This is a genomic window from Bifidobacterium gallicum DSM 20093 = LMG 11596 (assembly GCF_000741205.1).
Lineage (GTDB): Bacteria > Actinomycetota > Actinomycetes > Actinomycetales > Bifidobacteriaceae > Bifidobacterium > Bifidobacterium gallicum.
The window spans coordinates 288,357-392,572 of sequence record NZ_JGYW01000004.1 but is presented as its reverse complement, the minus strand read 5'-3'; the positions used below and the strand labels follow the sequence as shown (position 1 = coordinate 392,572).

Annotated in this window: 81 protein-coding genes, 1 tRNA gene, 1 other RNA gene, 3 pseudogenes and 1 riboswitch (1 of these 87 only partly in view); of the genes and pseudogenes, 57 read left to right on the top strand and 29 right to left on the bottom strand. The window is 58.4% G+C overall.

Annotated features, from left to right (window positions below):
* Positions 1–365: 365 nt before the first annotated feature.
* Positions 366–1,004 (bottom strand): vitamin K epoxide reductase family protein, encoded by a 639-nt coding sequence (locus BGLCM_RS04430; RefSeq protein WP_006294202.1) that lies wholly within the window; start codon positions 1,002–1,004, stop codon positions 366–368.
* A gap of 235 nt (positions 1,005–1,239) precedes the next feature.
* On the opposite strand from BGLCM_RS04430, the gene BGLCM_RS04425 reads away from it, so the two are divergent.
* Positions 1,240–2,121 (top strand): PHP domain-containing protein, encoded by an 882-nt coding sequence (locus BGLCM_RS04425; protein WP_044084827.1) that lies wholly within the window; start codon positions 1,240–1,242, stop codon positions 2,119–2,121.
* Between the two features lie 142 nt (positions 2,122–2,263).
* On the opposite strand, the gene BGLCM_RS04420 is transcribed toward BGLCM_RS04425, so the two are convergent.
* Entirely contained in the window at positions 2,264–2,488 is a 225-nt protein-coding gene (locus tag BGLCM_RS04420) for a DUF3107 domain-containing protein (RefSeq protein WP_006294205.1), read from the bottom strand.
* A gap of 167 nt (positions 2,489–2,655) precedes the next feature.
* On the bottom strand, positions 2,656–4,347 hold the full coding sequence (locus BGLCM_RS04415) for a phosphotransferase (RefSeq protein WP_044084957.1): 1,692 nt from the start codon (positions 4,345–4,347) through the stop codon (positions 2,656–2,658).
* Between the two features lie 231 nt (positions 4,348–4,578).
* On the opposite strand from BGLCM_RS04415, the gene BGLCM_RS04410 reads away from it, so the two are divergent.
* Positions 4,579–6,111, top strand: a complete 1,533-nt coding sequence (locus tag BGLCM_RS04410; RefSeq protein WP_006294207.1) for an ATP-dependent helicase — start codon at positions 4,579–4,581, stop codon at positions 6,109–6,111.
* On the opposite strand, the gene BGLCM_RS04405 is transcribed toward BGLCM_RS04410, so the two are convergent.
* Positions 6,097–7,659 (bottom strand): zinc-dependent metalloprotease, encoded by a 1,563-nt coding sequence (locus tag BGLCM_RS04405; RefSeq protein ID WP_006294208.1) that lies wholly within the window; start codon positions 7,657–7,659, stop codon positions 6,097–6,099. The genes BGLCM_RS04410 and BGLCM_RS04405 overlap by 15 nt on opposite strands.
* Positions 7,660–7,969: 310 nt before the next feature.
* On the opposite strand from BGLCM_RS04405, the gene BGLCM_RS04400 reads away from it, so the two are divergent.
* A complete protein-coding gene (locus tag BGLCM_RS04400) occupies positions 7,970–8,773 on the top strand; it encodes a YlbL family protein (RefSeq protein WP_044084955.1) in 804 nt (267 codons plus the stop codon).
* A gap of 219 nt (positions 8,774–8,992) precedes the next feature.
* A complete protein-coding gene (locus BGLCM_RS04395) occupies positions 8,993–9,409 on the top strand; it encodes a DUF3052 domain-containing protein (protein WP_006294212.1) in 417 nt (138 codons plus the stop codon).
* A 564-nt stretch (positions 9,410–9,973) separates the two neighbouring features.
* Here the strand turns inward: BGLCM_RS04395 and BGLCM_RS04390 are convergent.
* A tRNA-Val gene (locus tag BGLCM_RS04390) sits at positions 9,974–10,047 on the bottom strand.
* A 306-nt stretch (positions 10,048–10,353) separates the two neighbouring features.
* Here BGLCM_RS04390 and BGLCM_RS08045 point away from each other — a divergent pair.
* The 8 genes from BGLCM_RS08045 to BGLCM_RS08440 all read left to right on the top strand — a co-directional run bounded on the left by BGLCM_RS08045 (position 10,354) and on the right by BGLCM_RS08440 (position 20,349).
* Positions 10,354–12,087, top strand: coding sequence for a putative DivIVA domain repeat protein (locus BGLCM_RS08045; protein ID WP_006294214.1), 1,734 nt, complete (start codon positions 10,354–10,356; stop codon positions 12,085–12,087).
* Positions 12,087–13,271, top strand: a complete 1,185-nt coding sequence (gene dxr / locus BGLCM_RS04380) for a 1-deoxy-D-xylulose-5-phosphate reductoisomerase (RefSeq protein WP_006294215.1) — start codon at positions 12,087–12,089, stop codon at positions 13,269–13,271. Before BGLCM_RS08045 ends, dxr begins: the two co-directional genes overlap by 1 nt.
* Before the next feature lie 38 nt (positions 13,272–13,309).
* Positions 13,310–14,470: a flavodoxin-dependent (E)-4-hydroxy-3-methylbut-2-enyl-diphosphate synthase gene (gene ispG / locus BGLCM_RS04375; protein ID WP_044084953.1), complete on the top strand. Its 1,161-nt coding sequence runs from the start codon at positions 13,310–13,312 to the stop codon at positions 14,468–14,470.
* Between the two features lie 415 nt (positions 14,471–14,885).
* Positions 14,886–16,592 (top strand): alpha/beta hydrolase family protein, encoded by a 1,707-nt coding sequence (locus BGLCM_RS04370; RefSeq protein WP_044084950.1) that lies wholly within the window; start codon positions 14,886–14,888, stop codon positions 16,590–16,592.
* Positions 16,593–16,681: 89 nt separating this feature from the next.
* Positions 16,682–17,404 carry a DNA repair protein RecO gene (gene recO / locus BGLCM_RS04365; protein ID WP_044084825.1) on the top strand — a complete coding sequence of 241 codons (723 nt, stop codon included), beginning with the start codon at positions 16,682–16,684 and terminating at the stop codon, positions 17,402–17,404.
* A gap of 51 nt (positions 17,405–17,455) precedes the next feature.
* Complete coding sequence (locus BGLCM_RS04360; protein ID WP_006294219.1) at positions 17,456–18,244, top strand: isoprenyl transferase; 789 nt, start codon at positions 17,456–17,458, stop codon at positions 18,242–18,244.
* A 328-nt stretch (positions 18,245–18,572) separates the two neighbouring features.
* The gene (locus BGLCM_RS04355) at positions 18,573–19,397 is read left to right on the top strand and encodes a hypothetical protein (RefSeq protein ID WP_044091214.1); all 825 of its coding nucleotides are present in this window, start codon (positions 18,573–18,575) and stop codon (positions 19,395–19,397) included.
* Between the two features lie 79 nt (positions 19,398–19,476).
* Positions 19,477–20,349: a DUF4234 domain-containing protein gene (locus BGLCM_RS08440; RefSeq protein ID WP_160268337.1), complete on the top strand. Its 873-nt coding sequence runs from the start codon at positions 19,477–19,479 to the stop codon at positions 20,347–20,349.
* 6 nt (positions 20,350–20,355) lie between these two features.
* On the opposite strand, the gene BGLCM_RS04345 is transcribed toward BGLCM_RS08440, so the two are convergent.
* The 3 genes from BGLCM_RS04345 to BGLCM_RS04335 all read right to left on the bottom strand — a co-directional run bounded on the left by BGLCM_RS04345 (position 20,356) and on the right by BGLCM_RS04335 (position 23,545).
* Entirely contained in the window at positions 20,356–21,555 is a 1,200-nt protein-coding gene (locus BGLCM_RS04345; protein ID WP_006294222.1) for a nucleoside hydrolase, read from the bottom strand.
* On the bottom strand, positions 21,552–22,625 hold the full coding sequence (locus BGLCM_RS04340; RefSeq protein ID WP_044084824.1) for an ABC transporter substrate-binding protein: 1,074 nt from the start codon (positions 22,623–22,625) through the stop codon (positions 21,552–21,554). The genes BGLCM_RS04345 and BGLCM_RS04340 overlap by 4 nt, the downstream gene beginning before the upstream one ends.
* A 119-nt stretch (positions 22,626–22,744) precedes the next feature.
* Positions 22,745–23,545 carry an ABC transporter permease gene (locus BGLCM_RS04335; RefSeq protein WP_044084823.1) on the bottom strand — a complete coding sequence of 267 codons (801 nt, stop codon included), beginning with the start codon at positions 23,543–23,545 and terminating at the stop codon, positions 22,745–22,747.
* 272 nt (positions 23,546–23,817) lie between these two features.
* Between BGLCM_RS04335 and BGLCM_RS04330 the strand changes: the two genes are divergently transcribed.
* Complete coding sequence (locus tag BGLCM_RS04330) at positions 23,818–24,453, top strand: IS607 family transposase (protein ID WP_006294225.1); 636 nt, start codon at positions 23,818–23,820, stop codon at positions 24,451–24,453.
* Positions 24,440–25,876: an RNA-guided endonuclease InsQ/TnpB family protein gene (locus BGLCM_RS04325; protein ID WP_006294226.1), complete on the top strand. Its 1,437-nt coding sequence runs from the start codon at positions 24,440–24,442 to the stop codon at positions 25,874–25,876. The genes BGLCM_RS04330 and BGLCM_RS04325 overlap by 14 nt, the downstream gene beginning before the upstream one ends.
* A 283-nt stretch (positions 25,877–26,159) precedes the next feature.
* Here BGLCM_RS04325 and BGLCM_RS04320 read toward each other — a convergent pair whose 3' ends face one another.
* Positions 26,160–26,549 (bottom strand): thiamine-binding protein, encoded by a 390-nt coding sequence (locus tag BGLCM_RS04320; protein WP_006294227.1) that lies wholly within the window; start codon positions 26,547–26,549, stop codon positions 26,160–26,162.
* 611 nt (positions 26,550–27,160) lie between these two features.
* Here BGLCM_RS04320 and BGLCM_RS04310 point away from each other — a divergent pair.
* Positions 27,161–28,033 (top strand): MetQ/NlpA family ABC transporter substrate-binding protein, encoded by an 873-nt coding sequence (locus BGLCM_RS04310; protein ID WP_006294229.1) that lies wholly within the window; start codon positions 27,161–27,163, stop codon positions 28,031–28,033.
* A gap of 123 nt (positions 28,034–28,156) precedes the next feature.
* A riboswitch (TPP riboswitch) is annotated at positions 28,157–28,300 on the bottom strand.
* 59 nt (positions 28,301–28,359) lie between these two features.
* Here BGLCM_RS04310 and BGLCM_RS04305 read toward each other — a convergent pair.
* The 3 genes from BGLCM_RS04305 to BGLCM_RS04295 form a co-directional block, all read right to left on the bottom strand.
* Entirely contained in the window at positions 28,360–29,943 is a 1,584-nt protein-coding gene (locus BGLCM_RS04305) for a glycoside hydrolase family 32 protein (protein WP_006294230.1), read from the bottom strand.
* A 53-nt stretch (positions 29,944–29,996) separates the two neighbouring features.
* Positions 29,997–31,394 (bottom strand): MFS transporter, encoded by a 1,398-nt coding sequence (locus BGLCM_RS04300; protein WP_006294231.1) that lies wholly within the window; start codon positions 31,392–31,394, stop codon positions 29,997–29,999.
* Between the two features lie 212 nt (positions 31,395–31,606).
* Positions 31,607–32,659: a LacI family DNA-binding transcriptional regulator gene (locus tag BGLCM_RS04295; protein WP_006294233.1), complete on the bottom strand. Its 1,053-nt coding sequence runs from the start codon at positions 32,657–32,659 to the stop codon at positions 31,607–31,609.
* A gap of 613 nt (positions 32,660–33,272) precedes the next feature.
* On the opposite strand from BGLCM_RS04295, the gene BGLCM_RS04290 reads away from it, so the two are divergent.
* From BGLCM_RS04290 to BGLCM_RS04275, 4 genes and pseudogenes are all read left to right on the top strand, one after another.
* Positions 33,273–34,145, top strand: coding sequence for a MetQ/NlpA family ABC transporter substrate-binding protein (locus BGLCM_RS04290; RefSeq protein WP_022859559.1), 873 nt, complete (start codon positions 33,273–33,275; stop codon positions 34,143–34,145).
* A gap of 53 nt (positions 34,146–34,198) precedes the next feature.
* Positions 34,199–34,951, top strand: a pseudogene (locus BGLCM_RS04285) (methionine ABC transporter ATP-binding protein); the annotation flags it as partial.
* A gap of 53 nt (positions 34,952–35,004) precedes the next feature.
* Entirely contained in the window at positions 35,005–35,670 is a 666-nt protein-coding gene (locus BGLCM_RS04280; RefSeq protein ID WP_006294241.1) for a methionine ABC transporter permease, read from the top strand.
* Between the two features lie 99 nt (positions 35,671–35,769).
* Positions 35,770–36,984 (top strand): pyridoxal phosphate-dependent aminotransferase, encoded by a 1,215-nt coding sequence (locus BGLCM_RS04275; protein ID WP_006294242.1) that lies wholly within the window; start codon positions 35,770–35,772, stop codon positions 36,982–36,984.
* Positions 36,985–37,053: 69 nt separating this feature from the next.
* On the opposite strand, the gene thiD is transcribed toward BGLCM_RS04275, so the two are convergent.
* The 3 genes and pseudogenes from thiD to thiM form a co-directional block, all read right to left on the bottom strand.
* The gene (thiD, locus tag BGLCM_RS08720; RefSeq protein WP_338010459.1) at positions 37,054–37,893 is read right to left on the bottom strand and encodes a bifunctional hydroxymethylpyrimidine kinase/phosphomethylpyrimidine kinase; all 840 of its coding nucleotides are present in this window, start codon (positions 37,891–37,893) and stop codon (positions 37,054–37,056) included.
* Between the two features lie 84 nt (positions 37,894–37,977).
* A pseudogene (locus BGLCM_RS08715) lies at positions 37,978–38,595 on the bottom strand (thiamine phosphate synthase); the annotation flags it as partial.
* A gap of 116 nt (positions 38,596–38,711) precedes the next feature.
* Positions 38,712–39,608, bottom strand: a complete 897-nt coding sequence (gene thiM, locus BGLCM_RS04265) for a hydroxyethylthiazole kinase (RefSeq protein WP_006294244.1) — start codon at positions 39,606–39,608, stop codon at positions 38,712–38,714.
* Between the two features lie 429 nt (positions 39,609–40,037).
* On the opposite strand from thiM, the gene BGLCM_RS04260 reads away from it, so the two are divergent.
* The 8 genes from BGLCM_RS04260 to BGLCM_RS04225 all read left to right on the top strand — a co-directional run bounded on the left by BGLCM_RS04260 (position 40,038) and on the right by BGLCM_RS04225 (position 48,412).
* The gene (locus tag BGLCM_RS04260; protein WP_044084820.1) at positions 40,038–41,513 is read left to right on the top strand and encodes a glycine--tRNA ligase; all 1,476 of its coding nucleotides are present in this window, start codon (positions 40,038–40,040) and stop codon (positions 41,511–41,513) included.
* Between the two features lie 185 nt (positions 41,514–41,698).
* Entirely contained in the window at positions 41,699–42,946 is a 1,248-nt protein-coding gene (gene dusB, locus BGLCM_RS04255) for a tRNA dihydrouridine synthase DusB (RefSeq protein ID WP_238548630.1), read from the top strand.
* Between the two features lie 217 nt (positions 42,947–43,163).
* Complete coding sequence (gene ftsZ, locus BGLCM_RS04250; RefSeq protein WP_006294247.1) at positions 43,164–44,432, top strand: cell division protein FtsZ; 1,269 nt, start codon at positions 43,164–43,166, stop codon at positions 44,430–44,432.
* Between the two features lie 63 nt (positions 44,433–44,495).
* Positions 44,496–44,969, top strand: coding sequence for a cell division protein SepF (locus BGLCM_RS04245; RefSeq protein ID WP_006294248.1), 474 nt, complete (start codon positions 44,496–44,498; stop codon positions 44,967–44,969).
* A gap of 3 nt (positions 44,970–44,972) precedes the next feature.
* The gene (locus BGLCM_RS04240; RefSeq protein ID WP_006294249.1) at positions 44,973–45,260 is read left to right on the top strand and encodes a YggT family protein; all 288 of its coding nucleotides are present in this window, start codon (positions 44,973–44,975) and stop codon (positions 45,258–45,260) included.
* 131 nt (positions 45,261–45,391) lie between these two features.
* The gene (locus BGLCM_RS04235) at positions 45,392–46,915 is read left to right on the top strand and encodes a DivIVA domain-containing protein (RefSeq protein WP_006294250.1); all 1,524 of its coding nucleotides are present in this window, start codon (positions 45,392–45,394) and stop codon (positions 46,913–46,915) included.
* A gap of 10 nt (positions 46,916–46,925) precedes the next feature.
* Positions 46,926–47,474: a signal peptidase II gene (locus tag BGLCM_RS04230; RefSeq protein ID WP_006294251.1), complete on the top strand. Its 549-nt coding sequence runs from the start codon at positions 46,926–46,928 to the stop codon at positions 47,472–47,474.
* The gene (locus tag BGLCM_RS04225) at positions 47,471–48,412 is read left to right on the top strand and encodes an RluA family pseudouridine synthase (RefSeq protein WP_006294252.1); all 942 of its coding nucleotides are present in this window, start codon (positions 47,471–47,473) and stop codon (positions 48,410–48,412) included. The genes BGLCM_RS04230 and BGLCM_RS04225 overlap by 4 nt, the downstream gene beginning before the upstream one ends.
* On the opposite strand, the gene BGLCM_RS04220 is transcribed toward BGLCM_RS04225, so the two are convergent.
* Entirely contained in the window at positions 48,369–48,983 is a 615-nt protein-coding gene (locus BGLCM_RS04220; protein ID WP_006294253.1) for a hypothetical protein, read from the bottom strand. The genes BGLCM_RS04225 and BGLCM_RS04220 overlap by 44 nt on opposite strands.
* Positions 48,984–49,170: 187 nt before the next feature.
* On the opposite strand from BGLCM_RS04220, the gene dnaE reads away from it, so the two are divergent.
* The 8 genes from dnaE (at position 49,171) to glnA (ending at position 60,012) form a co-directional block, all read left to right on the top strand.
* Positions 49,171–52,728: a DNA polymerase III subunit alpha gene (dnaE, locus tag BGLCM_RS04215; protein ID WP_006294254.1), complete on the top strand. Its 3,558-nt coding sequence runs from the start codon at positions 49,171–49,173 to the stop codon at positions 52,726–52,728.
* A 157-nt stretch (positions 52,729–52,885) separates the two neighbouring features.
* Positions 52,886–54,286, top strand: a complete 1,401-nt coding sequence (hisD, locus tag BGLCM_RS04210; RefSeq protein WP_006294256.1) for a histidinol dehydrogenase — start codon at positions 52,886–52,888, stop codon at positions 54,284–54,286.
* 20 nt (positions 54,287–54,306) lie between these two features.
* Positions 54,307–55,515 carry a histidinol-phosphate transaminase gene (locus BGLCM_RS04205; protein WP_044084940.1) on the top strand — a complete coding sequence of 403 codons (1,209 nt, stop codon included), beginning with the start codon at positions 54,307–54,309 and terminating at the stop codon, positions 55,513–55,515.
* A gap of 78 nt (positions 55,516–55,593) precedes the next feature.
* On the top strand, positions 55,594–56,193 hold the full coding sequence (gene hisB / locus BGLCM_RS04200; RefSeq protein ID WP_006294258.1) for an imidazoleglycerol-phosphate dehydratase HisB: 600 nt from the start codon (positions 55,594–55,596) through the stop codon (positions 56,191–56,193).
* Positions 56,193–56,867 carry a hypothetical protein gene (locus BGLCM_RS04195; RefSeq protein ID WP_006294259.1) on the top strand — a complete coding sequence of 225 codons (675 nt, stop codon included), beginning with the start codon at positions 56,193–56,195 and terminating at the stop codon, positions 56,865–56,867. The genes hisB and BGLCM_RS04195 overlap by 1 nt, the downstream gene beginning before the upstream one ends.
* Before the next feature lie 69 nt (positions 56,868–56,936).
* Positions 56,937–57,698, top strand: a complete 762-nt coding sequence (locus tag BGLCM_RS04190; RefSeq protein ID WP_006294260.1) for an imidazole glycerol phosphate synthase subunit HisH — start codon at positions 56,937–56,939, stop codon at positions 57,696–57,698.
* Positions 57,699–57,791: 93 nt separating this feature from the next.
* Positions 57,792–58,520, top strand: a complete 729-nt coding sequence (gene priA, locus BGLCM_RS04185; protein WP_044084819.1) for a bifunctional 1-(5-phosphoribosyl)-5-((5-phosphoribosylamino)methylideneamino)imidazole-4-carboxamide isomerase/phosphoribosylanthranilate isomerase PriA — start codon at positions 57,792–57,794, stop codon at positions 58,518–58,520.
* Positions 58,521–58,674: 154 nt separating this feature from the next.
* A complete protein-coding gene (gene glnA, locus BGLCM_RS04180) occupies positions 58,675–60,012 on the top strand; it encodes a type I glutamate--ammonia ligase (RefSeq protein ID WP_044084818.1) in 1,338 nt (445 codons plus the stop codon).
* Positions 60,013–60,929: 917 nt separating this feature from the next.
* Here glnA and BGLCM_RS04175 read toward each other — a convergent pair.
* The 3 genes from BGLCM_RS04175 to BGLCM_RS04165 all read right to left on the bottom strand — a co-directional run bounded on the left by BGLCM_RS04175 (position 60,930) and on the right by BGLCM_RS04165 (position 66,702).
* A complete protein-coding gene (locus tag BGLCM_RS04175; RefSeq protein WP_006294264.1) occupies positions 60,930–61,856 on the bottom strand; it encodes a hypothetical protein in 927 nt (308 codons plus the stop codon).
* Between the two features lie 12 nt (positions 61,857–61,868).
* Positions 61,869–65,918, bottom strand: coding sequence for an ATP-dependent RNA helicase HrpA (hrpA, locus tag BGLCM_RS04170; protein WP_006294265.1), 4,050 nt, complete (start codon positions 65,916–65,918; stop codon positions 61,869–61,871).
* Positions 65,919–66,045: 127 nt separating this feature from the next.
* The gene (locus BGLCM_RS04165; protein WP_006294266.1) at positions 66,046–66,702 is read right to left on the bottom strand and encodes a class I SAM-dependent methyltransferase; all 657 of its coding nucleotides are present in this window, start codon (positions 66,700–66,702) and stop codon (positions 66,046–66,048) included.
* Between the two features lie 125 nt (positions 66,703–66,827).
* On the opposite strand from BGLCM_RS04165, the gene hflX reads away from it, so the two are divergent.
* The 3 genes from hflX (at position 66,828) to BGLCM_RS04150 (ending at position 70,885) form a co-directional block, all read left to right on the top strand.
* Complete coding sequence (gene hflX / locus BGLCM_RS04160) at positions 66,828–68,399, top strand: GTPase HflX (RefSeq protein WP_006294267.1); 1,572 nt, start codon at positions 66,828–66,830, stop codon at positions 68,397–68,399.
* Positions 68,400–68,789: 390 nt separating this feature from the next.
* Complete coding sequence (locus tag BGLCM_RS04155; RefSeq protein WP_006294268.1) at positions 68,790–69,752, top strand: L-lactate dehydrogenase; 963 nt, start codon at positions 68,790–68,792, stop codon at positions 69,750–69,752.
* A 206-nt stretch (positions 69,753–69,958) separates the two neighbouring features.
* Entirely contained in the window at positions 69,959–70,885 is a 927-nt protein-coding gene (locus BGLCM_RS04150; RefSeq protein ID WP_044084930.1) for a cation diffusion facilitator family transporter, read from the top strand.
* A 275-nt stretch (positions 70,886–71,160) separates the two neighbouring features.
* Here the strand turns inward: BGLCM_RS04150 and lexA are convergent.
* Positions 71,161–71,799 (bottom strand): annotated as a pseudogene (gene lexA, locus BGLCM_RS04145) (transcriptional repressor LexA); the annotation flags it as partial.
* Between the two features lie 191 nt (positions 71,800–71,990).
* Between lexA and BGLCM_RS04140 the strand changes: the two are divergent.
* Both BGLCM_RS04140 and nrdR read left to right on the top strand, forming a co-directional pair.
* Positions 71,991–72,425, top strand: a complete 435-nt coding sequence (locus BGLCM_RS04140) for a LysM peptidoglycan-binding domain-containing protein (protein WP_160268327.1) — start codon at positions 71,991–71,993, stop codon at positions 72,423–72,425.
* A gap of 85 nt (positions 72,426–72,510) precedes the next feature.
* Positions 72,511–72,969 carry a transcriptional regulator NrdR gene (gene nrdR / locus BGLCM_RS04135; protein ID WP_044084924.1) on the top strand — a complete coding sequence of 153 codons (459 nt, stop codon included), beginning with the start codon at positions 72,511–72,513 and terminating at the stop codon, positions 72,967–72,969.
* A 277-nt stretch (positions 72,970–73,246) separates the two neighbouring features.
* Here nrdR and serA read toward each other — a convergent pair whose 3' ends face one another.
* Positions 73,247–74,452 (bottom strand): phosphoglycerate dehydrogenase, encoded by a 1,206-nt coding sequence (gene serA, locus BGLCM_RS04130; protein ID WP_006294276.1) that lies wholly within the window; start codon positions 74,450–74,452, stop codon positions 73,247–73,249.
* A gap of 10 nt (positions 74,453–74,462) precedes the next feature.
* Positions 74,463–76,757: a HelD family protein gene (locus tag BGLCM_RS04125; RefSeq protein WP_006294277.1), complete on the bottom strand. Its 2,295-nt coding sequence runs from the start codon at positions 76,755–76,757 to the stop codon at positions 74,463–74,465.
* A 495-nt stretch (positions 76,758–77,252) separates the two neighbouring features.
* Between BGLCM_RS04125 and mraZ the strand changes: the two genes are divergently transcribed.
* The 13 genes from mraZ (at position 77,253) to ssrA (ending at position 92,770) form a co-directional block, all read left to right on the top strand.
* Positions 77,253–77,696, top strand: coding sequence for a division/cell wall cluster transcriptional repressor MraZ (gene mraZ / locus BGLCM_RS04120; RefSeq protein ID WP_238548633.1), 444 nt, complete (start codon positions 77,253–77,255; stop codon positions 77,694–77,696).
* Positions 77,696–78,766: a 16S rRNA (cytosine(1402)-N(4))-methyltransferase RsmH gene (gene rsmH / locus BGLCM_RS04115; RefSeq protein WP_006294280.1), complete on the top strand. Its 1,071-nt coding sequence runs from the start codon at positions 77,696–77,698 to the stop codon at positions 78,764–78,766. The genes mraZ and rsmH overlap by 1 nt, the downstream gene beginning before the upstream one ends.
* On the top strand, positions 78,763–79,242 hold the full coding sequence (gene ftsL, locus BGLCM_RS04110) for a cell division protein FtsL (protein ID WP_006294281.1): 480 nt from the start codon (positions 78,763–78,765) through the stop codon (positions 79,240–79,242). Before rsmH ends, ftsL begins: the two co-directional genes overlap by 4 nt.
* The gene (locus BGLCM_RS04105) at positions 79,239–81,065 is read left to right on the top strand and encodes a peptidoglycan D,D-transpeptidase FtsI family protein (RefSeq protein WP_006294282.1); all 1,827 of its coding nucleotides are present in this window, start codon (positions 79,239–79,241) and stop codon (positions 81,063–81,065) included. Before ftsL ends, BGLCM_RS04105 begins: the two co-directional genes overlap by 4 nt.
* A 273-nt stretch (positions 81,066–81,338) precedes the next feature.
* Positions 81,339–82,241, top strand: coding sequence for a hypothetical protein (locus BGLCM_RS04100; RefSeq protein ID WP_006294283.1), 903 nt, complete (start codon positions 81,339–81,341; stop codon positions 82,239–82,241).
* 101 nt (positions 82,242–82,342) lie between these two features.
* Positions 82,343–83,950, top strand: a complete 1,608-nt coding sequence (locus BGLCM_RS04095; RefSeq protein ID WP_006294284.1) for a UDP-N-acetylmuramoyl-tripeptide--D-alanyl-D-alanine ligase — start codon at positions 82,343–82,345, stop codon at positions 83,948–83,950.
* 188 nt (positions 83,951–84,138) lie between these two features.
* Positions 84,139–85,239 (top strand): phospho-N-acetylmuramoyl-pentapeptide-transferase, encoded by a 1,101-nt coding sequence (mraY, locus tag BGLCM_RS04090; protein ID WP_006294286.1) that lies wholly within the window; start codon positions 84,139–84,141, stop codon positions 85,237–85,239.
* Between the two features lie 88 nt (positions 85,240–85,327).
* Positions 85,328–86,752 (top strand): UDP-N-acetylmuramoyl-L-alanine--D-glutamate ligase, encoded by a 1,425-nt coding sequence (murD, locus tag BGLCM_RS04085; protein WP_006294287.1) that lies wholly within the window; start codon positions 85,328–85,330, stop codon positions 86,750–86,752.
* Positions 86,739–88,034 carry a peptidoglycan glycosyltransferase FtsW gene (locus BGLCM_RS04080; RefSeq protein ID WP_044084812.1) on the top strand — a complete coding sequence of 432 codons (1,296 nt, stop codon included), beginning with the start codon at positions 86,739–86,741 and terminating at the stop codon, positions 88,032–88,034. The genes murD and BGLCM_RS04080 overlap by 14 nt, the downstream gene beginning before the upstream one ends.
* 85 nt (positions 88,035–88,119) lie before the next feature.
* Positions 88,120–89,304, top strand: coding sequence for a UDP-N-acetylglucosamine--N-acetylmuramyl-(pentapeptide) pyrophosphoryl-undecaprenol N-acetylglucosamine transferase (locus BGLCM_RS04075; RefSeq protein ID WP_044084810.1), 1,185 nt, complete (start codon positions 88,120–88,122; stop codon positions 89,302–89,304).
* A gap of 91 nt (positions 89,305–89,395) precedes the next feature.
* Positions 89,396–90,961: a UDP-N-acetylmuramate--L-alanine ligase gene (gene murC / locus BGLCM_RS04070; protein WP_006294290.1), complete on the top strand. Its 1,566-nt coding sequence runs from the start codon at positions 89,396–89,398 to the stop codon at positions 90,959–90,961.
* Entirely contained in the window at positions 90,961–92,214 is a 1,254-nt protein-coding gene (locus tag BGLCM_RS04065) for a cell division protein FtsQ/DivIB (RefSeq protein WP_238548629.1), read from the top strand. The genes murC and BGLCM_RS04065 overlap by 1 nt, the downstream gene beginning before the upstream one ends.
* Positions 92,215–92,371: 157 nt before the next feature.
* Positions 92,372–92,770: a transfer-messenger RNA gene (ssrA, locus tag BGLCM_RS08285) on the top strand.
* Between the two features lie 61 nt (positions 92,771–92,831).
* On the opposite strand, the gene BGLCM_RS08770 is transcribed toward ssrA, so the two are convergent.
* From BGLCM_RS08770 to BGLCM_RS04050, 4 genes are all read right to left on the bottom strand, one after another.
* Positions 92,832–93,188: a PolC-type DNA polymerase III domain-containing protein gene (locus BGLCM_RS08770; protein WP_420796151.1), complete on the bottom strand. Its 357-nt coding sequence runs from the start codon at positions 93,186–93,188 to the stop codon at positions 92,832–92,834.
* A gap of 420 nt (positions 93,189–93,608) precedes the next feature.
* Entirely contained in the window at positions 93,609–94,088 is a 480-nt protein-coding gene (dtd, locus tag BGLCM_RS04060) for a D-aminoacyl-tRNA deacylase (protein WP_044084916.1), read from the bottom strand.
* Between the two features lie 117 nt (positions 94,089–94,205).
* A complete protein-coding gene (locus BGLCM_RS04055) occupies positions 94,206–94,871 on the bottom strand; it encodes an NAD(P)H-binding protein (protein ID WP_006294295.1) in 666 nt (221 codons plus the stop codon).
* A 200-nt stretch (positions 94,872–95,071) separates the two neighbouring features.
* Complete coding sequence (locus tag BGLCM_RS04050) at positions 95,072–96,658, bottom strand: aminopeptidase P family protein (protein WP_044084807.1); 1,587 nt, start codon at positions 96,656–96,658, stop codon at positions 95,072–95,074.
* A gap of 297 nt (positions 96,659–96,955) precedes the next feature.
* Between BGLCM_RS04050 and BGLCM_RS04045 the strand changes: the two genes are divergently transcribed.
* Positions 96,956–98,533 carry a bifunctional folylpolyglutamate synthase/dihydrofolate synthase gene (locus BGLCM_RS04045; RefSeq protein ID WP_044084915.1) on the top strand — a complete coding sequence of 526 codons (1,578 nt, stop codon included), beginning with the start codon at positions 96,956–96,958 and terminating at the stop codon, positions 98,531–98,533.
* Positions 98,534–98,699: 166 nt separating this feature from the next.
* Here the strand turns inward: BGLCM_RS04045 and BGLCM_RS04040 are convergent, their stop codons facing one another.
* Together BGLCM_RS04040 and BGLCM_RS04035 are read right to left on the bottom strand one after the other, a co-directional pair.
* On the bottom strand, positions 98,700–99,797 hold the full coding sequence (locus BGLCM_RS04040; RefSeq protein ID WP_006294301.1) for a lipid II:glycine glycyltransferase FemX: 1,098 nt from the start codon (positions 99,795–99,797) through the stop codon (positions 98,700–98,702).
* A 103-nt stretch (positions 99,798–99,900) separates the two neighbouring features.
* A complete protein-coding gene (locus tag BGLCM_RS04035; RefSeq protein ID WP_006294302.1) occupies positions 99,901–101,475 on the bottom strand; it encodes a UDP-N-acetylmuramoyl-L-alanyl-D-glutamate--2,6-diaminopimelate ligase in 1,575 nt (524 codons plus the stop codon).
* A 195-nt stretch (positions 101,476–101,670) separates the two neighbouring features.
* On the opposite strand from BGLCM_RS04035, the gene BGLCM_RS04030 reads away from it, so the two are divergent.
* The 3 genes from BGLCM_RS04030 to BGLCM_RS08765 all read left to right on the top strand — a co-directional run bounded on the left by BGLCM_RS04030 (position 101,671) and on the right by BGLCM_RS08765 (position 103,125).
* Entirely contained in the window at positions 101,671–102,465 is a 795-nt protein-coding gene (locus BGLCM_RS04030) for a sigma-70 family RNA polymerase sigma factor (RefSeq protein ID WP_006294304.1), read from the top strand.
* A gap of 122 nt (positions 102,466–102,587) precedes the next feature.
* Positions 102,588–102,935: a hypothetical protein gene (locus BGLCM_RS08040; protein ID WP_148401494.1), complete on the top strand. Its 348-nt coding sequence runs from the start codon at positions 102,588–102,590 to the stop codon at positions 102,933–102,935.
* Between the two features lie 115 nt (positions 102,936–103,050).
* A complete protein-coding gene (locus tag BGLCM_RS08765) occupies positions 103,051–103,125 on the top strand; it encodes a 50S ribosomal protein bL37 (RefSeq protein WP_420796150.1) in 75 nt (24 codons plus the stop codon).
* Positions 103,126–103,301: 176 nt separating this feature from the next.
* Here the strand turns inward: BGLCM_RS08765 and BGLCM_RS04020 are convergent, their stop codons facing one another.
* Positions 103,302–104,216, bottom strand: partial view of an aldose 1-epimerase family protein gene (locus BGLCM_RS04020; protein WP_044084805.1) — the 3' portion only. It continues 63 nt past the right edge of the window; 915 of the gene's 978 nt are visible here — the last part of the coding sequence; its start codon lies off the right edge, out of view; the stop codon is at positions 103,302–103,304.

Genomic DNA, 104,216 nt, shown 5'->3' with positions numbered 1-104,216 from the left:
ACCTGCCCCTCGTGCGGGTGCGTGGACAAACGCAACCGCACCAAACAAAGCGTCTTCCACTGCGTGTGCTGTGGAAGAACCGGGCAAGCCGACATTATCGCCAGCCGCAACATACTCGCGCGACGTTCACGCAAGGATGGATGGCGACGTATCAGCAAAACCCAAGTCCGGGAACAGCTCGCTCAGGAGCATTCCCAGCGACGACACCGGCACGGCAACAAATGCCAAGCCGGAACGCCGACAACGAGTACGGCTACCGCACACACCCACCCCGCTCCTGCGGGGCGCATTGGCGGTCAAGAAAACCGATAGTCATAAAAATACTATCGATTTTCATACTCTTTGTTGCCAATTTGCTGCATGTGTTATGCAAACAATGCGGGACCTTCCACCACAATGATCAACACACACAACGCCACAATCCACAGCACGTCAATCATCAGATCGAAATTCAACCGGTAATACTTGCGCAATCCGCGTGCTTTGGCTGGCAACCGTTGCACGGTCACTGTGGCATGGCTCAACGCCATGAACTGGATGGTGGTCGAGAACATCAACGCCAAGCACCACGGGCACATCGCATGGATCACAAACATCGACTGCGACGTCAACCAATACGAGTAGGCCAAGGCCGCCAAACCGCCCCACCAAGTGCATGCCGCAAACCAGCGCGGCACGTTGACGCGCGCGAGCCCGATCACGGCGATTGTGACAAACACTGATTCAGCTGCGATGCCGAAGAACGCGTTCGGGTAGCTTAAGCCCCCAAATTTTACAATTTCGGCCTGCCATGATTGCGCGACGGCCGAGCATGACAGCACGGCGTTGACGTCACAACCGAGGATTTCGTTGGGGTGGCGCGCCATTTCGAGTGTTTCGGCAGACAGCACGAACGAGACCACGAGCGCCACGGCCGAGGCCAGCAGCATGATCAGATACGTCCACGTCGGCCCGTTGCGCCAGCCGCGCAGTTCGGGTTCGCCACCTTCCAGCCGTTCGTCCATTATCGTCGCTCCTTATATGCTGATTTCCGTTTCATGCCACTGTGGCCGTTCCACACGCTGATGCGTCCGATGCTCTGCGCTCCATCTTCCATACGCTTCGTAGCGGCAGTGGGGGATGGAACGGGTACGCGCAACCACAGTGATCATCATGATTACACTGCAGTTCAGTGTAGCCCAGCGCAAAGCGGGAAACGAACGGTAACCGGCACGCGCCAAACATGCGTACCATGACAGTATGAGTGAATATCGAATGCCGACTGAACCCCCGAAGACGGGATGGGATTTGCACTGCCATACGGTCTTTTCGGACGGCACGGAAACGCCCACCGCATTGGTGCGGTTGTCGCGTGAAATCGGGCTGCACGGCGTGGCGATCACCGATCACGACACCACAGCCGGTTGGCAGGAAGCCGAGCAGGCGGCCGTAACAATCGGCCAACCGTTGATGCGCGGCACGGAAATCACCGCGCATGTGCATGGCGTGTCGGTGCATATGCTCGCCTACCTGTACAACCCGCATAGCCAGCATATCCGCGAACTGTTTGAAACTACGCGTCAAGGGCGGCTCGAACGCACGAAACGCATGGTTGCGCTGATGAGCAAGGACCTGCCGATCAGCTGGGACGACGTGCTCGCGCAAGTCAAACAAGGCTCGCGCACAACAATCGGACGCCCGCATATTGCCGACGCGCTTGTGGCGGCCGGCGTATATCGGGACCGCAACGAAGCGTTCCAAGGGGCTGTGGCCTCGTCGAGCCCGTATTATTTGCCGACGCCGTCACCCACGGCCCAACAAGTGGTGGAAGCGATCCGTGACGCGGGTGGCGTGACGGTGATCGCGCACGCGGCCGATCCGAGCCGCAACAAGCATGTGCTCAGCGACGAGCAGATTCGTGAACTGGCTGACCAAGGATTGGACGGGCTGGAAGTCTGGCATCGCGGCAACCCGGAAGACCAGCGGCGGCGGTTGCTGGAACTGGCGCGCCAATGCCATTTGCTCGTCACAGGCGGCTCAGACTGGCATGGGGCTGGCAAACCCAATGCGCTCGGCGAGTATCTCACTGATGACGAAACAGTGGCGCGCATTGCTGAACGTGGCGCGATTGCAATCGTCTGAACGGCGTTGAAGCGGCTGTTGCACGGCACAGAACAAGCTTGAGGCTCCCGTCCACATGGTTATGGGCGGGAGCCTCAAGCTGTTGAAGTAGCTATGGGATGAGCGCGCCCATGCGGTTGGTGATGGTGGCGCTCGTTGAGGATCAGAGGTTGCCGAAGCCGACGACGTGCTTGGTTTGCGAGCCGATGATAACGTAGGCGAGCGAGTCGGTCGGCACGATGAACGTGCGGCCGTTGTTGTCGCGCAGCACAATCGGTTCATGTGCGGCGAGCGCGGCGTTGATCGTTTCGCTGACTTCCTGTTCGGTGGCGTCGGTCGTGAACGTGACGGCTCGTGCCACATTCTGGATGCCGATTTCGATTTCCATGGTGCTCCTTTAACGGTTGGTCTGTTGTAGTGTTCTCTACTGTTGCGAACATTCTAGTGCGTCCAGCAGTGCGGTGGGTGTGCTTTGCGCTGATTGGGCGCGCTGGTCGGTTGGGTGGCTCGTGTGGCTGCCTGCCAGTTGCGACGGCAGCCGTTGGCATGCGTCGGTTAGCGGTCCAATCCGGCTTGGGCGTCGCGCAATGCGCGTTCTTCACGTTCCAAGAGTGGAATCAGCAGTGTTTGCGCGTCGGGGCCTGCGGTTGGTGCGGGCGGCGTGGCTTGCGCTTGCGTGCTGGTGGATGTGCTCGTGCCGGCGCTTTGGCGCGACACGTCGGATTCGCCGGTGTCGTCACTGTCGGCCTTGGTGTCGGGTTCGACGATGAATGCGCGTTGTTCGCCTGAGGGTTGGATGGCCATGACTTCGCCCGTGATGTCACTGATTTGCACGTATTCGCCGTCGCTCGTGCTGAAGTGGAATGACGCGCTGGCTGTGTCGTCGGACACATGTGCGGTGGTGGCCGCCAACACTTCAGTGGCTCCGGTCACATCCGTGGCCGCGTCGGTGTACGAATCTGATGCCGTATGGTCTTGCGGTTGGGCTTTGGCTGCTCTGAGCACACCAGAATAGGTCAGGTCTTTCAACGAATCCCCGAATGCAATCGGCGCGTCAATCAGCGAACCCGTGGACGATGATGTGGCGTGCGGCACGCGGGTACGTTGGGCTGTGTCGTCGGAGATATCACGCATGACGCCTGTTGCGTCGTAGGCGACGGTTGACTCATGCAACGCGGTGGCGGCGATCGGGCGGCTGGCCGTGTCGTCGGATGCTGACGAGAGCGTGGTGTGCTGCTGGGTGCGCAGGACTTTGGCACGTTGGGCCGCTTCGGCCTCAAGCAACGTGTTGACGGTCAACGTGTTGGTGGCCGGGTCGGCGACCTTGCCTGTGCGGGCTTGGACTTGGTGGCGTGACACGGCGATCTGGTGGGCCAGACGGTCCACTTGCGATTTGAATTGCATGATGCGCGTGTTGTCGCCTGTTTTCAGGGCGTCGATGAAGTCGCCAACTTGGCTCATCTGCACCCACAGGTTGGCGCGCAGCATGATTAGGTCGTCGAGACGGTTGCCGAGCACACGGCCGTACGAGGTTAATACGGCATTGCGGTGGGTTTCGTCGAGTTTGGAGAAAATCCAAGCCAGGTCACGTGCAGGATCGTTGATTTGCAGTTCCTGCCAGTTGGTGATCGTCGTGATCATCGAACCGTCGAACAGCACGTCGCCATCGCTGAATCCGCCGTGCACGGGTGTTGTGGCGAAGTTCCACATGCCTTCGGTGGCCATGATACGCGCCCAGCTGTCGGTGATTTCTGTAGGCACGTGTCCTGTGGCTTTCAGGTTGCGGATCCACGCGGTGAGCTGACCGTAGATACGGCGCGTGGAATAGGCCGGGTATTGCGCATCCACCACAAACTGCGGACGCAAACGATGGATGGCGCCCAATGCTGTGCCGATGCTGGCGCAATCATCCAACGTGAGCAGTGTCAACGGCCGTGACATGCCGTTGGGATGCACGGTCATCAATACGGACGGTTTGGCCAGGTTGTCGTCGTTGGTGGACGCACGGAACGCCACAGCATGGTCCACGTCGAACCCGAATCCGAACATTTCACGTGAACGTTCGATCACGCGGGCGGCTTTGGCGCGGCCGCGCAAACGGCGTTTGCCTTCACGGGTTTGCGTGGCGTACACGTTGTAGGTGCGTCCCGCGGAATCCTGAATCAATGCCTGTTCAATGCCTGCGGCTTCGTCGGTGTCGTTGTCTTGACCCGTTTTGCCGATGCCCGTGACGGAAAGATGCGGCATGGCATACGAGGCCATGGCCGCCAACCGGTAGTCGTTCGATGTGCTCACACCACCAATGTAATACAAGTGCGGCGAAAAACGACGAACGGCAAGCCATAGGGGGTGCTCGGCTACAGGGCAGAGACGGGCTGATTGCGCCTCATGATGGACATTGACCATAATTTTGCCGAATGTGATACATGGCAAGTCACGCCACACGTGCATTCGAGATGCGGTCCATAACGTGGCACAATGGCGGGCATGGGTGAAGCAGGTGAAGCACAGGAACGCGATCCGCAACGGTTGCTCGAAGGGTTGGACGAGCAGCAGCGGCTGGCGGCGCAAAGCGTGGATGGTGCCGTGCGCATCATCGCCGTGGCCGGCGCTGGCAAAACCCGAACAATCACACGACGTATCGCCTACGGGTGCGCCAGCGGCGCCTGGGATTCGCAACGCGTGCTGGCTGTGACGTTCTCGGTCAAAGCCGCACAGGAAATGCGCAATCGTCTCTCCGCGCTCAACGTGCCGAACAGTGTTACCGCCGCAACATTCCATTCGGCGGCATTGCACCAATTGCGTGACGTGTGGCCCGAGATTTCCGACACGCCACTGCCGTGGGTGGCCGACAATACGGCCGATATTGTGGCGTCGGCACTCAAACGTTTGACCAATGACAGCGAACCCGATCCGATGGTTGTGCGCGAACTCGAAGCCGAAATCAACTGGTGCAAAGTGGGCTTGATTGCACCCGATGATTATGCGCGCGTCGCCTCCGCATTGCATCGCCAGCTGCGTGGGCCGTTCGACGCGAAACGGTTCGCCGAATTGTATGAGCTGTATGAAGTGGAGAAAACGAATCGTGGGCAGATTGATTTCAACGACATTCTGCTGATTGCCTGCCATGTGATGGAAGACTATCCGCAGGCCGCGCGCATGATCCGCCATGACGTGGGTTGGCTGACCGTGGACGAATACCAGGATGTCTCCCCGTTGCAACATCGGCTGATGACACTATGGCTCGGCGACAACAACCGCAACGTATGCGTGGTGGGGGACCCGGCACAGACGATTTATTCGTTCGCCGGCGCTAGCAGCTACTATTTGCAACAGTTCGCCAATGAATTCGGCCCATTGGACGCCGACATTGAACTGGCGACCGATTACCGCTCCAACCCGCCAATCATCCGATGCGCCAACGGCGTGCTCAAACGTGCACCCGATCCCAAACAATACTTGCGGTTGCATGCCGTGCGTGAAGGCAGTGCGCGCGTGTCCAAAACCGCGTATGAAACCGATGATGATGAAGCGCAGCGGATTGCGAGCCTGATCCGCCGTCAAGTTGACCGTGGTTCGTCACCCAATGATTTTGCGATATTGACACGCATCAACGCGCAACAGCCCAAACTGATGAAAGCGTTGCATCAGCAAGGACTCGGCACCGTGGTGCACAGTGACGGCGGCTGGCAATACACGTCATTGTCACAACGTGACCTTGAACACATGCACGAGGAGCAGCGTGCCAAACTCCAGCAAGTCACCCAAGGCGCCGTGACGATTTCCACGATTCACGCAGCCAAAGGTTTGGAATACCCGCATGTGTTCCTGATCGGTTGCTCCGAAGGGTTGCTGCCTTACGGGCAAAACAACACGTCGGAAGCAATCGAAGAGGAACGGCGGTTGCTCTACGTGGGAGTGACGCGAGCTGAAGACTCGTTGCATTTGTCGTATGCGCGTCGCAAAGACGACTCGTCACATCAGACGCGCATGCCGTCACGCTTCTTGTGAGCCGTCCTCCTGCGGGTCAGCGGCATCCTGATCGCCCGAATCAGTATTGCCGGAACCATCACCGGAATCCTCTGCGGCATCGTTGGTCGATTCATTGCCGGACGGTTCAGCCGTGCCATCAGTCGCATCGTGCGATGCGGCTTCATCTTGCTCAAGCAACTGGCTCAACTCGGCATCCCAGTCAATCGCCTCAGACTTCTTCGCCGTGGTTTCGGCATTGGCGTCATTACTCGGCTCAGCCGGCAACTGCGGCAACAGGTCAGGATGGGCCCACATGCCGTCACGCGCCTCAATGCCTTGCTGCAACGTGATCGTCTCCCACAATTGCGCGGCTTCACGCACACGCTTGGGACGCAGCTGCAAACCGATCAACGACTCGAACGTGCGCTCAGCCGGACCACCCATCGCGCGTTCACGACGCATCATCTCACGCAACTGCTCAATATGCGGCAAATGCGCCATACCCGCACGCCACACGACCGTGTCCACCCAGCCTTCAACGAGCGCCAACAACGCGCCAATCGACGTCATGGCTTCACGCTGCTCAGGAGAATCAGTCAAGCCCACATTCGTCAAATCTACAGCGCCACTCAACGATTGAGGATCCATCGCCGTGACATCACGCAGCTGTTCCTCCATCGCATCCAAATCAATGACGACGCCACGCGCATACTTGCCGATCAACGCCTCAAAACGCGGCATCAACCACGGCACATTCGCATACAAGCGCGCATAAGCCGCTTCGCGCAGCGCGAGGAACGCCGTCACCTCAGTCACATCAATCTCAAGCTCTTTGGCATAGGCATACACGTTCTGCATAATCAGGCCGCCAGCCGCATTGTTCAGCAACGCGATACCCTGGTCGTAGCTGCCACGCACTTCCAACGCCAACGAACCGGCCGCCTGGCCCAGTTGCATCGCAAACGACGTGTTGGCAAACAGTTTGAGCAACTGCTTGGGATCCTTCATGCCATCGGGAATCGGAATCGGCACAGGACCGGCGAACATGCCCGTGATTTCACCGTTCAAGTCGCCCAAGCGCTCGCCAATGACCGACGTCAACGCCGAATTCATCGATTCGGCGACGGGAGCGGCAAAATTTGCCCACGAATCCAACGTGCCTTCCACCCAGTCGGCGCGCGTCAACGCTTCAGCGGCGCCCTGGACCGGATCCAACGAGCTCGCCGTATCCAACCACAGGTTGGCCTCGCTCATCGCGGAACGCATTGCCTGGCCTTCAACCATGCTGACCTGCGTTTCGCTACCAGCCGCATTGACTTGCTGCAACGCGAGCGACTTGGCGAGTTTGACATTCACGGCCCCGTCTTGCACAGTCTGCTCCATGTTGGGGAACGTGCTCATACCGCCCGTGCTGAACGCTTTCATCAGCGACTGCACCTGGGCCGGATCGGGCAGCGTGGACGGATCTTGGCTCAACAGTTGTTCCTTGACATAATCGGGAAGGCCTTCTAACTGGCGCCACGCCACTTCACCTTGGATAGGGCCAAAACATTGAATCAACCACTGCCGCAATGCGTTTTCATCCATTTGCGTGCCACCTTCCCCTGCGCGTGAGCACAGCTTATTCTGTTCACATCATAATATTGGACCGGCAAGGCGATGCGCATTGCACCGCGTCTGACGCTCCGAGTGTTCCGTACCATCCAACACGATTTGCCCCGCAATGATTCCCGATGTGTGTGAGGTGCGGAAATAGAACAAGAGAAGCAGCCAACAGGCGCAACGCAACAACGTGAAGGAACGAGGAACACGAGTGAACAGCCAAGAGCAGCGTCACGACGAAGCGGAACCCGCGCGCCAGCAGGAAACCCAAGCCCCACAGCGCGCGCCGGGCCGTCTGCGCCGCTACGTGCAGGGCAAACCGTTGAAATATTTCACGGGACTGTTCGCCGTGCTGCTGGCCGTCATCATGCTGCTGTTGCCGAGCCCCTACGTGGTCGAGATGCCGGGCCCGACTGAAAACGTGCTCGGACGGCAGGATGGCAAACCGATCATCTCGATTACGGGCGTTCCCACGCATGCCACGCAAGGCAAACTGCTGATGGTCACGGTCAACGCGTCGGGCGTACCCGGATATCCGGTCAGCGCTCCGGAAGTGTTCTGGGCGTGGATTGACAGCAAGATGGAAGTCATTCCGCAAGAAGCCGTGTTCCCGATTGGCCAGACGGCTGAACAATACCAGCAGGAATCCGACGACCAGATGGACGACTCGCAAGACCAGGCCGTGCAAGCCGGATTGCGTCTGGCCTCCGAACTTGGCGTGGATACGAAGGACGCGCACGTCACGTTGCAGATTGACGGCATCGGCGGCCCTTCGGCAGGCATGATGTATGCGCTCGGCATTGTGGACAAACTCACGCCGGCCGACGAGACGGGCGACACCACAATCGCAGGAACGGGCACAATCAATACAGAAGGCGAGGTCGGAGCCATTGGCGGCATCGATCTGAAAATGCTTGGAGCGTTGCGTGACGGGGCCAGCTGGTTCCTGGCGCCCGAGTCGAACTGCGATGAGGTCGTGGGCCACGTGCCTGAGGGCTTACGGGACGTGCGCGTGTCCACATTGCATGAGGCTTACGACGCGATTGTGGCCATCGGAAAAGGCGAAGGGGAGTCGTTGCCGCACTGCACCGTGCAATAACAGGATGCTGGGCAGGAAAGCCGGGCGGTAAAGCGGGGCGGCAGGGCCGGACTGCAGTGTGATGATGCGTCGAACGATGCTGTAGCGGACGATACCGCACCGAACAATACTGCAATATTGTGGCGGATATTTCAGGTTGCAATTATTCAGCACGCAATTATGTCAACATGCAATGCAGTCGAAACAAGCTGTTCCAGTCGTTTGCTATGATTTGGCCTCGTGAATCAAACAGCATCTGACAACGCTCTAGAATTCGGATTCCACGAAGGGGATCTCATCCAGGAATGGCTGTGGGACGACGACGTGGATGAAACCGTCCGTGAGAAGATCGAGAACTTGACGGGTGAAGAGCTCGTTGACGAGGATTACGACGGTGCCATCGATGGTGTGATTCTGTGGTGGCGCGACGGTGACGACGAAGACGAGCTCGCCAATACGATCGTGGACGCCACAACCGTGCTCGGGGAAGACGGCCCGTTCTGGGTCCTGAGCCCCAAGCCTGGCCGTCCGGGTGCCGCAAGTTCAGGCGTGGTGCAGTCCGCGGCGAAAACCGCCGGCATGAACGCGTCCACGCCGTTCACCGTGAGTGCTGACTGGAACGGCGTGCATCTGCGTCCGTTCGGCAAGGGCCGCTGATTACAGCTCGGGTGCGGCGCGGCTGCGGTGCGGCCGTGGCGTGACTGTGCGCTGAAAACCGCGCGTAAAACCGCACCAAAAGACGTCGAACAGCAACCAATGCTGAACAGCAGCTGGCAACTCGTGCGTGACGGTAACCGATATCCGGTGCTGAACACTCACTAGTAACTGAAGCACAGCACATGCTGTCATGCCTGCCTGCTTACTTACTTGCTTACTTGGGTTACGGTTGCGCTGGGTTGGACTATTGCATTGAACTGCCGGGCTGGATTTGTTGAGTTGCACTGAATTTTGAGTCGCGTTGAACTTTCGCGCTGGTCTGCACTGTGCTGAACTGCTGTGCTTGAACGTTGCGAGCGCAGCATGTGACGGTCCAAGCTTGCGTCTTGCTGCATGTCGGTTGGCTGGCTGACGGCAATCCCTGTACGGGCAGCACGCGCCGCGCTGGCTGCGGCACAGGGGCAGTTCAGTGGCGCACTGATAGAACGGATAAATCCAGACAAGACAACAAAAACCGCCATCCGCGGCACGGGTTGCAACCCGAGCGCGGATGGCGGTGTGATGTGGGCGATGAGGGATTCGAACCCCCGACATCCACCGTGTAAAGGTGGCGCTCTAACCAACTGAGCTAATCGCCCGCTCGCACTACTGTACAACAGGTCTTGACCAGACGGCACGTCGGCGTGGCAGTAGCGCTGTCCGACTGGACAACGCCCCGGAAATAGTGTTTTGGACACATTTTGGACACATTTTGGACGCGTTGTGACCGCGGCATGGACCAAGCGTGGACCCAGCATGAACTCGGGTGCGCATGGGAGAGCGGCCGGCAGCCGGCACGATGCGTTGCAGTGCCGGACCGATGCGGGTACCGTCGCAACGGCAACGTAGTGTGGAACAAAGAAGATGAATCCATTGATCGCACCTGATGGGAGGACGGATTGCATATGGCCATGGATTCCCAGGACCAACCTGTGTTGAACGCTGATAATGGCCACGCAGCCGAGGCGATGCCGTCGCTGCCGCGCGTGAGCAAGCGCAAGTGGGGTTACGACCCCGTGCAGGTAGACGAATTCCTTGAGCAGGCGCATGCGTGTTATGAACAGCCCGGCATTCAACTGACGCTGGGTGATATCCAGAATGTGTCGTTCGATTTGGTCAAAGGCGGCTATCGCATTGACAAAGTTGATCAAACGTTGTCTCGTCTGGAAAAAGCCGTGACCGACAAGCAGACCGATGTGGAAGTGACAACCAACGGTCGCGTGGCGTGGAAAGCGCAGACTGAGAACCTCTACCGCCGTTTGTTGGCGCATGCCGAGCGTGCCGATGGCCAGCGTTTCGCCCCGGGTGAGCAGCGCATGCCGTCGTATGACCGTAAGCAGGTTGACTCACTGATCGACTCGATTATGGACACGGCTGAGCTTGAGTTGCAGGAAGAGGGCGGCCACGGTTCGATTACTGCCGATCCAGCCGCGGACGGCCAACGTATTTCCGCCGCGACAGTGGCCAACACGGTCTTTACTCAGCGTAAAGGAAAGAAAGGCTACAACGAGCGTCAGGTTGACTATTACTTGAGCTTCTGTGAGGAATTGTTGGGCCGTCTTGAATCGTATGCACGCCTCTACGGTTCGGCGTCGGGCATGAACGCTGCTGAAACCGGGGCGCCGGTTGTGTCCGACGATCCCAACTCGCTGTTCGCCAATGCCGTGGTGCCGCCCGTCTCAGCCGAGCCTGACACACCCACCATTGTGGAGCCGATGGCGCCTGTGGCCCCCGCGTTGTCGGACCAGTCGTCGTTTGATGCGCTGCAGAAGGCGGAACAGGCTATTTTCACGCCGTCAACTGTTGCCGATACGGCGATTGCGGGTGCGGCCGGTGCGGCTGTTGCTGGTGGCGCGTCCGCCACGTCCGTGTTGCCTGGCGTTTCCGCTGCAACAAACGTTTCCGCGTCGCCGAGCGAGGGTGAGGTCACGCAGGTCATCAATCTCAACGACGCTGCCGGCAACGATACGGACGATGTTCCGCCGTCATTCTCGCCGGCTCCCGCCACCACGGCATCGGCTCCGCGCCGGCCCGTGGCTCCGTTCGGCACTGATTACGCATCGGATTCCCCGGCTCCAGTGCTGACGGGAGTCAGTGAATCCATGACTGTCTCGCCGATCCAGCCGATCACACCGGCTCCGCACACGGATTTGTCGGCCACCTCCTCGTCCTCCTCGTCGAATGCTCGTCACGGTGCGCACGCCGCCCACAGCTCGTTCAACGATGCACTTGACTCGTCCACGAACGACCAGCAGGGCACGTTCGCCGTGGATGCGTTCGATTTGGGTGCGTCGAACGCTGCGGCCACAGCCGCGCTCGCCAACAACAACTCCGCTGAGTTGCCGGCCGTCACGTCCGCGGACAGTGAGACGGCCGCGTTCCAGCTGCCGACGATTCCGTCACTCAAACGTGCGCAAGGTGACGATGTTCAGCTGACGACGACCACGGATGATATTGATTCCTCAGTGAGCGCGCATGCCGGCTCGTCCACCCAGTCCACGCCTCACTCGAGCACGATGTTCCCTGATGTGGACGAGTTCCGTGTGCCGAGCCTGGATTTGGGCATTCCGGATTTGTCATTCCCGACTTTCGATGACGCGGGCAATGACACGAGTGCAAACGGAAAGCAGGGGCAGTGATGCAACAGCGTAGTGTGGTCGTACTCGGTTCCACGGGTTCGATCGGCACGCAAGGTCTTGATGTCATTGACCGCCACCGTGACTTGTTTACGGTCACAGGATTGGCTGCCGGTGGTTCGCATGCTGCAGTGTTGGCCGAACAAGCCGTACGATTCCATGTACCCCATGTGGTGGTAGCCGATACGCAGGCCGTGCCGGCTGTACGTGAAGCGTTGGATGCGCTCGGTGCCAGCGACATCACGGTGGATGCGGGACAGGACGCCGTAGCCGCTTTGGCGGGTTCGGGTGCGGACGTGGTGCTCAACGGCATTACAGGATCGATCGGGTTGCAACCATCAATCGCCGCATTGCAAGCGGGTTCCCAGTTGGCGTTGGCCAATAAGGAATCCGTTGTGGCCGGAGGCCATCTGCTGTTTGACGCGCAGGTGCGCGACGCACAGATCAACCCGGTTGATTCGGAGCATTCGGCCATCTGGCAAAGCTTGCGTTCGGGCACACATGCCGAAGTGGCCCGTCTAGTGGTCACGGCGTCGGGCGGTCCGTTCCGTGGGCTTACGCGTGCTGAGATGACGCATATCACACCCGAGCAGGCGCTGAACCATCCGACCTGGAACATGGGTCCCGTCGTCACAATCAATTCGTCGACGCTGATGAACAAAGGCCTCGAAGTCATTGAGGCAAGCCGACTGTTTGACATTGAGCCGTCGCGTATTGCCGTGACCGTGCATCCGCAGTCGGTGGTGCATTCGATGGTCGAGTTCGTGGATGGCGCCACCATCGCGCAAGCGTCACCGCCCGATATGCGCTTGCCGATCGCGTTGGGACTGTCGGCTCCGGCGCGACTCGACAACGTGGCGGCGGCATGCGATTGGACGCAAGCGGCCTCATGGACGTTTGAACCATTGGATGATGAAGCGTTCCCGGCTGTGAATCTGGCCAGGCACTGCCTGCAAGCATCGGAAAAACACACGGCCGTACTCAACGCCGCCAATGAGCAGGCTGTGCATGCGTTCCTGGACCATCGTCTGCCATATCTGGGTATTGTGGATACGGTGCGTGACGTTTTGGACGAGATGGATGGCGAGTTGCGTAGCGCACCGCTGTTTGAATCCGTGGAGCAGATGGTCGAATTGGAACATGAGGCGCGTATGTGCGCCGACGCTATCATCGCTGCCCAAGCCTGACGGCAGTAACTATTGAGGAAGGTTCTGTGGACACAGCATTGAATGAAGGATTCCGTAAAACCGGTACGCCGAACATCAGCGAAAGCCCGCTGCATGCTCGCCGTCAATCGCGCCGCATCATGGTCGGTCCCGTGCCCGTAGGTGGGGGAGCGCCGATTTCGGTGCAGTCGATGACGAACACGCGTACGGCTGATGTGGGAGCCACATTGCAACAGATTGCTGAACTCACCGCCGCCGGTTGCGACATTGTGCGCGTGGCCGTGCCCAAGCAGGAAGATGCCGACGCGCTGGCCGCCATTGTGCGCCAGTCGCCGATTCCGGTAATCGCCGACATTCATTTCCAAAGCAAATATGTGTTCGAAGCTATTGATGCCGGATGTGCGGCTGTGCGCGTGAACCCTGGCAATATTCGCAAATTCGACGAAGTGGGTCCGCAAATTTGCCAAGCGGCCACGGACGCTGGCATTTCGTTGCGCATTGGCGTCAACGCGGGATCTCTTGACAAGGATTTGTATGCCAAGTACGGTGGTCCGACGCCTGAAGCACTGGTGGCTTCCGCCATGAAAGAAGCCCGCATGTTTGAAGACGTGGGCTTCCATGATTTCAAGATTTCGGTCAAGCACCACGATCCCGTCACGATGGTTGAAACCTACCGGCTGCTGGCATCCAAAGGGGATTGGCCGTTGCATTTGGGTGTGACGGAAGCCGGTCCGTCCTGGCAAGGCACCATCAAATCGTGCATCGCGTTCGGCGCATTGCTGGCCGAAGGCATTGGCGACACAATTCGTGTGTCACTTTCAGCCCCGCCCGTCGAAGAGGTCAAAGTCGGCTGCAAAATCTTGGAATATCTGGGATTACGCGAACGTCATTTCGACATCATCTCGTGCCCGAGCTGCGGCCGTGCGCAAGTGGATGTGATCGCATTGGCCAACGCCGTAACCGACGGACTCAAAGAAGTTACAGCGCCAATTCGAGTGGCCGTCATGGGCTGCATCGTCAACGGGCCCGGCGAGGCGCGCGAAGCGGACCTTGGCGTGGCATCGGGCAACGGCAAGGGCCAGATTTTTATCAAAGGCAAAGTGGTCGAAACCGTACCCGAAGACCAGATTGTGGAAACGTTGCTGCGATACGCCAACGACATCGCCGCGCACATGGACCAGCAAGGCAGCCCTGTGGTCGTGCCAATCACCCAAGCCTGATCCAGCGCTCGCAGTGCGAGCCGTTATTGCACCCCATAGGCGTCGCATGGCATTGCATGTCATGCGATGCCTACTCATATGAGCGAAACAAGGTTCGTTTGAGCCGGTACAATGGCTACCCGTGAGCACAGAGCAAGAGGACACACGCGCAAGCCAAGGTGATAGCGAAGCGCCAGAGCGCGCTGCGCAGCCGGAAAAGTCTGCGCAGCCGCAACGGCCTGCACCGCCGGAGCACACTGAGCCGCCGGAGCATACTGCACAGCCTAAGCAGCAAGCGGCTTCGCAACCGCATGAACAGCGGCAACAGGCATCACAGCAGTCACAGGCGCCCACTGCTGATACCGCAGAGTCGGCTGATGCGTCTCGTGAAGCGGCGCCCGCAGTGCACAGCACGTGGACGCCGGTCAAACGTTTGATGATGAATGGCGCCATTTTCATCATGCTCATGGCGTTGCTGATTCTCGTGTCCACACAAACACGCATCCCATGGAACTATGAGCCTACGGGGCAACGGTTGCAAACATTGACACCCGATACGGCAATCACGTTCACGAATGATTCCGGCGCGGCCTTGCCTGCCGATGGCACCTATCAGGTCATGACCAAGCATGAAGTCATGGACGTGCAACAACCATCCACTGGCGAAACGCAACGTATCAATGTACTGGTGCGCTCTCCCAAACAGGCCGGCAACCAACTGCCAGCCATCGTGTTCATGCATGGCGCCGGGTATGGCACTTGCGACAACTCGTTCGGCGATATTGCCGGGTCCCTGGCCTCGGCCGGATTTGTGACTGCCGTGATCGACAAGCCCGTATGGTCAACATCCGACCTGACGCGAGACTATCCCGGATCAGCCGTAGCCTACGACGCGGCAATCAACCTGTTACGCGCTCGCAGTGACGTTGATGCGCATAACGTCGGCATTTATGCCACATCGGAAAGCACATGGATCTCAAGCTACTTGTTGCAGCAAGACCACGACATCGCCTTCCAGATTCTGCTCAGCCCCATGGTGTTCGCACCGCGTGCAGCCATGGCGTTCCTCGCGGCCCAAGATTTCGCGCTGGTCGGTGCCAATGACGGCTACCAGTCGATTGTGCGCCGTGTGTTCTCTGCGGACTTGGGGCTCTATGGCGTGGAAAACATGAACATCAACCCGCTCGATCCGCAAGCCTATGCTGTGCCGACGCTCGTGGCTTACGGGTCCAAAGACGTGATGACAGCCCAGGTGCAAGGGGTCAAGGAAATCCTCGACAATGCGCATCAGGCCGGCAACTGGAATGTGACGATCCGCAGTTATCCGGTGGCCAACCATGTGCTGCGACTGGGTGATGAGGCGATGGCGAACACGCCATTCGCCGACGATTACGTTGATGACGTGATTAGTTGGGCTGTGGGCACTTCGCGTGGACTCAAGCAAACGAGTGCGCCGATTGCCGGTGAAGCGCTGTACCAGTCGATTGCCGTGCCGTTGGATTTGCATGCGCGCACGGGCATGACGATCTATGGCACATTCGTCATTGGATTCATGCTGGTCATGCTGCTAGCCGCGATTGTCTGTTGGCTTATCGCACTTGTCATGTGGATTGTTTCACGCTGCCGTCCACGGGCCAAGCGCCATGCGGTATTGGGCTTGTGCCATGGATTCGGGCGTACACTCATGTGGATCACCGTGGGCACAATCGCCACGTTGCTGCTGTTTTTCGCAGGGTTCGGCGAGGTCGTATGGGCAGTGGTCAAACTGGCGTGGGGAGATGCCCCAAGTGATGATCCAGGCATGATGTTCTGGAGTTGGCCATGCATTCAAATCATGTGCATCGTTGTGGTATGGATTTGGTCGCGCGTGTTCATGCGCATGATTGAAGCAGCTGACCTGCATCGGCAGGCCCAGTTGCAGGAACAGTCGCAGCTACAGCCGCGTCGGCGTCGATTGGCCGTTTCAACTGGGGCACGCATCGTGCCCGTCAACGATGAAGCACAGCCCGCGTCTCAGCATGACGCTGATACTGGCGCTGTCATTGCTGAACGTGGATTTGGTCGCGTGCTGTTTTGGATTACCGTCATCGCGATGCTCTCGATCCTGCAATTCTTCGCGTTCTGGGGATTGTTCCTGTACTGAACCGCATGGTTTGAGCGGTATCACACGAGGTCTGGATGCGTTGGCTTACGCATCCAGTCGCGCACCAGTCAAGAAAAGAGGCGATAGTCATGGCGTTGTATCGCGATGAAGGCATTGTGCTGCGCACCATGAAACTCGGCGAAGCTGACCGTGTCATCACATTGCTGACACGCGACCATGGCAAAGTGCGTGCCGTGGCCAAAGGTGTGCGCCGGACCAAATCGCGTTTTGGCGCCAGGCTCGAACCGTTCATGCGTGTGGACCTGTTACTCAATGAAGGCCGCACGTTTGACGCGATCCGGCAAGCCGAATCCGTGTCGGTGTATGCGGGGGCGATCACAGCCGATTACGACCGGTACCGCGCGGCCACGATCATTGTGGAAGTCATCAATGATCTGGCCTCCACTGAACATGAGCCGGTAGGCGCCCAATATCCGCTGCTAGCCGGAGCGCTGAACGCGTTGGCCACCGCACGCCATGAGCCTGAGCTGATCAGCAATTCATACGTATTGCGGGCGATCGCAATGGCCGGTTGGACACCCCGACTCGATTCATGTGTGGTGTGTGGACGCGTGGACCAACTCACGCATTTCTCAGCGCGCTCAGGTGGCGTCATGTGCGCCACCGACCGCACTCCCGATGCGATTCGCATCCAACCTGCGGAACGCTTGCAGCTCATCGCGCTGCTAGCAGGGGATTGGGCCGCATTGGAACACTCACCATTGTTGTCAGGCACGCAGCGGCTCGTGGAACTGTGGGCTGAACAGGTGCTGGAACGGCCCGTACGCTCCATGCGTTTGACTGAGTGGTAGAACGTCAGCGTGAGCCAACCATAAGCCATCCCTGTTGATAGATTGGGAGCCATGGCTTTTGAGAACGTTGATACCACGTCGTTGGACATTCCTGCAGCACCTTTTTCCGACCCCGACATCATTCCGGATTTCCCCAAGAAAGCGGTGCCCCGCCATGTGGGCGTGATTATGGATGGCAATGGCCGTTGGGCGCAGCAGCGCGGCATGATTCGCACACAAGGCCACCAAGCCGCCGAACCCGTCGTGTTCGACACGATCGCGGGTGCGATCGAAGCCGGTGTGCGCTATTTGAGCCTGTATACGTTCTCCACGGAAAATTGGAAGCGCAGCCCTCAGGAAGTGCGTTTCCTGATGGGATTTTCGCGCGATATCATCCGTCGCCGCGTCAAGCAGATGAACGAGTGGGGCGTGCGCGTACGTTGGAGCGGACGGCGCCCGAAGCTGTGGAAATCGGTGATTGACGAGCTTGAGAGCGCAATGGAAATCACGAAGCACAACAGCGTGATCGATGTCGTGTTCTGCATCAACTATGGTGGCCGCGCCGAAATTGCCGACGCTTGCGCCGCAATTGCGCGTGAAGTGCGTGACGGCAAGATTTCCGGCGATCGCGTGACCGAGAAAATGGTGGCTGAACATCTTTACAACCCTGACATTCCCGACTGCGACCTCGTGATCCGCACGTCGGGTGAGCAGCGCACGAGCAACTTCCTGCCGTGGGAAGCCGCTTATGCCGAACTCGAATTTGTGCCTGAACTGTTCCCCGATTGCGGCCGCAATGTGCTCTGGCGTGCTATCGACGACTACATTCACCGTGACCGCCGTTTCGGTGGCGTCAAATAATACACGCCAATACACGCTATTACGCATACAGATTCGTATGCGGCCGAGTTCCGAGTCACAATCGTGTCATATGGAAACAACCAGACGTTACATCATGTAATGTCTGGTTCTTTGTATTGAACCACCGTGCGGCACTTCTCTGCGTACCTGTTCTCTAGGTTCCAAATATTTGATAATTGACCGCTGATATTTGAGTTTCATATTTGCTTTATTGTGCTGTTGGTGAATATGATGGCACCTATGCTGTGCAATGGGCGAGGGACCCATTGCGGAAGATGGCAAGAGAAGAGGGACTATTATGACAGCATCATGTCTTCATTGCGGCGCAATGGTCAACGACCAAAGCGCCAGCTGCCCGAGCTGCGGCATGCCAGTCACGCCAGCCGCGGCCATGGCTCCACCAGCCGCAACCATGACGGCACAGGCGCCTGCCGCATCAACGGCACCATCTCAACCAACACCAATGCCCCAAACAGCAGTTTCGGACAACAATGCCACAGCCAATGTGAACAGCGGCAATGAACCACCAACACTTGGGGAATTGTTCATCAATTGGTGGATTGCGGCCATGAAATCGCCATCCCAACGCTACCAGGTCCCAGCTTGGTTCTCCTTCGCGCCCGTGGCCGCCCTGATGGTGATTCTGACATTGCTGCAACTGATCGGATCGACCAATATCACCGTGCTTGGCGTGTTCTCTTTGTTGTTCGGATGGATCCTGATCGTCTACGCAATCATTGGCGCCATGGTGCTTGCCACAATCCTGATTACCGGGTCCGCGAATTTCCTCGTCGTGCAAATGAAGTTCGCCCAAGCGGCCAGCATGCTGTCACCAGTGCTCGTGACTGCGATGGTGGTGCGTGGTTTGGCGTGGCTGGTGCGCTTCTGGGGTGCGTTTTCCAACGCATTGTTCACCATTTCGGGTGTGATCATCGCTGTGGTGCTGATGATCATGATGCTGATTCCGGTGCGCTATTGCGCCACATTGGAAACAGCGCCACGGCAACGGTTCACGCTTGATGGGTTCTGGAAGTGGCTCATTGGCATCGCCATTCTGTTCGTGCTGCTGTGGATAGCCAATTATGTCACCACCGCAATCATCGCCCAGGCGCAAATCTATGTCTCTGCGCTTACGGGCTTGGGAATGTACTAATCAAACCACTGTATCGGCATTGCAGCCAACGTGGGCTGACGATGCTGAACAACTCCACGTATTGATGAAGGAGAACGAAATGCTTTGCCCGAATTGCGGGAAAACCTACCCCGATACCGACCGTTTCTGCGAGACCTGCGGCGTTGCGCTGGTCATCGACAGCATGCAGCCCACTGAGGCTATGATCGCCGTCGCGCCGCCCGCGCCGCAAGCACCCCAGCCCTCTCAGGCGCCTCCAGCGCCACTGACCACACCCATGCCGCCGCTTGCTGATGCTCCAACAGAAGCGTTCGCTACTGCGGCCCCTGCGGCTCCTGCAGCGGCGCCGGCTCCCGCTCCCGCGCCCCAAGCCACAACGGATGTGCAGGAATCACAAGCCGCATCCGCATCGGCAACCGGCCACGCATCATTCGGCGAAGAACAGCCGGCAGTACCCGTGCCGATTGTCGCGCGTAAACAACCCGTGGCCATACCCCAATACGGCACGGCTGCGAACCCCGGTTCCGTGGGGTCCAACGGCCGTATGACGCCGGCCGCAAGCCCGCTGCCTCCTGCCGCGCAGCTGGACACGTCACGCAGTTTGCTCGCCTACATACTGCTTTCCATGGTTACGTTCACCATTTACGCCCAGTACATGTTCAACAACGTCTCCGTTGACATCAACACGCTTGCTTCAAAATATGACAATCGTAAAACGATGCAATATTGGTTGATGCAGACGCTCAATATATTGACCCTCGGCATATTGGGATTGGTATGGAACCATAAGATGTGCACTCGTGTGGGCGACGAATTGCGCCGCCGCCGCATCGGCTACTCGTTCGGCGCCTCCACCTATTGGCTATGGGGAGTCCTCGGCTCTTTCATCCTCGTCGGCCCGTTTATTTATGCCTACAAATTATTCAAGGCCATGAACTTGCTGAGCGCCGATTACAACGTGCGCGGTTGCTGAGCAACCTCACTTCAGCAGTCGGTTGACGTCCAAGTCGAACTGGTCCAGGGATCGTTGCGCATGCACGTTGACGGCCATGCGCACGTGAGGAGCTTTGGGTGCGTTGAGCCGTGCGTTGTCCACGACAGTGCGGCCGCGTACACCCGTCCAATCGCCCGTGTGCGTTTGCACGCCCAACGGTAACGTCCATAGGTCCACAAGATCGGGTTCCACGGCCACGAGAGCGGCCAGCGGATCGTGCAACGGCATGCCCGCCGCAAACATCGCATCACTGGCGCGGTTCGCACGGATTGAAAACTCGGCCAGCCGCGCAAGCAGCATCCCGGCGGCCGTGCCCGTTGCACTCCAACGTTGCGGTATCGTCTCGCCCATCAGGCAGCGGTGCGTCACATCCAGACCGACCACGCTCAGTTGCGCGCCGCTCATGCAGACACGGTTGGCCGCTTCCGGATCTTGAATGCTGTTCGTTTCGCTGACGAGGTCGTAACAGTTGCCGGGTACGGTCAGCGCGCCGCCCATCCACACGATGTTCATGCGCTCGGCAAGGTCGGGTTCGAGCCGCAGCACCGTGTCCACGTCCGTCAGCGGCCCCGTGGCCAGCACAGTCACGTCCGGTCCCCACGTGCGCACGGCATGCGCAATCAGTTCACTGCCAGCCGTGCGTTGCGCGGGGGCCTCCACCGTTGTGTTCATGTTGATTGCTGTGGTTGCCGCATCAAGCGTCGCACCGTCGGCCAGCACCGCGTGACGGTCTGACGGCGCATAGCCGCCAATCGATACGCCTACGCCGGCCAATGCCGCCAACTCGTCACGGTCCACATACCGCATGCCTTGTGGCGTATGGGCCAGCATGCGGCCTTCATCGTCCAATGAGGCAATGGCTGGAGTGGCCGTATGTGCGCCGTACTCGCACGTGTCCACATCACCCAATCCGTTGCGGCCATGGAACATTGCGCATCCTGCGTCAGCCAGGAACGTGGCGGCCCAGGATGGATGCGTGGCGCCAAGCACAATCGGCAGCTGGTGGTCTGGCTGCAGTACCTCGAGCAATGCTTGCGTATTGCGTAGCGCATGTTCGGCCAATACATTGCCATAGGTGCAACTGATGCCTACAATTTCCAGATCGTCACGGCCAAGCAATGCAGCCAGTGCCAACGCATCGTCAATGCCTGTATCGACGCTGAGCACGAGTTTGCGTGTACTCATTTGGCCGCCTGCTTCAAGAACCGATCAGTGGCCAAGTCTTTCGACTGTGGCGCATCATGGATTACGTTGCCATAGGAATCCGTATAGGCGCCCGACTGCGCGAGGAAGTCGAAATACTGTTGCGTACCGTCGTAATCAATCGCGCCCAACGTTTGCGTGCCTTCGTCAATCTGCTTGCGGTCGCCCCAATATTGGCCATCAATGATGACGTTCATCGATTCCTTGACAAAATCCTCTTCCAAATTGGCTTCCGGCGCTTCCTTGACCAAGATTGACGCGGCTTCGCCACCATGGTCATAGGCGTATTCATATCCGCGTTGCGTGGCTTGCACAAATGTCTTGACGAGTTCGGGATCGGTGTCAATGAGCTTGTCGGAGGTGATGATGCCAATCGAATCGGCGTTGCCGGGCACACCATAATCCGGCTCGGTGAAGCATGTCAATGCAGGACCATGCATCTTGGCTTCCACGCCTTCCCAAGTCTCGTAGAAACCGCCGAAATCAGCGCGGCCGCTTTCCAACGTCTGGAATGTTGAGGTACCCACGGTCACTTTGTCGAAGTCGCCTTTGCCGCCATCGGTTTGGATCATGCGGCGCACGACGGCGTCGGATTCGTTCGAACCGAACGTCGCGAACGTTTTGCCATCGAGATCCTTGGGGCGTGTGATGGTCTTGTTTGATGCCAACGCACACCAGATCGCGCTTGTCTTTTGTTGCACTTGCATGACTTGTTTGATATGGGCGCCCTTGACGGCGAACGTGCTGACATTCGTCAGGTTCGACAATGCAAAATCAGCCACACCATTGTTCACGGCCTGTTCAGCACCCGATTGGGCCACGGCCACAATGTCCACATCCAAGCCGGCGTCACGATAATAGCCCTTGTTTTTGGCCACATACACGCCAATATGGTTCGTATCGGCCGCCCACGAAAGCATGAACGTGACTTTGCGCAATGCGCCAGTATCCGACGATGCGCCCCCACCGCATGCCGCCAATGGCAGTGCTACGGCAAGTGTGGCCAACAGTGCAATCAGTATGCGCCAAGAGCGTTGGAGTGAGCGGGTCAATCGTGATCCTTTCCTGAAAAAAGGGGGTGATATGGGGGTTGTAGGGGAGTGTTCGTGTGCGAGGCGACCGGCATGGAAAACTGGGGCACGTGAAGGGATGCGTGCCAGTGACGCGCGGATTATTCGTCGGCGTCGGGATCGGCGTCGTCAGCGGGAGTACCAATAAGGCAACGTTCAGCAAGATGCACGCAGCTGAGCAGTAGGGCCGTCATGATGATGATGACCACAGTGGCCGCGAAAATCAGTGGCGTACGGAACGAGTTGTACGCGGCCTGCAGCCAGATGCCCAAGCCTTGGCGCGCACCCAAATATTCAGCTGTCGCTGCCGTGGCGAACACGTAGGCGCCGGACACGCGCATGCCGCCGAAAATCTGGCGGGCAGCCACACGCAAGTCCACATGGAACAGCGTCCAGGAACGTGACGCGCCGCACGTCATGGCCACGTCGTCATAAAACTGCGGCACGGCCTGCAACCCGCGCATCGTTTGCACGGCGATCGGGAACAGCGCGAAAATCGCGACGAGCACGATCTTGCCGATCGGCTCAAACCCGAACCAGATCAAAAACAGCGGGGCAATCGAGATCAGCGGCAACGTTTGGGCCGCAGCCAGTAGCGGGAACAACGCCGCGTAGGCCGTGCGCGAGCAATGGATGCCGATGCCGAGCAACACGCCCAGCGCGCAAGCGAGCAGGAATCCGATTACGCCCTCATAGAGTGTGACCCATGTGGCCGGCCATAACGTAGGCCAGCTTGTGACGATGGCTTGCACGATCTGCACGGGCGAGGAAATCATCGTTTCGGACACATGTGCGAGGCTGACCCAGACTTGCCATACTACGAGCAGCAGTGCGACCGTGATCATTGTGGGTAGGTGGCGGCGCCACCAGGAGTCATGCCGTGCGCAGGTAGCCTTAGCCATCTACACCTTACTTTCTGCGCCAACGTGCCGGCGCCGCATGACTGCGGCACATTGGAAGCAAGGTGAGGAGTCTGCCGTGCACACAGCCAGAAAAGCTCAAAAACACATTCAGTGTAAAGCAACGGGTCTACGACGCCATAGGTGTGGACCTGTTGCTGGTGAGGGCTGCTACTGGGCGTACTGTGGCATTGCTTTGACATTGCTGCGCAAAAGAGCAATCATCTGTTGTTAATTAAATTGACACTCGTGGTCATTTCATCTATTATGGTGTCATGTTGAAGCCTAAAGATGTAGCGGCCCGTCTCGGGGTGAGCGTGAAAACCCTCCAACGTTGGGACAAAGCGGGTATCTTCCCCGCAGCGCGCAACCCGCAGGGACGCCGCTACTACACTGAAGAGCAAGTGCTCGCGTATCTGGGGAAAATACAAAAACCCCAGCGACTGCACGTCGCCTACGCGCGTGTGTCCTCGGCCGGGCAGAAAGGCGACCTCGCATCGCAGGTCGCGTTCTTGCGCGACTACGTGAACGCGAAAGGCGTGATACTCGACGACGTGTTCACCGACGTTGGCAGCGGTTTGAACTACAAACGCAAGAACTGGAACCACCTCATCTTCGACCTCATACTGCAAGGTCAGGTCGAAACCGTGTACATCACGTTCAAAGACCGGTTCGTCCGGTTCGGGTTCGACTGGTTCGAGGAGCTGGCGAACCGGTATGGGTGTGAGATTGTCGTGGTGAACAATCCCGACACCAGCCCACAGCAGGAACTCGTAGAAGACCTCATTTCCATCATCCACGTGTTCTCATGCCGCGTATATGGGTTGAGGAAATACAAGAAGCAGGTCGAACATGACCCGCAGCTCACATGCGAGGCCAGTACAGGAGGTGAGCGCAGTGAAAGCGTTTAGAACGGAGCTTCACCCCACCACGGCCCAGCAAGCGGCTCTCACGAGGGCGTTTGGCAGCGCACGGTGGGCATACAACGAGTTTCTTGCGTTCAACTATGCGCGGTACCAGCATCATCGTGACGGGTACGGCGCGTATGGGTATTGCAATGCGTATGCCTTTTCCGTGCGGTTCTCGTTGGCGAAACTGCTGTGCAAGAGAGCCGAGGGCAAACCGGTGAAACCGACCATGGCGCAAACCCAGCTGTTGGATGAACTGCTGGTAGGCTCAGGCTCGCCCGCCATGGATATCGCGCGCATGGTCCCGGACGTTGCGCGACTGCTGCTGGACACGTTGACGCAGGCCGCTCAACTGCCGCATTATGAACCATGGGTGGTTGCCGCGCATTCCAAGAGCATCAAACAAGCGTTCATGCACGCAGATAAGGCCTACGGAAAGTTCTTCGAGAACCGCAAGAACCCCGCCTACCTGAAGCGCTTGGCGAAACGCGGCAAAGAACCACCCGAGCATCCCCGTTTCAAGAAGCGCGGCAAAACGAAGGACAGCATCTACTTGGTAGAGCGCGTCGAAGTGGAGCGTCATCGCATCAAACTGCCCGGTTTGGGATGGGTGCGGTTGAAAGAACACGGGTACATTCCCGTGGGCAAGCACACGATATCCTCGATGACGGTCAGCCGCGTAGCCGGACGCTGCTACGTGTCATGCATACCGAAGCAATCGCAGCACCCTACGCGAAACACTGCCAACATGAACCCATCCGAGGGAATCGGCATCGACCTCGGCATCAAGAACCTTGCCATCGCATCAGACGGCAGGGTCGTGGAGAACATCAACCATGCCAAGGAAATACGCAGGCTCAACAAGAAACTCAAACGGCAGCAACGCGCATTGAGCCGCAAACTCAAAGCCATCACCCACCGCACCTACTACACGGAAGGACCCAAGAAAGGCCAAGTCAAACACGTCACCTACACGCGCCCGCTGCGTGAATGCAAGAACATCATCAAAAACCAGCGAGACATCGAGCGCACATGGCAGCGCATCGTCAGCATTCGCCACGACCACATGGACAAGACCATTCATGAGCTGGTGAGCCAAGAACCACGGTTCATCACGATTGAACACTTGAACATCGTGAATATGATGGCGAACCGGCACCTCGCCCGTGCCCTGTCCGCACAGGAACTCGGCAGGTTCGTCACCCGGCTCGCCGCCGCATGCGAAGAGCATGGTATTGAACTGCGTCAAGTGTCCCCATGGTACCCGTCATCGCAACTGTGCTCCCAATGCGGCTACCGGAACCATGCGGTACGCAACTTGAACATCCGCGCATGGGATTGTCCCCGATGCGGCACGCACCATGACCGGGACATGAACGCCGCACGCAACTTGGCGCGCGCCGAACACTACACCATCATCGCCTGAACCTACAAGAAGGCCCCCGAACGGCCCTAAACTTGCCGCTACCGTGGGTAACACGGAAAGTAACGACCGAGGGAGTGCCACACCAACGCGAGTAGCCCGCCATCCCAGATGGCTGCAAAAGCGGGCATAATGAACCGGTAACACTCTAAAAAATAGACACCGTACCCGTATGGGTATGATGGACCACATTTTTAGTTACAGCGAAACAGTCTTTCCGCGTGTTTCGGGGGGCTGCTTGCGGCACGTGAGGGTGTGTTTGGATGCGCGTGAAGCTTTGGCGCGGTTATTCGCGCGCGAGCACGTCGTCGACGAGCGCTTGCTTCGCGCTGATTTGGCCGCGGTAGCCGGGGCGGATGTCGAGTTTGAGGTTGACTTCCGTGCGGTAGCCTTGTTCGGCGAGTTTGACGGTGGCGTCACGCACGACCTGCAGCACGGCATCAAGGTCGCCTTCAATGTTCGTGAACATTGCGTTCGTCTCGTTCGGCAGTCCCGATTCGCGGATCACGGCGATGGCTTGCGACACGTATTCGCTGAGTTCGTCGCGCACGCCGTCACGCTCGTCGGCCACGCCGCTCGGTGCGATGGCCACGGCCGCCACGGTGTTCAGATACGGTTTGCCGGTTTCGTCGACAGGTACGCGGTCCTGGATTGTTGGTTCACTCACTGCGTTCATCCTCTTCTTGAGATGCGATATGGGTAGTTCCGCATGCTACCGCAATGGCCGCTGACAGCGCCCGTACCACCACGATTCGTAAGATGTGGCAGTGGGGGAAAGGCATGTTGGTGAGGTCTGACGGGGCAAAAACGCACGATTGGATGATAAATAATCTCATTATATGGACTTGGGTATGGGTGTTGACCATGTATGAGCCTATGGTGACAACCAAGCAAAAAATCAGTTGCTCTTCTGATATTTCGCTTATATCTCGTAGGACTCTTGCATAGGAAAGGACGGCACAGCGTATGAACACGAACATCATCGAGGCCGCTTCCATGCAATGCTCCGTCTGTGCCTACGCTCGCCGAATGCTCGGTATGGCCTGAGGGCCAGTATACTTTTCCCAACGTTTCCAGGCATAACTCTCGTTTTCTTTGATAGTCGCCGTCATGTATGCGGCTTAGCCTGATGCTCATACCCTCCACGCGCACTTGAGACGCCACTGTATGTGGCGCAGTGTTTGGTGCCGCATGCTTGGTGGGGATACCAGTGATTGCCACTGTATTATTCGTATCTTTATACGTATTTTTAAACTCACATTATTTTACTTAGGGAGTAGTGTACCCATGTCGTTGTTTACCGTTCATCCAGTCAAGAAAGCCCTCGCCGCCACAATCGCAGGCCTCGCCATCCTGGCCACTGGCGCATGCGGATCGTCCTCCGACGCGTCAGCAGACAAGCATATCGCCGAACCGGCCGACAACAAGACCGTGCAAATCACCGTAGGCGTGTGCGCAGGCCCTTACGGCGACCTGGTCAACGAAGTCATCGCACCGTTGCTCAAAGATGATGGTTATGAGCTGAAAACCAAGGAATTCAGCGATTATGTGCAGCCCGACAAGGCGCTCGCATCGGGCAGCATCGACGCGAACCTGATGCAGCACATCAACTATCTGACCAAGTTCAAGGCCGACAACAATCTCGATCTTGAATCCATCGGACAGGTACCCACCTTGGGCTTGGGCATCTATTCGAACAGCATCAAGTCCATTGATGCGATTCCTGACGGCGCCACAATCGCCATCGCCAACGACGCATCCAATCTCGCGCGCTCGCTTGGCGTGCTCGAACAGCAGCATCTCGTCACGCTCAACGACAATGTGGATGCCACGAAGGCCACGGTCAACGATGTGGCCTCCAACCCCAAGCATCTGAATCTCAAGACGCTCGACGCGGCCCAACTGGCGCGTTCGCTCGACACGGTGGATGTGGCCTTGGTGCCCGGCAACTATTCGTGGGCTGCAGGACTTGATCCGGCGGACGCATTGGCGTTTGAAGAGCAGACCGAAGGCGTGATCAACGTGTTCGTGGTGCGTGGCAACGATGTGGGCTCCGATTTCGGCAAGACAGTCAACCAGCTGCTCAACAGCGACGAATTCAAAGACGCCATCGCCAACAGCCAGTTCAAGAACTTCGGCAAGCCCACCACCTGGAAGTGATCCGTATGACATAGCAACACACCACCACAGCATCCGATACCACCATTGGCCACAGCGCAGCTGACCAGAGCGCAGCTGACCAGAGCACAACTGACCACAGCGCAGCAGAGTGCAATGCGGCAGAGAGCCACGAAGAACGCTCCCTACGATGGTATTGGCCAACAGGTTCGAAGGGTCCGGGCATACGCCCATCTCAGCTTTTGCGTTGCCGTGTCCCATGTGTGAAACACGCGGCGGCGGCACGAAAAAGCCCCCCTGCTTACTCGACGAACGTTATGTGCAGAGTAAGACAAGGAGGCGTTTGCTAGATCCGGAAATCTCGCGGATTAGTCGACCGTGTCCAGCGAAGACGACGCGTCAAGCCCGATAGACGCGAGTTCGTGGACGCGGACCGACGAAAATACGCAGGATCCGGATTCTGAGACAAGCTCAATGGCGCGCGGCCCTTCGCTTGCGAACGAGTAGGAGCTCATGACCTGCTTGCCGCCGTTGATGTACACTTCCACGCAGCCGCGGTCCACGAACACGCGCAGGTTCAGCGTGCCGCTGGCCAGTTCCTCGGCGCTCAACGGCGCCGCACGGTAACCCTTGTCGCCGTTCGCCATGGCTTGGCGGTCGATGACGACGCGGCCCAGCTGGGCGTCGAAGACGATGGAGGTGTAGCTGCCGTCCGGCGTGGCGTTCACATGGAGGCCGGCGCGTTCCGCGGTCAGGTTCGCCAGGTCGAGCGTCAGCTCGATTTCGCAAGCCTGCGCGTCCGGCGTCAGCGTGAGCGACGTGTTGGGACGCAGCGCGACGTTGTCGCGTTCGATGGTGCTCGTGCGCAGCTCCACGGTTTGGGTCACAGGAATGGTGTGGATGTCGCCGTCTTCGCCGAGCACGATTTCGCGCATCAGCGTGAGGTTGCCGCACCAGCCGTCATGCTCCATCGGGATGGGCTGCACGAACGGGCTCATCCAGCCGAACATGAACTGGCGTCCATCCACCGTGAAGGACTGCGGGGCATAGAAGTTGTGGCCCCAATCCCATAGGCGGAATTCGGTTTCCGGTACGAACTTGCCGCCCGGCGTCCACGAGCCGATCATGTAGCCGGCGTTGCTCACGTTGCGGTTCATGAATCCGTCCGGCTTGGCGCCCATGGCCGAGAATCCGATCACCCACTTGGTCTCGCCGTTCTTGTCGGTAAGCGGGAAGAAGTCGGGGCACTCGAGCATGAACACGTCCGGATCCGGGTGCTCGAACAGCACGCCCGCATAGGTCCAGCGCACCATGTCTTCGGAGGTGAACAGCCACATCTGGCCGCGCTTGTCCTTGGAGGAGACGCCGAACGTCATGTACCAGGTGTCGCCCGTCTTCCAGACCTTGGGGTCGCGGTAGTGGTGGTCGACTTCGTCAACGGGGCAGTCGATGATCATGCCGCGCTTCGTGAAGGAAGTGAGCGAATCGTCCTCAGGTTCGGCGAGCATCTGGACCTGCCAGTCGCCGCCCGTGTTGTCCTTGCCGTTGGCCCAACGGTGGCCCGTGTAGAAGATTTTCAGGTCGCCGTTATCGTCCACCACGGCCGAGCCTGAGAAGACGCCGTCCTTTTCCTGTTCGAGGCTGGGCGCGAAAGCGATGGGTTCGCGCTTCCAGTGGACAAGGTCCGTGGAGGAGACGTGGCCCCAGTGCATCGGTCCCCACTGCGTGCCGTAGGGGTGGAGCTGGTAGAACACGTGCCAGCGTCCGCCGTAATAGCACAGGCCATTGGGATCGTTGATCCATCCGCCCGGCGAGGCGATATGGAACTTGGGGTACCAGCGGTCGTTGCGGCCCGCGGCGAGCTTGGCCACGCCGCGCTCGGCGAGTGCGAGCTGCTCCTTGTGATTGGCAATCGGCGTGAGTACCGGCTGGGATGGGGTGAAGTTGGTCATGATTGATATTCCTTGAACGATTCGAATAGTGGTTGTGGACTGCGGCCGGAGGCTCAGCTTGCGTATTCCGGCTGGACCGCGCGGTTGTCGCGCACCTGTGCTGCGACGCCTACGGGGCTCGTTTCCAGCTCGGCGTCTGGCTGCAGGTTCTCTTCGATGAGTTCCATTTCCTTGCGGTCGCGGTCACGCAGGAACGGATCGCCGTCCACGTGCTCGTCGTCGCGCTTGATGACGAAGAAGCCGTAGATCGTTGCCAGCAGCACGATGCCGCTGATGGACAGGAAGGTGGTGCGGTCGCCGAAGCGGTCGTGCAGCATGCCCAGCGGGGTGGAGAAGATAACCTGGCCGATCTGTGAGGCGATCTGGAAGCCCACCATGTACAGCGTGGCCGAGAGCTTCGGGTTGAAGTGCAGCGTGAAGTAGCGGAACGCCGGCAGGCAGAACAGTGGAACTTCGATGGCGTGGAACATCTTGACGATGGAGATGGCTACCGGGTCGTGGAAGATGCCGCACAGGCCGATGCGCAGGAACATGACGGTGGCGCCCAGCAGCAGCGCGTTGCGCACGCCGATCTTGCGCATGATGATCGGGACGACGCCCATCATCGCGGATTCGCAGAAGACCTGGATGGAGTTGAGCACGCCGTAGACCGTGTTGCCCGTTTCAATGCTCGGGAACAGCGAGGCGTAGTAGGTCGGGAACATCTGCTGGTCGAAGACCGTGTAGAACGTGTTGGTCAGCAGCATGAAGATGATGAGCACCCACAGCGTCGGCATCTTGAGCACGTTGACCATGTCCTTGAAGGACGGGTTGGACTTCTCGGCGTTCGGGTCGGCCGCTTCCTTGAGGGCCTGGCGCTGCTCGGCCGGGTACCACGTGAGGTACACGATGAGCATGCCCACGCCGAATGCGGAGCCGAGCCAGAAGTTGATCATCGGGTTGATGTTGAAGACAATGCCGGCGATCAGGGCCACAATGGCGTAGCCGAAGGAGCCCCATGCGCGGGACTGGCCGTATTCGAAGCCGAACTTGCGGCTGTAGCGTTCGGTAAGCGCTTCAATCAGCGAGCATCCGGACATGAAGCCGGCGGAGAGCACCACGGAGCCGATCAGGGCGGCGGCCATGATGTTCGTCTGCATGAGCGGCGCGTACACGAACTGGACGAAGGGGCCGATCAGTGCCGCGATGGTGGCGATGACGACCACGAGACGGCGCTTGATGCCCAGGTTGTCCTGGATGATGCCGTAGCCGAACATGAGGATCAGCGTGGCCAGCGAGTTGATGGAATAGACGGTGCCGACTTCCGCGCCGTTCAGGCCAATGGTATTGAGCCAGCGCTGGAAGAAGGACCACCAGATGCCCCATGAGCAGAAGAACAGGAAAATGCCAAACGAGCTCTGCAAATAGGACGGGTTGGACCAGATTTTTGCGGTCTTCGGTTTATTCACCATGGTGACACCTCGTCGTTGAGATCACGGAATAATGGACAAACTTCAGGAAAAAGATTCCTACTGCGAAGTTCTTGCTTACGAATATAACGCGTCAAACGTTTGACGTCAAACGATTGACGCATTTTCTTCACGAAAGGGTCACGGTAGTGCGTCAAACGATTGACGTTCCGCCATTTCCGATATTGCCGGTTTCTGAGATCCCGGCGTGTCGCTTATTGCGGGCGCACCGATTCCTTCTCGATAAGCACGCAGTGCATTTTCACGGGCTCCTCGCCGTCCAGCGGCGGGATCGGCGCAAGCATAAGCGGATTGGGCATGGGCGCGATATCGCGATGTTCCACGATGCTGATGAGCTTGTCGGCGGCCCAATAGCCCATCTCATAGTGGGGCAGCGCGATCGTGGTCAGCTGTGGCGCGAAGGTTTCCGCAATGACGCGGTGGTTGTCCACACCGACAACGGAGATGTCCTTGCCGACGATCAGCCCTTGCCTTGCCGCACATTCATACACGTACCAGGCGCGCGAATCGTTGAAGCAAAAGAATCCGTCGGGATGCTGTTCGGCAAACAGGTGCTCCACCGCCCGCAACGCCTCTTCATTGCCGTCCACATTGCATACCAGAGCTTCGTTGAATTCCCTGCCGTGGTCGTCCAACGCGGCACGGTAACCTTCCAGTCGCCCGCGCTGGGCGATGATGGGGCCCGGCGTCGTGCAGCCGACATAGGCGATGTTGGCGCATCCGGCCTCGATCAGGCGTGTGGTGGCGTCGTAGCCGATGCGGAATTCGTCCGGCTCGATGGCGGGGAAGCGGTTGTCGCGGTCCGTGGCGTCGGCCAGGACCAGCGGATAGTCGGCCAGGCATTGCGGGATTGTGACCACGCGGTTCGACATGGCCGAATAGATGAACGCGTCGATGCCGTAGCGTTTTAACGCGAGCACTTCCTGCTCAACGGTGGCCGCGTCGTCGCCGCTGACGGTAATGAGCAAATATCCCAGTTCCCGCGCCGCGTCCTGCGCGCCCTGGATGATGCCGCCTGCATACGGCGTGGTCGCCACTTCCTCGCTGACGAATCCGATAATCGGGATTTTGTTGGTGCGCAAGGAACGCGCAAGCGCGTTGGGCTGATATCCGAGTTCCTGCGCAGTGGCGCGCACTTTGCGCGCGATGTCGGCTTTGACGCGCCCTTCGTCGCGGTGGTTGAGCACAAGGGAGACCGTGGAGACGGAAACGCCCGTACGCTCGGCAATTTGCTTCATGGTGACCATATGTTCCAGAGTAGCCACTGGTCAGACGCGACGCCATGGGAAAAGATCTGGAACAGATGTTTTCACTATGTGGACGCTATCTGCGGCCTGTACAAGGCCGTCAAGTATCGTGGCATATCAAGCGAATCGAACAGTACATCACAATCAGTCGGTTCGTGAATCATCGTAGGGAACATTTCATGGAAAGGACGGCACAAAAATGAACACTATCATCATCGAGGCCGGCGTCATGAACTGTGCTGTGTGCGCCTACGCCCGCTGTATGATCGGTATGGCCTGAGGGCCGTTTTATTTCTTTCCAATATTGCATGGGTGATCTGTAACGGTGCGCCGGCATGACCGGCCCGTCATCCAATCTTTCTCTCGCCGCTCGCCGTGGCGCGATTCATATATGTAAATTTATGAATTATTGATATTCCGCGATCCGAATCAAACGAATTGAATACGTATTCAGCATCGTCGGAATTGCATTGCCAAATATTGTAATTTTTTCACGATATTTCGCGACATATATGATTCGCCGATGACGTCTGCCGGGCGCATATACAGGTACCACCGTATCTTTTTCCCACTTTTTTCATACTTTTTCTCTATTTCCAGGAGCACTGTACCCATGACCACTATCGCCAATTCCATTAAGAAAACGATTGCAGTAACGTGCGCGGGCATTATCGCGCTGACCGCATGCGCCTGCGGATCCTCCTCCTCGCAATCGGGCCCCGCGGCCCATATCGCCACACCCACGGCCGACCACACCGTGCAGGTGAGCGTGGGCGTATGCCCCGGACCTTACGGAGACATGGTCAAGGACGTGATCGCGCCACTGCTCAAAGATGACGGCTACGACCTGACCGTCAAGGAATTCAACGACTATGTGCAGCCCGACAAGGCGCTCGCCTCCGGCAGCATCGACGCCAACCTCATGCAGCACATCAACTATCTGACCAAATTCCGCGCCGACAACAATCTCGATATCGCCTCCGTCGGCCAGGTCCCGACGCTCGGACTGGCCGCCTACTCCAAGAAATACGATTCGATCGACGCCATCCCCAACGGCGCGACCGTGGCCGTGGCCAACGACGGCTCCAATCTTGCGCGCACACTCGGCGTATTGCAACAGAACAAGCTCGTCACACTCAAAGACGGCGTGGACAGCACGAAAGCCAGCGTCTCCGACATCGCAAGCAACCCCAAGCAGCTGAACATCAAAACGCTTGATGCCGCCCAACTCGCGCGCTCGCTTGACACGGTGGACGTGGCGCTCGTTCCCGGCAACTACGCGTGGGCGGCCGGATTCGACCCGGCCGACGCGCTCGCCACCGAACAGCAAAGCGAAGGCGTGATCAACGTGTTCGCCGTACGCGGCGGCGATGTCGACTCCGACTTCGGCCAAAAGGTGAGGGAACTGCTCAACAGCGACGAATTTAAAAAAGCCATCGCCGACAGCGACTTCAAGGATTTCGGCAAACCGACCACATGGGCGTAAGCCGGCCGCAATGAACTGACACGGGAAACGGAAATACCAGGGAGCACAACATTATGGAACAGCCGGCACCAATTATTGAACTGCGCGACATCTGCGTACGATTCCAAGACGGCAAACGGACGGTCGACGCCGTCAAGCATGTGAGCCTGAACGTACGCAAAGGCGAAATTTTCGGCATTGTGGGATTCTCGGGCGCGGGAAAATCCACGCTCGTGCGCACGATCAACCTGCTTGAACGCCCCAGCGAAGGGCGCGTGATCATCTCGGGGCGCGACGTGACGGACCTGCGCGGCAAACAGCTGCGCGAACTGCGCCGCGACATCGGCATGATTTTCCAAGGGTTCAACCTTATCGGCAACGCTACGGTGGCGCGCAACATCGCGTTCGCGCTTAAAGCCGCCGGAGTCCCCAAACAGGCGCGCGAACCGCGCATCCGCGAACTGTTGGCGCTGGTGGGGCTGGAAGACAAGGCGGACGTGTATCCAAGCCAGCTGTCGGGAGGACAAAAGCAGCGCGTCTCGATCGCGAGGGCGCTCGCCAACAATCCGCAAATACTGCTGTGCGACGAGGCCACAAGCGCGCTCGACTTGGAAACCACTGAAGGCATTTTGTCACTGCTGCGGCGCGTGAACCGCGAACTTGGCGTCACCGTCGTGTTCATTACGCACCAGCTTGAAGTGGCGCAGCGCATATTCGACCGCGTGGCCGTGATGGAGTCCGGGCGCATCGTGGAACACGGCCCCACCTTCGACGTATTCCGCAACCCGCAAGAAACCGTAACGCGCGGCCTTATTGAGCAGTTCCTGCTCTCGTACCGCAACGTGGGCGCGCTGCTCAGCGAAGAAACAGGGGAGGCCGCATGAACTGGCAATCCACACTCGAGATTCTGCAAGACAATCTGGGCAAGGCGCTTGCCGACACGTTCTTCATGGTGTCGATCGCCACAGTGGTCGGCGTGGTGTTCGGCACGCTGCTGGCCATCGCGCTGTTCCTGACGCAACACCACCTGTTCTCCCCGAACGCGGCCGTCAACAACGTCGTCGGATTCATCGTCAACGCGATCCGCTCGATGCCGTTCCTGATTTTGCTCGTGGTACTGATCCCGCTGATCCAGCTGATTATCGGCGACCCGTACACGCCGCTGGGCGGTGCGATCGCGCTATCAATCGCCGCCATCCCGTTCTTCGCGCGCATCGCCGAAAACTCGTTCACCGAAGTGGACTCGGGACTGATCGAAGCGGCCATCGCCACGGGCGCGCCCACACGCCAAATCCTGTGTGACGCCATATTCCCGCAAGCGCTGCCCTCATTCATCCGCGGCATTGTGCTCACGATCATCTCGCTGCTCGGCTATTCGGCCATGGTCGGCACGATCGGCGCGGGCGGGATCGGAGACATGGCCATCCAATTCGGCTACAACCGCTATGAAACGGGCGTGCTTATCGCCATCGTGGTACTGCTCGTCGTGCTTGTGCAAGCCATCCAATGGATCGGTGATCTTATTGCACGAGCCGTCACCCACTAACCACACCCGCCAACCAGGCCGTACAGCATACGCTGTCGGCCTCACGCCTATCCCCAAAACCACACCACACCACAACACGCCATACCGAACCGAGGAACCATGAGCGAGCGCCATACAACAGACACACCCCAGTGGAGCGCCAAAGACCTGCAACTGTCACCCACGGCGCTCGCCATAGGGCCCAACGTGTTTGAGCATTCGATGGTGATGGTGGCCCAAGCGCGGGCTGCCGGCCGTGATGTCATCGACTTGTCAGTAGGCAACCCCGATGCCGAACCGGCGGCATTCATCCGTGAAGCCGCCGTACAGGCCGTCAACATTCCGGACAATGCGCGCTATGCGTCGTTTGATGGCAAACGCGCGTTCCTTCAAGCGGCCGCACACTGGTATCGCCATACACATGGTGTGGATCTGAACGTGGATACGGAACTGTTCGCGGTGGAAGGGGCTGTGGATGGCTTGGCGTCATTGTTCAATGTGCTGGTGTCGCCAGGCGACACGGTCGCGTTCGTTGACCCGTATTATCCGAGCTACCACTGCATGACGACGATGCTGCGCGGACGCGAACTGCTGCTACCGGCAGAGCGCGATTTGGGATTTTTACCTGATTTGGACGCCGTGCCGGCATCAACATGGGATCGGGTGCAACTGCTCGTGTTGAACTATCCGAACAATCCCACGGGTGCGCAAGCGCCGCGCGCATTCTTTGAACAGGTCATCGCACTGGCCAAACGGCACCATTTCGCCGTGATTCAAGATTTTGCCTATGCGGGGCTTGGCGTGCGTGAGCAGCAATGCAGCATCCTCGAAATTGCAGGCGCCAAGGATGTGGCTGTGGAAGTGGTCAGCCTGTCCAAAATGTATGGCATGGCCGGATGGCGCGCTGGTTTTCTCGCAGGCAACGCCGACCTGATCACGGCCGCCAAACGCTACCACTATCAAATGGGCTCCATGGTCACAACGATTGTGCAAGACGCCGCAGTGGTCGCGTTGATGAGCGACCAGCACAGCGTACGCGACCTGGCAGCCCGCTACGCGCACCGCCGTGAGCTTGTGCAAACGCCGTTACGTGCCATGGGCTATGACGTGTTTGATGCGCAAGGCGGCTTATATACATGGATGCATGCGCCGCAAGGCCAAACCGGCGCGTCGTTTGCCGCACAATTGCTGGCCGATACTGATGTGTGCGTGCTCGATGGCGGCTGCTTTGGCCAGCAAGGCGCCGACTGGGTGCGGTTGAGCCTGCTGCAGCCTGAAGAACGGTTGGTGGAGGCTGTGGAACGCATTGGCCGTGCCCAGCGTCGGCAAGCATGAATGTATGTCACTTGCCGGGCCGGGCACGGCCAACGGATTTCAGGGACAGAGGGTGTCGCTGTCAGCAGGTCAGCGCCACATCCAAGCATGGTCGAACGGGCCTGAACCCGTGCCAAGCTCGAGCATCTGACGCAATGCGCCCGTGATATACCGCTTGGCGTTCGCAATCGCATCGACCAACGTCTGACCTTTGGCCAGATTCGCCGCGATAGCGGACGAGAGCGTGCAACCCGTGCCATGCGTATTCGGATTGTTGATGCGCTCGCCACGGAACCATTGCGTCGTGCCATCAGCATTCACGAGCACATCATTCGCGTCGGCCAGCCCATGGCCGCCTTTGACGAGCACGGAGCAGCCGAAATGCTGGGCGATGGCCAAGCCCGCTTGTTCCATGCCGTCTTCGTCTTGCGGGTCAATCGATGAGCCGATGGTTTCCAGCAATACGCGCGTTTCAGGCAAGTTCGGCGTGATCAGTGTCGCCATCGGGAACAGACGCGACGTCAATGTGGCGATCGCATCATCATTGATCAGTTTGGCGCCGCTCGTGGCCACCATGACCGGGTCGACCACAATGTTCGTGGCCTTGTTGGCTTGCAATCCGTCGGCCACAGCGTTGATGCCTTCAATGCTCGGCACCATGCCGATCTTGACGGCAGCTGGCGCAATATCGTCGTAGACGGCATCAATCTGCTTGACAATGGCTTGCGGTGAGAGTTCTTCGAGATGGGTCACGCCCTTCGTGTTCTGCGCCGTGATCGCGCAAATCACACATTCGGCAAACACGCCATTGGCCATCATCGTTTTGATGTCAACCGGCACGCCAGCGCCACCGGAAGAATCAGTCGATGCAATGCTGAGCGCCGCAGGCAGTGTCGTCGGCAGCAACGCGGCGGCAGGATGGTCATGCATGGTGTCGCCTCGAACGGCCTGCCACGCGTCCACGAGCTCGCGCGTGGCCGCTTCGGGATCATCGGCCGCTGTCACGGCCGAAACCACAAACCAACCATCGGCATCACTGGCTGCCAAATCAGGAATATCAGCGGCTTTGACACCGCCACCGACCACAATCGGCAACGTCGTCAACGCATGCAACGCATGCAACGTGGCCGCATCCAACGTGTGCTTGACACCATCATCACCCACGACAATGCAATCGGGCTTCGTACTCGTCTCATGCCAAGGACCGGCACCCAAATAATCCACAGTGCCTTGCGGCAATGCTTCGGCACGACGCATGTCGTCTGGCGTTTTGGCGCTCAAACCCACAATCGCGTCGCGGCCGAGCAGACGGCGCGCCTCTTGCGGATCGTTGTCGTCCTGGCCAATATGCACGCCATCAACTTTGATGCCCTTGTGCCGCGCCTCGAGCGCCGCATCCACGCGGTCGTCAATGACGAACGCGACCGTGTCGGCTTTGCCTTCGTCCTCAATCACCGCGGCGATATCGGCCGCCATGGCCACAATGTCGCGCACATCGGCATGCTTGGCGCGCAGCTGGATGAAACTGGCGCCACCATGCAACGCGTAACGCACCACATCAGCCACATCTCGGCCTTTCGTATCATCAGGGCCGAGCACCACATAGCTGCGCAAGTCGAACGAGTCGCGCATCGATGCATAAGGGAACATTTCCATAAAACGTTGTCACCTTCGATTCATAGTCACCAGTGAGGCGCGGGTAGGCGGGGTGGAAACCCTATGCCTCATGCGTGAAAAATAATAAATAATCACTTGTCTTCGAGCAGCGTGGCCGACGCGACCTGTTCGGGCGTGGCCGCGGCGAGCGCGTCGAGGAACGCGGGCTGGAATGTGCCGGGGCCCAACGCGACCGTGTCGGGGTTGACTTTGGTGTAGGAAGTCAGCGTGCGTACAGCGCATTCGGCGGCCACATTGTAAAGTGCGCTGGCGGCGAGCGCGGCGATTAACGGTTCGGCCACGCACAAATAGACGGCCGTTACGCCGCCAAGCGAGCAGCCGGCGCCCGTGATCTTGGTCATCAGCGGGCTGCCGCCGGGAAGACGGAACGTGCGTGTGCCATCGGTGACGAGGTCGGTCTCGCCCGACACGGCGACAGCGGCCTTGCCGTCGGGGCTGTGTTGGGCCAGGAAGCGTGCGAGCAGACGCGCGGGTTCGATGGCGGACTGCACGTCGTCAGCGGATTCGACACCTTCGGGACCGTTCGATGATGAACCTTCAATGAGTCCCCACATGCTGGCCAGCGCAATGATTTCTGAAGCGTTGCCGCGCACGATTGTTGGAGGGTTGTGACGCATGTCCATCAAAATGTTGGTGCGTGTGGCGCCCAAACCGGCGGCTACGGGATCGAGTACCCACGGTTTGCCCGATTCCTTGAGGTCGGCCGTGATGGCCCGTAGCGCATCGGGATAGCTAGGCATCAGCGTGCCGACGTTGATGTAGGCAGCTTTGGCGAGCGCGGCGACTGCGCTGAACTCGTTGGACAGGAAGCTCATTGCGGCACTGCCGCCGCATGCGAGCTGCGCGTTGGCCACGAGGTTGATTGTGACGAAATTCGTGAATGATGGAGCCATCGGCGTTGTGTCGTGCACCTGTTGCACGGCTTCGGCGATGGCGAGACGGATCGGATCTTGTGCCGGCATATTCATTGCGAACGCTCCCTACACTGGTTCTAACCAACAGGTTCGAAGGGTCAGGCGTAACGCCAATCTCAGCTTGCTGAACCAAGCACAATGCTTGACTCCACAGGCCCCCCTGCTTGATTCCTGAACGTACTGGCAATGCTGGACGGTTGACACGGTGGAAAGTCGGATGACGACAGCGGTATGGGGATAGCTGCCGAGCATAACGAATAGGACAGCGGAAGAGAACACAGTGGCGGCCGGCACAATGAGTGGGGATGGTGAGTGGGAAGTTGAGTGGAGGAAGGGCAGGTAGCGGCGAGTGGAGCGGGTGGTGAGGGTGAGTTGGCGTGCGGTGTGGTGACTGACGGCAAGAGCCGGCCTGCGTCAGAGCGTTTCGATAGAGTGAGGGTTTGTATTCATAGACCCCAAACCGTTCAAACCAGAAGGTGCATTGTGGCTAGTTCCAAACTCGATGAAGTCGTCTCCCTCGCCAAGCGTAGGGGCTTCGTATTCCCAGCCGGCGAGATTTATGGCGGCACGCGTTCCGCATGGGACTACGGTCCGCTCGGTGTGGCGCTCAAAGACAACATCAAGCGTGAATGGTGGCGTTCGATGGTCGTCACGCGCGCCGATGTGGTGGGCGTGGACACGTCGATCATCCTGCCGTCGGCTGTGTGGGTCGCTTCGGGCCATGTGTCGGTGTTCAACGATCCGCTCGTCGAATGCCTGACCTGCCATAAGCGCAACCGTGAAGACAAGCTCGTCGAATCCTATGCTGAGAAGCATGGCGACCAGCTGCCGGAGAACGGTCTGAAAGACATTGTGTGCCCGAACTGCGGTACACGCGGCAACTGGACGGAACCGCGTGACTTCAACATGATGCTGCGCACGAACCTGGGTCCGGTGGAAGACGAGAATTCGTTGCATTATTTGCGTCCTGAAACAGCACAGGGCATTTTTGTCGATTTCAAGAACGTCATGACCTCCTCGCGTATGAAGCCTCCGTTCGGCATCGCGAACACGGGCAAGAGCTTCCGTAACGAAATCACGCCAGGCAATTTCATCTTCCGCACACGCGAGTTTGAGCAGATGGAGATGGAGTTCTTCGTCGCTCCAGGCCAAGATGAGGATTGGCACCAGTATTGGATTGACGCGCGCACGCAGTGGTATCTCGACTTGGGCATCAAGGCCGAGAACCTGCGTCATTACGAGCATCCCAAGGAGAAGCTGGCCCACTATTCGAAGCGCACGGTCGACATCGAATACAAGTTCGGCTTCCAAGGCTCCGATTGGGGCGAGCTTGAAGGTGTGGCCAACCGTACCGACTTCGATTTGTCAGCCCATGCCGAGCATTCGGGTGAGGACCTCGCATACTTCAACCAGGCCACGGGCGAGAAGTTCATTCCATACGTGATTGAACCGGCTGCCGGCCTGTCGCGCTCGCTCATGGCGTTCCTCGTCGACGCGTTCGACGTGGATGAGGCGCCGAACACGAAGGGTGGCGTTGACAAGCGCACGGTGCTGCGTCTCGATCCGCGCCTGGCCCCGTACAAGGCGGCCGTGTTGCCGTTGAGCAAGAAGCCGGAACTGCAGAGCGTGGCCCACAACCTGGCCGCCGACCTGCGGTTGAACGACTGGATGGTCGATTACGACGAGTCCGGCGCCATTGGCCGCCGTTACCGTCGCCAGGATGAAATCGGCACGCCATTGTGCATCACTGTCGATTTCGATACGCTCGAAGATCAGGCCGTCACGATCCGTGAACGTGACACGATGCAGCAGGAGCGCGTGGCGCTCGACAACGTGGCCGCTTATGTGCGCGCTCGCATTGAAGACAAGCGTGTGCGCGTGCCGCAAGTGCCCGTGGCGCTTGGCGGTGAAGCATGGCCTGAATCCGTGAAGATCGCTGAAGCGGGCGGACTGTACTGACCGTCCACGAAGCGTATGCGTGCTGCGGATGCTTGATGGGTGTTCGCAGGCGCGCTTGCATTACCGCCGACCGTACTATGATGGTCGGCGGTTTTGTGTGCAGGCAAAGCCCTCTGGGCCGGCGTTCCGTATTGTCCCGTGATGTCCCGCGTTGTTGTGCTGTTGTGTTGTTCAAGGAGTGTTGGTTGGGTAAGCATACCGAAGAGACCGTGCTGCGTACGCCGCATGAGACCACGCATTATGATCCGCGTACTGCGGAGCACGACTTGCCAGCCAAGGCTCCGGCCGTGCTGGCTCCAGTGGATTTGGGCAACGTGCATGTGGGCACACCCGTTATCTTGTCGCCGATGGCTGGCGTGACCAACTGGCCGTTCCGCGTGTTGTGCGAGCAATATGGTCCCGACGGGTTGTATGTGGCTGAAATGATCACGGCGCGCGCGCTCGTGGCGCGCAATCCCAAAGCGTTGCGGTTGTGCCGGTTCGCGCCGTCCGAGCGTATTCGCTCGTTGCAGTTGTATGGTGTCAACCCGTCAATCATGGAACAAGCCGCCAAGATTGTGGTCGATGAACAGATGGCCGACCATGTGGATTTGAACTTCGGATGCCCCGTGCCCAAAGTCACACGCCGTGGAGGAGGTTCGGCATTGCCGTGGAAAACCGATTTGTTCACGGATGTGGTGTCGCGCGTGGTGCGCGTGTGTGATGCGGCTGGCATTCCTGTGACGGCCAAAATCCGCGTCGGCATTGACCATGAGCATGAAACGTTCCATGAAGCCGGCCATATCGCGCAAGAGGAAGGCTGCAAAGCCGTGACATTGCATGCGCGCACGACGGCCGAATACTATGGCGGCCATTCCGATTGGAGCCGCATTGGCGAACTTGTGGAACAGCTGGACGTGCCCGTGTTTGGCAATGGTGATATTTGGGGTGCGGCCGACGCGTTGGCAATGGTGGAGCAAACCGGTTGCGCCGGCGTGGCGATCGGCCGTGGATGCCAGGGCCGTCCTTGGCTGTTCGCCGACATCAAGCATGCGTTCGCCGGTTCCGACGAGCGTACTGATCCCACGTTGGGGCAAGTGTGTCAGGTCATCATGCGCCATGCGACATATTTGACCGAGTTCTATGACGGTGACGAACGTATGGCCGCCCATGACATGCGCAAGCATGTGGCTTGGTATTTGAAAGGATTCCCCGTTGGTGGCGGCGTGCGCCGCGCGTTCATGGCATGTGAATCATTGGCCGACATGCAGCGCATTGTGGACGGGCTTGACCCCGATGCCCGCTTGGCGGATCGCATTGTGGACGCGCCGCGCGGCCGCGTGCGCTTTGCGAAAAAAGTGCATTTGCCGTATGGATGGTTGGATTCAAGGCAAACCACGCATGACGAGCGTGAAGCGCTGTTTGGTGACGACCCGATGGACGCCAGTTATTAAACAGACACGTGCGCCTGGCGTGGCATGAGATGCCAATGATGCCACAATGGAAATAAACAAAAAAAGCAAGCTGTGTCCACTGGGTGGACAACGCAGGTGAAACGTTGTGAACGAGCCATACGCAAACAATATGGCTGTTCGATAAAATACCGCACAACACGGCGAATATCCGTATGTTTGCGTTAGAGTAGTCCAAGACCGTGAGTGACAGGAGACAATGGTGAGCGAGATTACCCAATCCGACGAATTCAATGACAAGACGTATATCAAGGTTGTCGGTGTCGGTGGGGCAGGCGGCAACGCTGTCAATCGCATGATTGCTGAAGGCCTGCAGAATGTGGAATTCGTGGCCATCAATACGGATGCCAAGGATTTGCTGCGTTCCGATGCGGATATCAAGATTTCACTCAACGATCAGTCCAACCGTGGCCTGGGTGCGGGCGCCGATCCTGAAAAGGGCGCGAAGGCCGCCCAGGATCACCAGTCGGAAATTGAGGAAGCCGTCAAGGGTGCCGACATGGTGTTCATCACGTGCGGTGAAGGTGGCGGCACGGGTACTGGTGCCAGCCCGATTGTGGCGCGTGCGGCCCGTCAGCAAGGCGCGCTGACGATCGCGGTGGTCACGCGTCCGTTCAGCTTTGAAGGTCCACAGCGTGCGAACTCGGCCGCGCTCGGCATCGAGAACCTGCGCAAGGAAGTGGACGCAATCATCATCATCCCCAATGACCGTCTGCTCGAACTGTCTGACCGTTCCATCGGCATTGTGGACGCGTTCCGTACGGCCGACACGGCACTGTTGGCTGGTGTGCAAGGCATCACCGACCTGATTCGTCAGAACCCTTACGTCAACGTGGACTTCCAGGACATCACGTCGATCCTGCGCGACTCGGGTACGGCCCTGTTCGGCATCGGTTCGGCACGGGGCGAAGACCGCGCCACGCAGGCCGCCGAAATCGCAATCAGCTCGCCACTGCTTGAGGAGAGCGTGGAAGGCGCCACGGGCGTCTTGATCAACGTGGCCGCTGCCAACGATTTGGAACTCCAGGAAGTCGTGGCCGCAACGAACCTTGTGCGCCAGGCCATCCACCCTGAAGCCCAAGTCATTTGGGGTATGGCACTCGACGACGCCTATGGTGACGAAATGCGCGTGACCGTGATCGCGGCAGGATTTGACAACAAGCACAAGGCCGCCAAGAAGGAAGCCCCGACTTCCATCGACGCGTTGATGCGCCCGCACGAAACGCCGGCCGCTCAGCCTGCCCAGCCTGTTCAGGCCGCCCAACCCGCAGTGGCAGCCCCGGCTGAACCGGCCCCTGCGCAGCCTGCCACTTACACCGCGCCGTCGGCCGCGTTCCCGATTCAGCAGGCCGCGCCGGTGCAGAACAACGACGTGACGACGGAATTCACAACGCAATACGCGAGCGAATACACAACCGACGATGAAGATGATCTGGGAGATCTTGACATCCCGGATTTCTTGCGCTGAAACCCCTCGGGCCGCCCCACACGGGCGGCCTGATTACACCTGCAGAGAAAAGGAACCAGCAGCATGGCAGGATTCATGAAGAACGCGATGTCCTATTTGGGCATGTCCGACGTCGTGGAAGACGATGAGGAGGAAACGTTCGACGAGGAGCGCGAACAGGAGGAAACATTCGAAGCTGAAGATGATGTGACGCCAATCACGACGGGTTCGTCCGCATCGGCTCCCTCGGCATCGCCATACAAGATTTCCAAGCCGTTTCAGAATCGCGTCACGCGGATCACGACCATTCATCCCAAGGCCTACAAGGACGCGCAGATGGTGGGTCGTGCGTTGCGTGAGGGCACTCCGGTCGTGCTGAACCTGACCGGCGTGCCGCAGGCTGACGCGTATCGCATTATCGATTTTTCGGCCGGCGTGGTGTTCGGTTTGCAAGGATCGCTTGAATGCGTCACGCCACGCGTGTATTTGCTGAGCCCGCCGTCCGTCAACATTGTCAGCAAAGAAGACGAGTTGGACGGCGAGTTGTTCGCTGACTGAGACATGCTGTCTGGTTTTCTGTTCATTATTCTGCGCATACTCGATTGGCTGATTGAAGCGTATATCACCGTCTTGTTCATCCGTATGATCCTGGACTGGGTGATGGCGCTGACACGTTGGACACCGCGTGGCATCATGGCTACATTGGTACGGCTGGACTACCAGTTGACCGAACCCCCGTTGCGCTGGCTGCGCCGCTATATCAAGCCAATCCCGTTGGGACCCATATATTTCGACACCAGTTTTCTTGTGTTGTATTTTGCGCTGATTGTGCTGAGGGTCCTGATCTGACATGGCCACGACAAGCGGGCTTGAACCGGCACAAAATGGCGCTTTCGCGATTATTACGTGAAGGTTTTGTGTTAGCATCAACAATTAAGTCCAACTAGCGAGGCAGTGCCCCGAAGAGAGGTGAAACATCCATGGCTCTTTTGACGCCTAAAGACATTAGGGAGCATACCTTCCAGACCGTTCGTTTCAAGGAAGGCTATGACGTCGACGAGGTCGATGATTTTCTTGACCAAGTCACCGAGACCGTAGAAGCTCTCGGCAAGTCCGCCGTGGCCGGCGGCCAGTCGACTCAGGCGTTGGGTCCTGAGGTTTCCGCGCTGAACTCAAAGATTTCCGAGTTGACCGCACAGGTGCAGTCACTGACGAACGAGAACCAGACCCTCAAGGCCCAGGCTCAGGCGGCCGCCTCCCAGAACGGGGACGCGTCGCAGGCCATCGCCCAGGTGCAGGCCCAGGCACAAGCCGCCATCAAGGACGCCCAGACCCAGGCCTCCCAGGCGCAGGCCAAACTGCAGGAAGTCGAGCAGAGCAACAAGGCGCTCACCTCGCAAAATGAACAGCTCAAGGGCCAGGTCGACCGTCTGTCGGCCCAGGTCGATCAGCTCACCGCGCAGGCCGCCCAGAATTCCGAGCAGCCGGATCTGGCCGCCCAGCTCGCCGACGTCACCAAGCAGCGTGACGCGTTCCGCGCCGATTCGGAGAATCTGCGCCGTGAACTTTCGGGCGCCCATGAGCAGACGATTCGCGCCCAGCAGCTCGACGCCCAGGTCAAGGAACTGGGCAAGCAGCTCGAAGAGTCCAAGCAGCGCGAAGAGCAGTTGCGCAACCAGGTCGCCAAGGTTGAGCCGAACACGGAGACCGGCAGCCTGCAGAAGATCACGGGTGCAGCCGCTGCAGCCAACACCGAGCCGGAGCGTGCCACGGCCATGCTGACGCTGGCTATGCAGCTGCACGACCAGTATGTTGACAAGGGCAAGGCCAAGGCCCGCGAGATTACTGAGGAATCGCAGCGCAAGTACGAAGAGCTGATCACGAAGGCCAACGATTATTCGGATCGTACGCGCACCGAAGCCGACAACTACAACCAGCAGCAGCATGAGGAAGCCGACCAGTATTCCGAGCAGACTCGCAATGCGGCTGACCAGTATTCCGTGCAGACGCGTGCTGATGCTGACGATTATCTCAAGACCAAGCATGAGCAGGCTGACCAGTATGTGGCCGACCGTACAGCCGAAGCCGACAACTATGTAGCCACGAAGACCAGCGAAGCTGATAACTATGCTGACGCCAAGGCCAATGAGGCCAACGCGTACGCCGCCCGCAAGGAAGACGAAGGCAACACCTACGCCCAGCAGAAGAAGAGCGAAGCCGACCAGTACGTGGTGGACCGCCATGAAGAGGTAGAAACCTACGAGGCTGAGGTTCGCCAGCGCGCCCAGGATTACGATCAGCAGACGCGTACGGGTGCCGATGAGTACGCCCAGCAGGTGCGTGACCAGCTTGAGCACCAATCGAAGGTCATCCAGGGCAACATCCAGGGTCTCAAGGCGTTCGAGACTGAGTATCGTGCTCGCCTGACCGACTTCCTGACCCAGCTACAGGCTCAGGTTGCCGACGGCAACAACTACGACGATGTCGAAGTGAAGGACAACTGATTCGTTGCCAATGACTGAATCAATCAGTATCGCAAGACGGCCGCGTACCCGCGTGGCCGTCTTTGCATGCGTCGTCATCGTTGCGGTCGCCATCGACCAGCTCACCAAGTTCTGGGCGTTACATGCGTTGTCTGACGGCCGCACTGTTCCCGTATTGGGTTCACTGCTGCGCTTCACGCTCGTGTTCAATCCCGGTGCCTCCCTCGGGTTTGGCTCCTCGCAGACTTGGATTATTTCCGTGTTCGCGATCGTGGCATGCATCGCGTTGGCCGTGCTCGTGTGGCGTACCCGGTCGATGTGGTGGACCGTGTTCTTGTCGCTGGCGTTCGCCGGCGCACTGGGCAACCTGATCGACCGTTGCATGTATGCGCAAGGGTTCCTCAACGGCAAAGTCGTGGACTTTCTCAACTATGGATGGTCCGTGGGCAATGTGGCTGACATTGAGCTCATGGTGGCCGGCATCGGCATTGTGGCCATGATCCTGTTCGGCGTGCCATTCGACGAACCCCACAGGAAAGCGGACCATTCGCACCAATCGAAGGAGGCCGGTGCGCGATGAGCACACGACTGCTGCCTGCGCCAGACATGTTGATTGGCAAACGCTTTGACGTGGCTTTGGCCAAAATGACAGGCTTGTCGCGTGCCAAAGCCGCCGAACTCGTGGCATCGGGATCCGCACGTGTGCTGGGACGCGACGTGGACAAAGCCGCCGTGCTGCTCGAAGGCGACATGATTGAAATCGACGAGCATGATCCCGAGCCCGTTGCGGAACCGATTGCCACCGACATGGCCATCGTGTATGAAGACGACGACGTGGTCGTGGTCGACAAACCCGTTGGCGTGGCCGCCCATGCGTCGGTCGGGTGGACGGGACCTACGGTGCTGGGCAGCCTGCTGGACCGTGGCGTACATATCACCTCCTATGGGGCCGCTGGACGGCAGGGCATCGTGTCACGTTTGGATGTGGGCACCTCGGGGCTGATGCTCGTGTGCAAATCCGAGCTGGCCTATAAAGAGATGCGCCGGCAGTTTTCCGAACACGAGGTCGTCAAAACCTATGAGGCGCTCGTGCAAGGCAATCTGCAAGAAGACAAAGCCACCATCGACGCTCCAATCGGACGCGCCAAAGTCAGCGACTTCAGGTTCTGCATCACACCAGCGGGCAAACCCGCGATCACGCATTGGGACGTGCTTGAACGGTTTGGCGAAGCCACGCTCGCGCGCATCAACCTTGAGACCGGGCGTACGCATCAGATCCGCGTGCATTTCTCATCAATCGGGCATCCATTGGTGGGTGACCCGATGTATGGAGCCAATCCGAAGCTCGCGCAAGAATGCGGTTTGCAACGCCAATGGCTGCATGCGATGCAGCTTGATTTCCGCCATCCACGCACCCATGTGTGGACAACGGTAACCAGCACGCTGCCGCCTGATTTGTCGCATGCGTTGGACGTTATGGCACAACGTCGTGATGCTGCGGATCTTCAGCAGGTCTGACCTGCGTTCTGGCCGCCGGTATATACGGCGTTTGCTCATAGGGCTGCACGCGTGGTGCCGGCGATTGTCCGGGATGTAACGGCTGCTCATATGATCTGGTCGTGCATATGGCGGCCACGATCGTGACAATGACGATGGCGCCACCTAACGGCACGAGCAACGCATAGCATGCCATCATCAGCATGTATGGGAAAAACATCAGCGGAAAGGCGGGGTCGGTCTTGACCGTCAAATCCATGGCCACGCCCAACAACGCATCTATCACCGCAATAATGGCCAGCAACAGGTCCACACGCCACAGTGACACGCGGCCATCCGCACCGCGCAGCATGCCACGCCGTGGTACAGGTCGGATCATAGGAACAGGACCGGCATACGGCATGCCGGGGGCTGCATAGGTGGGATACGTAGGTGGCACAATGCTGATTGGTGCCACAGCGTATGGCTGCCCGGCCTCGGCTGCGCCCGTTTCAGCCGTGTTCATTCCAACCGTGTTCGCTTCAGCTGTGTTCGCTTCAATTGTGCCGGTGTGCACATCCCCGTGCAACCCATGCTGATTTGGCTGATTCATCGTTGTTCCCCCTTCGACTTCGTTGTCGTTGTAGCTCAACCTAACGGATGAATCACAGGCATGTCGAGCGCATGATACGGCGTGTCGCATCAGTGTTCGGCGTGTCATGGCAGCCCCGGCCGTAACGGTGCATGAGCTTCATATTGCCTCTTGCCATGAGTCGGATTCGCCACGTACATTGGTAGGCATGACTCAAACGGCCGACTTCGTCCATCTGCATAATCACACGCATTACTCATTGCTCGACGGCGCTTCAAAAATCCCGAATCTGGTCCGTCGCACCAAAGAACTGGGCATGAACGCCGTAGGCATCACGGACCATGGCAACATGCATGGCGCCTATGAGTTGTGGAGCGAAGCCGTAGCCAACGGTGTCAAACCAATTCTGGGCATCGAAGCCTATGCCACGCCTGAAACCTCACGATTTGACAAATCCCGTGTGCACTGGGGTACCGAGGAGCAACGCCGCGACGACGTGTCGGGCGGTGGTCTGATTACACATTTGACATTGTGGGCCGAAAACGACGAAGGCCTTGTCAACCTGCTCAAAGCCAGTTCGGTGGCCAACTTGGAAGGCCGCGTCATGCGCTATCCGCGTATGGACAAGGAAGTGTTGCAAACCTATGCCAAAGGCATCATTTGCGGATCGGGCTGCCCGTCAGGCATCGTGCAAACCAGGTTGCGTCTGGGCCAATTCGACGAAGCGTTGCGTGCAGCAGGCGAGTTGCAAGACATTTTCGGCAAAGAGAATTTCTATATCGAACTCATGGACCACAACCTGTCCATTGAACGCAAAGTGACGAACGATCTGCTGACCATCGCCAAAAAGCTCGACGCTCCGCTGCTGGCCACGAACGATTCGCATTACGTGATGCCAGAAGACGCGAGCGCCCAGGATGCAATGCTCTGCATCAACTCGGGTTCCACGTTGGACGAGCCCGGCCGCTTCAAGTTTGAAGGCGAAGGCTACTATTTGCGCCCGGCCGAAGAAATGCGCGAACTGTTCAAGGAACTGCCCGAGGCGTGTGACAACACGCTCGAAGTGGCTGAACGGTGCAACGTGATCTTCGACGACCATGAAGACGGCGCGTTCATGCCTGAATTCGACTGCCCTGAAGGCTGGGATGAAACCTCCCTGTTCCTGCGCAAAGTCGAAGAAGGCTTGGAAAAGCGTTACGACGGCAATCCACCCGAGGAAGTGCTCAAACAGGCCGACTACGAATGCGGCATTATCTGCCAAATGCAGTTCTGCGGTTACTTCCTCGTCGTCGCCGATTACATCAACTGGGCCAAGGAACACGACGTGATGGTAGGCCCCGGCCGAGGTTCGGCCGCAGGCGCCATGGTGGCCTACGCCATGGGTATCACCGACCTCGACCCGTTGCAACATGGTCTGATTTTCGAACGCTTCCTGAATCCGGAACGTGTCTCATTGCCTGATATCGACGTGGACTTCGATCCCGAAGGCCGCATGCGCGTGCTCGACTATGTGGCCGACAAATACGGCCACGACAAAGTCGCCCAATGCGTGATCTATGGCACGATCAAAACAAAACAGGCACTCAAGGATTCGGCGCGCATCATGGGCTACGAGTTCTCGATGGGCGAGCGCGTGACCAAAGCGTTGCCACCAGCCCAAACCGGTGGCAAAGACATTGCAATCCGCGATATTTTCAACCCCGACGCCAAACGCTACGCCGAAGCGCGTGAATACCGTGAACTCTATGATTCGGATGCCGATGTCAAACGCATCACCGACCAGGCCATGGGCATTGAAGGCCTGATCCGTCAGACCGGTGTGCATGCCTGCGCCACAATCATGGGTTCGAAACCGATCACCGACACGTCGCCGCTGCTGGAACGCACCGACGGCACCGTGACGACAACGTTCGAATACCATACGTGCGAAACGTTGGGCCTCGTCAAAATGGATTTCCTTGGCCTGTCCAACCTTACGGTCATCCATGACACGCTGAAAAACATTGAAAACAACGGCAAGGAATCGATCGATTACACGAAGATTCCACTGGACGACAAAGCCACGTTCGAGTTGTTGTCAAGCGGTGAGACGCTTGGCGTGTTCCAGCTTGATTCGGATGGCATGCGTTCGCTGCTCAAAATGTTGCGTCCCGACAACTTCAGCGACATTTCAGCATTGATCGCACTGTACCGACCAGGCCCGATGGGCATGGATTCGCATACGAACTATGCGAAGCGTAAGAACGGTCAGCAGCAAATCGACCCGATCCATCCTGAAGTGGCCGAAGCGCTTGAACCGATTCTGAAAGAAACGTATGGTCTGATCGTCTACCAGGAACAGATCCAGTTCGCCGCCCGTATTCTTGCTGGCTATTCGTTGGGCAAGGCTGATGTGTTGCGCCGTGCCATGGGCAAGAAGAAGCCCGAAGTATTGGCCAAGGAGAAAGTGCCGTTCTTCCAAGGCATGAAGGATCATGGTTATTCGGAGGAAGCCGCCCAGGCTGTGTGGGACGTGTTCCTGCCGTTCGCCGGTTACGCGTTCAACAAGGCCCATTCGGCTGCGTATGGTCTGATTTCGTATTGGACGGCTTATTTGAAGGCGCATTATCCGGTTGAGTTCATGGCCGCGTTGTTGCAGAACGCCAAGAACAACAAAGACAAGACGGCCTTGTATTTGGGTGAGGCACGGCGCATGGGCATCAAGGTGCTGTCGCCCGACGTCAACGAGTCGCTCTATGAATACTCGGCTGTGGGTGACGTTGTGCGTTTCGGTCTTGGCGCCGTGCGTAACGTTGGTGAGAGCGCCGTGCAAGACATCATTGCCGAACGTAATAACGGTAAGGGCAAGTACGTCAACTTCATGGATTACATCCAGCGCGTGCCGTTGCCGGCATTGAACCGCCGTCTCGTCGAATCGTTGATCAAGGCCGGCGCGTTCGACTCGATCGAGCCGAACCGCCGTGCGCTGTTCCAGGTGCATGAGGCCGCCATTGATTCGTATGTCAACATCAAACGCAAGCAGGCTGAAGGCCAGTTCGACCTGTTCGCTGATTTGGATGGCGATGAGAAGTCCGACACGATGGGTGACGCGCGCATTGACATTCCCGACATTGAGGAGTGGGATAAGAAAACCAAACTCAATTTTGAGCGTGAGATGCTCGGTTTGTATGTCTCCGACCATCCGTTGAGTGGCATGCAATCGGTGCTTGCGGGCTTGCGGGAGATGTCAATCGCCAGGCTCATTGACCGTGCGCCGCAGATGGAGGACCGTACGCAAGTCACGATTGCGGGTTTGGTCACGCATGTGGAGCGCAAGGTGTCGAAACGTGGCAACGCGTGGGCGTTGATCACTGTGGAAGACATGGAGTCTTCAATCCAGTGCATGCTGTTCGGCAAGGTGTATGAGGCGAACGCGGCCGAGTTGGCTGTGGATACGGTGATTCAGATTCGCGGCACCGTCGACGTGCGTGATGAAACGGTATCGTTGCGCGCCACGGAAATGCAGGTGGCCGATTTGGAAAACGAGGACTCCCGTCCGCTCGTCATTGTGCTGCCGCAGCGTGTGCTTGACCAGCATCGTCTCGACCAGTTGGGCCGCACGTTGACGAACCATCCGGGCTACTGCGAGGTGAAATTGGCCGTCGTCGACGACCAGGGCGCCGCGCGGGTGCTCACGTTGGGTGACCGGTTCCGCATCAAGCGCGACACGAGTTTGTTCGCCGAGATCAAAGTGCTGTTCGGCCCCCACTCGATTGAGTCGGCCTAAGATTATTTGTTATTTCCGTGCCCGCCGCGTAACGTCAGCTCCGTTGCAAGGTGGGCACGTTGCATAGACCCCCTAGCGCAGCCGCCAGTCTCACCATGTGAGTGGCGTACACACCCATGCCCACGCTCGTGGCCTGACGTTGTTACCATAGGGCGGTATGAGCGAACAGAACATCATGCGCATCATCGATTTGCGCGGTCAGCAACTCACCCGAGCCGAAATGCTTGAGGCCATGCCTCGAGCCGAGATGGGCACGAACGAAGCCAGCGAGCTCGTGCGTCCGATTCTCGACAACGTCAAAGCGCATGGCGCCCAGGCGCTGCGCGACTATGCGGAGAAGTTCGATCATGTGCGCCCCGAGAATCTGCGTGTTCCCGTGGAAGTGATGCAAGCCGCCGTCGAGGAACTCGACCCGGAAGTTCGCGAAGCGATTGAAGAATCAGTGCGCCGTGCGCGCGCCGTCGCCGCGTCCCAGGTGCCTGAGGATTTCCACACCGATCTGGCTGCTGGCGCCCGCGTGTCGCAGCGTTGGATCCCGGTGCAGCGTGTGGGCCTGTATGTGCCTGGCGGCAAGGCCGTCTACCCGAGCTCGGTCATCATGAACGCCGTGCCGGCGCAGGCTGCGGGCGTGGAATCGTTGGCCATCGCCACGCCTCCAAGCGCCACTGATCCCGATGGCATGCCGAACAAGACGATTCTGGCCACATGCGCCATTTTGGGTGTTGACGAAGTTTATGCCGTGGGCGGCGCCCAGGCCATCGCCATGTTCGCCTATGGTGCCAAGGGCACCGAACCGCAGGATGGTGTGGTGCTGTGCGAGCCCGTCGACAAGATCACGGGTCCGGGCAACATTTTTGTGGCTACGGCCAAGAGCATGGTGTCGGGTCAGGTTGGTATCGACGCCGTCGCCGGTCCCACAGAAATAGCAATCATCGCGGACGACACCGCCAACCCGGGCTGGGTGGCCGCTGATCTGATCGGCCAGGCTGAACACGATGAACTGGCCGGATCCGTGCTGATTACGGACAGCCCGACCCTTGCCGAGGCCGTGCAGGCCGAACTGCTCAAGCGCGTGCCGCGCACGAAGCACGCCGAGCGCGTCGAAACATCGCTCTCGGGCCGCCAGTCGGGCATCATCCTGACCGACAACCTGCAGCAGTCGATTGACGCGGCGAATGCGTACGCGGCCGAACACTTGGAAGTGCAGACAGCCGATCCGGACGCCGTGATCGCGAAGATCCGCAACGCGGGCGCCATTTTCCGCGGCGGCTATGCACCGGTGCCGCTCGGCGACTACATGTCGGGTTCGAACCACGTGCTGCCGACCTCGGGCACGGCGCGCTTTGCGTCGGGCCTGGGTGTGCACACGTTCATGAAGCCGGTGGAAGTCATTGAATACGAACGTGAGGGCTTGCAGGAACTGGCTGCGCGCGTCAACGCATTCGCCGTGTCTGAAGACCTGCCGGCCCACGGTGAGAGCGTGCTGAGCCGCTTCGTCGACGACCCGTACGACAAGGCGACGCTCGACGCCCAAGAACAGGAAGCCGGTCTCAAGTGAGCGCGGAAACGAATGCGTTGATGGACGCCAATGCCATCGCGGACGCAGGTGAACCCACAATTCCGGCTGATTTGCCGCTGCGCAACGACCTGATTGGTGAGGAGCCGTACGGCGCGCCGCAACTTGACGTGCCCGTCTGCCTCAACGTCAACGAGAACCCGTATGCGCCCAAAGCCGACGTGGTCAACTCGATTGCCGAACGCATCCGTGAAGCGGCGGCAACGGTCAACCGGTATCCGGACCGTGAACACGAGGAGCTGCGCCAAGCGTTCTGCACGTATCTCAAGCGCGAGTCCGACGCAAACCTGCAACCCAACCAGGTGTGGGGCGCGAACGGGTCGAACGAGATCATGCTGCAACTGTTCATGGCATTCGGCGGTCCTGGACGCACGGCTCTGGCTCCGGCGCCGACGTATTCGATGTATCCCGAATACGCGCGAGACACGTTCACACAATGGCAGACGGTGCCGCGCAACGATGATTTCACGGTGAATGTGGGCGCGACGATTGACGCGATCAAGAGCGTCGGCCCGGCCATGGTCGTGCTGACAAGCCCGAACAATCCGACGGGCACGGCGCTGCCGATGGAAGATCTGAAGCTGATTCTTGAGGCATGCCAGGACGCCGCGGTGACGGGCGCACAGCCCGGCACGCATCCGATTGTGGTCGTGGATGAAGCTTACGTCGAGTTCCGTGACCCGGGCACGCCATCCGCCGTCACGCTCGTCAACGACTACCATCATCTGGCCGTCAGCCGCACGATGAGCAAGGCGTTCGCGTTCGCGGGGTCGCGCGTGGGCTACGTGGCCGCCGCACCCGGCATCATTGATTGCCTGCGCATTGTGCGCATGCCGTACCATTTGTCGGCGATCACGCAAGCCGCCGCCTTGGCTGCATTCGACCATACCGACGAGCAGCTGGCTGAAGTCGACCATTTGCGTGATATTCGTCAGCAAACAGCCGCATGGCTTGAGCAGCAGACCTACAAGGGCCAGCCGTTGCGTGTGATGCCATCGCAGTCGAACTTCCTGCTGTTCGGCGGCAATCTGGACGAACGTGAGCTGATTTTTGAACAGATGCTTGAACGTGGCGTGCTGATTCGCGTGGTCGGTCCCGACGGTTGGCTGCGCGTGTGCATGGGCACCGATCAGGAAATGGCCCGGTTCCGTGAGGCTCTCGTCGAATCATTGCGGGCCGTCGAGCAGCTGTGCGGATATACTGCACAATAGAACGCGCCTGATTGCGGGAGCCTGCAGCACTACTGCGGGCTCCTGCCGTAGCGGCGCACAACACAAGGAGGCAAGCAGATGGCACGTACGGCCACGATCGTGCGCGAAACCAGCGAATCCAGCGTAGAACTGAGCTTGAATCTTGATGGCACGGGCAAAACCGACATTGAGACGACTGTGCCGTTCTTCAACCATATGATGACGGCATTGGGCAAGCATTCGCTGATTGATTTGACGATTCGTGCACACGGTGACACGGATATTGACGCCCATCACACCGTGGAAGATACGGCCATCGTATTCGGCGAAGCCTTGCGTATGGCGTTGGGTGACAAGGGCGGCATCCGCCGTTTTGCCGACGCCACCGTGCCGCTCGATGAAGCGTTGGCCAAGGCTGTGGTCGACGTTTCGGGACGCCCGTACTGCGTGTGCTCTGGAGAGCCTGAAGGGTTCCAATACTGCATGATTGGCGGCCATTTCACGGGTTCGCTCGTGCGTCACGTCATGGAATCGATTGCGTTCCACGCTGGCATCTGCCTGCATTTGCATGTGATCGCGGGCCGCGATCCGCATCATATCGCCGAAGCCGAGTTCAAGGCGTTGGCGCGTGCGCTGCGTTTCGCTATTGAGCCCGATCCGCGCGTTGAGGGCATCCCGAGCACCAAGGGAGCGTTGTGATGTCGGATTCCGCAGAGCAAGACGACGCGTTCGACGCGTCCGAAATGGCTGATTTGGAGGCCGCGTTCGCGAGCATCGAACAGGAGTTCCGCAATCAGGAGCCTGTCGCTGACGAGCCCGACAGTGCCGGTTCCGTAGAGGATTTTGATGATTCCTCATCAACCGACGAATCCGCTGAACACTTCGAAGATGAACTCGAGGGACTGCTGGGCAACAAAGCGAAACGTGCCGTGATTGTTACACGGTTGACGAGCGCGTCGCTGCTGGCCGCATTCTGCCAACTGTCCGACATTTCCGCCGACTGTTTCGATTCGGCGCAAGGCGCCGTGGCCGTGCTGCGCAATTTGGATGGCGACGGCCCCGAAGCGGCGGCCAAAGACTTGACGACGGTCGTTTCGGGCTTGGCTGTGGTGTTGGCGGTGAACCGTGCCGACAAGCTTGAGGCCACGCTGTACTTCGAAGGGGAGGCGGGGGAGCATTATGCGCCGCCGTTATTATTCACGACCACAGCGCCCTTCGTGGAGGACCTGATGCTCGGCATCAGCAGCCTCAACGACCTCAAAGAATCCGACATGCATGCATTCGCATCGGGCGAGCTGACGCATGAGCAGGCGTTGTCGATCATTTCGAGCCATACTCGCTATGGGCGTGGCGGCAACTCATCCATAGAATGATGCCGCTGGAAAAGCGGCTCCTGACGCAACCGTAACCATCCCGTGAACATCCGACGAAAGGGACTTTCCATGACCTCCGTAGTGGTTTTCGACTATGGGTTCGGCAACGTGCGCTCGATGATGCGTGCGCTGGCCAACCTGGGCCTCGATGTGACCTTGACTTCCGACTACCGTTCAGCCCTTGAAGCCGATGGCTTAGTGGTGCCAGGTGTGGGCGCGTTCGCCGCATGCATGCAAGGGTTGCAGCGCGCTGCAGGCGACCGTGTGATCATTGACCGTCTGCGTGCGAACCGCCCCGTGCTCGGCGTGTGCGTGGGTGAACAGATCATGTTCCAGACTGGTGAGGAAAACGGTGACGCGCAAGCTGAACTGGACCGTTTGGCCAAAGACATTGAAGCCGACATCCAAGCTGATTTGCGTGGTGCTACAGGCGCAGACAGCTCGGCGCGCGACCATATGCCGCATGTTGAGGCTGTCAGCGCCGGACTTGGTCTGATCGGCGGCGACGTGCAACTGCTCGATGCCGATGTGGTGCCACACATGGGCTGGGACACCGTCCAAGCGGCCGAAGGCTCCACGTTGCTGCACGGCATTGAACAGGAACGCTTCTATTACGTGCACTCGTATGCGGCGATGGATGCCAGCATCGTTGACACTGCAGCGCATGGCATTGATTTGGGGAACACCCAGCAAGTGTCGTGGTGCGAGTACGGGCGCAGCCGCTTTGTGGCCGTCGTGGAGCAAGGCCCGTTGTTCGCTACACAATTCCATCCCGAAAAGTCGGCTGAAGCTGGCGCCCAATTGCTCAGGAACTGGGTAGGTGTGCTCTAAACGCTATAGCGACGGAGTGCGGAAATAAACAACAATGTGAACGTGCTCCAAGCGTGCGCAAGAGCCAAGCATTCACAAGAGAAAGAGAAGAACATGACGTTGACATTGCTGCCTGCCGTGGATGTACGTGACGGCAAGGCCGTGCGGCTGACGCAAGGCAAGTCGGGCTCCGAAACGGATTACGGCTCGCCGCTCGATGCCGCGCGCACCTGGGTGGAACTCGGTGCCGAGTGGATCCATCTCGTTGATCTGGACGCGGCGTTTGGCACGGGCAACAACCGTCCATTGCTGCGTTCGATTGTGGAAACGCTGGGTGACCAGGTCCACATTGAAATGTCGGGCGGCATGCGTGACGACGCGTCGATTGCCGAGGCGATTGATGCGGGAGCCTCGCGTGTCAACATCGGCACGGCGGCACTCGAAAATCCTGAGTGGACGGCCGAACAAATCGCCAAATATGGCGACAAAGTGGCCGTGGGCCTTGATGTACGCGGACACACGCTGGCCGCACGCGGCTGGGTCAAGGAAGGCGGCGACCTGTTTGAAATGATGGCGCTGCTGGACGAAGCCGGTTGCTCACGCTACGTGGTGACCGACGTCAACCGTGACGGCATGATGACGGGCCCAAACCTGGAGCTGCTGGAGGAAGTGGCGCGCGCGACCGACGCCAAAGTGACGGCCAGTGGCGGCATCTCGACGCTCGAGGACCTCGAACATCTCAAAGCGCTCGAACCGCTCGGCGTGGACTCGGCGATCCTCGGCAAGTCGCTTTATGCCAAAGCGTTCACGCTGCCGCAAGCCTTGGAAGTGGCGCGCGGCTGAACTAGGCAGATGACGATGGCGAGTATGCGCGAGTAAGCGGAAACCACGAAACGTCCGGCATATGATTGCCGGACGTTTACTATATGACGGTCAAGCGACCGTGGACGCGCATGTTAACGCGATTCGTAACATAAGCCTGCTTGCATGGCCTGTTATGGATAAACAGCAGGAATATGCGCTCCGGACAGTAGAAGAGCGAGACGTTCGCTTCATCCGCCTGTGGTTTACGGATGTAATGGGAACGCTGAAATCAGTGGCGATTGCACCTGCGGAACTTGAGGCTGCTTTCGAAGAAGGCATTGGATTTGACGGCTCGGCCATTGAAGGCATGACGCGCGTGTCGGAAGACGACATGATTTTGCGTCCCGATCCGTCCACGTTCCAAATTTTGCCGTGGCGCGGAGGACCTCAAGGCACCGCACGCATTTTCTGTGACGTGCAAACCCCTGACGGTGAGCCGTCACTGGCCGATCCGCGCCACGTGCTCAAGCGGGCGTTGTCGAAAGCCAAAGACAAGGGCTTCACGTTCTATGTGCATCCCGAAATCGAGTTCTATCTGTTCAAAAAGCAGGACGACTGGTCACAGACTCCCGTGCCGATTGATGAGGGCGGCTACTTTGACCATGTGCCGCGTTCCCCGGGCATGGATTTCCGCCGTGCCACAGTGAACATGCTGGAGCAGATGGGTATCTCGGTCGAGTTTTCGCACCATGAAGGCGGCCCGGGCCAGAACGAAATCGATTTGCGTTATGCCGACGCGTTGACGATTGCCGACAACATCATGACGTTCCGCACGGTCGTCAAGGAAATCTCACTCGAACGCGGCATCCACGCGAGCTTCATGCCCAAGCCGCTGGCCAATGCGCCAGGATCGGGCATGCATACGCATCTGAGCCTGTTTGAAGGCGATTCGAACGCGTTCTACGAGGCCGGTCAAGAGTTCAACATGTCGATCACGGCACGCCAGTTTGCCGCCGGCATTCTGCACCACGCGGCTGAAATCAGCGCGGTGACCGACCAGTATGTCAACTCGTACAAGCGCCTGTGGGGCGGCAACGAGGCGCCAAGCTACATCTGCTGGGGCCACAACAACCGTTCCGCGTTGCTGCGCATCCCCATGTACAAGCCAGGCAAGGGCAATTCGGCACGTATCGAATACCGTGCGCTCGATTCGGTGTGTAACCCGTATCTGGCCTACTCGGTGCTGCTCGCCGCAGGTCTTGACGGCATTGAGCAGAAGATGACGTTGGGTGAACCCACGAGTGATGACGTTTGGGAGCTGACCGACCAGGAGCGCCAGGCCATGGGCATCCAGCCGCTGCCTGAATCGCTCGAAGAAGCCGTGAAGATCATGGAGAAATCCGACTTTGTGGCCGACGTGCTCGGCGAACACGTGTTCAACTACTTCATCCGCAACAAGCGTCAGGAGTGGAACGCGTACCGCCGTCAGGTCACGCCGTTCGAACTCGAACACTACTTGGCCAAGCTCTGACCATCGCGGCTGCGTTGCCGGTGCGTACAGGCGCATACCGGTGCGTTCCGGTGCCAATCCAGCGAGGCCTGCAGCAGTGGAGATGGGGTGTTTCCTTACCGCAGTGGTAAGGAAACACCCCATCTTGCGTTCTGTAGTGCATGTTCGCTGACCAAGCTGGTCAGCAAACATGCGGTTTTACGTTCCATACTGTATTTTTCCTGACCAAGTTGGTCAGGAAAGATGCGTTTTGATGTTCGTTATTGCATTTCTTCTGACCAGCCTGGTCAGTACAGATGCAGTTTCGCCCTTACTGATCTTCTGCGTCACTCAAGCCCTCAACATCCACCGATAGGTCACGGATGTTCGCCAAACCGTTGCCGCATCCGTAGCAGTGCCACCGCATGCCGACAGTGAAACACCAAGCACGCCAGCGATAATAATCAAGCCGGCGTGAATCAATGTTCGACGAATATTATTACACGCGATAGTATGCATAAGCGCCGCTCAGTCCATGTGAACCACTTGCAAAAGCGTAACTTGTATCTCCTTTTGCGGCTGAACTACTTCTAAGAAGGTTGGGATGCTTCGCCTCACTGTAGCTACTATGTGAGACTGAACTTACTAGCATCCGAGCGTTTGCATAATTTACACTATGCTTTTTACACTATGCTTTTCATGGTAATAACCGGGTGAAGATGAACCGTTGCACAATCCTGTGAACATACGTGAATCTGCTAAAGCTTGCGGTGTGAGAAATGAAGCTAGAACACAAAAAGTGAGAACTACAGAAAGTAGCGCTTTCTTCTTGATATGAATACGATTTGATATAATATTCCCCTTCTTAAGCGTATGAATATGTCGTCAAAAGTGGATTACAATGATTAGTTCTGTATATCAAATCTGCTTGCAATGTCTAATTAATGGTAGAGGTAGCATTACACGCGCGGATCGCCGAACCAGTTGGAATAGATGATGGAGAAGTTACGGTTGCCGTAGGTGGAGCATTGGTCGCCTTCACCAACTCCTGCGTCGAGAGCCGCGCGGTTGGGTTGGTATGGTGTGTAAATATAGAGCAACGCTGTGGCTTTGTTTTCAATCCAGACTTGTTCGCCACCGCAGCTTTCATTTGGATGGTAGCGTACGTAATTTAATTGGCCGTCTTGGTAGCCGTATTGTTCCTCGTGATGCACATAATATTGGTATCGTTCAGCTGATCCGGCCACCTGATTATAGAATCCCGCATATTTGGGATCACATTGCGCGTCATCCGGGCAGCTCAAGCCCATCGCCGATTTGAATTGGAAATCGGACGGGTCGGTGGCGCTGACGAGCTGCTGCTCTTTTTGCAGCATCGTCAACAACACTTTTGGCGAGACGCTGCAGGCTTTGGATGCGGCCGCAATAATCGTTGCGGCCGTTTGCTTGCCGTCCAAATCAATGCGTGAGCAATATTCGTTGGCTTCGCGCGGATGGGTGTCGAACGTCATTGATTTCAGACAGCGCTCGCCCGTGCACTGTTTGCCTTGTTCATCCAGGAACGCTTGGATTTCCTTGGCATTCATCGCCGTACCGTTAAAGAACTGTTCGTCGGAAATAATATTGCCCGGATCAAAATCATAGGTTTGCGTCAGTTCCTGCTGCCGGTGACGGGCTGAGTGGACGGCCACACGCCAGCTGACGAACCGCACAACAGGAATGGACACGGCCACCACGAGCAGCAGCGCCAGTATCGCGGCCACAATCGTCCGGATCCGCTGGCGCCAGCTTGCTTTTTTCCACCACAACCGTACGCGCCGCACGACGCGCTTGACAGTGGTTTTCTTTGATTTCCGTGGTTGTTTCATGGCTTGCTGTTGTGCCATACGCACGCCTTTCTAGCGCAACGCCTTCGTAATGCGTTGCATGCTGACGGGTTGTGCCGTGCCCAGTTCCTGAGCCCACAGCGACACGAGGAATTCCTCCACCATCCAACGTGCCGCCTCCACTTTGGCAATGGCCGCGTCACGCGCGGCTCCAGCCGGTTCGGATTGGGCAGCCTGCTCGGCCTTATCGACAAGCTGTTTGGCTTCATCGGCTTGCCACGCCCAGTTCACATCACGGTTACGGTCGGTTTTCGCCTTGTTCAAACGCATCAAATCGGCATGCAAATAGCGTTCGATGCGTGGCAACGCATAAGGGGGAGCGGCGCCAATGAAACCATCATGCACGAGTGAGGCGCTATGTTCGCGAATGGATTGCAGCACCGACAGCATCGGCAAATCTGCGGGTCCCGACACAGCCTTGTCGACTTCAGCATGTCGTTTGAGAATCGCGATGACATCTTTGGCCACGGCATACACAGTGTCTTCATACACGTCGGCCACGTCGGCCACGGCTGCGGCCAACGCATCATCATCCTCAAGTTGGGCAATGTCGGGCAGCAATCGTTTGACGGCGGCCAGTTGCAAATCCTCAACGAGCGCCTTCGTGGACTGGTAGGGCGCGGATGCCAACATGAGCGCCTCATTACCGAGCCATCGTGAGGAAACACGTTCGGAGGGCAGACGCAACTGGTCCAATGCGGCATTCCAGAGCATCACATCGCGTGGCACCGTAGTGGCTCCAGCCTTTTGCAACAAGTTGGCTTGGGCCACCATGCGGCCTTCGTTGGCGGCTTGCTCGGCCTGCCGGTGCACAATCTGGCGCGCACTGGCCTGGGCGGCTTGGGCGAATTCGCGCTGCAAGGCTTTGAGATCCTTGCCACGTCCCAATACTTTGACCTGGCCTCGAGCATGGCGTCGACGTTGCTTCGGGGAGGGTAGCGGCTGCTCAACGATGAACGTCATGCGCAAATACGGGGCCAGACGCTCCATCAAACCGTCGAGCACTTCCGGGTGGATTTGCGCGCCGACCGTCGCGATAGCCGCTTGCGTGAACACATGACTGATATCAGGCCAACCGCCATCAGGGGCCGGAGCAGGGTGGCCTTGTTCACCCGAACCTGGCAGTTGGACAAAATGGTCGTCAATCCACGTACGAATACGTTTGGCCGTATCAGGTGCCGGCACAAACTGTACGCGCAGCGCCTTGGGCAGCGCCTTGATCAACGCCACAATCAGCTCGTCCAACAAACCGGGCACATTCCATGTGAACTGTTCCGGCGCGATGCGCGAGAGCATGCTGATTGGAATATGCACGCTGACACCATCGTTGTCAGCGCTCGTGTCATACACATAGCTCAAGCGCAAATCCACGGCACGGCCGTCCGACCCCATCGTATGCCAATGATCGGGGAAGTCGTCGAGACTCACGGAATCCTGATCGTTGAGGCGTTCCACCTGGTCGGGGTCAAAATCAAGCAGATGCGGATGCTGCTCATATTCGGTTTTCCACCACTTCGCCAAATCGGCCACCGATACGGCCGTGTTGGGCACAATACGGTTGTAAAAATCGAACAGATCCTCATCGCTGACCGTTTGCGCGACCTGGCGCGTACGATTCGCATCTTCGGCGGCATCCTCCAACACGTCAATGTTGCGTTGGATGAACTCGTCATGCGCAAACCGCTGTTGGATGTCACCTTCGACGAGGCCTTGGCGAATCAGGAAATCACGCGCTTCCAACGGGTTCACACGACCCCACTGCACCACACGGTCAGACACGATTGGCAAACCATAGAGCAACACTTTGGCATCGGCCACAGCGGCACCACGCGAACCCGACCAATGCGGATTCGCATAGGTTGTGCGTGTCAAATTGCCAGCCAACCGTTCCGCCCAGGCCGGATCGATCGACGCACAGTAGCGTGCCCACAACCGGCTCGTTTCCACGAGTTCCGTCGTCATGATCCATTGCGGCGTGGCCTTATGCAACGCTGAAGCGGGGAAAATGGCAAAGCGTGTACCTCGCGCACCTTGATAATCGTTTTTGGCCATTTTCTGCGCGCGTTTGATCGCTTTGGCCTTGGCTGCACCTTTGAGCCCCGTGAAGTCCGACGCCTTGGGCTCATGGATCACTTGCATGCCAATCATCGAGAGCAATCCGGCAAGCATCGAACGATGAATGCCATCAGTATCCCAACTGCACGCCAAACTATGCGCGGCCTGCTGGTTGATCGGCAATTCACGTATCGCCGGTTCAGGACGGCTGGCCGGCAACGGCTGGCCAACCTTGAACTTCAACTCCTGACACATTTGACGCAACTGGGACACGAGGTCTTTCCATTGGCGCATGCGCAGGAAGTTCATGTATTCGTTCTTGCACCAGCGGCGTAACGCATGGTTCGACATTTCGCCATCAACCTGGAATGCACGGTCCCACAGGTTCAACGCCGTCAAAAAGTCGCTCGACGCGTCCGCATAACGGTTATGAATGCGGTCGGCTTCCTCACGCGCCGCATCAGGACGTTCGCGCGGATCTTGCAAACTCAAGAACGCCACAATCACAATCACAGCGGCCAACGTGTTCGGCGTGGTCGATTTGGCCGCTTCAATGACCATGCGGCCCAAACGCACATCAATCGGCAAGCGCGACAGCTGCCGCCCGATATGCGTCAACGTGGTATGCCCGTTCTTGCGGCTGATCGCCCGCAACTCGGTCAGCTCGTTGAACCCGTCGGACACGGCCTTCATGTCTGGCGGATCAATGAACCCGAAATCCGTGATATCTTCCGCCGAGGAAGCCACACCAACCGAAAGCATGTGCAACACAACGGCACCCAGTGACGTACGCAAAATCTCCGGCTCAGTGAACCGTGGTCTCGTCTCGTAGTCCTCACGAGAGTACAAGCGGATTGCAATACCGTCGGCTACACGGCCGCAACGACCTGAACGCTGGTCGGCGCTCGCTTGTGAAATCGGTTCAATCGGCAAACGCTGCACTTTGGCCGACTTTGAATAGCGTGAGATACGCGCCATGCCTGGGTCCACGACGTAGCGGATTGAAGGCACAGTCAACGAGGTTTCGGCCACATTGGTGGCGATGACAATGCGTTGCTGGCTGTGGGCTTCAAACACGCGATGCTGTTCCTTGGCGCTCAGGCGCGCGAACAACGGTGTGATTTCCACGGCGTCGGGCCGGCGCATGTCACTGGCGCGCGGACCCAAATGGCGACGCAACGCCTGTTCGAATTCATGAATGTCACGCTCTCCGGCGGCAAATACGAGGATGTCGCGCGGACCGCTCACATGCTGCGACAAAATCAGCAGTTCCATACAGGCGCGCGCCACAGCCGTAGGCATGTCGGTGTCTTCAGCGGCCGCTTCGCTGCCATAATCGTCGTCACCTGGGCGCACACCATCATCAAAGCCTGGTACATGGTTCATCAATGCCGGCGCGGCACCGAGCGGCTCATAGGCGATTTGCACGGGATACGTGCGCCCGGAGACTTCAATGACGGGTACTTTCGCGTGCAGCGCATGCTCAAAATGCTGTTGGAATTTGACCGAATCAATCGTGGCCGACGTGATGATCAGCTTCAAATCAGGACGTTTGGGCAGCAGCGCTGTCAAATAGCCCAGCAGGAAGTCAATGTTCAGGCTGCGCTCATGCGCTTCATCAATCACAATCGTGTCGTAGCGCGTCAACAGCGGGTCGCGTTGGATTTGCGCGAGCAAAATACCGTCAGTCACGACGCGCAGCCGAGTGTTCGGCGAGCTTTCATCCGTGAAACGCACCTGATAGCCGACCTCGTCGCCCAACCGCACGCCAAGTTCGCTCGCGATGCGCTCAGCCACGGTGCGCGCGGCCAAACGGCGCGGCTGTGTATGCACAATTTGCTTGCCATGGCTGCCACGGCCTAATTCCAGCAAAATCTTGGGCAGCTGCGTGGTTTTGCCCGAACCGGTTTGGCCCGACACAATCACGACTTGCGCATGCTTGACGGCTTCAACGATTTCGTCGCGTGCCGCGCTGACCGGCAATTCTGGTGGATATTCGAACTTCATGCCCAAGAAATGCTTCTTTCCATAACTGGTATCAGAGGGATGGATGGGTTGTGGTGCACTTGGCAAAGCGCCCGCGCATGCGGCAAGGAAGCCAATGTCACGACATCAAAGATTAGGGAGGCGCCAGTCAGGCCGCTACGCGATGCACTTCAATCACACGATAGCCTTTGGAACTCGAATACTTGCTGACTTCGTACTCGTCGCCCAGCTGTTGCGCCAGCCACGGCATCAACGAATCAGCGCCGAGGTTCTTTTGCACGACCAAATAGGCGTAGCCGTCCGGTTCCAGACGCGGCAACCACGTCATCAGCAGCTCATGCAACGCTTCCTTGCCAATGCGGATCGGCGGATTCGACCAGATGCGCGCAAAGCGCACGTCATCGGGCACATCCTGCGCCGTGCCGGCCACAATGTTCGCGCAACCGTTCGCTTGCGCGTTCTCACGCGTCAAATCAATCGAGCGTTCATTGACGTCCACGGCATATACGCGCGCATCAGGCGCGTCCAACGCCATGGCCAACGCGATCGGCCCCCAACCGCTGCCCAAATCAAGGAACGTGCCTGTCTCGGGCAAATCGGGCGCATGACGCAACAGCACCTGTGTGCCCAAATCCACGCGATCGGCCGAAAACACACCATGTGACGTATTGACCTGTACTTCGTGCCCGCGCACCGTGAACGTGTGTGGCACGCGCACATCGGCTGAAGTCGGTGTGGCGTTGAAATACTGTTCACCACCATGCTTGGATTGTTTCACGTCTTGTTTCACATTTTGCTGTGCCATCAAATCCCATCGTTTCTACAGTCGTGGTTCAGACCGCCATACCGGGTGAAGCGGAAATCACAAGAAATCAAGCGGCGAACCATTGTCAAAGTCTGCTTAAACCATGATAATAAACCAGTGCGAGTATGCCTGAACAAGAAGAGGTGAGTGCGACGCAAGACCACAACGTGCAGCCAACGTCACAGCGGCAAGAAACCGAGCGGGACGAGCCCGGAACGGGCGTGCTCGGCGAACGTTCCGACGTGCTGCTCGACCAACATGAACGCACCGATGTCTACGCTGAGCGCGACGACGAGCTCTGGCGAGAGCGAGAATCACGCAACCAACTCAAACACGTGACAGGCCTGGGCGAACTGCACGACGTCACGGAAGTGGAATATCGAAAGATCCGTCTTGAACGCGTCGTGCTCGTGGGCGTGTGGTCGAGCAGGGACACGACGCTCACGCAAGCCGAGGAATCGTTGCGCGAGTTGGCCGCGCTCGCCGAAACAGCGGGTGCGCAAGTCGTGGACGGCGTGCTGCAGCACCGTTCGAGGCCCGACTCGGCCACGTACGTCGGCTCAGGCAAAGCCAAGGAAATCGCCGACATTGTGGCCGTCAACGAAGCCGACACAATCATTGTGGACGCCGACCTGCCGCCGAGCCAACGACGTGCGCTCGAGGATGTGACGCGCGTCAAAGTAGTGGACCGCACGGCAGTAATCCTCGATATTTTCGCGCAGCACGCGCAGTCACGTGAAGGCAAGGCGCAGGTAGAACTCGCGCAACTGCAGTACATGCTGCCGCGTCTGCGCGGTTGGGGCGCCGCGTTGTCTCGCCAGGCCGGCGGACGTGCGGCCGGTGCCGACGCGGGTATCGGTTCGCGCGGCCCGGGTGAGACGAAAATCGAAATGGACCGTCGTGTAATCCGCACACGCATCGCACGTTTGCGCAAGCAAATCGCGCAAATGGCCCCCTCCCGTCAGGTCAAACGCGGCTCAAGGCGGCGCACGGGACTGCCGACCGTGGCTGTTGTCGGATATACGAACGCGGGGAAGTCTTCGTTGACGAACCGGTTGACCGGCTCAAGCGAGCTTGTTGAGAACGCGTTGTTTGCCACGCTCGACACGGCCGTGCGCCGCGCACAGTCCGCAGACGGACGCCGCTACGCCTACGTCGACACGGTCGGGTTCGTACGCCGCCTGCCCACGCAGCTCGTCGAGGCGTTCAAATCAACGCTCGAGGAAGTAGGCGAGGCCGACCTGATCGTGCACGTGGTCGACAGTTCGCACCCCGACCCGTTCTCACAGATCGATGCCGTCAACGACGTGCTCAAAGACATTGACGGCGTCGGGGAAATCCCGACGTTGACCGTGTTCAACAAAGCCGACCTGATTGACAACGCCAAACGCGAGCGTATCGCCAGTCTGATGCCCGACGCGTTCATCGTTTCGTCGGCGAGCGGGGAGGGGATTGATACGTTGCGTGAGTCGGTGGAAGGGCTGCTGCCGCGTCCTGACGTGCAGGTTGAGGCGCTGCTGCCGTACACGGCCGGCTCCCTGATCAACCGTATCCGCGAGTTCGGCGAGTTGACTGCTCTTGATTACCGTGATACCGGCATCGCCGTCATAGCCCGCGTAGATGACCGTCTCGCCGCGCGCATCATGGATGAAGCGTTGCCTGACGAGCCTGACAATCGAGCGCTGGAAGGCGAGTAGCCGCGGATAGGCGAGTGGGCGGGGATAACAGCAGAGCGGTCGGGACATGCGATTGTGAGCTTGGTCTCATCGGCACGCCGATTGCAAACAGGCAATCGCATGCGCTGTGTAGGTAGGGGGTGTGCGGCAGCCTGTGAGACAGGCTTACAAACTGTGACATTGCAACGATTCTGCAGTGGCGCAATGCTCAGGGATGAATCATCGGTGGCAGCATGCTGAAACGATTCACTCGTGGGGACAGGTCTGCGCGGCTGATTACAGTGAACACTGCATACATAAGGCGGAACTAGGGATGTTGCCTTGGTTTCGCATTCAAAAGAATCAAGTATCGAAGCGGATTGTCCGTGGTGCTTGCGGGGCACGGGACGTCCAGTTGAGAGGTCGAAAGCAATGGCAGAATCACCTATTAAGCCCACAAAGCATGCCATCGTCGGCGCTGGAGCTGTCGGTTCCACGCTCGCCTTCGCAGCCGCTGAACGCGGTGTGGCACGCGAAATTGTGCTCGAAGATATCGCCAAGGATCGCGTTGAAGCTGAAGTGCTCGACATGCAGCACGGCTCCAGCTTCTTCCCGACCGTGTCCATTGACGGCTCCGACGATCCTGAGATCTGCCGTGACGCCGACATGGTCGTCATCACGGCTGGCGCTCGCCAGAAGCCGGGCCAGTCGCGCCTTGATCTGGCTGGTGCCACGATCAACATCATGAAGTCGATCATCCCGAATCTTGTGAAGGTCGCCCCGAACGCCATTTACATGCTGATCACGAACCCTGTGGATATCGTCACGCATGTCTCGCTTAAGCTTTCCGGTCTGCCGGCAACGCAGATGTTCGGCTCGGGCACGAACCTGGATTCGGCACGTCTGCGCTTCCTGATTGCCCAGCAGACGGGTGTCAACGTCAAGAACGTGCATGCCTACATTGCGGGCGAGCACGGTGATTCCGAAGTGCCGCTGTGGGCATCCGCCACCATCGGTGGCGTTCCGATGTGCGACTGGCAGCCGCTGCCGGGCCACGCGCCGCTCGACGCTGAGGTGCGTGAGCAGATCCACCAGGAAGTCAAGAATGCCGCCTACAAGATCATCAACGGCAAGGGCGCCACGAACTACGCCATCGCCATGTCTGGTGTGGACATCATCGAGTCGATCATGCACGACACGAACCGCATCCTGCCCGTGTCGTCGTTGCTGAGCGATTTCCACGGCATTTCTGACGTGTGCATGTCGGTGCCGACCCTGCTCAACCGCAATGGTGTGAACTCGCGTATCAACACGCCTGTGTCGGATCGTGAGCTTGAGGCCCTGAAGCGTTCGGCTGAGACGCTCAAGGAGACGGCTGCACAGTTCGGCTTCTGATAGCCATGGAGTAGCAGTGATTGATTGATACTGCTGAAGTAAGGGACACCGGGAAACCGGTGTCCCTTTTTGTGTTATTTGCACGGCCTATGATGAAGTGACGTTGAGGCGATGGCGTGACGTTGTGACGTTCGGCGTCACGAGAGAGGGTGAAAGGGGGCGAAGTGGGTCATTCGCATACACATTCCCATGCACATGGGGTTGGATTGCAGCATGCTGGTGGAACGAGTGGTGACGGTAGGGCGCATCATCGCAGTTTGCTGTTTACGCTAGCCATGACGGGCAGCGTATTTGTGGCCGAAGTGGTTGGGGCTGTGGTCACGGATTCGTTGGCGTTGCTGGTGGACGCAGGCCATATGTTGACTGACGTGTCGGTGTTGGCGGCTTCGACGGTAACGGCGTTGCTGATGCGGCGTAAACCGAACAAGTCGCGCACGTGGGGTTGGGCCAGGCTCGAGGTAATCACAGCTGCCGGCGGTGCACTCGTATTGCTGTTTGTGGGATTGTATGCGCTGGCGGAAGCTGTGATGCGCTTGTGCCATCAGGAATCGGAAGTGATTCATGATGTGCGATGGTTGCTGAGTTTTGGCGTGTTGGGACTCGTGGCCAACATTGCGTCGATTGTGGTGTTGCGTGCGCAAGCTGGTGACAACATGAACATGCATGCCGCGTTCCTGGAAGTATGCAATGACGCGTTGGGATCAGTAGCTGTTATCGCTTCGGCTGTGGTCATGATGCTGACTGGCTGGGATGGCTTCGATGCGGTTGCCGGTGGCGTGATCGCGTTGCTGATGTTGCCGCGTGCCGCGACGTTGCTGCGTGATGCGATGCGCGTGTTGCTTGAAGCAACGCCACAAGGGTTGGATTTGGACGCTGTGCGTGAGCATTTGGAGCATGTGCCGCATGTGGTGACGGTACATGATCTGCATGCGAGCATGGTGGCCAGTGGCATGCCGGTGTTGAGCGCCCATGTGGTGGTGGATGCAACCATGACGATGAGCGAAGCCGGTCAGGTGCTTGCGCAACTGCAGGAATGCTTGCGTCAACATTTTCCCGTTTCCGTGCCGCATACCACATTCCAGCTTGAGCCCGAAGGATATACGAGCGCCAGTGCCGATCAGATCCATCCTTGAGGATGCGGTGCAGATGGTGGATGTGGCGGTGGGCGTGGATGCGATACGGACGCAACCGCAGTGGCACCATGGCAGTGGAGAATGGATGGCGAGCTCGCGATGGTGGGTTACGGCAATCAGATTGCGGTGCTTGCCAGAGTCGTGCGGATAAATGCGGCGCCGCAGATGAATGCAGGCACCGTTCCGGAACCAGATGGAACGATGCCTGAGCTTTGATAAGGCGCCCGTGGCATGCGGATTGCGGGCGAATTGTGCCGTGGATTGTCAGGGCTTGCTTACAGCCGACGCAATACGGTGACCACTTTGCCCATGATTTGCGCATGGGTGCCGTCAATCGGTGAGTAGCTTGGATTATGGGGCATGAGCCAAATATGGCCGTCCTCATTGCGGAACGTTTTGACTGTGGCTTCATCGCCAAGCAATGCGGCCACAATGTCGCCATTGTCGGCCGTGTGCTGTTCGCGCACTACCACAAAGTCGCCGTCACAAATGGCGGCATCCACCATGGAATCGCCATGGACTTCGAGCATGAACAGCTTGCCGGTGCCCGTAAGGCGCACGGGCAGGCGCATGACGTCTTCGACATGTTGCTCGGCTGTGATGGGCGTGCCTGCGGCGATGGATCCGACGAGCGGCACGTCCATCGAGTTTTCAAGGGATGGCAATCCGGATATTGAAATATCGGCGATGTTGCCGAGCGTTGGGGTATCGGCGTCGATGATCTCAATCGCACGGCCTTTGTTGCCGACTTTGCGGATATAGCCTTTGTCTGCCAACACTTGCAGCTGGTGCTTGACCGATGAGGTGCTGCTCAAGCCGACGGCTTGGCCGAGTTCACGCATGCTTGGCGCGAATCCATTGGCACTCGTGAGCTCCTGGATGGCGTTGAGCATGGCTTGCTGACGGTCGGTCAGCGGTTCTCGCTCGCGACGGGGTGTGGGGTTGTTCACGCTCATGGCCGTTCCTTTCGTAGCAACACGCCCAGCATATCGCGAAATCGCCAGTATTTCAAACAGATGTTCGAATGCATGTTGACTGATTCGAACAAATGTGCGAATATCAATCATGAAGCCAATGCGAACAAATGTTCGAAAGGATGGTTGTCATGGTTCATTTGCATCAAGGTTTGGGGCATCGTCTGCATCAAGATTTGCGTCAAGATTTGCATCATGGACTGGGTCATGGATTGTCCCAAATCCGTCGAACTGGTCGGGTGGTGTCGGTGGCACGCGCGGTCCGCGATGGCGTATCCAGGCATCTGGGAATCGTCGTGGTGCTGCTGGCGCTGGCTCTTGGGGCTGGTGTCATGGTGGCCGATGCCGTGCCGGCATGGTCGCAACCGTCTGGGCAGCCCACTATCGATTACACCGTCAATTACACGGTGCAACCGGGGGATACGTTATGGTCGATTGCCCAGCGTGTGGCACCGCGTAAGCAAGATGTGCCCGCGATGGTGCAGCGCATTAGCGAACTCAACGCATTGCCGGATTCAACGTTGCAATCAGGGCAACATCTGAAGCTGCCGGATTTGAGTGCGTGACATGGCTGGCACGACACGCCCAAGTTCAACGCGTCCACCCATGCGCGTGCATGCGATGGGAACTATTGGCATTATTCTTGAGGGTATGCATTGCCCTTTTTGTCATAGCGCCGAGACCAAGGTCATCGATACGCGCATCGGTGAGGATGGATACTCCATCCGTCGCCGACGTCAGTGTCTGCACTGCCAGAAGCGTTTCACGACGATGGAGACCACCACATTGCTCGTGCAAAAACGTTCGGGCGACCTGGAACCGTTCACGCGCGACAAAGTGGTCAGCGGTGTGCGCAAAGCATGTCAAGGACGTCCTGTCAAAGAAGAGGATCTGAAACGATTGGGCATGCAAGTGGAGGAGGACTTGAGGAGTCAGGGATTAGCCACGGTGCCATCCGATGTGGTGGGTCGTGCCATCCTAAAGCCCTTGCGCGCGCTGGACAAAGTGGGCTACATCCGTTTCGCAAGCATCTACCAGAACTACTCCGACCTCGACGATTTCCAACATGCTATCGATGAGCTGCGCCATGACGATGATCTTACGCAATGACGAACGCATTGCCGACTGACGATGGCGCTGTGCATTGATGACGGCATGGCGTGATGCACAAGAGCAACATAGTTATAGTTGAGGTCCTGCTTCATGACGATTCATGAAGCAGGACCTCAACTATGTACCGGTTACAGCGGTAGCAGTGGTGTTAGCGGTTGCCATCACGGCAATGGTGAGCCCAATATTGACGTGATGTTCGATGTGCTGTCAGAACCGTGGCTGTAACCACTGCCGGCACGCATCGGTCAGCACCGCTTGGCACCTAGGCGATTACTCAGTCGCGTTCGAACACGCGCAAGCGAATCGTACCGGGAATCGCTTCGAGCGCATCCAACGTGTTCCGGCTGGGCTTTCCTGACACGTCAACGATGGCGTAACCGATCTCACCTTCAGTGCCGAGCGACTGGGCGGTGATGTTGAGGTCTTGCTCGCCCAGGTACTGGTTGACTTTGGCCAGGATGCCGGGGAAATTCTGGTGCAAATGGCACAGACGGGCCGCGCTCTTGCATGCGCCCACGGTAATCTGTGGCAAGTTCACGCTCAGCATCGTCGAACCGCGGAACCAGTAATCGACCAGGCGCTGTGCCACAAACACGGCGATGTTCTTCTGCGCTTCCAGTGTTGAACCGCCAATATGCGGGGTCAAAATCATGTTGTCTTCATTGGCCAGTGGCGTGATAAACGGATCGCCCTTCGACTTGGGCTCTTCGGGGAACACGTCAATTGCGGCACCTGCAATATGGCCCGAATCCAAATGGTTCTTCAACGCATCCAAATCCACAATGAACCCGCGGGAGGCATTGATGAAAATAGCGCCAGGCTTCATCTGGGCGAACTGTTCCTCACCGAAGAAACCGCGATTGGACTTGCGACCATCCACGTGGATCGACACGGCATCCGACTGTTCCAACAGTTCGGTCAATGTTTCGCAGCGGCGCGCATTGCCCATGGCAAGCTTCTCGTCCAAGTCATAGAACACGACGCGCATGCCCAAGGCTTCAGCCAGCACTGACAGCTGCGAACCGATATTGCCGTAGCCGATGATGCCGAGTGTTTTGCCTCGGACCTCATGCGAACCCGTGGCCGACTTGTCCCACACGCCATGCTTCATATGGTGCGTGTGTGCAGGAATGCGGCGCATCAGGCAAATGATGTCGCAAATCACCAGCTCCACAACGGAACGCGTGTTCGAATACGGCGCATTGAACACGGCGACGCCCTTTGAGGCAGCAGCACCAAGGTCGACTTGGTTCGTGCCGATGCAGAAGCAGCCGATGGCCGACAATTCGGGACGGGCATCGAGTACTTTGCGTGTCACGGTGGTCTTGGAACGAATGCCGAGCAAATCAACACCGTCAAGGGCATCAATCAGCTCGTCCTCATTCAAGGCGCCCGTCATGGTTTCTACATCGAATCCATCTTTACGCAAAGCTTCAGCAGCAAGCGGATGGATGTTTTCCAGTAACAGTGCTTTAGGCATGCCATCCAACTTACACGCTCAATGAAGCCTCGTCCTCACGCGTCCGGACTATAAGCAGGCGCTGTGTGGGCCTCGTCAACGCCACATAGAGGTCCGCGGCGGCAACAATGCGCGATGGCGCCTCCTGGTCAATGAGCCCCGGCTGCACCACGATGACCGCGTCATATTCAAGGCCTTTGACCTCTTGCGTATCCAAGACGCTAACCTGGTCGCCATAGCTGCGCGGCTGTGCAGTTTCATCGGCGCAGAAGTCCTCATAACGCTGTTGTTGCAACGATTCTTGCAGAGCCTGATCCACAGTGGCTTGCACGGCATCACGCAATTCAAGCGGCGTAATGATGGCCACGCGGCCAGATCCGTCCGCATCGACAAACTCGCTGGCCAGTTTGGCAGCCTGCTGACCAATAACGGCCATCAGCTCGCTTTGGTCGGCGCACACCATACGCTGCACCGCATCAGGTACCGTGCGCACGCCATTGACCGTGGACACGTACAGCCCTTCGCGTTCGGCGAAGTCGGCAGCCAATTGCGACACCTCTTTGGGATTGCGGTAATTGATTGTCAACTCATGCAGCGACCAATTGTTGTGGCCGAATATATGGTTCATCGAACGCTGCCAATTCCTGGTGCCACCCAAAGCGCTGGTTTGCGCCACATCACCCACAATCGTGAATGAGCGCGACGGGCAGCGGCGCACGAGCATGCGCCAATCCATGGCCGTCAACTCCTGGGCCTCATCAACCACAATATGGCCATACGTCCATTCGCGGTCAGCGGCGGCACGTTGAGCCGTCAACTCAGCGTCGAAGCCTTGCATGCTGTCCACGAGCATGGACGACGATACGATACCCGATCCGATACCGGCCTGCGCCAACGTTTCCTTGGCATATTGCTCTTCCCTGGCGAGTGCGGCTTCTTGCACGGCCAATTTGGACGCTTCACGCGGGTCAGGCCCCAATAGTTCCATGGCCTCATCCAGCAACGGCACGTCAGACACGGTGAACTCGGCGCCTTTGGGACGCACAAGCAGCTGCACTTGCTCATCGCTGAGCCATGGCGCAAAACGGCGCAATTGTTCGGGTTTGGACAACAGCTGGTCGAGCATCCACTTGGCATCCATCGGCAACCATGCCAGATTCAACGTCACACGCAGCCTGTCGTTCATGCGCAACTGGCTCATCACGTCGCGCAATTCTTCCGCCTCAGGTGTGTAGTCAAGCTGGTCGACGTAGCGGCGGCGCATCGTGTCCAACATGTCGCGCACAAACGTTTCGCGAGCCTTGTTATGCGGTTGCCGGGTACGGCGAGCGTCGGCGATGGCTTGGCGAATGTCTTCAGCCAGCACGCTGATGTGGAAGCCGTTGACCGTGATGGTGGGCAACGATGCGGGCACACGCTCGCGGCCTGCCACGGCATTGCGGATCATGTCTCGCATACGCAGCTGCCCTTTGAGTTGGGCCACATGCGGCTCATCCACGCGTTGCGCATGGATGCCGGGAATCAGGTCGGCGATTGTGCGGCTGACTACACCGGTTTCACCCAACGAAGGCAACACCTGGTCGATGTAGCGCAGGAATGCGGGGCCGGGGCCGACCACGAGCACGCCGGAACGGTCGAGCATACGGCGATGCGTGTAGAGCAGGTAGGCAGCGCGATGCAATGCCACGGCGGTCTTGCCTGTACCGGGGCCGCCTTGTACCACGACAGCGCCTTGCAGGTCGGCGCGGATAATGGCGTCTTGCTCAGCCTGGATTGTGGCGACAATATCGGTCATTTTGCCTGTGCGCCGGGAACTCAACGAGGCGAGCAACGCACCTTCGCCGGTCAGGGTGCCATTATGCGATGCTTCATCCACATGGGCTGAGTGCACGTCGAGCACTTCGTCTTCAATGCCGGAGACTTCGCGGAAATGCAGTGTGATATGGCGTCGCATCACAATGTCGCCATGGTTGGACGGCGTGGCTTCGTAGAACGGACGTGCGGCTTCGGCGCGCCAATCGGTCAAAATCGGCTCATGATGTTCGTTGGACATGCCGATGCGCCCGATATAACGGCGGTTGCCGGAAGTGTTGTCCAAACGGCCGAACACGAGACGGTCTTCGACTGCGCGCAATTGGCCAAGCCGGTCCTCATACATGGTGGCGAAGGAGTCACGTTCCGTGCGTTGGGTGGGCGATCCGTGCGAACCTGCTGCGCGAACGGCATCCAACCGTTCCTTGACCTGTGCGCGCAATGTGTCGAGCCTGTGATAGGCCCGGTCGACCGCCTGCTGTTCAACCTCGACCTGAGAGGAATAGTTGGACATGTCACCCCACCCGAAAGTATGTGATATTTAAGCCAAATCAATGTAGCGCGAGGCCACTACGAAATGAGCGTGGCCCAAGGTGCAGCCGGGCTGGCATGCAGCATTGTCGAATGACGTATGAGTGGGTATGCCGTACTGACGCCACGCCGGTTCGCCTCTGGGATGATTTTCTTGCCAAATCTGATTGTATTGCCTAAGAAACATCCAATATTATGCCTGAAATTCGTTGTAAAAATTGGGTTTTTCCTGCATGAGGCACTGCGATTCACGTTCCGGAGGCGGTCATCGTGAAGCCTCCATATTCATGGAAATGGTGTTTCTTTTGAGCTCGGTGGGGAGCATGGGTGAAAGGTGGGGTAAAGTGGGGGATTGTAAGCGCGTCCACTGATGCTGTGATGGCGAGGAGGTGCATGGATGGTTGAGGGAATTCCCGCACAAGAGTCGTCCATTGATGCCGCCGACCCTGCCAGCGCCGCATTTGGGGATGCGTCGACAATGCCTCCATTGCTACTCGGCACCTACAATCCCAAAATCGATGCCAAGGGGCGGTTGGCATTGCCTGCCAAGTTTCGTGGCCAGCTCGGGGAGGGCATGGTGATGGCACGAGGCCAGGAGCGCTGCATCTATTTGTTGCCGCAGGCCGAGTTCCGTCGCATAGCCGTGCAAATCCAGCGCACGTCGATGGGAAACAAAGCGGCACGCGACTATCTGCGCGTGTTCTTGTCGGGAGCCGTTGACACGACGCCGGACAAACAAGGGCGCATTTTGGTTCCGCAGATGCTCAGGGACTATGCGCGTCTCGGATCCCAAGTCGTGGTCATTGGTGTGGGCACGCGTGCTGAGATTTGGGATGCGCGAGCCTGGGGCGAGTACTTGGCAGACAAGGAACAAGGGTATTCAGACATTGCAGACGATGTTCTGCCGGAGTGGGAGTGGTAATGGATCACATCACGCAGATTCACCAACCGGTGCTGCTTGAGCAGTGCGTGGATCTTGTGGTGCCCGCGTTGAACGCTCCCGGCTCGGTCGTGGTGGACTGCACGCTTGGTTTGGCGGGCCATGCCACCGCATTTTTGAAAGCCGCACCGAACGCCACATTGCTTGGCATTGACCGTGACGCTGAAGCGTTGGCATTGGCCACGCAGCGCATGGAGCATGAGGGGCTGGCTGACCGCTTTATTGCCGTGCATGCGGCGTTTGATGATTTTGGCCAAGCTGTAGACGCCCATGGGTTGGGGCCGGTACAAGCCGTGTTCATGGATTTGGGATTGTCCAGTCTGCAAATTGATGAGACGGAACGCGGCTTCAGCTATTCACATGACGCGCCGCTCGACATGCGTATGGATACGACACAGCCGCTGACCGCGCAAACCATTCTCGCCACCTATGATGAAGCGTCATTGGCGCGCATTTTCAAGGACTATGGTGAGGAACGCTTCGCCCGTCAAATCGCGCGACGCATTGTATCAACGCGCAATCGTGAACCGCTGACCACGTCAGCGCAGCTCAACCGTCTCGTGGACGCGGTGATTCCACAAGCGCACCGTGCATCCGGCAACCCGGCCAAACGCGTGTTCCAGGCGCTGCGCATTGAAGTCAACGGTGAACTGGACAAGTTGCGTCGTACGTTGCCGCAAATCGCCAACCGGTTGGCAGTGGGTGGCCGACTCGTTGTGGAGTCCTACCATTCACTCGAAGATCGCACAGTCAAAACGTTCATGCAGCAAGGGCTGAGCATTGACGTGCCGGCCGACATGCCTGTGATACCTGACGACGCGCAACCGTTCTTCTCCGCGCTGACCAAAGGCGCACTCAAAGCCGATGCCGAGGAAATTGAACACAACCCGCGTTCAGCCTCGGTGCGTTTGCGTGCTGTTGAACTGATTCGTCCTGTGCCGCAGCGCTGGCGCAAGACGTTCAATGATGAAGCGTCGGGTTTCGTCGATGACACTTCTTATCGTCATGCGCGTTCCTCGCGCGGCCGCCGATCAGGACATAGGAGGGGATGATGGCAGCACAACCGGCTCGCAAAATGCGTTCCCATGCCGCTCCGGCTGGACGCAAAGACAAGGAACAAACGGAAAACGCTTCCAGCCGTCCCGAGCTCAAACTCGTCGTAGGCTCAGGCGCGACGCAGACCAAGACGCAAGGGTTGAAACAGTCGATTGCCGACTTGTGGTCTTGGACGAAAACCAAAACCTCACCGATGGTGCACATCATAGTGGCCGTAGTGTTCCTGATCGGCTGCCTGTTGGGCTCGTTGTTACTGCGTACGCAAATGGTGCAGAATTCGTTTGACGCCAGTGAAATTTCCCAGCACATCACCGTATTGAACCAGGACGTGGAAGAGGACCAGGCCAGACTTGATGAGCTGGAAGCCTCGCTGCCGCAAAAAGCCCAGGACCTGGGCATGCAGCCCGCGGACGGATCAATCACGATCGACCTTAATGGGTATAAGCCCAGTCACATGGAAGGACAGCAATGATCCGTTTAGGGTTGCCTAAGCCTCATTCCGCCCGTTCCTCGGCGCGATACGGACATGAACAATTGTCCCATCGCGCCGCCGGTGTAGCCGTGGTCATTGCGCTGTTTGTGGTGTTCTTCTTGGGTCAGCTGATCCGTGTGCAGGTGTTCAACGCCCATGACACAGCCATGGCGGCCCAAGCCAACCGCACGCTCAAAGCGACATTGAGCGCCAAGCGTGGCAAAATCACCGATGTCAATGGCACCGTGCTTGCACAAAGTGTGGAACGCTACACGATCATTGGCAATCCCGAAGCCGCCCAAGCGTTTGAACCCACGAAATGCACCAAGCAGACGCAAGACTATTGTCATGCGCTCAATGGCAAGGACCTATCTACGAGCGGCGTGGCGGCAGTGTCGCAATTGTTGGCACCGGTGCTTGGCATGAATGCATCAGAATTAGGCGGAAAACTCTCGGGAGTCGGGCAGTATGCCGTACTCAAGAAAGACGTGACGCCTGAAACCAAACGCAAGATCGATGCACTGCACTTGGGCGGCATCATCTACGGCACGCTCAGCAACGAACGGCTCTACTCGAACGGTACGCTCATGGGCACGCTGCTCGGCGGCGTGGACGCGGAAGGCAAAGGCGTGTCGGGTATTGAACAGATGGAAGACAAACTGCTGACCGGCACGGACGGCTACGAAATCTACCAGCAAGGCCTGGGCGGCGAGCAGATTCCCGGAACGTTGACCGAGTCGAAAGATGCAGTCAACGGCCAAACCGTGACGCTGACCATTGACCGTGACGTGCAGTGGCAGGTCGAAAAAATCCTGCTCGATGCGCAGAAAACCTACAAAGCCGCGTGGGGCATCGCCGTCGTGCAAGACGTGAAAACGGGTGAAATCAGGGCCCTGGCCGATACCGACACGGTGGAAGCCGGCAGTGATGACGCCAAACTTAACGTGTCGCGCGCAGTGTCCGAAACATTCGAACCCGGCTCGATCGGCAAAGTGTTCACACTCTCGGGACTGCTACAGGAGCAACAGCATAAGATGACGGACCGCTTCACCGTGCCCGACACAATCACGATCAACGGCCAAACCTATAAGGACGCCGAGAACCACGGCGCCGAACATTGGACGTTGGCCGGCGTGCTGCAGCAATCGTCGAACGTGGGCACAATCATGGCGTCCGAAAACTACCCCGACAACTTGCGCTACCAATACTTGAAGAAGTTCGGCATCGGCCAGCCGTCAGGACTGACGTTGCCAGGCGAATCGCAAGGCATTCTGCGTCCCGACACAACATGGGACGGCCGTACGCGCAACACGGTGCTGTTCGGACAGGGCTATACGACGAACGCGCTGCAAATCACGAACGCCGTGGCCGTGATCGCGAACAAAGGCGTGCACAAGCCGCAAACGATCATCAAATCGACCACGGATGCGCAAGGCCGTACGACCCCGTACCACACGGACGGCAAGAGCGAACGCGTCGTGGACGAGTCAGTGGCCAAAGACGTGCTGAACGCGATGGAATCCGTGTCCGACAACTACAGCAAGTTCGCCAGCGTTAAAGGATTCCGCGTGGGCGCCAAATCAGGTACGGCTGAAGTGCCTGACGCCAACGGCAATTTGACGAGCACGATTTCCGATTACTCAGCCATCATCCCGGCGGACAACCCGCAGTTCGTTGTGACTGTGGTGCTCAAGGACCCGCAAGGCGTGTTTGGCGGCCTGACCGCCGGACCGGTGTTTGCACAGATAGGACAGTTCCTTATGCAAAAGTATGAAGTACCGAACTCGGCTCCACGAACCGATGCCATACCAGTGGATTGGTAGGGGATGAGTAGTGGCGGATGAGTAAATGAGTAAAGGGAACGGTGGTATCGCACTGACAACTTGACCATGAGCGACAAGCAGGTGTCACACTACACCACAGTGCGCCGTGAGCCTCGCAGATCAGCATCTTCAACCCAGCCGCCTGCAGCTCACGCAACAGGACCACTGAACGGCCCACTGTCCGTCACCACCAACCCGCAAACACCACCAAACCAACACGAACGATGGAACACCGAATCCAAGATCCCCACAACCCAAGAAAGGAACAAGCCGATGAGCGCCGTTACCGAATCGGTCACCCAACGCATGACGTTGGAACAATTGGCCGCGGACAATGGGTTTGATCTTGTACCCAACTATGCGGGCGACGTCACCATTACCGCCCTCGTGGATGATGTGGAATCCGTGATTCCCGGATCGCTGTTCATCGCACAGCATCCGATCAGCCGTGCCGATATCAATGAAATCGTCAACAATGGGGCATATGCCATGCTGTTGCCCGAGTCGATGAAAACCGAACTCATGGCGCACGGTGCGTCCCAACTGCAAATCCCCGTGCTGTTCGCTAACATCACGACAAAGCAATTGGCCGCGCTTGCCTCGCAACTGGCGGGGGCGCCTTCCGACTCGGTGGCGGTGTTCGCATTGACGGGGCCGAACCAAGAATTGCTGGCCGATGAAGCCAAGGAAGTCGCACGGTTCCTGCACATGCTTGGCAACCCCGTGGGCATTATCAATGCCGAGGATTCGCAATCGCTGGAACGGTTCATTGAATTGAACTATCCGATTGACGTGCTCAGCATGCAGCGCGCCATGGCCGTGTGCGCCGAAGATGGCGCCGCTGCGGTGATTGTGACGATGGACGACGCAACCTTGGATGTGGACGCGATGGCGTCGGTGGCGGTGGATGTGCTGGCCTGCGACGGTGTGCCTGAACCGACCCGCGCGCGCGATTACATGGACCAGATGGCGCAGCGTTACGGATGCGCGATCACGAAGGACACGCGCCTCGTGATGCGCACGGAAGAATCCGACACGATGGCGTTGCAAGCCGGCGTAGGACCCGCACAGGTGCGCGCGTTATCGTTCGCGATCGCCATGGGACTGGCCGTGGGCGTGCGCAAAAGCAGCATCCGCAGCGCACTACGCGTGGCAGGGGAGTTCCACGAGCAGTAGGCCGACGCAGCCTGCACTCTGCACCCAGCACAACGCGAGAACATGCGCAAGAACACGTGAGAACACGCGAAAATACGCGAAAACACAAAGGAGCAACAACCATGATGCCAATGACGCTTGAGCGCGTCGCTCAGGCCATCAATGCAACACTGGTGCCCGCCTCGGTCCAGTCCGAGCACGGTTCGCCAGTTGATCCGTCATCCGCCAGCCCGTCATCCGCCATCCCCACGAACGTGGTCATTGATTCCCGACAAGCGCATGAGGGTTCGCTGTTCGTAGCCATTAATGGCGAACACGCCGATGGGCACGCCTATGTGGCGACGCTGGGTGACAGCGGCGCGCTCGCGGCAATCGTTGATCATGAAATCCCTCAGAGTTCGGTGGTGCAGCTGGTGGTGGATGATACGGTCAAGGCGTTGGGGGAACTTGCGCGCCACAATCTTGCGCAGCGTCGGGCAATGGCGGCCGCCCATCCGGATGCCGCGCCGTTCTCGATCGTGGGCATCACAGGTTCGGTAGGCAAAACCACCACGAAGGATTTGCTGCATGCGCTGCTTGGCGAACTCGGTGAAACGGTTGCCCCGGTCGGCTCGTTCAACAACGAGCTCGGCCTGCCGTTGACGGCATTGCAAGTGGGGCCGTCCTCGCGCTTCCTGATCGCTGAAATGGGCGCCAACCATCTGGGCGAAATCGCAAACTTGACGCATATTGCCCCGCCTGACGTGGCTGTGGTGCTCAAGGTTGGCAACGCGCACCTGGGGGAGTTCGGTTCGGTGGAGCGCATCGCCCAGGCCAAGAGCGAGATTGTGCGCGGCGAAGTGCCTGGCGGCATGACGATTCTCAACGCCGATGACCCGCATGTGGCCGCCATGGACGCCATCGCGCCGGGCCTCGTGCGCTGGTTCGGCCTCGAACATGCCACCGAGCATGACGATTACGTCACGGCCGACCATGTGCGTATGGACGATGACGGCCATGCTGTGTTTACGTTGCGTCAAAGCGACGGCGCCTATCAGCAGGTGCGGCTGGGCATTCCCGGTGCGCACAATGTGATGAACGCGTTGGCCGCTACGGCCGTGGCTCAATATTTTGGTTTGCCGCTGCGCCACATTGTGCAGGTGCTGGAACAAGTGCGCGCGATCAGTCCGCATCGCATGGCGATCAGCATCGTGCGCCGTCCAGAGCGCCCTGAGTTCACGCTGATTGACGATTCGTTCAACGCCAACCCCGACTCCATGCGCGCCGGTATTGATGGGATTGCTGCGTTCAACGCGGCCGAACCCATGCTGCGCATCGCCGTACTCGGAGCCATGCTTGAGCTTGGCCCCGATGAAACGGCACTGCATGAAGCAATCGGCAAGTACGCGGTCGAACAGTCCGTCGACGCCGTCATCGCCGTGGGCAACAGCAATGACGCCCATTTGATGACGCTGGCTACTGCCTTGGCTGCGGGCGCCCGCGACGCACATACAGCTGACGGCGCCGCGTCCGTCGCCGAAGCGGAGCTGCAGCCCGCGGACCTTGCCACCGCCACCGTGCCGATCGCCGTCGCCTCGAGCACTGACGAAGCCGAGCAGATGCTCGACGCGATTCTGGCCGCGCACCATCCCGACGGTTCCACTGCCGACAACACGGTGGTGCTGCTCAAAGGTTCGCACGCTTCCGGCTTGGCAAGTTTGGCGGAACACTGGGCTTCGTTCGCATTATGATTTCGCATTATGATGGTGCGTTGCAGCCCACGCCCCGCAGCCCGCATGCTGTATGCGCGTCGCGAAGGCCCGGCTGAGCCACCATCCGCGTGAGAACCCGCCCGGATTCGCGCAACCCATCCGTCTTCCAACCCACCTTCCCATCAACCCTCAACTACCAGCTCACGGCTGTGAATGGAGTGACTCCCGTGATTTCCGTCATCATCGGCATCCTCGTCTCCTTAGTGGTGACGATGGTTGGCACGCCCTTGCTGATCAAACTCATCCACAAGCACAACTACGGCCAATACATCCGTCAGGATGGCCCGCGGTCGCATCTTGTCAAGCGCGGCACGCCCACCATGGGTGGCATCGTCATTGTGATTGCCATCGTGTTGGGCTGGTGTTCGGCCTCGCTGTTCCGCTACTGCAGCACGGGAGTGGTGCCATCATGGTCGCCCGTGCTCGTCTTGTTCGCTATGGTATCGATGGGATTGCTGGGTTTTATCGATGATTTCGCCAAGGTACGCAAGAAGCAGAGCGAAGGCTTGACAGTGCGCGGCAAATTCATCGGCCAGATTATTTTCGCCACCATATTCGCCGTACTCGCGCTCATGGTGCCCTCCAAAAACGGTATTCCGACGGCCCAGGCCGGCATGAGTTTCATTGAAGCGCCGTTCATCAGTTTCGAATTTGCCGGCAAGTTCATTTCCACCGTGTTGTTTGTGATTTGGGTCAACTTCCTGATGGCCGCCTGGACGAACGCTGTGAACCTTTCCGATGGATTGGACGGTTTGTGTTCGGGCATGTCAATGATCGCGTTCACTGGTTTCGGTGTTATCGCGTTCTGGGAGGCCTACCATGTGGTCGGTTCCGGCCATGAGGGCTTCAGCTACGCTGTTTCCGACCCGATGGACCTGGCTATCATCGCCTTGTGTACGGCCGCGGCGTGTCTGGGATTCCTGTGGTACAACTGCAATCCGGCCACGATTTTCATGGGCGATACGGGTTCGCTCGCGTTGGGCGGCTTGTTCGCCGCGCTTTCGATTGTGACGCACACGGAGTTCCTCGCGCTGATCATCGGCGGCTTGTTCGTGATTGAGGCGCTCAGCGATGTGATTCAGGTGGGCTGTTTCAAGCTGACGCACAAACGCGTGTTCAAGATGGCGCCGATTCATCACCATTTCGAGCTGTGCGGCTGGACTGAAGGCAAAGTCGTCGTGCGTTTCTGGATGGTCGAGTTGATTCTCGTGATCGTTGGCGTCGTCATTTTCTACGCTGACTGGTTGGCGCGTTCCGGCCTCATGTAACGAAATATTCGAGTTTTATTATTTCCGTACCCACCGCCATGGGCATTCCACCGCCCTGGCTTGAAACGAAACGGACAAGGGGATAGCGATGCAGTGTGCAGATAAGACGTTCGTAGTGGCAGGTCTCGGCGTATCGGGTCGTGCGATGGCCCAAGTGTTGCGTGAGCGTGGCGCCCATGTGATCACTGTGGATGAACGCAATGGTGAAGCCGACCGCTCGTCGTTTGACGGCATTGATTGGAAGAGCATGGACGCGTTGTGCGTGTCTCCCGTATTCCCGCCGCGTACGCCATTCATTCTGGCAGCCCAGGAAGCACAAGTGCCGGTGCTCAGTGAAGTCGAGCTGGCATGGCAATTGCGTGTACCGAACACGCGCACGGGCAAGCCTGCACCCTGGATCGGCATCACGGGCACGAATGGCAAAACATCGACGACCGAAATGGTGTCCACGATGTTGACGGCATGCGGCTATACGGCACCGGCTGTGGGCAACATTGGCAACGCGTTGTCACTGGCCGCAGTAGATCCCAACAATGATGTGTTGTGCGTGGAGTTGAGCTCGTTCCAATTGCATTTCACCGATTCGATGGCGTTGGATTGTGCCGCCATCACGAACATTGGTGCCGACCATTTGGATTGGCATGGTGGCATCGAACGTTATGCGGCTGACAAGTCGAAGGTGTACGCGCATGCACAGCAAGCGATTGTCTACAACGCGCAGGATGCGCGCGTACGCGATTTGGCGTTTGCGGCAGATGCGTCATGCGCTCGCATCGGCTTTACGCTGGATGTGCCGCAAGACGGCATGATCGGTGTGGCGGACGGATGGATCGTGGACCGTGCCGGATTGATGGGCTCCGACCCGGCCACGCCAGTCATGGTGGCTCCCGTAGCTGACTTCACGCATCTGCGCGAGCCGGACGGCACCGTCTACCCGCATCTGTTGGCCGATGCAATGACGGCCTTGGCATGGGTGTTGAGCTTTGGTGCCGATGCTGCGCCGGCGTTGGAAGCGCTCAAAACGTTCAAGCCCGGTGGCCACCGCATCGAATGCGTGGCGCAATACACGAGTGATGAAGGCGCAATTCGTTTCATTGACGATTCCAAAGCCACGAACGCGGGTGCCGCAGCGGCCTCATTGGGCTCATTCGGCGCGCATACTGTGTCGTGGATTGCCGGTGGCTTGGCCAAAGGTGGTACGTTTGAACAGCTCGTGGCCGATAACCGCGATCGCCTCGTTGGCGTGACGGTGATCGGCGTCGACCAGGAACCGATGCTCAAGGCGTTGCTGCAAAGCGCTCCAGATGTGCCCGTCAGCGTGATTGACGCCGAGCCCAACGACACGGTGATGGCTCGTGCCGTGGATGCGGCAGCCGCGTATGCCAAGCCCGGTGATGTGGTGCTGATGGCTCCGGCATGCGCTTCGATGGACCAGTTTGTGTCGTATGCCGACCGTGGCAACCAGTTCGCGCAGGAAGCGCAGCGTTGGGTGGTGGAGCATGGGCAATCCTGAACGCCGCGTCCGCGTTTCCTCGTCGCGCCGTGGTGCCGATGCCCAGCAGACCCCGGCATCACAGGCCAAACCTAAGAAACAGCATCGTTCGGGGTACGCCGATTATCGCGGATGGCGCGCCATATACAATCCGTTGTGGTGTTACCACGGGTTCCGCATGAGCGTCATTGTGCTCACGGTATTTGGCGTGATCATGGTGTTTTCCAGTTCTACCGTCGCCATGGTGGCGCAAGGCTCGTCGCCATGGTCCAAAGCGTTGAACCAATCCATATTCGCCATCATTGGCGTGGTCTTGGCGTTGATCGCCATGCATGTGCCGGAACGGTTCTATAAAAAATGGGCCAATATCGTATTGATAGGCGCCATCGTATTGCAGTTGGCCACAATTCCGTTTGGCACAGAAGTGAACGGTAATTCCGGCTGGATTTACATTTTTGGACTATCGGTCCAGCCTGCCGAATTCACGAAGTATGCGCTATGCATCTGGCTGCCGGGAGCCATGGTCATAGGCCGCAAACAATATGAAAGGACGCCCGCAGGGCGCTCTCTTGGCGAACAATTCACCAGGGTTTGCGGCTCATTTCGGTGGGCGATTATCGGATATGCGGTCGCGCTGGGCGCCGTGCTGCTCGGCAAGGATCTCGGTACGGCAATCATCGTGCTGTTCATTGGCGGCATCGGGTTCCTGATTGGAGGTTTCCCAGGCAAAGCGTTGTGCGTATTGGCGGCGTTAGCTGTGGTGCTTGTCGTGGGATTCGTCGTATCGAGCCCCAACCGTATGTCTCGCATCCTGGCGACGTATCGTGAGTGCTCCACTGATGACATCACCGGAGTATGCTATCAAGCCATGCACGCCGAATATGCGTTGGGATCGGGCGGCATACTGGGCGTGGGGCTCGGCAATTCGCGTGAAAAATGGAATTACCTGCCTGAAGCACATAACGACTTCATTTATGCGATCATTGGCGAGGAAACCGGTTTGGTTGGCACAACGATTGTGTTGTTGCTGTTCGTGATCATGGGGTGGTGCCTCTATACGATCGCGCGCGCCACGAAAGACCGGTACACGTCAATCGCGCTCATGTGCTTCGGCATGTGGATCATTGGGCAGGCGCTCGTCAACATTGGCGTGGTCATCCGCATTTTCCCGGTCATGGGTGTGCCATTGCCGTTCGTATCTGCTGGCGGATCATCGCTCGTCATGTGTTTGCTGGCGGCAGGCACGATTGACGCGTTCATGCGGGCACAACCCCAAATCCACGCCGAGCTGTCACGCGTGTAGCGTTCTTGTACCACCGACGCGAAGCGCTTCATGATGACGCGTTGCCGCGATACAGTGGCAGCATACGCAGATGAAGAGGAACACCATGGCAACAGCGACCAAGCACATTATTCTGGCTGGCGGAGGCACCGCCGGCCACGTCAACCCGTTACTGGCGGTAGGGGCGGCCATTCGTCGTCTCGACCCTGATGCGCAAGTCAGCGCGTTGGGCACGGCCGTGGGATTGGAATCGGATTTGGTGCCGGCTGCAGGGTTCGAACTCGACACGATTGAGAAAGTGCCATTCCCTCGCCGCCCCAACGCCTACCTGTTCCAGTTCCCGGCAAAATGGCGCAAAGAAACCAAACGTGTGCGCCAGATCATTGCAGATCGCCAGGCGGATGTGATTGTGGGCTTTGGCGGATACGCCTCCGCTCCCGCTTATGCGGCTGCGCACAAACTCGGCATTCCCGTGATTATTCATGAACAGAACGCGCGTGCTGGCATGGCCAACAAGCTTGGCGCCCGCTGGGCGAGCTACGTGGGTACGGCGTATGACGGTACGGGGCTCAACGGCAACGCGCATACCACGATTGAACGTGTCGGACTGCCCTTACGCCCGGCCATCGCCGACCTGGCCGCACGGTTGCAAGACGACCGCGCAGCGGTGCGCCGTCAAGAAGCTGCCGCGTTGGGCTTGGACCCTGACCGGCCGATTGTGCTTGTCACCGGTGGCTCATTGGGAGCCGTCAGCTTGAATCGTGCTGTGGCAGGAGCTGCCAAGGAATTGCTGGAGCACGCGCAAATCGTACATTTGACTGGCAAAGGCAAAAGCGCCGAAGTGCGTGCGCATGTGTCGCATAGCGCGGGTTCGGGCGCGTTGACGGGTCTGGCAGCGGATGCCGAACCAGGTCATGACTACCATATGGCCGAATATCTGGAACGCATCGACCATGCGTTCGGATGCGCCGACCTCGTGATTTGCCGCTCGGGTGCTGGCATGGTCAGCGAGTTGACGGCACTGGGCCTTCCTGCGATTTATGTGCCGTTGCCCATCGGCAATGGTGAGCAACGCTTCAATGCGCAACCCGTCGTGGACGCTCAAGGCGGCCTGCTTGTCAACGATGCCGATTTCACTGCGGATTGGGTGCGTGAGCATGTGCCGGCACTGCTCGCCAATCCCGACACGTTGCGCCAGTACGGCCAACAAGCATGGACCTATGGCATCAGGGATGCGGCCGAACGCATGGCGCGCACGATTTTGCAAGCAGCCGACAACAACGCGCAGTAACACACAGTATGGCAATGTGGTTGCCAATCAACAGCGCAACAATGCCGTATCGGAGCATAGTTGGAATCCAATCAATGGATGAGGAGGAACCATGGATGAGGAACAACACATGATCGAGGTGCACCTCGATCCCACCGCCAACGCTTTCGGCATCGGTGGGGGCGAGGCTAATGCTTCGCGAACATTGGGCCGCACTCATTTCATTGGTATTGGTGGTGCCGGCATGAGCGTGCTGGCCGAAATGCTACAGCAGCGCCAAGGCGAGGTGCAAGGCTCGGATCGTGCCGTATCGGCCAAAACAGAACGATTGACGAACCAAGGCGTGGATGTGCGCATCGGCCAACAGGCCAGCAACATCAGTCATGTGACCACTGTCGTCTATTCCAGCGCGATCAAGCCGGACAATCCGGAAATCCAGGAAGCCGCACGTCAAGGATTGGCCATTGTGCACCGCAGCGACATTTTGGCATGGCTGATGGATGGCAAACGTGCCGTGACGGTGGCTGGCGCCCATGGCAAAAGCACCACAAGCGCCCTATTGGCCCATATCCTCGTGACGGCGGGTCAAGGCGATTTGGCTGATCCCAGTTACGCGATTGGCGCTTCGATCCAAGGTCCCGATGGCACCACGCGTGATGGGGGACACACGGGAACTGGTGATGTGCTCGTTGCTGAAGCTGATGAATCCGATGGCAGCTTCGCCAAATACCATCCGACGATTGCAATCATCACGAATGCCGAACCGGACCATCTAGACCATTACGGCACAGCGGACCGGTATCATGCGGCATTTGTGAACCATGCGTCGCATGCCACGCAATCAGTGATTCTGTGCGTGGACGATCCGGGTGCACGCAGTGTGTTGCAAGGTATGGATGCGCTCACAGCTTCGCGCACGATCACCTACGGCACCACGGCTCGCGAGGAACTTGGCGACCTGAACGGCGCCACGTTCGTCTCGATCAGTGATGAGCAGGAAACAGCCGGTGACGGCAGTGAACGGTTTGTCATCGATATGCCGGCACGCGTGGCGCACGCGGCCACAGTCGTGCCCGTGACGCTGTCGATTCCCGGCATCCACAACGCACGCAATGCCACGGCCGCAATCATCGCGGCCACGTTGCTCGGTATGGATCCGTTCGTGGCGGCCCAAGCCGCAACATCGTTCCATGGTGCCGCTCGCCGTTTTGATATCAAGGGCACCGTCAACGGCGTGACCGTCGTGGATGATTATGCGCATCATCCCACTGAGATTGCGGCATTGCTGACGGCCGCTCGCCGCCGCTATCCCAAAGCGCGGCTGCATGTGTTGTTCCAACCGCATCTGTTCTCGCGCACCCAGTTCTTCGCCCAGGAATTCGCCCAAGCGTTGGCATTGGCTGATGATGTGATTGTCACGGGCATTTTCCCGGCTCGCGAACGCCAGGAGGATTTCGCTAATGTCACGGCCCACACCATTGTGGAGCAGGCCGAGGGCATCACTGACCATGCGCAGCCGTGGATCAGCGACATGGATGACATGCAGGAGGCGGCCGCCGCAGTGGTCGAGCGTGTGCAACCGGGTGATGTGGTGTTGACTGTGGGCGCCGGCGATATCACAACGGTGACCGCGCAGCTGCTTGACCTGTTGGGCGATCACGCCCCAAGGGAGGCCTGATGGCTCGACGCACGCCGCGCTCAGCATCATCATCCCCACAGCATCCATCCGACCAGCCACGGTCGGCACGCTCTGTGGTGTCTTCGGGAAATCAATCATCGAAACAACCGCAGCAACGTAAGGGGCGTGCGGTGCGTTCGATGCGCTCAACAGCCCAGCCCACGCACGAACAGCAGCAAACCGTGCCGCGCAAGACGCGCGTCATGTCGTCGAGCTCCGGCACGGCAACGAACCGTGATGCCGCAACGCGAACGACGCAAAAGCAGAAGCGTGTCAAGCATGTGTTGAGCCGGAAGGTGAGTTTTTCGGCGGCCAAAGGCAAACCGCGCACGATCACGTCGCGCGACGCGAAGGACCGCCAAGCGCCGCAAGCCGTGTCGGTACTCAACCGCAGCACTCCCGGATCGTTCGTGGACGCGCGCAAGATGCCGAGTGAAGATGTGGTGCGTAAAACGCTCGACGAGACGACGCAATCAATGGGCGTGGTCGTGCGCCCGAAAGTGCTGGATTTTGCGAACCGGCACAAGGAACGCCGTAGCGTTGAGGTGCGCACGGTGCTCGTGCGTGCGGGCATCATTGCAGCTGTGATCGCGGCGATTGCGGGAATCATTTGGGTGCTGTTTTTCTCGCCGATGCTGCGTCTTGACGCGTCCAATATCACGGTGTCGGGCGCGAATGATTGGGTCAATGAAACGCGTATCATGTCGATTGCGCGCACCCAAGCCGGCAAGTCGCTGCTGCTCGTGTCGGACGCGGCCGTGGAAGACGACCTCAAGAACATTCCAGGCGTCTCCCAAGCCGAGGCCACGAAAAAATTCCCGAACAAATTTGACGTCTCGATTGTGTCGCAACGGCCGGCAGCGATGCTCAAAAAACGTGGCACCGACCAGTTGACGGCCGTCGACAGTCGGGGACGTATTCTCAACTCGGTTGAGGGCAAAAAGGTCGATGGCATTCCCGTGATTGAAGTGGACGATGCCGCGGATGCGGTCAAATCCAAGGGAGTGCTGGCGGCGTTGACGATTCTTGACGCGCTGCCGGAATGGATGCGCAGTGAAGTCACGCAGGTGACGGCGGCCACGCAGGATTCGATCATTACGAAACTCAACACGGGCGTGACTGTGGATTGGGGGAGTGCGGCCGACTTGAAACTCAAGCTCGCCGTGGTTGACAAAATCATCAACGACCCCAATATTCTGGGCAACAAAACGGAAGTGAACGTCAGCGCCCCGCAGCGACCGATCATTAAATGAGTCGAGTGGTCGGCGTGTTTGTCTGAATCCCGTTGGGCTTGGCTGAGCGGAAAAGATGGAGTGTCGGCTTGCGGCGCACGACTGGCCGGACTATATTGAAAAGTCCGGCCTAGCGTCGGGATGGTTTGATAATTCAAGGATTCTTGAATGCGAATTCGGGGCCGATCGGTTTCGACGGTGACCTGTTCGCTTCGGGGAAGCGTGCCGAGAACGATGAGTCCACTCGTGATGCCCTCATCAAAAGAATAAGTGCTAAATCTAACCGCACTGAGTTCGCTCTCGCTGCCTGATAGCGTTTACCGCCAGGATTAACCAGCGAGCAGCCGCTCCGTCCACTCCCTCATGTCTTCGGAGGGATGTTGGGCGTCGTTAAGAAGACTTGCCCAGTTTCCGGTGTTCCAGCGGGAATTGGGGACTTTTTCTGGAGCTATGCTCGCCAACAATCGTCTGTGATCTGTTGGGGGCAGAAAAACTGCCGTATGGCCTACAGAATACGCACGTAGAAGACTGAAGGTACGGTCACCGGACCGGGGTTCAATTCCCCGCGGCTCCACCATACAAAAGCGCCATCCTCCCATGGATGGCGCTTTTTTTTGTTGCAATACCAACGATTGGGGTTAATGGACAAAAAGTGTGTAAGTCGTTAGTCGGTGTCGGGTCGTGGGGTGTTGGTGTGGGATTCGTTCCAGTCGATGCCGGTGCCGTGGCGTTGGGGGCATGCCGTACTCGTCGCGTAGTCCTTGTGGTGGGTGTCGCCACGCGTTCTCGTACCCCACATTGTGTCCGATGACCGTCAACCCTTGTAACGCGGAAATGAAACCGGGCATCACGTACCCAGCGTCAGGGGCGTCAAGAAAATCATCCGGCCTGATTCCGGTCAACAACGTCGACGACCATGGTGGCGGATTCTCCGGCTGGATGAGCTGACCGAACTGATAGGACACTTCGGTGCCACGCAACCGCAAAGCGTCCACCTCAATGACTTCCACGGACGGACCCGCCCCAATGATCTCGACATCCAAGACCACGCGTCGGATATCGATGCCCTCTGCATAAAACGTTCAAACGTATTTAACGGCATGTAGCCATTGGGCACCATTGGTTTGCGGACATTCAACACGGAAGCATCGTTGGAGGAGGGAGTACGCGCCTCTTACTTCTGATGCTTGCCTCTTCCGAACAACCAAGAAAACAGACCCATAACTTTCCTTGGTGGTACAAACGCATGCATTTTTGGCTCGAATCCGTATCGCCGTTGTGCCACCGTGGTACAAACACGCTACATATTCGCTTCCCAACGCCTAATCTGTACTGTTTTTGTACCACGGTGGTACAAAAACGGTACATCCGCATCCATCTGGTTGCGTCTCCGGACCCAAAGTAACCCAGATAAACTAGCGCATCAGCTCATCGGTATCGAACAGGATTGTGACGGGGCCGTCGTTGGTCAGGTTGACGCGCATGTGGGCGCCGAAGCGGCCTTCGAGCACGGTGAACCCGTGGTTGGCGAGCGCCTTGTTGAACGCATGCCAGACTTGTTCGGCGTGGGCGGGGGAGCCGGCTTCGATGAAGCTGGGGCGGTTGCCTTTGCGCACATTGCCGTAGAGCGTGAACTGTGAAATCGAGAGCACGGCACCATCTACGTCGGCCAACGAACGATTCATTTTGCCTTCATTGTCTTCGAACACGCGCAGGTTCGCGATTTTGCGGGCGAGCCAGGCGATTTGTTCATCGCCGTCGCTGTCTTTGACGGCCACGAGCAGCATGTATCCCGTGCCAATATGCTGGGGCTCGAATGAAGGGTCGGGCAGTCCCGTTTGTTCGTCAACGACGTTGACGGATGCTTGCGATACTTTTTGCAGAACAATACGCATAATGCCGAGCATAGAACAACCAGCGGAGCCCCGAAGCTGCAATCAGCTTCGGGGCTCCGCCAAGTCGGCGCTACACATGTCCGCGCTCAAGACCCGTGGGATGTGATGAGATCCGACTCACATCCACGACGGCTTGTCGCCGTCGGTGCCGGGCTTGTCGATGCCCAGCGACTCGTTGATGTTTTGCTCAGGATTGTTGATGATTTCAGCGACCACGGTGGCCACGGACAGGCGTGAAACTTCAGTGCCCTTGAATGGTTCGCCCTTCTGCGTGATTTCGTAGGAGACTTCATCGTTGTCGGTCAGCCACGCCGGGCGGATAATCGTGTAATCAAGACCGCTTTCCTCAATGACCTTGGCGGCTTCGGCGTATTCGACGAGGATGTGGCCCAACGTCTTGCGGTTCCAGTCGCCGTACACGCCGGGGACTTCATCATAGATGCCCAAGGAGGAAATCCAGATCAGGCGCGACACCTTGGCCGACTTCATCGCGTCGACGACGGACTCGGCCTGGTCGACCGTGTTCGGATGGTCGTTGTCGGTGCTGCCAGCCAGGTTGGCGTACACGACGGAAGCGCCACGGATGGCTTCGGCGAGCTTGCCGGTTTCCATGACGTCGCCTTCCACGACCTGCACATGCTCGTTTTCGCGAATGTCGCTGTCAATCTTGCGAGGATGCGGCGCATAGAGCACCAAATCCATGCCCTTCTCCAACAGAATCGGTTCGGCCAGTTTGGCAATACGGCCTGCGGCACCGAGAATGGCGACCTTCTGAGTCATCATGTCCCCCTTATAAGAACAGCGAGAGGACACCACAACCAGGGCTGTGGCATCCTCTCTTCACACTCATAAACTACGTCACCGTCCAACCTGGTGACGCGTCAACACGTCACCATCGTAGGAATGCCAATGCAGTGTCGAACGCCATCACGCTAAAGGCCAAAGAGTGCCGTGCTGCTCTCGCTGTGGGCTCAAGACACCGTTCAGCGGTTCTGTGCGCCTTCCGCGGCCATTTGAGCCATCCAGGCTTCCACCTCGTCAATCTGCTTGGGGATGCCTGCCGAAATCCATTCAGGGCCGTTTTCGGTCATCAGCACGTCATCCTCAATACGGATGCCGATGCCGCGGTATTCCTCAGGAATCATCAGGTCGTCCTCACGGAAATACAAGCCAGGTTCAATCGTGAACACCATGCCCGGTTCAATCGGCGCGCCCTGGTAGGACTCGTAGCGCGCCTGCGCGCAATCATGCACATCCAACCCCAAGTGGTGTGCCACGCCACAGGCGAGCCAACGGCGATGCTGCTGACCTTCAGGGGAGAGCGACTCTTCCACATCCACGGGCAAAATGCCCCATTCGTGCAAGCGTTCAGCGATTACACGCATGCATGCATGGTGAATGTCTGAATAGGTGGCACCCACTTTGGCCGCTTCAAAACCGGCTTGCTGCGAGTCCAACACGGCCTGGTAGAGGCGCTTTTGGAAGTCCGTGAACTTGCCGTTCGTCGGGAATGTGCGCGTGATGTCGGCCGTATAGAGGCTGTCGACTTCCACGCCCGCGTCAATCAGCAGCAGCTCGTTGTCGCCGACCACACCCGTGTTGCGTTCCCAATGCAGGATCGGCGCATGCGCGCCCGAGGCGATGATGGTGTCATAACCGACCTCGTTGCCCTCCTCACGCGAAATCGCATTGAACGCGCCTTCAAGCATGCGTTCGGAACGCGGCTTGCCAATGGCCGACGGCAGCTTGCGCAAAATGTTGTCAAACCCGAGTTTCGTGGCCGCCACAGCCTTGCGAATCTCACCAACTTCGTATGCGTCCTTGCATTTACGCTGTTCGGAAGCGAACTCCAGCAGCTTATTATCGTCCCCTTCATGCTCCACGCGGTCCGGGTCACCCGTCGTCAAACGTACTTCATTGACAATACCGGTAATCTGCGGGTCGGTTTTGGCAATCACGCGCATGCGCACGCCATCCTTGGCGAGCGCGTCAGACAGACGCGCAATATCATGGGTTTCCAAGCCCGTCATCGCGGCCATTTCCTTCAGGCCCGCGCGCGGACCCACCCAGTACTCGCCATAATGCGGGTCTTCAAAGAAATCGGTCGTGTAATGGTTGGCACGTGGTGCCACAAACAGTTGCGCCGTGTGCGTCTGACCAGCTTTGGCTTCCGGGGAGTCCAGATCGGTCGGGTCAAGCACGAGCACGGAACCCGCCTCATAATCCTCACCCAAGCCCGTGTAATAGATGAACGCCGAATCAGGACGGAACTTGTAGTCGCAATCATTGTTGCGCACCTTGGGCTGACCGGCCGGAATCACGAGGCGTTCGCCCGGGAACGCGGCTCCCAGCGCCGCCAGACGTGCAGGCGTGTACGCGGCCGATTCGTAACGCTCAATCTCCGGTTCGTTGTCATCCCAGCCTGTTGACATGAACTCGACAAACGACTGCGACTGCGGGCGCAGCGAACGGTTGTTCACACGGTCGGCCATGTCTTGGTCGTCACCGGGAGCCATGGCGGCTTCCCGTGCTTCATATTCCTTGTCTTGTTCAGTGATCACGTCGGCCATTTGTTGCTCCTTGCCAGCTCTCACGACTCTTGACTCTTGGCTCTTGAAGAGAACGCCATCAGCGTTGCGTTCCATTGCTGTTCATCGTAACCAACCGCGCCGAACTCGCCCCCGTTGGCACACCTTCCTAGAATGGTGCTCCAGCAAGTACGCGCCCGCGTCAACCATCACACTCGCGCCACCCATCACGCAGAAAGGTCGCCCATGGTATCGCCACAGCCCAGTGAACAGGAACAGTACACCACGTCCGGTCAGCAGCGTCTCGAACAGCAGTATCGCGCTGTGGAAGCCAACATCATGGCCCGTCCGAGCGAGCGCAACACAACGAACCTTGATTTGCAGCGCATGCGCATGATCCTCGACCTGTTTGGCAATCCCGAACGTTCGCTGCGCGTGATCCATGTGACAGGCACGAACGGCAAGGGGTCCACGGCCCGCATGGCTGAAGCGTTGTGCCGCGCCTACGGGTTGCGCACGGGTTTGTACACGTCACCGCATCTGGAAAGCGTCACCGAACGCATCATGCTCGACGGCCAACGCATTTCCAGGGAAGACTTCATTGAGTTGTGGGACCAGGTCAAGGATCTGATCGCGCTCGTCGACGCCCAGATGGACCAGCAAGGTTCCCCGCGCATGAGTTTCTTCGAGGTGCTCACGGCCATGGCCATTTGGAAGTTCGCTGACGAACCCGTCGACGTGGCCATTGTGGAAGTTGGCATGGGCGGCCGCTGGGATGCGACGAACGTGCTCGACGCCGACGCGGCGATCATCGGTCCCGTCGACATGGACCACATGGCTTGGTTGGGCAATGATGTGCGCGATATTGCCGCGGAGAAAGCCGGCATCATCAAACCCGACTGCACGGCCATCATCGGCCCGCAGCCGCACGCCGACGCCGTCATGCCGATCCTCGAGGAGGCCGCGACCCAAGCGCATGCGCGCCTGATCCGTGACGGTCAGGAAGCCGCCGTGCTTTCCCGCGTGCCGGCAGTGGGAGGCCAGCTTGTTACGTTGCGCACTCCCAACGGTACGTACACTGAGGTGCCTGTTGACAAGTTCGGGGAGCATCAGGCTCATAACGCGCTCGCAGCTTTGTGCGCCGCAGAAATCATTATTCCTGTCAACGGGCCGCTCGACGGCGACTTGGTTGCCCAAGCCTTGGGCAACGTGAAAATTCCGGGCCGTATTGAGCAGATCCGCAACTCGCCGACGATTATTTTGGACGGCGGTCACAACCTCAACTCGGCGGAAGCGTTACGTGAGACGCTCGAGGAGAACTACGATTTCGAACAGCTGGTGGGCGTCGTCGCCATGATGAAAGACAAGCAGGTCGAAGAATATCTGGGCGTGCTGGAACCCGTGCTGTCCGAAATTATTGTGACGCAAAATTCGTGGGCCGCGCGCTGCATGCCGCTCGACGAGATCGAGCGGATCGCCGTGCACGTGTTCGGCCGCGAGCGCGTGACGGCGATCGAGGACCTGCCGAGTGCGATCCAGGCGGCTGTGGACCGTGTGGACGCTGCGGACGAAGTGGGCGTCGGCTACGGCCACGGTGTGCTGATTTGCGGCAGTTTCGTAACGGCGGGTGACGCGCGCATCCTGCTGAAGGAATCCATCCATCCCGACTTGCAGCTGCCCAAGGATCAGCGCGTGCACCAGCTGGGCGTCGACCCGCTGCCGCGCACGGATGCTGCACACGTTGCGGACGGTCTGGAGGATGCGGCCGAACTGGATTTTGAAACGGATGCGAACCCCGATTTTGATCCCAACGACGTGCATTCGCTGCTGCTCGGCCCCGACTTGCGTTTGGATGACGACGATCTGGACGACATCCTCGACTTGGACGAGGATGACGACACGGATCTGCACAGCTGAACGCTGTTCCAGCACGCTTCAGCCCCGTCAAACCGGTACGGTTGGCGGGGCTGCACTATTGCTCGGCTGGTTTCGCAGCAGCGTGGGCACGGCGTTCATGGGCGTGAGGACAATACTGATTTCTGCCACCCGGCCCGTGCCCGTCGCAATGCTCTTCACAGGCGCCTCACTGTTTGGCGGCCGCCTTCGCAGTGTCGTCCTGGCCTTTGGTCTTCGCTGCAGTGTGGTCCTGATCAGTGTTCGTGTCATGATGCTTGAGGCCACGCAGTTTGGCACGCGCGGATTTGAGTAGGGTCAGCGTGCGATACAAGCCCTTTTTGATCGGGATGTCGTGGCCGCCGGCAATCGTCGTGGTTTCCTTAGCGAACTTCGTCTTGAAATTGTTCAAGGATTTGAGCGAGGGAGCGAAATCGTTACCGATACCCATCAAATCCATAGTGGTGAAGCCTTCATCACCCAGTTCCGTCATGATTTGGCCGAGCATCTTGTCGGGGATTTTCTCATTGCGCGCATCGCTGGCCATGCAAGCGTAGTAGTAGACGACCGATGTGCCATGCAGTGTGATGATCGTCCACGCGTGCACGGCGCCATCCACACGCGCCGCATAGAGTCGCGCATGATCGCCCAACTTGACAAGCATGTCAACGTAATCGCTCATCGGAGCCGGGGAGAACCCGTCGCGTGCCGCGGTGTCCACCATGACCTGGTAGTACTCAGAAAAATCCTTGACAGCTTGTGCTGTTTCGTTCGCAATCGTGGCCGGGCTTTCACGCATGGCCTTGCGCACGTCACGGCGGCCGCGGCTCTTCATGCGCGACAAAATTGCCTCTTCGCCGCCCGTCAGGTCGACGACAACGGTTTCGTTGTACGGCACGGTCGAGAGTACGGGTAGCACGTCGGCGTGGTCATACCAAGTGTCAATACGCAAAAACGCGATATGACGGTCATGGGAACGCACATAGGCGACCAGCGCGTCAATGAGCTGCTGCTCCTGTTCAGCTGTGGGCTTGGATGCCCATACGGGCCCGTGCATGGCGCGCAAGTAGGAATAGCCGTGCGTGTCCATGCGGATGAGCGAAATCACGGCCACAATGGCGCCTTGGGCGTCGCGGTCGCGCACGAGCAGCATGCCCCACGGCATGCGGCCAGGCACGTCGGCCTGGAAATCCGCCCATACGCCGGTTTGTTCAATCGGCAGTGCCATGCCGTGGTCTTTGGCTTCTTCTTCCATCGTGGCGGCGGGCACACGTTCAATGATCATCATGGGCGTTTTGTACTCCTTGGTTCTGTGCTGATTATGCGCGGCTTGAGGCTGCTTGACGCCGCATTAAGGGCGTGTAGATGTGTAGATGTGGAGGTGTGCGGGCTCATAAACGGTGCAACAAGCGGGCGACCACATGGTCGTCACCCTCGTAGGGCATATGCTTGCCATGCGCCTTGATCCAGCGTTCCTCACCTTTGCCCAACGCCAGGATGACATGCAAACGACCTGAGTCGTCGGCGCGAGCTTCCTCAATAGCGCTTGCAATGGCTTGGGCGCGGTCAAGGATGATGCTGTGGCGCACATCGGGCGCCTGGATGTATGACGCCATGTGTTCGCAAATATCTTGCACGGGTTCCTCGTTGGGATCGTCGGTCGTGAAAATGAAATGGTCGATACGTTGTTCGGCGGCCCTGACCATCTCCTCGCGACGGTCAAGCGCCTTGCCACCAGCCGAACCCGTGATCAGTGTGATTGAAGGCTGCTCCTGGCCCCACTGCAAATCCACGTAATCCAATACCGATGTGACCGAAATGCCATTATGCGCGTAATCCACAATGACCACGGTGTTCGACTCGTCATCACGTGTGGTTTCCATACGGCCCGCAATACGCACCTCGTCCAACGCTTTATAGGCGACGTCGGCGTTGAACGGCACTCCGGCCGCTTCAATCAACGCGATGGCCGCCGCCGCATTGACATAATTGAAGTCACCCGGCATCGCCAACGCAATCGAACCGGCAGGATCGCCAAACACCGTCACATCAAACCGGTCATGGCGTTCATCGGCCGCACCAACCGTGACGAGTCCAAGCGGCGTGCTCTGACCATCATCAGGCAACGTGGAATCCTCAGTACCGAACAAGGTGACAGGCACATCATGCAAATGCGCATCCTGCAACAACAGGCGCACATGGTCACAATCCGCACCCAACACGAGCGCACTCGTATTCGCAATGATCTGACGTTTGCAATACAAATAATCCTCAAACGTGGGATGCTCAATGGGGGAAACATGGTCGGGGGAGATGTTCAAGAAACCGGCCACATCAAAATGCAATCCGTAGACGCGATTGACCTTGTATGACTGACTCGACACCTCCATGACAAGATATTCCATGCCATGTTCGCGAGCCTGACGCATCATGCGGAACGCGTCCAACGATTCAGGTGTAGTCAAATCGGACTCCACATAGTGCACGCCATCAATGCAATTGTCATTGGACGAGAACAACGCGCATTTGCCACCCGACAACGCGTTCAACATGGCCTGCGTGAAATAAGCCGTCGTTGTTTTACCTTTGGTGCCGGTAATGCCGATCACCGTCAGCTCATCCTGCGGATAGTCGTAATACGCGGCAGCCAACAGGCTCAACGCTTGCGTGGCATTGTTGACAATCAAACCCGGAGCGGCCGTGTATGCGCTGTAATCCTCAGTCGCCACATACCAGGCAAGACGTTGCTGATCAATATCTTGCAAATACTCGGCGCGGAACCGGCCTTTGCATACGAGCGCCGAACCTGGGACGACCTGTGTGGTTGAATACGTCAACCCGGTCACCTGGTCGCGATACCCGGGAACATCCGAAGGATTGAGCGTCCAACCATCACGAGTGATAATCTCACGCAACAACCCATGCTCAAACAACAATGCCGCTGCGGATTCGAGACTTAAAGCCATCTGATGCCATCGCTTTCTATTCACGCTTCTGCCATGGCATTCTAATCACACGCCGGTAACGACATGGGCGCCAAGCGATACGGCTTGCATGGACCGCATACTGCCACGCCAAGGGTGCCGTCGGGAACAGTGGTAGCTGGTGACGGCCAATGCGACGAAGCCGCGCACGGCGAACACTCAGACTGGGTTTATAGAATGATGCCTGTGATAGCACAGCAAATACCCCAATACGGCGGTGCGGACGAAAATACGCAAACGCCCGGCTTGCAAGCCGAGGCCCCAGCGTCAGCCGCAACCGCGCTCGCCTCACGTCCCCAACCATCGGTGCCAGCCGAATCGGAAGAAGAACGTCGCGCACGATTCGAGGCATTGGCTCTGCCGGCCGTTGATGCGTTGTATCGCCAAGCCATGAAGTTCACGAACAATCCCGAAGACGCGCAAGACCTCGTGCAAGACACGTTTGAACGTGGGTTCAAAGCGTTTGATTCGTTCCGTCCGGGCTCGAATTTTGAAGCGTGGATGACCACGATTGAAAAGAACGCGTTCTTCAACCAGTACGCCAAAGCCAAGCGCCGGCCACAGCGTGCCAACGGCGCCACTGGCGAATATGACGACTGGGATATTTATGCCGCTTCAGCGCATGCTCCCGAAGAGCTCAAATCAGCCGAGCAGGAATACCTTGATGCGTTCGCGCCCGAAGAAATCATGCGTGCGCTCAACAATCTGCCGCCAGAACGTCGCCAAGTGTTCATTGACGCGGCCATTGATGGCAAACCGTACAAGCAGGTCGCTCAGGAGCAGGGCATCAAGATTGGCACGGTCATGAGCCGTCTGAATCGCGCGCGCACGCAACTCAAGCAAGAGCTCGCGCAATACGCGCAGGAACGCGGATACGGCATGGGATCAGACCATGAACACACTGCTGCCACGAAAACGGGTAAACCGGCACACCAGGCCACGCACGGCACTACGGGAGGGAACGCACAATGAACGATAACGTCGTATCCGGTAGCGCACCTGAGCCTTTGGACCCATCGCAGCCGGCACCAGGCCGCGTGGCAGGGTTCACTCCCGCAACCGCCTCACCGGCGGCTGACCAAACAGCTGACCACATGACTGACCAAACTGCAGATCAGATGGCTGACACTGCTGGTGGCCAAGATGATCATGATGCCGAGTGTGTGGAATCGTGCACGGCCACCACTTGCTTCGACATGAGCAGTTGCGATGAACTGGAAGCCATGCTCATTGAACGCATGCGCACGATGCTGCGTCCGCAAACCGCACCGGAATGCCTCTATGAGCGCATCCGCGCCACGTTGGACCGATGTTGTGAGGAACGTCGCCGCCAGACGTCGTCCATCACGCATGTCACACATGTCACGAGTGTGACGGGCATGCAAGGCACGAGCACGAGCCTGATGCATGCCACAATCATCCACCGCGAGGTGCATGACTAGCGGCGTGTTTGCGCATGCCAAGCGGCAGACCGTCACAGGGGTGACTGGCGAAACGTCGCGTTGGTGTGCGATAATCCCGTAGGCTTACGAACACGTTCAAGCAAAGGAGACCATCATGGGTATGCGCGGCCGCAAGCGCAAGGATCGCCGTAAGAAGAAGGCCAACCACGGCAAGCGTCCCAACGCCTGAGTTGGTGACGGCCTAGGCCGATCAAGCGATAGAGCGAACAGGCTCGAACCCCGAGGTTCGAGCCTGTTCGCATATTCGGCACACTATACAGGCACGCCGCATGCCCCCGTACAGGAGCATGCGGCGTGTCGATAGTTGAGGTTCACCGGTTCGGACGGGTGGCACTCAGGCCGGCATCAGTCGAGGCCGTGCACCACGCTGATCAGCATGTTCGTTTCGCTTGTCTGACCGGCTTCAATCGCAATGAGATCACGCTTCGTGTTGAACGCGTTCGCATAGGCGGTTTGCGGTTCAATCGCCACACCGGCCGGATGCTTGGGTGGCGGGAATCCCGTGCCGGTGCACACCTGGAACGAAGTAATCGTTTCATCTCCGGCCACGCGCACCACCATGCCGTCGGGGCGCGTGAACAATGCGGACGTCCAACCGGACTCGTCATGCGCCACATCGGTCAGCGCATCATCATACGGCTGCTGCGTGAGCGCCAGGCCTTCACGGAAATCGAACTTCGTGCCATCCACACTCTCCACGCCCGTGGGAATCAGGTTGTTATCGACACACACATGCGAGGCTGCCGGGATTTGCAACGTGCAGGCGGCGTTGTCGGCGTCAATCGCATCACCATAATGATGTTTGCCGTTCGAAATCCATGGGTGGATGCCCAATGCCCAAGGGGCCGTGTTCTGGCCATGGTTCGTGGCGCACACGCGGATGTGTATGCCGTCGTCGTCCAACCGGTAGGTGGTGTTGACTACCAGATCGAACGGATAGCCTTCCATGTTGGGCACACGCCATTGCAACGTGACTTCATCTTCACGCAAATCGATGAGTGTCCAAAACGCGCGATACCCATAGCCATGAATGGCGGTATGACGCTCATGCTCGTCAATCGGCAACACATACTCGCAGCCGTCAAACTCGTACGTGGCGTTCGCAATACGGTTCGGGAATGGTACGAGCAATTGGCCTTGGCAGCAGCTGACAATATCATCAGCCCCTGTGGACTCGATCACGTCTTCACCCTGGTAGGTCAGTGCGCGCAATGTGGCGCCCAATTGTGTGACCACAGCCGCGTAATCGCCGTGCCGAAT

Coding starts and splice junctions, on each gene's coding strand:
- BGLCM_RS04430 (WP_006294202.1), bottom strand. CDS start 1,004: ATGGACGAACGGCTGGAAGGTGGCGAACCCGAACTGCGCGGCTGGCGC.
- BGLCM_RS04425 (WP_044084827.1), top strand. CDS start 1,240: ATGAGTGAATATCGAATGCCGACTGAACCCCCGAAGACGGGATGGGAT.
- BGLCM_RS04420 (WP_006294205.1), bottom strand. CDS start 2,488: ATGGAAATCGAAATCGGCATCCAGAATGTGGCACGAGCCGTCACGTTC.
- BGLCM_RS04415 (WP_044084957.1), bottom strand. CDS start 4,347: ATGCCGCATCTTTCCGTCACGGGCATCGGCAAAACGGGTCAAGACAAC.
- BGLCM_RS04410 (WP_006294207.1), top strand. CDS start 4,579: ATGGCGGGCATGGGTGAAGCAGGTGAAGCACAGGAACGCGATCCGCAA.
- BGLCM_RS04405 (WP_006294208.1), bottom strand. CDS start 7,659: ATGGATGAAAACGCATTGCGGCAGTGGTTGATTCAATGTTTTGGCCCT.
- BGLCM_RS08045 (WP_006294214.1), top strand. CDS start 10,354: ATGGCCATGGATTCCCAGGACCAACCTGTGTTGAACGCTGATAATGGC.
- dxr (WP_006294215.1), top strand. CDS start 12,087: ATGCAACAGCGTAGTGTGGTCGTACTCGGTTCCACGGGTTCGATCGGC.
- BGLCM_RS04370 (WP_044084950.1), top strand. CDS start 14,886: ATGATGAATGGCGCCATTTTCATCATGCTCATGGCGTTGCTGATTCTC.
- recO (WP_044084825.1), top strand. CDS start 16,682: ATGGCGTTGTATCGCGATGAAGGCATTGTGCTGCGCACCATGAAACTC.
- BGLCM_RS04360 (WP_006294219.1), top strand. CDS start 17,456: ATGGCTTTTGAGAACGTTGATACCACGTCGTTGGACATTCCTGCAGCA.
- BGLCM_RS04355 (WP_044091214.1), top strand. CDS start 18,573: ATGGTCAACGACCAAAGCGCCAGCTGCCCGAGCTGCGGCATGCCAGTC.
- BGLCM_RS08440 (WP_160268337.1), top strand. CDS start 19,477: ATGCTTTGCCCGAATTGCGGGAAAACCTACCCCGATACCGACCGTTTC.
- BGLCM_RS04345 (WP_006294222.1), bottom strand. CDS start 21,555: ATGAGTACACGCAAACTCGTGCTCAGCGTCGATACAGGCATTGACGAT.
- BGLCM_RS04335 (WP_044084823.1), bottom strand. CDS start 23,545: ATGGCTAAGGCTACCTGCGCACGGCATGACTCCTGGTGGCGCCGCCAC.
- BGLCM_RS04330 (WP_006294225.1), top strand. CDS start 23,818: ATGTTGAAGCCTAAAGATGTAGCGGCCCGTCTCGGGGTGAGCGTGAAA.
- BGLCM_RS04320 (WP_006294227.1), bottom strand. CDS start 26,549: ATGAACGCAGTGAGTGAACCAACAATCCAGGACCGCGTACCTGTCGAC.
- BGLCM_RS04310 (WP_006294229.1), top strand. CDS start 27,161: ATGTCGTTGTTTACCGTTCATCCAGTCAAGAAAGCCCTCGCCGCCACA.
- BGLCM_RS04305 (WP_006294230.1), bottom strand. CDS start 29,943: ATGACCAACTTCACCCCATCCCAGCCGGTACTCACGCCGATTGCCAAT.
- BGLCM_RS04300 (WP_006294231.1), bottom strand. CDS start 31,394: ATGGTGAATAAACCGAAGACCGCAAAAATCTGGTCCAACCCGTCCTAT.
- BGLCM_RS04295 (WP_006294233.1), bottom strand. CDS start 32,659: ATGGTCACCATGAAGCAAATTGCCGAGCGTACGGGCGTTTCCGTCTCC.
- BGLCM_RS04290 (WP_022859559.1), top strand. CDS start 33,273: ATGACCACTATCGCCAATTCCATTAAGAAAACGATTGCAGTAACGTGC.
- BGLCM_RS04280 (WP_006294241.1), top strand. CDS start 35,005: ATGAACTGGCAATCCACACTCGAGATTCTGCAAGACAATCTGGGCAAG.
- BGLCM_RS04275 (WP_006294242.1), top strand. CDS start 35,770: ATGAGCGAGCGCCATACAACAGACACACCCCAGTGGAGCGCCAAAGAC.
- thiD (WP_338010459.1), bottom strand. CDS start 37,893: ATGCATGACCATCCTGCCGCCGCGTTGCTGCCGACGACACTGCCTGCG.
- thiM (WP_006294244.1), bottom strand. CDS start 39,608: ATGAATATGCCGGCACAAGATCCGATCCGTCTCGCCATCGCCGAAGCC.
- ftsZ (WP_006294247.1), top strand. CDS start 43,164: ATGGTGAGCGAGATTACCCAATCCGACGAATTCAATGACAAGACGTAT.
- BGLCM_RS04245 (WP_006294248.1), top strand. CDS start 44,496: ATGGCAGGATTCATGAAGAACGCGATGTCCTATTTGGGCATGTCCGAC.
- BGLCM_RS04240 (WP_006294249.1), top strand. CDS start 44,973: ATGCTGTCTGGTTTTCTGTTCATTATTCTGCGCATACTCGATTGGCTG.
- BGLCM_RS04235 (WP_006294250.1), top strand. CDS start 45,392: ATGGCTCTTTTGACGCCTAAAGACATTAGGGAGCATACCTTCCAGACC.
- BGLCM_RS04230 (WP_006294251.1), top strand. CDS start 46,926: ATGACTGAATCAATCAGTATCGCAAGACGGCCGCGTACCCGCGTGGCC.
- BGLCM_RS04225 (WP_006294252.1), top strand. CDS start 47,471: ATGAGCACACGACTGCTGCCTGCGCCAGACATGTTGATTGGCAAACGC.
- BGLCM_RS04220 (WP_006294253.1), bottom strand. CDS start 48,983: ATGAATCAGCCAAATCAGCATGGGTTGCACGGGGATGTGCACACCGGC.
- dnaE (WP_006294254.1), top strand. CDS start 49,171: ATGACTCAAACGGCCGACTTCGTCCATCTGCATAATCACACGCATTAC.
- hisD (WP_006294256.1), top strand. CDS start 52,886: ATGAGCGAACAGAACATCATGCGCATCATCGATTTGCGCGGTCAGCAA.
- BGLCM_RS04205 (WP_044084940.1), top strand. CDS start 54,307: ATGGACGCCAATGCCATCGCGGACGCAGGTGAACCCACAATTCCGGCT.
- hisB (WP_006294258.1), top strand. CDS start 55,594: ATGGCACGTACGGCCACGATCGTGCGCGAAACCAGCGAATCCAGCGTA.
- BGLCM_RS04195 (WP_006294259.1), top strand. CDS start 56,193: ATGTCGGATTCCGCAGAGCAAGACGACGCGTTCGACGCGTCCGAAATG.
- BGLCM_RS04190 (WP_006294260.1), top strand. CDS start 56,937: ATGACCTCCGTAGTGGTTTTCGACTATGGGTTCGGCAACGTGCGCTCG.
- priA (WP_044084819.1), top strand. CDS start 57,792: ATGACGTTGACATTGCTGCCTGCCGTGGATGTACGTGACGGCAAGGCC.
- glnA (WP_044084818.1), top strand. CDS start 58,675: ATGGATAAACAGCAGGAATATGCGCTCCGGACAGTAGAAGAGCGAGAC.
- BGLCM_RS04175 (WP_006294264.1), bottom strand. CDS start 61,856: ATGGCACAACAGCAAGCCATGAAACAACCACGGAAATCAAAGAAAACC.
- hrpA (WP_006294265.1), bottom strand. CDS start 65,918: ATGAAGTTCGAATATCCACCAGAATTGCCGGTCAGCGCGGCACGCGAC.
- BGLCM_RS04165 (WP_006294266.1), bottom strand. CDS start 66,702: ATGGCACAGCAAAATGTGAAACAAGACGTGAAACAATCCAAGCATGGT.
- hflX (WP_006294267.1), top strand. CDS start 66,828: ATGCCTGAACAAGAAGAGGTGAGTGCGACGCAAGACCACAACGTGCAG.
- BGLCM_RS04155 (WP_006294268.1), top strand. CDS start 68,790: ATGGCAGAATCACCTATTAAGCCCACAAAGCATGCCATCGTCGGCGCT.
- BGLCM_RS04140 (WP_160268327.1), top strand. CDS start 71,991: ATGGTTCATTTGCATCAAGGTTTGGGGCATCGTCTGCATCAAGATTTG.
- nrdR (WP_044084924.1), top strand. CDS start 72,511: ATGCATTGCCCTTTTTGTCATAGCGCCGAGACCAAGGTCATCGATACG.
- serA (WP_006294276.1), bottom strand. CDS start 74,452: ATGCCTAAAGCACTGTTACTGGAAAACATCCATCCGCTTGCTGCTGAA.
- BGLCM_RS04125 (WP_006294277.1), bottom strand. CDS start 76,757: ATGTCCAACTATTCCTCTCAGGTCGAGGTTGAACAGCAGGCGGTCGAC.
- mraZ (WP_238548633.1), top strand. CDS start 77,253: ATGCCTCCATTGCTACTCGGCACCTACAATCCCAAAATCGATGCCAAG.
- rsmH (WP_006294280.1), top strand. CDS start 77,696: ATGGATCACATCACGCAGATTCACCAACCGGTGCTGCTTGAGCAGTGC.
- ftsL (WP_006294281.1), top strand. CDS start 78,763: ATGATGGCAGCACAACCGGCTCGCAAAATGCGTTCCCATGCCGCTCCG.
- BGLCM_RS04105 (WP_006294282.1), top strand. CDS start 79,239: ATGATCCGTTTAGGGTTGCCTAAGCCTCATTCCGCCCGTTCCTCGGCG.
- BGLCM_RS04100 (WP_006294283.1), top strand. CDS start 81,339: ATGAGCGCCGTTACCGAATCGGTCACCCAACGCATGACGTTGGAACAA.
- BGLCM_RS04095 (WP_006294284.1), top strand. CDS start 82,343: ATGATGCCAATGACGCTTGAGCGCGTCGCTCAGGCCATCAATGCAACA.
- murD (WP_006294287.1), top strand. CDS start 85,328: ATGCAGTGTGCAGATAAGACGTTCGTAGTGGCAGGTCTCGGCGTATCG.
- BGLCM_RS04080 (WP_044084812.1), top strand. CDS start 86,739: ATGGGCAATCCTGAACGCCGCGTCCGCGTTTCCTCGTCGCGCCGTGGT.
- BGLCM_RS04075 (WP_044084810.1), top strand. CDS start 88,120: ATGGCAACAGCGACCAAGCACATTATTCTGGCTGGCGGAGGCACCGCC.
- murC (WP_006294290.1), top strand. CDS start 89,396: ATGGATGAGGAACAACACATGATCGAGGTGCACCTCGATCCCACCGCC.
- BGLCM_RS04065 (WP_238548629.1), top strand. CDS start 90,961: ATGGCTCGACGCACGCCGCGCTCAGCATCATCATCCCCACAGCATCCA.
- dtd (WP_044084916.1), bottom strand. CDS start 94,088: ATGCGTATTGTTCTGCAAAAAGTATCGCAAGCATCCGTCAACGTCGTT.
- BGLCM_RS04055 (WP_006294295.1), bottom strand. CDS start 94,871: ATGATGACTCAGAAGGTCGCCATTCTCGGTGCCGCAGGCCGTATTGCC.
- BGLCM_RS04050 (WP_044084807.1), bottom strand. CDS start 96,658: ATGGCCGACGTGATCACTGAACAAGACAAGGAATATGAAGCACGGGAA.
- BGLCM_RS04045 (WP_044084915.1), top strand. CDS start 96,956: ATGGCCCGTCCGAGCGAGCGCAACACAACGAACCTTGATTTGCAGCGC.
- BGLCM_RS04040 (WP_006294301.1), bottom strand. CDS start 99,797: ATGATGATCATTGAACGTGTGCCCGCCGCCACGATGGAAGAAGAAGCC.
- BGLCM_RS04035 (WP_006294302.1), bottom strand. CDS start 101,475: ATGGCTTTAAGTCTCGAATCCGCAGCGGCATTGTTGTTTGAGCATGGG.
- BGLCM_RS04030 (WP_006294304.1), top strand. CDS start 101,671: ATGATGCCTGTGATAGCACAGCAAATACCCCAATACGGCGGTGCGGAC.
- BGLCM_RS08040 (WP_148401494.1), top strand. CDS start 102,588: ATGACTGACCAAACTGCAGATCAGATGGCTGACACTGCTGGTGGCCAA.